Genomic DNA, 111,860 nt, shown 5'->3' on the forward strand with positions numbered 1-111,860 from the left:
GACGTCCTTGCACGCCGGGCACTCAAACGTCCGGATATCGAAGCCAAATTGGCCGAGCGTAATCCGAGCCAGCACCGCTTCTGTTCGGCACGCTGGACATAGCGTTCGGGGATGGCGGAACATGTTGCACGCCTTGATCAGGCGGGAGCGTTACAGAACTCTCAGTCACCGGTAGTTGCCGTGGTGGGCGGTGATGGGACCCACTGTGGAACCGCCGCTGGGCTCGGCGCTGGTCAGTAGTGCTCACATGCCAAAGGAAATTAACGTGTCGTTAGTGAGTTAGGTCGCCGCTAGATATCTACAGGCCGACTTCTTCAACACAATCGCCCAGAAGTGGACAGCCTGAGATCATCATTGGCGGGCGTCCCTGAGACGACGCCAAACCCCGTCAGCCATCGTCCGGGGCCAGCGTTCATTCCCGCAAGCACCCGGTCGCGCAAGACTGTGGGGCAACGTTCGCCGCGCTGGGCCAGCTCGATGACTCTCGTGGCGATGGTCTCGCGAGCCCGTGTGTCGCCGTTGATATGAAGGTAATGGCAGACTTCCTCACAAGCCAGGGACATCGCCTCAATATCGTTCGGCTCGAACACGCCCGCTGATAAGAACGGAAGGATGACACCCATAATTCAGCTCCTCTGTTACTGGGACGCCTCTTGGTTCGGCATCTCCATAACGAACGAGTCTGCGCACATTTGGAGCCGAAATCTGAGCTTTAGTGCTCACCTGGCCGCCGGGGACACGTGCCACTACACTGCCACCGACATCCGGGCCGGGTTTTCCTGATGTTCGGTTTGCCCTAGAATGTAAGCCAGTTGATAATTAAAGGCGGGAAGCGTGGCCAAGGCAACGAAGAAGCAGCCCTTCGACGTCCAGGAGTTCCTCCACACCGTGGCCTCGGGGAGGACCGTTTCAAACTATCGGAAGAATCGGAAGGTCTTCTCTCAGGGAGACCCCGGTGATGCGGTCTTCTACATTCAGGAGGGCAAGGTCAAGGTCTGCGTCGTCTCCGAGCAGGGCAAGGAGGCGGTCGTCGCGCTCCACGGAAATGGGGACTTCTTCGGTGAGAGCTGCCTAAATGGGCATCCGCTGCGGGTGGCGACGGTCGTAACGGTGACGGAGTGCGTCATCATGCGGCTCGAAAAGGCAGCTATCGTGCGTGTGCTCCATGACGAGCCGAAATTCTCTGAGATGTTCATGGCTCACCTGTTGTCTAGGAACGCCCGAGTCGAGGAGGACTTGGTCGACCAACTTTTTAATTCCAGTGAGAAGCGTCTGGCGAGGGTGCTCCTCTTGATGGCGAACTTCGGCAAGGAGAGTAAGCCCGAGCCGGTCATAGCGAAGATAAGCCAGGAGACACTCGCGGAGATGGTCGGGACCACCAGGTCGCGCGTCAGCATGTTCATGAACAAGTTCCGCAAGCTTGGGTTCATCAAATACAACGGATCACTGGAGGTCCATAATTCCCTGCTGAACGTGGTCTTGCATGACAGTCCTCACCTAAGAAAGCGTGCCGAAAAGGAAAAATGAATTGAACCTGCTCGGACGTTGCCCCTCTGGTCTAGCTGCCGCACCAGCGTGGGGTCATCTAGCCGGCTTGTGAACCTGACAGCCTCACGACCGCTCTGGGTCATTTTCGACGCATTTGGCAGGGATTGAGGACTGGTTGATGTCCGCTCATGTCCGTAAGCGCCGTACCAAGAGCGGGCCAGGAGAGTTGCGTTTGGCCGGACTGCCGTGATTCAAGCTCCCGAACTGGGGACTCGAATCATGCGCTACGAACTCGCCGACCATGAATGGACTGCCATCAAGCCGATGCTGCCGAACAAGCCGCGTGGCGTTCCTCGGGTGAACGACAGACGGGTCCTGAATGGCATCTTCTGGGTCCTCCGATCAGGAGCACCCTGGCGTGATCTGCCGACGGCGTTTGGCCCATACACCACTTGCTACAACCGTTTCGTTAGGTGGCGGCGGGCAGGTGTTTGGGGCCGCATCATAGAAGCGCTTGCCACTGCCCATGATGCCGCTGTCCAAATGATCGACACCTCCATTGTCCGCGTGCATCAGCATGGAGCCTGCATCACAAGGAACCAGCGCCAATCGATGGGAAGGTCCCGCGGCGGCTTGACGAGCAAAATCCATGCGGTGGTCGATGGCAATGGTCTGCCGGTACGGCTGGCGCTGAGCCCGGGTGAGGCCCATGACGTTCGACTCGCCGGAAAACTGCTGTCTCGTCTGAAATCCGGGTCGATGCTGCTTGCTGACCGTGGCTATGATGCGGACTGGATCAGGGAGCTTGCCATGAAGAAGGGCGCGTGGGCCAACATCCCGCCGAAAAGCAATCGAAGCGATCCGATCTGCTTCAGCCCCTATCTCTATCGTGCTCGCAACCAGGTCGAGCGGTTCTTCAACAGGATCAAACAATGTCGTCGGGTGGCGACGCGCTACGATAGGCTCGCTGCCAACTACCTCGCATTCGTTCAACTCGCGTCAATCAGACTATGGCTGCGCCTTAATGAGTCCGCGTCCTAATATCGACCCTGCCGTGAACTGGGCGTAAGGGCAGTCGCCGGGCCTACATCAGCGTCCAGATCCGTCCATAATGAGACGGGATATCTAGATCTACTTGCCGGAGCGAAAGCACGTTTCTCAGGTCGAGAGCGCCGCCATGCAGCTCTTCGACGTAGTTGCCGGCCATTGGAAACCAGAAGGGGATGGTCCGGTCGGTGTCGCTGAAATTGACAGCAACCAACGTGTACTGGGCGCCTGCGTAGCGCGCGAACAGCAGAACTCCGAACTGCTGATAGCGATCCCAATCGTTGAAGAAGAAGTACGTGCCCTGACGAATGTGGTCGCGTTGCCGCCGGATCCGCAGCAGCCTGCGGATCAGGCTCACGATCGGTCGGCCGGACTCATCGTAGAAGAAATCCCATCGCATCGGCCGCAGCAGCGAGACCCGGCCCATTCCAAAGTCGGGCAGAAAGTAGTTTTCGGCGAATTCCTCGCCTTGCCAGAGCATCGGAATGCCCTTGCTCATCAGCAGGCAGATCAAATAGGGCTGCAGCATGTACCAAAGCGTCCGGTCGCCCTCGGCGAACAGCGGATTGCCGGCTTCGTCGGGATTGGAGGTCCCGAAATTGCAGAGGAAGCGTTCGTGATCGTGGTTCTCGACGTATTGAAGCGCAGTCTTGGGGATCTCGTCGCCATTGACAGTCTCCCGGTCGGGGTAGCCGAAGAGGCCCAGCTGCAGACCGAGGTCGGCGAGCCGGCCGTGATCCCCATGGGCAACCGCGCGCGCAGCGCCATAGGTGCCGTTCTGCCAGGTGCAGTTGGAATAGGTCGAGCGCAGCACGTCCTCCGGGGCTTCGAGCTGTTCGGCCATTTGCACCAGCGTCAGCGGCTTGCCCGCCCCTGCGTCGAAGCGGCTCCAGTAGGGGCGACCTGCCGCGATGTTCGCCTTGGTCAGTTGGTGCGTCTCATAGACGAGGCTCGCATAGCCCACGCCCATCGGCCCGTCCCAGTAGTTCGGGACGCAGTCGTAGCGGAAGCCGTCGATGTGATAGACCTCGAGCCAATGGTGATTGGCGGTGAAAAAGAAGTCCCGCGTGATATCCCGATTGAAATCCGTGCTCTTGCCGAAATTGCTGAAGAAGTCCTTCGCAAACGGCCCCATGAACGGATTGTCGAGGTACCGCAGCCGCGTGTAGGCGTCGTAGTACGGGAAATCTACCCCCGTATGGCCATAGACGACGTCCACGATCACCGCGATCCCGTGCTGATGGCAGATGTCGACCAGTTGCTGGAAATTCCACCGGTTGCCGAAGCGTTCGTCGACGCCGAAATAGCCGATCGGCAGATAGCCCCAGTCGACCGAGTTGCCGACGTTGGACAGCGGCATGATCTCGATGGCGTTGATACCGAGGTCAGCGAGGTAGGCGGCGAAACCGCGGGCTCGATTGAGGTCGCTGCCGAACTCGCCGATGTTCACCTCATAGAGGATAAGATCTGCCAGCGCCGGCGTCCGCCATCGCGCCTCGCCCGCACTCCAGGCGTAAGGCTCATAGCCCAGGGTGAAGGCGGACTGCTTGCCGACACCGAACTCGCGTGCGAAGGGGTCGATGATCCAGTCGAGCGTGCCTACGGTCGGATTCGTGATCGTGTAGCGATAGACGTAGCGGCCCGGATTGCCCCAGGCTGAGCCCGGCACTGCGGGCGGCGTGCCGGCGACGGGTACCGTGACCGACCAGAAGTCCCCATACGGCGGACGAACACTATGTGTAAGCTGGAACTCTCGAGCTGGAAACGCCTGGAGAAACTGATCTGCCTCATGAATGATCTTCACGGTGACGACGTTGCCGTCGGCCGCCGACACCCAGGGGAGCCACAGTCCGAACGTCACCGTTCCGTGTGTTTCGACGGCGCCCAATGATCCGAGTGGCATCAAAGTCATGCCACAGCGCCTTCCAGCGGCTTCCACTGGATGTTGCGAAAGAGCACTTGGCCCGTATGTGTCTGCAGGCCGATGAAGCGCGGGTCCTGCGCGGTCGACGGCAGACCGCGGCGCGGAGACTGCGGGTCGCCGGTGAAATGGAAGATGTTTACCGTCTGACCGTTCAGCACGACGGTGATGTCCGTACCATCGACGGTGATCTCATAGCTGTTCCATTCTCCGACGGGATGGACAGTCAGCGGACCCTCGGTCGGCCCCTTGAAGGAGTATACTGCACCTGTCCTGTGGATCGGTGCCTTGTCCGGTCGGGCCAATTCGTCGATCTGAATTTCGAAGCCGAAGTTGACGCCGACATAGGCCGTGTTGTCGTAGCCTTCGTTTCGAGGGTCGGGGAAGCCGATGAAGACGCCCGAAATGTCGTCGGGTGCCGTCATCATCCATTGCAGCCGCAGAACGTAGCGAGGAGGCGTGGGGCGCTTCAGCCAGAGCAGCCCGAGGTTCGTTCCCGTTCGCGCCTCGAGCACGCCGCGCCGGACGCGGAACGAGCCAGGGTCATTCCGACCGGGCTGGTTGCTGATTGTCGACATTGTCCAGTCGCCAAGAGTGGTACCATCGAATAGCGTCTCGAACCCCGCATCGGCCACGAAGGGTGGCGGCGCCATGATCAGGTCGCCCGTGCGGCGCGACAGCGCGATCCCGGTCAGCATGGGGTTGGGAGAGCCGATGCTCGGGAACAGCGCGGGGCCTGCCGCATACAAGTTTTCAGTGTGATGGAAGCGTCCGTTGCCATCGGTAACGCTCGCGGCCGGGTCGGTGCCCATCCAAAGCGTCCCGGCTTCATGATGCGTCGTCCCGAGCCCGTCCTGGTTGCTCTGGAGCACCTGCATCGGCTGCCCGTTCGCGAAGATGGCGGCGACCTTCTGCATTGTCGCATCCATAGCGGCCCAAAGATCGCGATCTCGCTGTGTCGGTGTTAGTGCAACCGATGCGCGACGAACCCCGTATTCGTCGGTGCGCGCGCTCAAATCGACCCGGCTTGGATGAGCGGCGGGATTGGCCGGATCGGCCGGCTCCATCTCTCCGAGGCCCCTGATTGCAATTGCGACATGCGTATCGGTCGAAGTCCGCAGTTGGTCGTAGAAGTCGACGTCCGGCACCTTTCGATAGAGTTCGTCCTCGCCGCCTATGGTATTGCCGCCGCCGCTCGCAGCAATCTGAAGGTGGAAGTGACCGATAAGGTCACCATTGGGGCGCGTCGCCCGGCCCTTCACGAACATGGCCGCGGTCTGCAGTTCGTTCACCGCCGACGAAAGCCCGGGAATCGCCGAGCGCGGCACGCGGATGACGATGTTCGAGCGAAGGTGAGCGATCAGGTTCTTGCCGATGAGCGGCAGGGTCGGAAGTCCGGCATCGAACGATGCCAGAGCGAGCCGCGCGTTCTCGATCGTGCCGAGCGCCATGATGACAGCACCGCCCGGAGCCAGGTCAATCGGGCCGCGGCTCGTCTCGATGCCGGAGATGCGCCATGTCCCTGCCGCGGTCGGCACGGAGCGCAGCGTCAGCACATGCGTATCGGGCAGCACCATGAATTCCTTGACGGAATCATTGCCGTTGGAGTCGCTCGCCGCGGTCCGGGCCGCCTTCATGAGCAGCGGAACGACGCTGAACTTGTTGAGCGGGAAGAACCCCGCATGTGGCGGGCGCGCCTGTACGGCAAGCGGCGCTTCGAGCTTTAGCATGTTCAGCAGGTCGTTTTGCGAAAGCCCGCCGCTTGACGACAGACCGAGCAACTGTGCGGGGTCCGCGCCAGGCTTCAGCAGCGGCGAGGGCGGGAGCGCGTCGAGCGTAACCGCCCCAGGCACGCTGGACAAATTATCGAAGAGCTGACGACGAAGCGCGTTCTGTAGTTCGCCGAAAATGAAGTCGTTCGCCTCGTCGACACCGATCTGCCGCGAACTCTCGTCGAAATAGCGGCAGTTCAGATCGGCTACGGTATTTGCCGGCCAACCCGACATCTCCTCGTCCAGCAGACGAGGCGACCAACCGCCCCAATAGAGTGATCGGCCTCCGAGTGTATACGCCAGTCCCTTGAAGGGAATGGTCGATTTCCAAGGAATGCCCCAAACCTCGTTGCGTGGCGGCTCAGGCTGCGGCAGGTTTTCGTCCAGAAAGAATGGATTGGCCGGATCGCCGAACCCCTGGATCCCCGTGTTCTGGACGTGCTCAGGAACGGTGAACAGCCCGGCGTCTACGACCAGTGTCCGCAATGCGCCGCCACTCTGCTTCTGTCGGAACCACAGATGCTCGGCGATAGCCGAGCCGAACGTACCGCCTCCCACGATGATGAAATCGAATGGTCGCCCGCCTGTGGATTTCCACGCATCAACCTCCGCTAGGTTGTTGCAGAGGTAGCGGCCTTGGATGTCTTTGGTGAACGAGGTCCTCTCGGTGGTGATCGCCATTGCCCGCCTCCTGGTGCAATCCTCGAACTCGACTTCCTCTTAGGGCACGATCTCCTTCAACCTAAAATGAGCTAGTTCACAGATTGCTCTTACTTTTAGCGCCGCAGCGGGAGGGCCCTCGCTGGCGATTCGGTCGAGTTCCAATCTAGGTACTGGAACCGCTCGATACTCAGGTCAGAACTCCAGCCTGTCGCGGATGGCGTCGATACCGTCCCTCGCGCATGCTTCGTCGGCGTCGCCACCCGGAGCTCCGGAGACACCTACCGCTGCGACCAGCGAGCCGGTGGCTTCGACCACCAGTCCCCCTCCTATGATGACTACTCCAGGAAGATGGCGAACGCCCGCCTGCATCATGCCGGGTTGACTGATCGCATTGAGCTCAGTCGTACTGGTCCTGAACGACGCGGCCGTCCAAGCCTTGCCTGCCGCCGTTGGCGGTGTGTGAGGACCTGCAAAGCGATCACGCAGCATTACTTGCGTCACGCCGAAACGATCAACCACGGCGACCGCGACTTGGAATCCCCGGGAGCGGCAGCTGTTCAACGCGGCGCGTGCGAGATCGAATGCCAACTCTGGAGTTAGTGATTTGTAGGCGACCAAGTTTTCGTCTGCCCGCAGCGGGCAGACGGAAGCGATCACCAAGGCAGTCGCGACCATCAGGGGTCGAGAGTTCATCGTTATCTCCGGCAACGGGACAGGGACCTATTTGACCTCACCATACGTCAGATCATCAAACAGGGTCACGCTATCCGCCTTGGTCCACAGGCCGATCATGCCCGATTGGGATATTGTGGCGTCCTCCACATCGAACAACTGCCGTCCGTCGTACGTCACCCTGAACCGCGTTCCTGTGAAATCGCAGCGCAGCACGTGCCACTGGCCGGAGGCCACGGGCGCTTTCATGCCATATCCGCCTTTGCGACCTACGATATCCAGAGACGTTCGAACGCCGTTGAGCGTCTTGTAGAGCACGACATTGTCCTCCAAAGCGTTTGCCCGGACGACGTAGTAGTTGTCGGCGTCCTTCGCGCGCCAGATGAGTCCCGCAGCGCGATCCTCGGAGCCGGCGACCGCCTTGAATTTCACCTCGACGAAGCCGTCGCGGATGACGGTACCCATTTGGAGCGCCACTGGGAAAGTCGCCCTGCCGGATTGCTTGAGGACGTTCGGCTTGCTCGGCGCCGTGTGGTCTGGCTCAACGGTCCAGTTCGCCTCTCCCCGGCCAGTCATCGTGAGGATCCAACCTTCAGGCGACGTTCCCGCGGGAGCGTCATCGAAATTCAAGGTCTGAGCCACGGCGGACGCTCCCATCAACGAGATCGACATGAACGCTAGGGCGAGCAGCGGCTTGGCCCGGTAGGACATCGGATCGCCTCCTTTGCGATTTTCGCCTCAGTTCTTCGTGCTCGCCGTCTTGTCCAGTGCAGCGCGCAAGCCTTCGGCAAGCCGGATCGCGCCGTCATTCGCCCAAAAGTGCATGAAGAACAGCCTCGGCTGCTCATCGAGCATGTGACTGTGCAGCGCCGTCACCTCGATGCCGTGCGTCTGGAGCGCCACGATGACGGGGTTGACCTCGTCGGCCGTCAGCACGAAGTCGCCCGTGATGGCGGACTTCCCGCCCCCGGTCGGCTGGAAATTGATGCCGATCGCCACGCCCATCGGGCCGACGGGCGTCAACGGCGTGCCGTCTTGCGTGATCGGGTCGAGCCGCTTCACGTTGAACTGGTAGACGCCGCCGTTTGCTTGGCCTTTAACGCCGATGATCTGGTCGAGCTTCGCCGTATCGAGGTCCACGGCGGGCGGTGGGCTCGCGGGGGCCGCGATAGTCAGCGGCGTCGTGCTCTCGGCCAGCGCATCATGGATCGCCGAGGCCAGCTTGAGGGGGTCGCCGTGACCGGCCACGTGCATGTAGAACGTCGCCGGGCTCGCGCGCAGCAGATGATTGTGCACGGCTGTGATTTCGAGACCGCTCGCGATCATCTTCGCCATCACAGGGTTAATTTCGGTCTCGAGCAGCACAAGGTCCCCCATGACCATGGCGCCACCGTGCCCAGGTTTGAAGGCGACCCATCCGCCAAGCGCCAGTGAAGGCTTGATCGTCACGCCGTCCAGGGTCACCGAAAGGTCGCTACGTGGGAAGCCGTAGCGGTGGACGTCATCGGAGACCGCAGCCTTCCGGCCGAGGGTCTCGTCGACCTTTTGCCAATCGATCGCTTGCGCGCGTGCCATGTAGACGAAAGGCAGGTAGGCGAGAACGAGGCCGATCACGATGAGGGGCCAGACTGCGCGTTTCATCGTACTCCCTCCACCTCAGTTTCGTTCTTTGATCTGGCCGCTGCTGTCAATGACGAGCGTCACCGGCTTGCCGTCCTTCACCGCCTTGGCGGTGATGCCTTCGGCGGTCGATTTGACGTCGGTTACCTGCGAGTAGCCGGCCGCCTGGATCTTGGCGACAAGCTCGTCTTGGGTAAGGGCGCGGGAAGGCGCGAGTCCCGCCGCAAGGGTCACGATTATCGCTACCTGATAGATCATCGATGTTCGCATGTCTGATCTCCTGGTTGTCCCAGCCCCAGAAGTAGTCCCGCATCCGGCCTCACCTGACCTTGTTGGCCGGACCATCGTGCGATCCCCTGATCGTGTCGCGGCAACCTCGGTCGTGTAGGAAGAGACCTGGGTTCACCCGCTCGATGGCGTCGTCGAACATGCGCGAAGCGCAGCGCGAAGCCGCGAGCTGGCCCAGCGTCGGCGCGGCCGCCGAGCCTAACAATCGAGATAGTTTGTCGGGTGAAAGGTAGGTGTACAATGCTGACATGCTGCGCCCTTGGTGATCAGGACGCGATTCTTGAGCATGACGCCTCGCGGGGAGATCGCATATCCCCGTCACGCGACTAAAAACTCACTCGGCCAGGCTGTCAACCCGCGATCGCTCGGGCGCGTGAAACCGAACGTCACGAAAATTTCACCGCCGTCCGGAACGGAAGCGACCTCTTCCCTGCGTCAACACGCCAGTCAAGAAAGCCGCCGCTTGAAGGATCCTCGCGATATCACGTAGACTGCCTGGGCGGGATTAAGCAGACTCCCGGCGAGACTTCGGTCCAAGCTCTGCGCAGCACGCAACACGTGGAGCTTGCGCATGGACACCGAAAAACACTCTTCTGCCCGACGCACGGTAGCCATCCTCTCGCGAGGAGACGCCGCCGCGCGTCGAGATGCCACCCCGAAAAGCGGTCGCTTCGTCGACGTCTTCGATGCGCTTGCCGCCGTCGGCGTCAAAGGGCGCCCCGTGATCTACGACGAGAGCTTCGCAGACGCCGTCCGCGAACAGCTGCTCGCGGTTGACGGCGTACTCGTCTGGGTCAACCCTATCCAAGACGGTCGGAACCGGGCCGGTCTCGATGCCCTGCTGCGCGACGTCGCCGCGCAAGGCGTTTGGGTAAGCGCTCATCCGGACGTCATCCTCAAGATGGGCACCAAGGAGGTCCTCTATCGCACCCGCTCCATGGGCTGGGGAAGCGACACGGCGCTGTACCAAACCGCCGCTGCGATGCGCGCGGAGCTGCCGGCGCGGCTCGCCTCCGGCCCGCGCGTGATCAAGCGCAACCGGGGCAACGGTGGCCGGGGCGTCTGGAAGGTCGAGAAGCTGCCGACCTCATCCATGATCAGGGTGCTGGACGCGACCAAAGACACGCCCGAGGAACTGACGCTGGACGATTTTCTCCGCCGCTGTGCGGAGTATTTCGAGAACGGCAGTGTGGTCGACCAAGCTTTCCAGCCCCGCTTAGATGAGGGCGTCGTGCGTTGTTACATGGCCGGCAACCGATGCACCGGCTTCGGTCACCACAAGGTCAAAGCCCTGGTGGAGACGCCGACAGCGCGTGCCGGGGCCGGCCCGCGGCTCTACACGTCAAACGCCGACCCTCGCTTTCAGCGGCTGCGGCGGCTGATGGAGAACGAGTGGACGCCGCAGCTGATCTCGTTGCTGGATATCGCGCGAAGTGACCTGCCAGCCATCTGGGATGCGGACTTTATGCTCGGTGCTGTCCAGTCCGACGGGAGCGACAGCTACGTACTCGGCGAGATCAACGTGAGCTCGGTGCATCCGTACCCGATCGAGGCACCGGCGGAGATCGCCCGTCGGATTGCCGATCGCTTCCAGCTCAAGCTTTGACGCATGCTGACGGTCAGCAGGCTCAAGCGCTTGCACATCTCAGTGTCATTCGATCTGCAGGACGGCGAATGCGTCGCCCTGCAGGGACCATCCGGCGTCGGGAAGACCTTGCTGCTTCGCTCGATCGCGGACCTCGACCCCAACGAAGGGGCGGTCAAGCTTGACGGAACGCCTAGGGAGTCTATGCCCGCCCCCACCTGGCGAAAGCGAGTGACCTATCTCGCCGCCGAGCCGGGCTGGTGGTCCGACATCGTGCAGGAGCACTTCACGGCCTGGGATGATGCGCTACCGCTGGTCATGCGTCTTGGCCTTCCAGACGACTGCGGACCTTGGCCGGTTCAGAGACTTTCGACGGGCGAGAGACAGCGATTGGGGCTTGTGCGGGGGCTGATGCTGCGGTCGCGCGTCCTGCTACTGGATGAGCCGACTTCGGCGCTCGACTCGGCATCCGCCGCCGCCGTCGAGGCTTTGATTGCCGAACGTGTCGCGGATGGAACGAGCGTCATCTGGAGCACCCATGATGACGCTCAAGCGCGACGTGTCGGATCAAGGATATTCGCGATGAGCCCTGACGGCTGCATCAAGGAAAGCCGGCAGTGACGTACATTCAGCTTTCGTACGGCGATCTGATCCTACCCGCGCTCCTTGTCGTCATGGATGGCGTCCTCTCGCTTGTTCTCCGCCTCAAACTTGAGAAGCAACTGGCCATCGCGACCGTTCGGATGGTCGTTCAGCTCGTTCTCGTCGGATACGTGCTGACGTTCCTGTTTGCCGCGGTCTCGCCGATCTGGACCGCACTCGCCGCGTTCATCCTGGTTCTCTTCGCCTCGCGGGAAATCGTCGCGCGGCAGAAGCGGCGTCTTACGGGCGTCTGGAAATACGGCCTGGGAGCGACATGTACGCTACTCGCTGCCGGTACCGTCACGATGTTCGCGCTCCTGACCGAGTTACGCCCCGATCCTTGGTACCATCCGCGCTATGCGCTGCCTCTGCTGGGCATGATGTTGGGCAACACCATGACCGGAATAAGCCTTGGCCTGGACGTGCTGACGAACAGCTTGGTGCGCGAACGGGCCGCCGTAGAAGCTTGTCTGGCACTAGGCGGCACCCGACACCAAGCAATGCTGCCGATCATACGGGACGCCTTGAGAAGTGGGTTTATGCCGATCATGAACAGCATGGCGGCGATCGGCCTCGTTTCTCTGCCCGGGATGATGACTGGCCAGATCCTTGCCGGCGTCGAGCCGGTCGATGCGGTCAAATATCAATTGCTAATCATGTTCCTGATCGCCGGCGGCACCGGCCTGGGAACGCTGGCGGCCGTCCTGGGAGGCGCTCGCCTGCTTACCGACCATCGACACCGGCTACGTCTCGACCGCATAGACGCCGGGAAGTCCGGATAGAGCAACGGTCAGGGCGACCGGCGACCTCAAGCGTCTCGAAATCGTCCGAGATTGACGGCCGAAATGGCCGTCGCGGTGGTACACAACGGTGGTCACAAAATCCGGCCGGGCTTTTCGGGAATCCTTGTTTTTCGGCTGTTTTCGGGCAATCGCGGCATAGGGGATGGGAGTCCCACTCTCTCCGCCATTGAAAGGATTTCTGAGGCTCTCGCTCGTCACCTGCCCGGTGGCGCTGTACCCGGCGACCTGGGAGAGCGAAAGATCTTCTTCAACCAGCTGAACCGGGCGACCGGTCATCGCATCAAGTACCTGAAGCTCGATGCCGACACCGGCGACGAGGTCCCCCAACGAGGACATCGTCAAGGGCTACAAGGTCGACACCGATACGTTCATTGAGGTCACCAAGGAGGAACTCGAGAACGTCGCCCTGGTCTACTCGGACGATCGAGATCGACGAGTTCGTCGACCGCAGCGAGATCGACCCGCGTTTCCTGATCCGCCCCTACTACCTCATGCCCGACGGCAAGGTCGGTCACGATGCCTTTGCGGTAATCCGGGAAACGATCCGCGAGATGGAGAAGGTCGCGATCGGGCGCGTGGTGCTGACCAACCGCGAGCACATCATCCCGCTGGAGCCACTCGACAAAGGCCTGATGGGGACGCTACTGCGCTACCCGTACGAAGTCCGCGATCCGGCCGAATATTCGACGAGATCCAGGACGTCAAAGTCACCCAGGACATGCTCGATCTCGCCCGGCATATCGTCGAGCAGAAGGCCGGCAACTTCGAACCCGACAAGTTCGAAGACCGGTACGAAACCGCTCTGGTCGATCTCATCAACGAAAGCCGGCCGGCAAGCCGATTACGCCGAAGGAGCGCCCGCGGCGCCTCGAAGCATTAGAGACACGTTTGCGAAAATCGGATGAAGTATGGCCGCTTGGTTCAGTAGCGTGCTCCCACCCGATCGCCGCGATGGTGCCAGCCGTTCGCTTCCTCAACTCGGCGGATGCCTACTCGGCTATCACTGAATTCTGGAGGACGCCAATCCCAGATATCTCGACCTCGACGGTGTCACCGGGCTTCATCCACAGCGGCGGCGTGCGTTTTAAACCAACGCCGCCCGGCGTGCCCGTCACGATGACGTCGCCGGGGACCAGGGGGCAGATGGCGGAGATGTAGGCGATCAGCTCGGGGATCGCGGTGATCAACAGATCGGTCGTGGCGTTCTGCACCACGGTGCCGTTGAGGCGGGTCTGGAGCGTGAGCTTCGATGGATCGGGGATTTCGTCAGCTGTCACCAGCCAGGGGCCGAAACTGCCGCTGTTGGCAAAAGTCTTACCCGACAGAAACTGGCTGGTGTGACGCTGCCAGTCGCGTATGCTTCCTTCGTTGTAGCAGGCATAACCGGCGACATGATCGAGCGCCCGGTCTGCCGGGATATGTCGGCCCTCCTTGCCGATGACCAGCGCGAGTTCGCCTTCGTAGTCGAAATTGTCGCTGACCTTCGGCCTAACGATCGGCTGCATGTGGCCGACCTGACTGCAGGCGAAGCGCGCGAACAGCGCCGGCTTCTCGGTGACGGTCCGCCCAGTCTCGGCGACGTGGTCCCGGTAATTGAGACCGACGCAGATGATCTTGCCGGGGTCCAGGATGACCGGTGCGAAGGCGATCTTGTCGACCGCATGCTCGGGGACGTTGGCTGCGATCAGTTCAGCGGCCTCGGCGACGCGGTTGGTTTCGAGCAACTGCCGCAGCGAGGTGCAACCGGACATGCGCGTGGCAAGATCGACGATGCCGTTGTCTTTGATGGCGCCAAAGGAGGCGCGGCCGTCGGCGATGAAAGAAAGCAGCTTCATGGGATATCCTCGGGAATGTGTTCAGGCCGCGAAGGCACGTGGATTGGAAGGATGACGGCGGCGGCGAGCCGGTCGAGCTCCCCGTCGTTACTGGCGGCGCCGACCACGTAGCGGTCGGGTCGGACGAGGGCGGCCCTGAGGCCCTTGTCGCGCAACCAGGTGCCGACGCCGGCGGCTGCGTCGCCGGTGAGCATCGACACGCCGTTCTCGCCGAACGCGCGTTGCAACGGCCGGGGGATGGCGCCGGCGGACTCGGTGAGAAGGACGTAAGCGTAACCGATGGCGTCGTCGCTTCGTCGGCCATCGTGCAGCGTGAATTGTGGCGCGAGATGTCCGGCCATTGGTAGATCCGACAGCGCAAGCCCGGGGCCGAGCAGGGGCTTCTTCACCTCGAGTTTGACCGGCGCGTTCTCGCGTGCTTGGCCGGCGGCGAGGCCGGCTTCGACCGCCTTGGTGTTGATCAAGCCGCCGAGCCGAATGGCCAGCTCGACGAACTCGCGGACGTGCGGCTGGCGCTCGCTCTGATAGGTGTCGAGCAGGCGCGCGTCGGCATGGCCGCTTAGGATGGCGCTGAGCTTCCAGGCAAGGTTTGCGGCATCGCGGATACCGGCGCACATGCCCTGCCCTAGGAAGGGCGGGGTCTGGTGGGCTGAATCGCCGGCGAGGATCAGGCGGCGGTCGCGCCATTGCTGCGCGATGGTGGAGTGGAAAGTGTAGACCGCGGCGCGCTCAAGCTCAGCGTCCTCGGGCGTGATCCAGCGCGACAGCAGCTCCCAGACCTTTGTCGGCTGGGCGACGCCCTGCGTATCCTCGTCGGGTAGAACCGTGATCTCCCAACGGCGGCGCGTGCCGGTGCCGCGCACATAGGTGGCGGGCCGCCGGGGGTCGCAATGCTGCAGGCTGTAGTCGCCGAGATCGTCGCGGTTTCGCTTGAGCAGCACGTCGACCACGAGCCATCGCTCGTGAAACCCGAGATCGTCCATGCCGGATCCGATGAAGCGGCGCACCAACGAACGGGCGCCGTCACAACCGATCACATAGCGGGCGCGGACCTCGGTGAGCTGCCCGTTCGAGAGATCTTCGTAGCGCACCCGCACGCCGGTCTCATCCTGGTCGAGCGCGAACACGTCGCAACGGTTGCGTGTTGCCACGTGAGGCCAACGTTGCAGGCCGCCGATCAGCACTTCCTCCAGATCCGGCTGGTGAAAGCGGTAGCTAAGGTTCCAGCCCAGCGGAGTTAGTGTCAGGGGCCGCGACCAATCCAGCAGCATGCGGCCGTCGGCGTCGAGAAAGAGCATGCCAGGACTGACGATTACGTGGGGCAGGATCGCCTCAGCCAGGCCGATGGCTTGGAACACGCGCATGCATTCGTCGTCGAAGTGCACCGCGCGCGGAAGATGATACGCACGAGCCTCGCGCTCCAGCACCAGCGTCCTGACTCCGCATAGGCCGAGCAGATTGGCGAGCGTGGCCCCGACGGGGCCACGACCGATGATCACGACATCATAGCTCTGGAAGGCACACCCATCCTGCATGACTCCATCTGTTTCCCAGCCGTCCGCCACCTTCAAGGTCGTGTCGCCAAGTGTCCGCACATCGGACGAGCCCATCCAGCGGCCGTTTGTCCGCCAGCCGGACAAGTTGGCGATAATGCTACGCGCAAGCATTCCGGTTTCGCTAGGGAGAAAGCAAAGCCAATAAGGCTGATCTGCCGAGGCAGTCCAAAGCGGAGGAAACGACGATGCTGCGATCCGTGCTGCGTGCATGCCTTGTGATGCAATTGTTCGCTGCGCCGAGCTTTGCCGCCGACATCAACGTTGGAATCATTCTGTCGGCGACGGGTCCCGCTGCAGCCATCGGCAACGCCGAGCGCAACGGAACAGCCTTCGGTCCCACCGAAATCGGGGGGAAAAAAGTCAATTACTTGTTCCTTGATGAGGCTTCGGATGCTACGGCCGCCGTTTCTGCGCTGCGCAAGCTGCACGAGGAAAGCAAAATTGACCTACTGATCGGGCCGACTACGACACCCGCCTCCTTCGCGGTGATCGAGCCAGCGGTCGAGTATAAGCTGCCCATGATCACCCTGGCGCCCGTCAACGCGCTGGTTGCGCCAGTCGACGCCAGGCGGCGTTGGGTGTTCAAGACCACGACCAACGACGATCATGAAGCGACGCCATTGTTCGCCAACATGAAGAAGTCCGGGGTGAAGAAGCTGGCTCTGATCGGTTTCGGCGATTCCTACGGCGATGCCTGGAGCAAGGTCAGCGCCAAAATGGCCAAGGCCGCCGACATCGAGCTCGTCGCCAACGAGAAGTATGCACGGACCGACACCACGGTTGTGGGACAGGTGCTGAAAATCGTAGCAGCCGGTCCGGATGCAGTACTGATCGCGGCGTCAGGCGCGCCAGCCGCCCTTCCGCTGTTGCAATTGCGCGAGAAAGGATATGAGGGCCAGATCTACGGCACGCTAGGCGCGACGTTCGGCGACTTCCGGAAGCTCACCAGTGCGCAGGGCGATGGGATCTTCTTCCCGCTGAGCCCCGCCGTCGGGGCCGCGTCCTTCCCCGACGACTATCCTGCGAAGAAGTCCGCGCTGGAATTCATCCGGCAATACGAGGCGAAGTTCGGGGCGGGAAGTCGGAACATCTTCGCGGGGTCGTCCTACGACGCCTTGCTTCTGCTCGAGAAGGCCGCTCCCATGGCTCTGAAGACCGCCGAGCCAGGCACGCCGGAATTCAGAGAGGCTCTGAGATCCGCGATCGAATCCTTGAACGGCGTTGCGGGGTCGCGGGGTGTCTACAATTACGGACCCGATGATCACACCGGACTGGATCAAAGCGCACTGGTTCTAGGCAAGCTCGAAAAGGGCGAGTGGACCGCGGTCCGCTGATACGCGCATGCAAGCGGACAGAAGGTCATGAACATAGCCCATTTGGATGTGCCTACCTACGACGTCGATCTCTACAGTGACGAGGTTCTTCGTGATCCTTATCCTCACTACCGAAGGCTCAGGGAGCTCGGCGCCGCCGTCTGGCTTCCGCGACACGATCTCTACGCCATCGGCCGCTTCGACGAGGTCCGAGCGGCCTTGCGGAACCCAACCGTCTTCTCGTCAGCGGATGGCGTCGCAGCCAACGGCAATGTCAACGAAATGTCGCGAGGTACGACTCTCGCGAGTGATGCGCCTTTGCACGATCGGCTCCGGGCGATCATCGGCGCTCCCCTGTCGCCGCGATCCCTCGAGGAGATCGGTCCTCAGATCCGGGCAGAAGCAAGGCGGCTCGTCGATGACCTCCTGGAACGGAAGCAATTCGATGCTGTGACAGATCTGGCGCAGTACTTGCCCCTTACGATCGTGTCGAAGCTGGTCGGTCTCGAAGATTATGGGCGCGGCAGCATGCTCAGGTGGGCGTCGGCAACGTTCAACGTGCTCGGCACGATGAACGAGCGAGGCTGCGCCGCCATGGCGGATATACATGAGATGCGCTCCTACCTCGGCGTCCCCGATATTCGCGAACGATTGCGGCCTGGGAGCTGGGGCAGACGGATCTTCGAGGCCGCCGATCGTGGCGAAGTCGAGCCGGAGCGTTGTCCTGTCCTGATGCGGGATTATCTCGGCCCCAGCCTGGACACGACGATCTTTGCGACGGCTAACCTGATCCTGCTGTTCGGCAGACATCCGGATCAATGGCAGCTGGTCCGTGAAGATCCGAAGCTGATCCCAAGCGCCATCAACGAAGCGCTGCGCCTGGTGTCTCCAATTCGCGGCTTCACGCGTTGTGTCAGCTCGAACGCAACCGTCACGGATGTGCTCATTCCGGGCGGAAGCCGGGCGCTGCTGCTGTACGCGTCGGCCAATCGTGACGAGCGGAAATGGCAAGATCCGGAGCGGTTCGATGTGCGCCGGCGCGCCAATGACCACCTCGGTTTTGGAAACGTGTGCCGGCCTGCATCTGGCTCGTCTCGAAATGACGGCTCTCTTGGAAGTGCTGGTCGAGAAGGTGCGCAGCTTCGATATCGGCGAGCCGGTGCTCGCCTTGAACAACGTGCTACGCGGTCTGGCTTCTCTGCCCGTACGGGTGAACTAGCCGTTGATCGGAATTTCGGCCGCCGCCTTGCGCATGGGAATCAAGAACTGCGAAACGGCCTCCTCCAAGGACAGGGCGGAACGGATCCAGATGATCGAAATACAGCCGAAGACAGCCTCCTCTCGAACGATCGGCACGGCGATCGAGGCGGTCTTGGGGTTGTATTCGCCCTCATTGCGGACTGCGTAGCCACGCTCACGGGTCTCGGCGATCATGCGTTCGAGCCAGTTCCCCCCAAGAAATGGGCGATCTTCCACCTCGTCGATCCGCCGCAAGTGATTGACGATCAAGTCTCGCTCGCGCGCCGCTGAGGCTGCCAGGTACGCCCGACCGGCCGATGTCCGCAAGATGGGCAGGCGTTTGCCAATCATGCCGCGGTCGATCGACATGGGGCTACGGGAATGGGTGGTCTCCTGGACCACCATTGCGGCGTTCTCGTAGGTGGAAAGGTCGACGGGCCAGACCAGGGCCTTGCTCAACTCGCCGAGATAAGGCGCCGCCGCCTGGCAGATCACGACGCTCGGATCGTAACCGTCGCCAAGACTGGAGGCCAGCCGTGTCACGCGAAAGCGGTCGTCGCTCGCTGAGCGAGCCACATAACCGAGCTCTTCGAGGGTCTCGAGCAGCCGGTAGACGGTCGGCCGGGGGAGGCTAAGTGCACGTGCCACGTCGGCAGCCCTCATGCCGCCGGACCTATTTACCTCGGTGAGGACGTCGAGACCGCGCTTGAAAGCGCGTACACCCGCCGAGGCTTTCGGTTGCTCGTCGCGCGTCCGCTCCTTGGACAATTCAATTTCCTTCCTTGTGCCGGACGGTACGGAGCCTAACGTGTTGCAAACGCGAGGCGTCCGCAAAACTTAGTGTACGATCGCGGTGCGTCGGCATCAACCTCCGGCGAAGCCGCCGCGCGGCCAACAGACGCGATGAACACAATGGAGGAGCCTGGATGGAGATCTCCGCACTCGGCTATATCAGCATCGGCTCGTCGCAATTGGATCAGTGGAGTCACATGGCGACGAAGTTGCTCGGCATGCAGCAGGTCGATCGCGGCGGAAAGACGCGAGCGTTCCGGATGGATGACCGAAAGCAGCGTCTGATTGTCGACGCCGGCAACGACGCCGGTCTCACAGTGATGGGCTGGGAAGTTCCGACAGCCGCGGAGCTCGATCGTCTCGCCGCCAGGCTGGAAAGCCATGCCGTCGAAGTCACGCGCGGATCGCGCGCGCTGGCCGATGAACGCCATGTGCGCGAGTTGATCCAGTTCGCGGATCCCGCGGGCAACCGGCTTGAGGCGTTCTGCCAGCCGGCGCTCGCGACGGAGCCGTTCCGGCCAGGGCGGCCGATCTCCGGCTTTCGTACCGGCGCCCTCGGGATGGGACACGTGGTTCTGAACGTCGAAGACGTCGAGCCGCTGCTGCCATTCTATCGCGACGTGCTCGGCTTCCACGTCTCCGATTTCGGGCTCAAGCCCTACGGCCTATATTTCTTCCATCTCAACGGCCGCCACCACAGCTTCGCAATGGTAGGGTCGGGCCGGAAGGCGCTGCACCACTTCATGGTCGAGCTCGGTAGCCTTGACGACGTTGGGCAAGGCTATGATCTTGCGCAGCTGGATGACGGGCGGGTCGCCTACACCCTGGGGCGGCACACCAACGACCATATGACCTCGTTCTACGTCAACACGCCGTCTGGCTTCTTCGTTGAGTACGGATGGGGCGCTCGCGTCATCGATCCGGATACCTGGCAACCGCACGAGACGTTCAATGGACCGTCGCTCTGGGGGCATGAGCGCCTCTACATGCCCGATGAGCAGCGGAAGCGCCTACGCGACATGCGGATTGACGCGGCGGCACGCGGCGTACGTGCGCCCGATCCGATCGTGCCGCCCCTGAATTGCGCATGGTTAGATGCCGTGGTCGCTAGGGAGTAGGCCTCACCCCGCATCGCTACAATCGTTCGCGCCGCGACCAGTACGACGGCGTGCCAAGCTACGCATGTTGTCCGAGTGTGAAGAGGCGTCCAAGGTTGCCCCATCGCCGCTTGCTGGACCAATATTCTAGCTCGCCCATCGGTGTCGGCCCCTACCCCGATTTACACCCAGGCAGAGAATCCCACTCTCCACGCCAGCTGCGCGTGATCCGTTTGGAATCAGGCTGCGAGCTTGGCTTGTCGCAAGTCGCGAAACTTCTGCTTTTCCTTCTTATACGCCGCGAGAAGCGCTTTTACCCAGAGCGTCATGCCTTCCGCCTTCAACCCGATCCTTTGAGAGCGGTTGTAGTGCTGCTCGGTCACGGTCGCCATTCTTTCGCGTTCATCGACGCGGTCGTGGACCATCTTGTGTCCGAGTATCGCGGTGGCCGCTCCACCGAGGCGCCTGTCGTCGAGGAATGTCGTCATGGTCGTCCTGCACTCGTGCGGCGTCCAAGGCTCTATGCCATAGAGCGCGAACAGGTTGGGCCGCAGCTTCTTGGGCTTCGGTTTGGGACCAGGCTTGCCATTGCGCTGGGGCTTCTGCTTCACCGTATGGTCGTAGACGCGTCCCTGAAGTCGGTGCAGCAGAAGGTTCAGCGCGGACTGGCTGATGTGCGCCTCCGCATCGCGGCCGCTGAACATCCATTCCGATTCGCCTCCCGATTCCTTGTGATAGGCCGCTAGGATCCCCAATGCCTCCGGGGGGATAGGAAGCGAGAAGGGACGCCCTCCGTCGCGTCCGCCTTTCATCTCCTCTTCGGTCCAGTTCGCGATTTTCCATCCTCGCAGCTTGCGGTCCTTTCTGTCGGGATCGAAGAGGCGGTCGGCGCGCAACTGCAGAAGGCCGCCGGTTCTTTGCGCCGTCAAAGCGACCGCCCACAGCGCGCCCAACGTACCCGGATAGGTCTCATGTTCTCCCTCGGCAAGCTTCCGAAACTTCTCGGCGATCACCAGGGTGCGCGCGATTTCCTCGATGGTTGGAGCGTGGGTGCGTTTGCCCGAGGCGTATTCGAACGACCACCGGTGCCAGCACCCCACTTCGACGTCGTCCAGTCCGGAATCCGTTGCGTGGAATTTCCATGCCCACGTCAGCATGCTCTTCGATTGCGTGACGGCTCTGTTGACGGTCGACTTCTTATGAGTGGAAAAAATATTGTCTCGGAGACGCTCGAGGTCCCGCAGCTTGATCTCGCCAACCAACTTTTCGTTGACCGACGCATATTCATCGAGTTGCAGGAAGCGGGCGTACTTCTCGCGGTACCTGGCCTTCAGCTTCGGCAGCTTGTACTCGAGAAACTTCGCGGTCAGCGCCTTCCAAGTCCAGGTGACGCCAGTGTCGCCGGTTCGCTTCCGGTAGGCGAGCAGCGACGTTTCGTCGGCGAATTGATCCGCCGCTTCGTGGTGTCCCAGTTCATCCTTGTATTTCGAGGTGAGCGTCAGTCGCACCAGCTGGTCGACGAATTCGCGCAGATCACGCTTGCGCTTGGCGGCGAGGTTCGTCTGCCCGGCGAAATACCGGGCCTGGTCGAGATTGATTTCGGAAGCCGAGCCCAGCCTCAAAGTTATTTCACGACGGCGCACGTACCAGACGACCTTGCCCGGCGTGATGCGCAACGTCAGTCCCGTCGTTTTCTTATCGCGCCATTCGGCTACCTTGCCGGCCATTGCGCCGCTCGCGCTGTAGGAGATGGCGCTTTGGACGTCGTTCTCGTTCAACGACTTCACTTCTCGCTCGTAGACCGGACTTTTCGACATCCCACGCCCATACAACAATCGTACAAATGCAGCTTCCGAAACACCCGAAATGTTCTACGCTCGGAATATCGCCATAATACCGAAAAATTACTACATTTCAAAGATTTAGCTTTGCCTTGGTTAAAGCTTTTCACTCTCCGTTCTTCGCTTCCCAAGCTGCATACGAGGGTTCGATTCCCTTCGCCCGCTCCAAGCTCCTCCGAGATTTCCTTCCGATCGACCTGACAGGTGCAAGCGCACGTCGCGCAGCGCGCGAGATTCCAATATATTAGCCACGCGATGCCGGCGTTCTTCGCTGCGCGCGCTAAGCTCCTCTCGCCCGGCGGCTTGCGGCCCTCGTCGCTGCGGCACGTTCGGACAACGGCCACGACTTACAAGAAATGGACCAGCAAAAACTCGATCGCGCGATCGGTCGCCGCCTGAAGACGCTGCGGACGCAAGCGGGCATGACGCTGAACGAACTCGCAGGCCGCTCCGGCGTCAGCCGGGCGATGATCGGGCGGGTGGAGCGGGCGCAGAGCAGTGCGACGGCTGCGCTGCTCGGAAAGCTGTGTGCGGCACTCGACGTGTCTCTGAGCGATGTCGTCGCGCTGGCCGAGAAGCCGCCGGAGCGGCTGGTGCGTCTTGCCGACCAGCCGCACTGGCGCGATCCCGAGAGCGGCTATCGCCGCCGGCATGCTTCGCCGACGGACGCGGCGAGCGGCATCGAGATCATCGTCGTCGATCTGCCGGCCGGCGCGCGGGTGCCATACAGCCCGTGGGGCCGCAACGCCTTCACCCAGCAGCTCCTGATGCTGGAGGGCGCGATCGCCGTGCATATCGACGCCAAGGCGGTGCGGCTGCGCGAGGGCGATTGTCTCGACTTCGACGTGATGCGCGCGGTGATCTTCGAGAACGAGACCAAGCAGGACGCGCGCTACGTCATCATCACGCGCCGCGGCGCCTCCTACGGGAAGATGTGAGGATGCCGATGCGATATGAAATCCTCGAGTGAACCTGACGATGCAGATCCGCACCGGCGACACCTTTGATCCGCGCGTCATCGCACTGCTCGATCATCACGTCACGGCCGCGCGGGCGCAGACCGCGCCGGGCAGCGCCCACGCGCTGGACCTCTCCGGCCTGCGGGCGCCCGACATCGCGTTTTGGACCGGCTGGGACGGCGAGACGCTGGTCGCCGTCGGCGCGCTGAAGACGCTCTCGTCCGAGCATGGCGAGGTGAAGTCGATGCACACGCTCCAGACCACGCGCCGGCGCGGCTTTGGCGGCCGGATGCTCCGCCACATCATCACCGAAGCCCGTGTCCGCGGCTTGAAGCGCCTCAGCCTCGAGACCGGCTCGTGGGATTATTTCAAGCCGGCGCACGCGCTCTACCTGGCGCACGGCTTCGTCGCGTGCGGTCCATTCGAGGGCTATGTCGAGGATCGCAACAGTCTGTTCCTGACGCTCGACCTTGCAGCCGGGTAGGGCGGCCGGGCGCAACCCCGGCTCGAAATCGGCGATCCATCCCTCAAAATGAGTTGCGTACCTCAAAACACCTCTGCTAGCCTTCATCCATGGCCGACACTCTCACCGCAAGCGCGCTGACGCTGAAGGACATCGCCCGCCAGGCGGGCGTCAGCCTCGCCACGGTCGACCGCGTCCTGCACAACCGTCCGGGCGTGCGGCCGGACACGGTCCGGCGCGTCAGGGAGGCCATTGAACGCAACGCCTTCCAGCCGCACGTCGCCGCCGCGGAGCTCGCCCGCGGCCGCGCTCGCCGCTTCGCCTTCGTGATGCCGTCGGGGCCCAATCCGTTCATGCAGCAGATCGAGGCCTATCTCGGCGAGATGTCGGCCTGGCTCGCCGCCCGCCGCCTCGGCGTCGAGACGATCGCCACCGACGTGTTCGATCCGTCCGTGCTCGCAGCCTCGCTGACGGCGCTGGCGGACGATTACGACGGCGTCGCCGTGGTGGCGCTGGATCATCCGCGCGTCCGCGCCGCTATCGACGATCTCGTCGATGCCGGCACCAAGGTCGTGACGCTGGTCTCGGACGTGCCGTCGTCCCGCCGACACCATTATGTCGGCATCGACAACATTGCGGCGGGACGCACCGCCGGCGCGCTGGTCGGGCGGCTGGCCGGCGGGCGGTCCGGCAAGGTCGCGATCGTGGCGGGCTCGCAGGGTCTGCGCGACCATGCAGAGCGTATTTTCGGTTTCAACCAGGTGATGGCGGCGGAATTCCCTGGTCTCAGCGTGCTGCCGGTGCTGGAAGGGCGCGACGAGGACGAACGTTCCGGGCAGCTGCTGACGCGGCTGTTGGGCAGGCATGTTGACATTGTCGGCCTTTATAACGTCGGCGCCGGCACGCAAGGTGTCGCCAAGGCGTTGAGCGATCGGGCGTCGAGCGATGCCGGCCGCGACAAGGTCGTGTTCGTCGGGCACGACGTCACCGCGTTGACGCGGCGGCTGCTGTTGCAGGGCGTGATGGATGCGGCGATCTCGCAGAACCCCGGGCACGAAGCCCGCGCCGCCGTGCGCGTGCTGCTCGCGCTCGCCCGCGGCGAGCCGATCCTGCGCGAACAGGAGAAGATCAGGATCGACATCGTGATGCGGGACAATCTGCCCTAGCGGCAGCGCGACTTTGAACGGCAGTTTGCGGGAAAAGGCGACGAAAGTTCGCAACCCTGCGACAGGGATGAAAGGGAGGACGGCGTGTATCTCGGAATCGACATCGGCACGTCCGGTGTGAAAGCGGTGCTCGTGAGTGATGCCGGCGCGGTTCTCGCGACGGCGGTGCGCGAGCTTGCGCTGTCGCATCCCGCGCCGCTGTGGTCCGAGCAGGATCCCGATGCCTGGGTCGATGCGGCGGTCGGCGCCGTCGACGATCTCGCCGGCCGCCATCCGCGCGAGGTCGCGCAGGTGCGAGGCATCGGGCTATCGGGCCAGATGCACGGCGCGACGCTGCTCGACGAGGATGGACGGCCGCTGCGCCCTGCGATTCTTTGGAACGATGGCCGCTCGCACGCCGAATGCGTCGAGCTGGAGCGTCGCTGCCCGTCGCTGCACACGATCGCCGGCAATCTGGCAATGCCGGGTTTCACCGCGCCAAAGCTGCTCTGGGTCGCGCGGCACGAGCCGCAGATCTTCGAGCGCGTGGCAAAGGTGCTGCTGCCGAAGGCCTATGTCCGCTATCGCCTCACCGGCGAAATGGTCGAGGATATGTCCGACGCCGCAGGCACGCTGTGGCTCGATGGCGGTCTGCGCCGCTGGTCGGCCCTGCTGCTGCATGCCACCGGGCTCGATCTCCACCACATGCCGCGCCTCGTCGAAGGCAGCGGGGTCAGCGCGATGCTCGCCCCGGAATTCGCGCAGCGCTGGGGCATGGCGAAAGATGTCGTGATTGCCGGCGGCGCCGGCGATAACGCCGCGAGCGCGATCGGCCTCGGCGCGATCACACCGGGCGATGCGTTTCTGTCTCTGGGAACCTCAGGTGTGCTGTTCCGCGTCACCGATCGGTTTGCACCGGCCCCGGCTTCCGCCGTGCATGCGTTCTGCCACGCGCTGCCCGGCCTCTGGCACCAGATGGGCGTGATGCTGTCGGCCGCAGCCTCGCTGGCATGGCTCGCCGGCGTGATGGAGACGCCGGCGGCCGCGCTGCTGGCGCCGCTCGGCGAGCGCGTCGACGGACCGAGCCCGGTCAGATTCCTGCCCTATCTCGACGGCGAGCGGACGCCGCACAACGACGCCGCCGCCAGCGGCGCCTTCGCCGGTTTGCGCGGTGCGACCGGGCGCGGACAGATCGTTCAGGCCGTGCTCGAAGGCGTCGCCTTTGCTGCGCGCGACAATCTGGCGGCGCTGAGTGCGGCGAGCGGGCCGGTCGCGGAGGTTGATCTGGTCGGCGGCGGCTCGCGCTCGCCGCTGTGGGCGCAGATCTGCGCCGACGTGCTCGGCATCCCCGTCCACCGCGTCGAGGAAGGCGAGGTCGGGGCCGCGCTCGGCGCCGCACGGCTCGGCCGCATCGCTGCGACTGGCGAAGACCCGGCACAGGTTTGTGTTCGTCCGCGGCGGCTCGCGAGTTTCGCGCCACGGGCATCCGTCACTTCCGCCTACGACGATGCCTATCGCCGCTGGCGCGATCTCTATCCCGCGTTGAAGGAGCCGATTTAAGTGAACGCGCCAGCAAAATTCTTCGATGCAAGCCAACCTGTCGCCTTTTCCGGCAAGGATGCCGCGAGCCCGCTCGCCTTCCGCTGGTACGACAAGGACCGCCTCGTCCATGGCCGCAGGCTCGAGGATCATTTGCGTTTCGCAGTCTGCTATTGGCATTCGCTGTGCTGGCCGGGCGGCGATCCCTTCGGCGGCGAGACCTTTTTGCGGCCCTGGCATCACGGCACCGATGCGATGGCGCAGGCGCGCGCCAAGGCCGATGTCGCCTTCGAGCTGTTCCGCCTGCTGGATGTGCCCTTCTTCACCTTCCACGACGTCGACGCGGCGCCTGAAGGCAATTCGCTCGCCGAATCCGTTGCGAACCTCAATGCGGTCGCCGATCTGTTCGAACAGAAGATGGCCTCGGCAAAAGTCCGCCTGCTCTGGGGCACCGCCAACCTGTTCACGCACCGCCGCTACATGGCGGGCGCCGCGACCAACCCGGACCCCGAGATCTTCACCTACGCCGCCGGCCAGGTCCGCGCCGCGCTGGAGGTGACGCACCGGCTCGGCGGCCAGAACTACGTGCTTTGGGGCGGGCGCGAGGGCTACGAGACGCTGCTCAACACCGATCTCAAGCGCGAGCTCGACCAGCTCGGCCGCTTCGTGTCGCTCGTCGTCGAGCACAAGCACAAGATCGGCTTCAAGGGCCCGATCCTGATCGAGCCGAAGCCGAAGGAGCCGACCAAGCATCAATATGATTTCGACGTCGCCACCTGTTACGGCTTCCTCGCGCGCTACGACCTGCTCAAGGACGTCAAGCTCAACATCGAGCAGAACCACGCCATCCTCGCCGGCCACTCCTTCCATCACGAGGTCGCGCTCGCCGAGGCGCTCGGTGTCTTCGGCTCGCTCGACGTCAATCGCGGTGACGACCTGCTGGGCTGGGACACCGACCAGTTCGCGATGAACGTGCCCGAGCTCGCTTTGGTGTTCCACGAGATCCTGAACCGCGGCGGCTTCACCTCGGGCGGACTGAATTTCGACGCCAAAATCCGCCGCCAGTCGATCGACCCCGACGATCTGATCCATGCCCATGTTGGCTCGATGGATGCCTGCGCGCGCGCCTTCCTCGCCGCCGCGGACATGCTCGATGCCGGCGTGCTCACCGCACCGCTCACCGAGCGTTATGGCGGATGGGCCGGCAGCGAGGGCCGCGCCATTCTCGGCGGCCAGCGCTCGCTCGCCGATCTTGCCGATCGCGCGCTCGGCCCGGGCTTCGACCCGCAGCCGCGCTCGGGCCGGCAGGAATATCTGGAATCCCTGGTCAACCGCTACGTCTGAGGAAGGCCGCTGATGACACATGCTGAAGCGACACCGGTGCTCGAGCTGACCGGCATCGGCAAGGAGTTCGGCGCAATCCGCGCGCTGCACGAAGTCGACTTGAAGGTCCTTCCCGGCGAGGTCGTCGGCCTGATGGGCGACAACGGCGCGGGCAAGTCGACGCTGGTCAAGATCATCGCCGGCAATTTCCGTCCCAGCCATGGTGAGATCCGCTTCGCCGGCAGCGCGGTCCATTTCAATCGCCCGGTCGATGCACGCGCCGTCGGCATCGAGGTCGTCTACCAGGACCTCGCGCTCGCCGACAATCTGACGGCGGCGGCCAACGTCTTCCTCGGCCGCGAGCTGAAGCGCAAATTCGGCCCGCTCGCGGTGCTCGACCACAAGGCCATGGCGGCGCGCGCGCTGGAGCTGTTCGGCGAATTGCGCTCGGAAACGCGGCCCGACGATCTCGTCAAGCAGATGTCGGGCGGCCAGCGCCAGGCGGTCGCGATCGCGCGAACGCGGCTCTCCAACGCGCGGCTGGTGATGATGGACGAGCCGACGGCCGCGATCTCGGTGCGCCAGGTCGAGCAGGTGCTCGGCCTGATCCACCGGCTGAAGGAGCAGGGCGTCGCCGTGATGCTGATCTCGCACCGCATGCCCGACGTGTTCGCGGTGTGCGACCGCGTCATCGTCATGCGCCGGGGCGAGAAGCGGGCCGACAAGCCGATCCAGCAGACGTCGCCCGAGGAAGTCACTGCCCTGATCACCGGCGCGAAGGAGGCGGCGTGATGGTCATGCCCTTGGAATCCCCGATCAGCTTCACCAATGTCGGCCGGATCAGATGGTGGCAGCGCGGCATCTTCGCGTCCCAGACCGGCTATGTCCTGCTCGCGCTGGCGATCCTGCTGGTGGTCATGCATTTCGCCAGTCCCTACTTCTTCACCGAAGGCAACATGCAGAACGTGGCGAAGAACTTCTCCTTCATCGCCATCGCCACCCTCGGCGTCACCTTCGTGATCATCACCGGCGGCATCGATCTGTCGGTCGGCTCGATGATGTGCTTCTCGGCCATGATCACCTCGATGGTGATGACCGAGCTGTCGGCGCCCGGCTCGCCCGCAGGCTCGCTGTTCGTGCACATGGCGGCCGACGGCAAGACCGTGCTCGCCAACGTGCCGGGCCTGATCCTGCTGATCTCGCTTCTTGCGGGGCTCGGCGTTGCGCTGATCGCCGGCCTCGTCAACGGCTTCTGTATCGCCGTGCTGGGCCTGTCGCCCTTCGTCACCACGCTCGGCATGCTCTCGATCGTGCGCGGGCTCGGCTATGTCGTCTCGAACGGGCGCGGCAGCTTTCCGGGTGGGCCGGATGCCGACTACTTCTATGCGCTCACCTCGGGCGACGTGCTCGGCGTGCCCGTGCCTTTCATCTACCTGGTGGTCCTCGCACTGGTGATGGCCGTGGTCCTGCACCACAGCGCGTTCGGCCGCCACGTCTTCGCGCTCGGCGGCAACGAGAAGGCGGCCGAACTGACCGGCATCCCGGTCGTCCGGGTGAAGATCGAGGTCTATGTGATCTGCGCGCTCGCCGCGGGCCTCCAGGGCATCATCATCTCCGGCTGGCTCGGATCGGCGCCGGCCAACATGGCGACGTCCTACGAGCTCAACGTGATCGCGGCGGCTGTCATCGGTGGTGCCAATCTCGCCGGCGGCATCGGCGGCCCGTTGGGGGCGATCGTCGGCTGCGTGCTGCTCGAAGTGATCCGCAACGGCCTCGTGCTGGCACAGGTCAGCTCCTACTGGCAGCAGACGCTGGTGGGCGTGATCATCATACTGGCCGTGCTGGTCGACCGCATCCGCTCGCGGATGGTCTGAAGTGACGTCTTCGGGAGGGCAAAAGAACCGTCTATCCGCCTCCCGGACGATTTTTCAATGGATAGGCATAGGACGTATGGAGGAGACAATGAGGAAATTTCTACTTGCCGGCATCGCCGTCGCGATGATGGCGACGCCGGCGTTTGCCGCGAACTACCGTTTCGTGATCGTGCCCAAGGCGATGAACAATCCGTTCTTCGACTTTGCGCGCGACGGCTGTCTGAAGCGTGCCAAGGAGCTCGGCAACATCGAGTGCATCTACAAGGGACCGGTGGAACATGAGCCGGCGACGCAGGCTCAGATCATCCAGGATTTCGTCACCCAGAAGGTCGACGGCCTTGCGATCTCGGTCGCCGACGTCGCGGCCATGACCAAGTCGATCGAGGCGGCAGCCGCTGCCGGCATCCCCGTCATCACCTTCGATGCCGACGCGCCGGGCTCCAAGCGCACCGCCTATATCGGCACCAACAACAAGGAGTTCGGTGTCGCGCTCGGCAAGCAATTGCTGAAGCTTCGGCCCGACGGCGGTAAATACGCCATGGTCTCGGGCGGTCCCGGCGCCAAGAACCTCGCCGAGCGCGTCGATGGCGTCCGCGAGGCGCTGAAAGGCTCGAAATGGACCGAGGTCGCGGGCTCGCCGACTTTCTGCAACGACGATCCGGCGCTGGCGGTGCAGCAGATGACGGATATGCGCACCGCAACGCCCGACCTTGCCGCGATCGTTCCCATCGGCGGCTGGCCGATGTTCGCGCCGGAGGGCTTCAAGGCTTTCGCCAGCAGATACAAGAAGGACATCGACTCCGGCAAGTTCACGCTCGTCGTCGCCGATACGCTGAAGATGCAGCTCGAATTGCTGCGCGACGGCTATGCCAATGCGCTGGTCGGCCAGCGTCCGTTCGAGATGGGCGAGAAGGCGATGGACACGCTGCTCGCCATGAAGAAGGGCGAGAAGGTGCCGGAGATCGTCTACACCGGCCTCGATCTCGTGACCAAGGACAACGTCGCGCAGATGTTGAAGTAGGAGCGCTGCCAGCCCCGCGCTCCTGCCATCTCTCCCGCTTGCGGATTTCGCAAGCGGGAGAGATGATCTTGGCTATTGAGACAGGACTGTTGGAAGGCAATGGGAATGAAAAGGTCGCGGCTCGGCTCTCTCGACGTCACCTCGCTCGGCCTCGGTTCCGCCCCGCTCGGCGGATTGTTCACGCCCGTCAGCGATGCCGATGCAGAGGCGACGGTCGCGCGCGCCTGGGCGCTCGGAATCCGCTTCTACGACACCGCGCCGCTCTATGGCTTTGGCCTTGCCGAGCGGCGGCTGGGCGCTTTCCTGCGGCAGCAGCCGCGTGACTCCTATGCCATCTCGACCAAGGTCGGTCGCCTGTTGCGCGCGCCTGATGGCGATGCCGCCGAGGACGAGCACTACAAGGGCGCCGGGCGCGAGCGGCCGGTGTTCGACTTCAGCTATGACGGGGTGATGCGCTCGGTCGAGGAAAGCCTTGTCCGGCTTGGGCTCGACCGTGTCGATGTTCTCCTGGTGCATGATCCGGATGATCACTATGACGATGCGGTGGCGGGAGCCTTCCGCGCGTTGAAACGCCTGCGCGACGACGGCACGGTCAAGGCGATCGGCGCCGGCATGAACCAGTCGGAGATGCCGGTGCGGTTTGCGCAAGCCGCACCGGTCGATTGCTTCCTGCTCGCCGGGCGCTACACGCTGCTCGACCAGGGCGCGCTGGATGCGCTGTTTCCTGTTTGCCAGGGCGGGAACATCGGCATCCTGCTCGGCGGGATCTACAACAGCGGCATCCTGGCCAATCCGCGAACGTCCGCGAAGTTCAACTACCAGGATGCCGATGCGGCGCTCGTCGCCCGTGCGCTCGCGCTCGACGAACTCTGCCGCAAGCACGGTACCGAGCTGAAGGCTGCCGCGCTCCAGTTCTGCATGGCCCATCCGGCGGTCACGATCGCTGTGATGGGCGCGCGCAACGCCGGGGAGGTTTCCGACAACATCGCAATGTCCGAGCTGGCGGTGCCGCCGGCATTCTGGCAGGAGTTGCGCGCGCGGAACCTCGTCGACGCGCGAGCCCCGTTGCCGGGCGGAGCGTAAGCCATGATCATCGACGCTCACCAGCATTTCTGGGATCCCGCGCGCGCCGACTATCCCTGGATGGACGCGCCTGAACTCGCGCCGATCCGCCGTGCCTTCGGCCCCGCCGATCTGGCGCCGCTGTTGAAAGCGAACGGCATCGACGCGAGCATCGTGGTGCAGTGCCGCTCGGCACGCGAGGAGACCGTGGAATTTTTGCAGATCGCGCATGCGACGCCTTCCGTCGTCGGCGTCGTTGGCTGGGTCGATTTGACCGACGGCGCGGTTGGCGACACGCTCGATCGGCTGCGCGCCGCGCCGGGCGGCGACAAGCTCGTCGGCATCCGCCATCAGGTCCACGACGAGGCCGATCCCGACTGGCTGCTGCGCGCGGAGGTCCGGCGTGGCCTTGCCGCAATATTCGCCCGCGATCTTGCTTACGACTTCCTCGTCCGCGCCCGCGAGCTGCCCGCCGCGATTGCGACGGCGCAAGCCTTTCCGCACGCGCGCTTCGTGCTCGACCACGCCGCCAAACCGCCGATCGCCGACGGGGGCAGCGCCGACTGGTCCGACCGCATCGCGGCGCTTGCAGCGTGCGGCAATGTCTGGTGCAAGGTCTCGGGGCTGGCGACGGAAGCTGTTTGGAACGATTGGGATGCGGAGCGGCTGTTTCCGTTCGTCGCGCATGCCGCGACATGTTTTGGCGAGGACCGCCTGATCTTCGGCTCCGACTGGCCGGTGTGCCTGCTCGCGGGGAGCTATGGCGCGATCAAGGGTGCGCTGGAGGCATGCCTGACGAAGCTCGGCCAGCAGCTCCGCGACAAGGCCTTTGGCGTGAATGCGGGGCGTGCCTATCGATTGGCGGAAAGCTAAAGGTTCTGTCTCATGCTTTGGATGAATTTTTCTTTTTCGCCGGGCGCGTAACCCTGGGACGCTCCATAATACGGTTCGAATTGATTGTACGGTGCGGCCCGGTAGTGGGTCGGCCGAGGTGGCGCGTACGATCGGGTCCCGGCGTGCGAGGGCGGTCTCGATTTGATTTGGCCGGAATAGCGCCGATTGTCCCGTTTTACCGGCGCCTTCGCAGCAGCGTAATACGGGTTGACGACGCACGCCTGACCGTTGGCCGACGCCCTGCATTGGTCCATCGTGGTGTAGCTGCATCGATAGTAGGGAGTGGCTCCGAACGAGACCACGTGCAAGCAAACGGGAAAAGCCGGATCATATGTCTGAGCCTGGACGTGCCCTGCTGCCAAAGCGGTGCCCATGGTCAAAATCGTCAAAGCCAATGTGCGCATTGGACTTTCCTCCAGGCCGGCACAACACCGGTGCACTCAGACCGGAGGCAGTGTTGATCCAGGTCAACGTCAGCGGGACACGTCCATGCGCGTGCAGTGAGGGGCCGCGCCAGTCTCGTCGAGAAGCCGTCGCGGTTTACCCTCCCAAGGGAGGGTAAACCGCGGTCCAGCGACCCTCACGCCCCCGCGGGCACCTGGTCCAAAAAGCCGGTGATGCTCCTGATGCGGCCGTCCTTCAGCACGGCGAAATCAGTCCCTTTGATCGGGCTGTCGACACCGTCAGGGCCGAGACCCCAGCTGAAGCGCACATTGTCGCCGTAGCCGTTCGGCTCGCCGATCAGCTTGAACCTGAAATCGGGAAAGCGCTGCTGCACGCCGGCGATCAGCGCCTCGATGCCATCAGGGCCGTCGCCCTTCATCAGCGGATCGACATAGCTCGCGTCCGCCGTCCAGTTCTCGCTGAGCAGTTCGCGCCGGCGACCGGCGGCGCGCTCGTTCCAGAGCTCGATGTAGCGGTGGGCAATGGTGATGGGATCGGTCATGGTGCTCTCCTTCGATGGCGCCGTATTCGGCTGACCGCCACTATCAAAGGTTCGCGCGCGCAGATCGATTACCTCGGAGATCATGCGTCGGGAAAAAACTGAAGCGCGATGATGCTCTCATCGCGCTTCAGTCGCATGCGAAGTTCGCGCGAATTTATTTCGCCGCGGTGACCATGATCTCGACGGTGTATTGCGCGGCCGCCAGCTTGGCTTCCACGGTGGCGCGGGCCGGGGTGTTGCCGGGCGAGACCCAGGCGTCCCACACCGCGTTCATCTCACCGAAGGTCTTCATGTCGGTGATGTAGATCGTGGCCGAGAGCAGCTTCGACTTGTCGGTACCGGCCTTGGCGAGATGGCCGTCGATCGTCGCCAGGATGTCCTGGGTCTGCTTCGTCACGCTTTCGCCGGCGGCGTTGCTGGCGACGACACCGGCGAGATAGACGGTGTTGCCGTGTACGACGGCCTGGCTCATGCGCGGGCCGGTTTCGAAACGCTGAATGCTCATTGGGGATCTCCTGGTGGAATGGCGGCCCTGTCTAGCCCAGCGTCCCGCGCTCTGCCACCCCCGGTACGCATGCGTTGCCGGGCACGCATGCGTTGCCGGGCACGCATGCGTTGCCGGGCACGCATGCGTTGCCGGGCACGCATGCGTTGCCACCGGTGCATGCGCGCCTTACGGAAACTGACTGAAGAACGTCCAGATCGTCTCGGCGCCGTCGATGTCGCCGTTCTGCTGCCCGAGCAGGCCGGTTGCGACCTTTGGGAAGCGGGCATCCGAAGAAAACCCGGGCATGCGGTGACCGCCTTTATTGATGCGATAAAGCACGACGTCGTGCCCTGTGGGACAGCGCGAGGTGATCCGCGTGACCGTGGACTGGTCTGCGGGCGCCCTGTCGGGCAAATCAGTCATTTCGCCGTCGTCGGTCTCGCAGCCGTTGAGCTTGCGCCAGAACGCCAGCGTCTCCTCGGTGGACCAGAACCCGTCCGCGGCAAAATAGCTCGATCCGCGTCCGCCTTCGTAGGGCACCAGCGGGTCGGCCGTGCTGTTCATCAGCAGCATCGGCAGCGGCCGCGACGGATGGCAGGTGATTGCGGCCTCATCGGTGAGATTCATGATCACGCTCGCGCCCGCCGCAAACAGGTCGGCGCGCGCGCAAACCAGCGTCATCGCCATCGCGCCGCCATTGGAGATGCCGGCGACATAGACGCGCTTTGGGTCGGCCGTGCCGTTCGCGACCAGCTTCTCGACCAGCCTTGCGATGAAGGCGACATCGTCGGTGCCCGGCGGCGGACCGCGCAGCGCGGGCCCCGCCCTGGTCCTCGCATCGGCCCAGGCATGGTTGAGCCCGTCCGGGAAGACCACGGCAAAACCTTCACGCTTGGCGACCTGCGGCCACGCCGTCCGCGCGGCCATGTCGGCGCCGCGCTGGGTCTTGCCATGCAGCACCACCACGAGCGGCACGAGCCGCTTCGCCGGCAGCTGCGCGGTGTAGGACCGCTTTACGCCGTCGATGTCGATCGTATCGGCGGATGCAGCCGAGACGGCGGCCGATGCCGCAAGACACGCTGCGATGCGCATCCACCGCCGCATGATCTATCCCACCGCCCTGGCCGCGGCACGGCCGGCATTGCGGCCCGAGAACAGGCAGCCGCCGAGAAAGGTGCCTTCCAGCGAGCGATAGCCGTGCACGCCGCCGCCGCCGAAACCGGCGGCTTCGCCCACCGCGTAGAGCCCGGGAATGACGCTGCCCTCCGCGCCGAACACGCGCGAAGAGAGGTCGGTCTCGAAGCCGCCCAGCGTCTTGCGGGTGAGGATGTTGAGCTTGACCGCGATCAGCGGCCCGTGCGCCGGGTCGAGGATACGGTGCGGGGAGGCGGTGCGGATCAGCTTGTCGCCGATGTAGCGCCGCGCATTGTGGATGTTCATCACCTGCGCATCCTTGACGTAGGGATTGGCAATCTCGCGGTCGCGCGCCTCGATCTGCATCTTGATGTGCTCGGGCTTGAGCAGGTCGCTGCCGGCAAGCTTGTTCATGGCGGCAACGAGATCCTCGATCTTGTCGCGCACGATGAAGTCGACACCATGGCTTTTGAAGGCCTCCACCGGCGCCGGCGCGCCCTTGTTGGTGGCGCGCTTGATCGTCATGCGCCAGCTCTTGCCGGTCAGGTCAGGGTTCTGCTCCGAGCCCGACAGCGCGAATTCCTTCTTGATGATGCTCTGGGTCAGGATGAACCAGGAATAATCATACCCGGTGGACATGATGTACTGGAGCTGGCCAAGCGTGTCGGAGCCGGGGAAGAGCGGCGCCGGCAACCGCGTGCCTGTTGCGTCGAACCACATCGAGGAAGGGCCGGGCAGGATGCGGATACCGTGTCGCGGCCAGATCGGTGACCAGTTCTGGATGCCCTCGACGTAATGCCACATGCGGTCGCGGTTGATCAGCCGCGCGCCGGTCTTTTCCGTGATGCCGATCATGCGGCCGTCGACATGCTCGGGCACGCCGGAGATCATGAATTTCGGCGGCGTGCCGAGCCGCTTCGGCCAGTTCTGCCGCACCAGCTCGTGATTGCCGCCGATGCCGCCGGACGCCACGATCACGGCCTGCGCCTTCAGCGCGAACTCTCCGACGACATTGCGCGACGAACTCTTGCCGCGCTCGATCGTGTCGGGCGCGAGAACGGCGCCGCTGATGCCGTCGACCGTGCCGTTGGTGATGGAGAGCGCATCGACACGATGGCGGAACCTGAAGCTGAGCCGACCGCTTCTGACGGCCTCGCGCGCGCGGCGCTCGAACGGCTCGACGATCCCCGGCCCGGTGCCCCAGGTGACGTGGAAGCGCGGCACCGAATTGCCGTGGCCCATTGCGTCATAACCGCCGCGCTCGGCCCAGCCGACGACGGGGAAGATGCGATGGCCCATCGCGCGCAGCCAGTTGCGCTTCTCGCCCGCCGCGAACGCCACATAGGCCTCGGCCCATTGGCGCGGCCAGAAATCCTCGTCGCGGTCGAAGCCGGCCGTGCCGATCCAGTCCTGCATGGCGAGCTCGAAGGAGTCCTTGATGCCAAGCCGGCGCTGCTCCGGCGAATTGACCAGGAACAATCCGCCGAACGACCAGAATGCCTGGCCGCCGAGCGACTGCTCGCCTTCCTGGTCGACCACGATCACGCGCTTGCCCGCGTCCGCGATCTCGGTGGCGGCCACGAGGCCCGACAGGCCTGCGCCGACAACGATGACGTCCGTCTCGTCAGCCATGTGCTTCCCCCTCCATCGGTTCCCCCCTGTAGTTGCCCGGATTGAAGCCAGCGGTTGCAACTGAGATCAAGGGCGCGGCGCGCAAGACATCGTTAACTTGTTCCACTTTGGGATAGAGACCGGCCGAGTGCAGCGCGGACGCAACACTGGATTTGAATTTGGTTTGAGTAAGCCGGCCTGCCTAGACAAAACCTCGGTTACGACGGACGCTAGCAGCGCATCACCACCTGACACGCAGATTCGAATTCGACTGGGGCGGGGGACAATGAAGTTTCTGACGGGGTTGCTCGCGGCGGTTCTCCTGATCGCGGGCATGGGGGCTTCTCACGCGGTGGTTCGGATCGCGGATGACCGCGGCGGCCGGATCGGAACCTACGTCGACAAATACCAGGACCTGCGGCAATCGGGCGAAACCGTCATCATCGACGGCCTTTGCGCCTCCGCCTGCACCATCGTCCTTGGCGCCATCCCGCATGACCGCATCTGCGTGACCTCGAGCGCGACGCTCGGCTTCCACGCTGCCTGGGATTTCGGCGCCAATGGCCGCGCCGTCACCAATTCCGAAGCAACCCAGATGCTCTATGCGATGTACCCCTCGCAGGTGAGGCGCTGGATCAACCAGCGCGGTGGCCTGACACCACACATGCTCTTCCTGAAGGGCAAGCAGCTCCAGGCCATGTACAAGCCCTGCTACATGGACGCACAGGCCTCGGCGATCAAGCCAACGCGCCGGTCTCTCCCGCAATCCGAGCGGATCGAGTCCGCTCGGGGCCAGCTCCTGCACTGACATCATCAGCATGACGGGATCGTTTTAGCCCGCAAGCGGCGCCTTGCCCGCAGGCGGGCTAAAGCTTATCTGAAAACCTGGGAACCGGGGTTTTCGTCCCGGTCATTGTCATGGCTCAACCAGTGCACCCGGCCCACCCGCTACAGGACAATTCGCCCACTGCCGGCCGGATGCCGTCCGTGCTGCTATTGGCAGGTGCAGGGATCGGCGGGCTGGTCGTGCTCGGCGCGCTCGCGCTCTGGTTCCACTACGGCAGCCAGGTGTTCTTCGAAATGATCAGGACCGGCTTCGCTGCCTGCTTCTGACTCCCGACAGGAAGTTTTCCGCTCATGAGCTCCGCCGCCCGTCCGCTGGTGATCGCGACCGCCTTCGCCGCAAGCCTCGTCGTCGGGCTCCTGATCATGTTCTGGGCCATGGGCGGGGTCGGCAAGGTGGCGCAGCCGGCGGCAATCGGCGGCCCGTTCCAGCTGACCGACCAGAACGGAAAGGCCGTCACCGACAAGAGCCTGAAGGGCAAGCCGACCCTGATCTTCTTCGGCTACACCCATTGCCCCGACGTCTGCCCGACCTCGCTGTTCGAGATCTCGGAAGTGCTGCGCGCGATGGGCAAGGACGCCGACAAGGTCAACGCCATCTTCATCTCGGTCGACCCCGAGCGCGACACGCCGGCGACGATGAAGGACTATCTGTCGAGCTTCGACCCGCATCTCGAGGGTCTCAGCGGCGATCCCGCCGAGACCGCCAAGGTGATCACCTCCTACCGGGTCTACGCCAAGAAGGTCCCGACCAAGGACGGCGACTACACCATGGACCACACCGCGCTGATCTATCTGATGGACCGCGACGGCCGCTTCGTCTCGCCGTTCAACCTGAAGCGGACGCCGGAAGAGGCCGCGGTCGAGCTGAAGCGGTATCTCTAGGCGTCCGATCAACTGCAATCGGCGCTCGCGTTCCCGGCCCGATGGTCTATAAGGCCCTCCGATCCCAACGAAATTCGTTCATTTCTGGCCGATGGCTCCATCGCAACAGGCGAAATCGTCGAAATCTGCCGGTGGCTTGCTGACGGCGCTGGCCGTCGGCGTGTGCCTGTTCGCCGGCCTGCCGGGCGCCGAGGCCCAGGCTCCGGCCAAAAAACCTCCTGCGGCGCCCCAGGCCACCCCGCAGGTCACGCCCCAGGCCGCCCCCCAGGCAGTGCCCGGCTTCTGGGACCCGCGACGGCGGCCGGAGCGGCCGGACCTGTCGCGCCTGACCGTGATCCGCTTCCTGACCGAGACCGACTATCCGCCTTTCAACTACACCGGGGCCGACGGCAATCCGGCCGGTTTCAACGTCGATCTCGCCCGCGCGCTGTGCGAGGAGATCAAGGTCACCTGCACGGTGCAGATGCGCCGCTTCGAGACGTTGGTGGACGCGCTCGCCTCCAACCGGGGCGACGCCATCATCGCCTCGATGGCGGTGAGCCCGCAGCTGCGCGCCCGCGTCGACTTCACCGATCCCTACTACCGCGTGCCCGCGCGCTTCGCCTCGCGCAAGGACGCGGTGATGCCGGAGATCCGCCCGGAATATCTCGAGGGCAAGAAGGTCGGCGTCATCGCCGGCTCCGCGCATGAAGCCTATCTCAAGGCGATGTTCACAGACGCCGAGCTGCACTCCTATCCCAGCGACGACGCGCTCCGCACCGCGCTTCGCAAGGGCGAGGTGGATTTCATCTTCGCCGACGCCATCTCGCTCGCGTTCTGGATCAACGGCACGGATTCCGGCGATTGCTGCGCCTTCTCCGGCGGCCCCTTCGTCGAGAGCCGCTTCTTCGGCGAGGGCATCGGCATCGCCGTGCGCAAGGGCAACGACGTGCTGCGCCAGGCCCTGAACTGGGCCCTGTTCCGGGTCTGGGAAAAAGGCCGCTACACCGATCTGTGGCTGCGGTATTTTTCGGTGAGCCCGTTTTAGCTGCATCGCCGCTCTTGGTTCCTCATCCTGAGGAGCTTGCGCAGCAAGCGTCTCGAAGGATGAAGGCCCCGCTGGTGGCCTCGCCCTTCGAGACGCGCGCGAAATGCGCGCTCCTCAGGGCGAGGGTCTGACACCCGCCCGCAAAATTGCATTCTGCCCGGAAATCGCTATTTTCCGCGGCCCGGAGGCCCCTTGATGTCCGTTATTGATCTTGCTGCGAATCCGAGCGACCTGCGTGCGCTCGCCGAACAATCCAACGCCTGGCCGTTCGAGCAGGCGAAGGCCATTGTCGCGCGGCTGAAGAAAAGTCCGAAGGACGAGGTGCTGTTCGAGACCGGCTACGGCCCATCCGGCCTGCCGCATATCGGCACCTTCGGCGAGGTCGCACGCACCTCGATGGTGCGGCATGCCTTCCGCGTTCTGACCGAGGACAAGATCAGGACGCGCCTGCTGGCCTTCTCCGACGACATGGACGGCCTGCGCAAGGTGCCGGACAACGTGTCGAACAAGGCGCCGCTGGAAGCCAATCTCGGCAAGCCGCTGACGCGCGTGCCCGATCCGTTCGGCACGCATGACAGTTTCGGCGCGCACAACAATGCGCGCTTGCGCGCGTTTCTGGATCATTTCGGCTTCGACTACGAATTCGCGAGCTCGACCGACTATTATACGTCCGGCCGTTTCGACGCGACGCTGCTCAAGATGCTCGCTGCCTACGACAAGGTGATGGCGATCATCATGCCGACGCTCGGACCCGACCGCCGCGCGACCTATTCGCCCTTCCTGCCGATCAGCAAGACCACCGGAGTCGTGCTGCAAGTGCCGATGATCCGCCGCGACGTCGCGGCCGGCACGGTGACTTACGTCGATCCCGACACGAACGTGGAAGTCGAGACGCCGGTCACCGGCGGAAATGTAAAATGCCAGTGGAAGGCCGACTGGGCGATGCGCTGGGTCGCGCTCGGCGTCGACTACGAGATGGCCGGCAAGGACCTGATCGATTCGGTGAAGCTCTCCGGTGCCATCGCCAGGGCGCTCGGCGCCACCCCGCCGGAAGGTTTCAATTACGAGCTCTTCCTCGACGACAAGGGCCAGAAGATATCGAAGTCGAAGGGCAACGGCCTCACCATCGACGAATGGCTGCGCTACGCCTCGCCGGAATCGCTGTCGCTGTTCATGTATCGCGAGCCGAAGGCGGCCAAGCGGCTGTATTTCGATGTCATCCCGCGTAACGTCGACGACTACCAGCAGTTCATCGACGGCTTCGCCAAGCAGGACGCCAAGCAGCAGCTCGGCAATCCGGTCTGGCATGTCCATAGCGGCCATCCGCCGAAGGGCGACATGCCCGTCACGTTCCAGCTCCTCCTGACGCTGGTGTCGTCGTCGAACGCCGAGAATGCCGAGACGCTGTGGGGCTTCATCGGCCGCTATCGTCCCGGCGTGAGCCCGCAGACGCATCCCAAGCTCGACGCGATGGTCGGCTACGCCATCAACTATTATCGCGACTTCGTGGCTCCGACGAAGCAGTTCCGCGAACCGACCGAGACCGAGCGCGCGGCGCTGCAGGATCTGCGCGATGCGCTGTCGCAACTCACGCCGGACGCCTCGGCCGAGGACATCCAGAACGTCGTCTACGAGATCGGCCGCCGCGAGCCATTTCTCGACCAGGTCAAGAAGGGCAAGGACGGCCGCCCCGGCGTCACGCTCGACTGGTTCAACATGCTCTACCAGGTGCTGCTCGGCCAGGAGAAGGGCCCGCGCTTCGGCTCCTTCGTCGCGGTGTATGGTGTGCAGAACGCGGTCAACATGATCGACGGGGCGCTGGCGCGGAGCGCGTGAGGGGCGTGCAGCCCTCACTGGCTCGCCCACACGATCCTTGCGATCCACGCCAGCTCGCCCACCGTCATCGTCCGCTCCGCCTGCGCCGCGTTGAGCGGCCGCAGGTCCAGCGCCTTCGCCGTGCGGCGCTTCAGCGTGGCGATCGTCACCTCGCCCGCTTTGGTCTTCACCACCACGCGGTCCCCTTTCCGGACCGGTGTGCCGGGTGAGACCAGCAGGACATCGCCGTCGCGATAGGCCGGCTGCAGCGCATCGCCGGAAATCTGAAGCGCGAAGCTGTGGCTGTTCTCGGCGGCGGGAAACGCAAACTCGCTCCAGCTCTTGCCGATGGGAAAGCCGGATTCGTCGAAGGCGCCGCTCGCGCCGGCCAGCGCGAGGCCGAGCAGCGGCACCGAGCGGCCGTCGCCCGAATCGTCGCCGACCAGCCTGGCGAAGGTGTCGATCGACGAATCTGCCGCCGCCAGCGCTTTCGCGATCGATTCGGTGGAGGGCCAGCGCTCGCGGCCGTCGGAGGTGACCCGCTTGGACTTGTTGAAGGTGGTGGGGTCGAGCCCGGCGCGTTTGGCAAGGCCCGACGGCGACAGGCCGGCGCGCGCCGCCAGCCGATCCAGTGCGACCCAGATCTGGTCGTGGGTCAGCATCCTCTGCGCTTTGGCCTGCCTGACCATGGAAGGTCTCCAGCCCGTCGCATCTCAGGAAAACTGTCCTCAAATCAATCGGTTTTCCGTTTTTCGCGCAAGAGGCGACAGCCAAGGCTTGAGTTCGGAAGGGGCCGCCTCTACGGTCGCGCCCGGGTTTTCAGACCTGCAAGAGACGAAAAACCCCAAGAGACTCAATGAGCTGACTCGATGAGCTGGCTCAACGAGCCGACTCAACGGCAAACAGGGCTGCGCAAGCGGTGGTCAAGATCTACAAAATCTGTCCGGCCTCGGCCTGGCGCGAGGCGGAACGGCAAGGCGTGTACCGGGGCAGCGCGGACGACGCGCGCGACGGGTTCATCCATTTCTCGACCGCGGCCCAGGTTCCCGAGACCTTGCGCAAGCATTATTTCGGGCAGCGCGCGCTGTTCCTGGTCGAGGTCGACGGCGATGCGCTCGGCGGTGAGCTGCGCTGGGAGCGCTCGCGCAACGAGCAGCTGTTTCCGCATCTTTATGGCGAGCTCGATTTCGGTGCCGTGCTCTCGGTGATGAACCTCAACATGCGCTCCGATGGCGGCCATGATGTCCCGGAGCTGGCCCCGTGATCCGCGCCTTCGACGCTCTCTCGCTGCCGGTGCTGCGCTGGCTCGATCCGGAAGATGCGCATCGCCTCGCGATCCAGGGCCTGCGCTTCCTGCCGCCGGTCAAGCCGCGTGCTGACGATGCTAAGCTCGCGGTGCGCGCCTTCGGGCTCAACTTCCCCAATCCGATCGGCATGGCCGCCGGCTTCGACAAGAGCGCCGAGGTGCCGGACGCGCTGCTGCGGCTCGGCTTCGGCTTCGTCGAGATCGGCTCGGTGACGCCGAAGCCGCAAAGCGGCAATCCGCGGCCGCGGCTGTTCCGGCTCGAGCGCGACGAGGCCGTGATCAACCGCATGGGGTTCAACAATGACGGCGCGGACGTTGCGTTGCGCCGGCTCGCCGCGCGCGCGCAGCACGGGGGCATCGTCGGCGTCAATGTCGGTGCCAACAAGGATTCGCCGGATCGCGTTGGCGATTACGTCAAGCTGATCGAGACCTTCGCGCCGGTGGCGAGCTATTTCACCGTCAACGTCTCCTCGCCGAACACGCCGGGCCTGCGCAATCTGCAGGAAGGCGCGCTGCTCGACGATCTCCTCGCCAGGGTGATCGACGCGCGCGAGCGGGTGCGTCAGAAGGCCGGCGACACGCCGGTGCTGCTCAAGATCGCGCCCGACCTTAGCCTCGCCCAGCTCGACGACGTCGTGCAGGTCGCGCGCTCGCGCCGCGTCGACGGCATGATCGTGTCGAACACCACGATCGCGCGGCCGAGCACGTTGCGCGAGGAGATGCGCGCCAAGGAGCAGGGCGGTCTGTCCGGCCGGCCGCTGTTCCGTCTGTCGACGCGGATGGTCGCGGAGACCTATGTGCGCGTCGAGGGCGCGTTCCCGCTGATCGGCGTCGGCGGCGTGGATTCCGGCGGCGCCGCGCTGACGAAGATCCGTGCCGGTGCGAGCCTGATCCAGCTCTATTCGTCGCTGGTCTACAAGGGCCTCGGCCTCGTCGACGAGATCAAGCGCGACCTCACCTCGACGCTGCTTCGCACCGGGAGGGATTCGCTGTCCGAGATCGTCGGCGCCGACGCGGCGACGCTCACGGCGGAAGACTGGCCGGGGATGTAGGCCAAGGCATCCGGGCTACGATTTCGGAAACGTCTTCCTGTACTGCGCCGGATAGCGCGCGGCCTGCAAACCGCCACGCGAGACATAGGAGGCGATCAGCGCCCACCACAGTCCGGCATTGCCGAACGATTGCAGCGCCCACCAGGTGCCGAGGAAGATCGCGAGCGAGGCCAGCATCAGATTGCGCATCTCGCGCGCCCAGGTCGCGCCGATATAGATGCCGTCGAAGCCGAAGGCGAACACGCCAGGAATGGGCGCGAGCACGACGAACGGCAGGAATTCGCGCGCGCTGCGGCGAACGGCGTCGCTGGCGGTCATGAAATCGATCAGGCGCGGTCCGAACAGGGCGAACAGCACGGAGACGACCAGTGCAAAGCCCAGCCCCCACAGCAGCACCAGCCGGGTCGAGTCCGCAAACCCTTTGGCGTCGCGCGCGCCGAAGGTGCGGCCGCAGAGCTGCTGCGCGGCGTTGGCGAGACCGTCGAGGAAGAAAGCGCTGACCAGGAGGAAATTGTTGAGCACGGAGTTCGCGGCCAGCGTGACGTCGCCGGCCCGCGCGCCCTTGGCGGTGAAGAACAGGAACACGGCGATAAGCGCCGCGGTGCGGATCAGGATGTCGGAATTCACCGCCAGCAGGCGCATCAGCTTGTCGCGGTCGAACAGGGCTGCATATGGCACCGCGAATCCGTCATCCGCATAGCGGCGGCACACGATCACGCCGAGCCCGAATCCGGCCGCTTCGGACAGCAGCGCTGCGATCGCTGCGCCCGCGATGCCGGTGTCGTAGACCAGAACAAGCAGGATCGTCGCCGCCATGTTGACGAGGTTGATGACGACCTGGAGCGCGAGCGCCGGATTGGCCCGGGCCTGGCCGACCAGCCAGCCGAGGATGACGTAGTTGGCGAGCGCCAGCGGCGCCGACCAGATCCGGATCACGAAGTAGGTTTTCGCCGCGCCCGTGACGCCTTCGCTGCCGCCCATCAGGTCGAACAGCGCGGCGGCCAGCGGCAATTGCAGCACGATCAGCGCTGCGCCGATCAAGCCGGCGACGATGAAGCCGCGCACGAGGATCGCGGTCAGCTCGCGCGTCTCGCCGGCGCCGAGCGCCTGCGCCGTGAAGGCGAGCGTGCTCATGCGCAGGAAGCCGAACAGCCAGAACAGGCAGTCGAAGATGACGGAGGCCATCGCGACGCCGCCGAGCAGCGCGGGATCGTCCAGCCGGCCGATCGCCGTGGTCGAGACCACGCCGATCAGCGGCGTGGTGAGGTTCGCCACCATCGCCGGACCGGCGATGGCGAACACCTGGCGGGAGCCGACTTTGGGATGAACGGGCGCGTGCATCAGTTGCGTCTACCCGACCAATCGCCTGATTGCACCATCGCGGACGACATGAGGTGCCTGCGCAGGCCGCGCGCGAAAGGCTCTATCGCCCGCGCGGCGCGCCGAAGACGCGCATCAGCAGCCAGATCGGGATCACGATCACCGCGCCGAGCAGGAAATAGCGCCACACCCAGTTCACGGTATCGAAGCCGAGATCCCAGAGACGCTGGAACAGCAGGCGAATGCTGTAGATGATGTTCCAGGGATCGAAGCCGATCGCCGCCAGCACGACGCCGACCAGGATCGAGAGCAGCACCAGGCGAAACGCGACCGCCAGCGGCGAACCGCCGAGAAAGCGGTTCAGCCCATCGCTGCGGCCGGCCGGCACATCTCTGACGTCTTGGGCCATCGCGAAAAACTCCTTGGCGGATTCGACCCGATTATAGGGCACGGCGGGGCAGATGGGGAACCCGCATTCACCCGTCAATCAGCTTACCGCGTTTTAATTTGGACAGCACATGCGGCGGGCTCGCTGCAACCTCTCCCGCTTGCGGGAGAGGTTGCGCCGAAGGCGCGGGTGTGAGGGTTCTCTCCTCTTGGGGAATCCCAATGCGGAGATACCCTCTCCCCGACCCTCTCCCGCAAGCGGGAGAGGGTGCGCTCCTGTCACGCTCCAACCTCCGCCGCCTCCGCCTTCAGCATCTTTTCCAGCGTTTCCAGCCGGTCGGCCTCGCGCGGCGGCTTGTCCCAGCGCAGGCGGCTGATGCGGGGGAAGCGCATCGCGACGCCGGATTTGTGCCGCGGCGAGCGCTGCAGGCCCTCGAAGGCGACCTCCAGCACCAGCCCCTTGTCCGGCTCGTGCACGACATGGCGCACGGGGCCGAATTTTTCCGTGGTGTTGCGACGGACGAAGCGGTCGATCTGGAGCAGCTCCTCGTCGGTGAAGCCGAAATAGGCTTTTCCGACCGGCACCAGCTCATCGCCCGTCCAGACGCCAAATGTATAGTCGGAATAGTAGGACGAGCGCTTGCCGTGGCCGCGCTGGGCATACATCAGCACGGCGTCGATGATGTGCGGATCGCGCTTCCACTTCCACCACTGTCCCTTCGGCCGCCCCGGGAGATAAGGCGCATCGCGCCGCTTCAGCATCACGCCTTCGACGGCGTCCGCGTCTTCGCCGGCGCCCGCGCTGGCGGGATCGGCCCGTGCGGCGGTGAGTGCGTCCCAGCTCGCGAAGGGGACGGTCGGCGACAGATCGATGCGGGAATCGTCGATCTTCCCGATGAACGTTTCCAATCGCTCGCGCCGCTCCGCAAAGGGCAGCTCGCGCAGATCATTCTCGTCGTCGCCGAGCAGATCATAGGCGCGCAGGTGAATCGGAAACTCCTTGATCAGCTTCGGCGAGACGACCTTGCGGTTGAGCCGCTGTTGCAGGACGTTGAAACTCTGCACACGGCCCTCGCGCAGGATCAGAAGCTCGCCGTCGATCGCGCCGGGTGAGCGCAGCGACGGCACGAGGTCCGGAAAGCTGCCCGTGATGTCCTCGCCGGTGCGCGAATAGAGCCGTGCCGTGATGTGGCCGCGCTCGTCGCGGCCCGCCACCGCCTGCACGCGGATGCCATCCCATTTCCATTCGGCGATGTAGTCGGCCGGATCGAGCGCGGCGAAATCATTGTCCTCGATCGCATGCGCGAGCATGACGGGACGGAACGGGGCGGGATCGCGATTGACCGGCTTGTCGCCGCGGCCCTCCAGCCAGGCGAACAGGTCGAGATAGGGGGGGCTGAGACCCGGCCAGATCAGCTCGACGTCATGCGGATCCTTGTCGCCGAGCGCGGCCGCTGCGGTCTTCGCCAGGCGTGCGGAGATGCCGATGCGCAGAGCACCGGTGACGAGCTTCAGCAGCGCCCAGCGGCCGGTCTCATCCAGCTCGTCGAGCCAGCGTTCAAGCTGCTTCGGCAGCTCGGTCTTGCCGAGCGTGCGGAGCGTGGTGACGACTTCGCTGAGGGTTGGGGGAGGCGGGTTGTTGTGCTTGCTCGGGTGGAGCGCATCGCTGGCATCTCGCCCGCGGCACCCCCCTCCCTGACCCTCCCCAGCAAGGGGGGCGGGAACGGTGAGAGAGGTGCGTCGACCACTCGCTGAATCACTGTCAGTCGTGGTGCTCGCCGGTGGCCGCGCGCTCCGCTGCGCTCTCTCCCCCCTTGCGGGGGAGGGCGGGAGAGAGGGGTGGCCCGGAAAAGACTCACCATGACCAAGCAACCGCCTCGGCCACATCAGCGCCACCGTCTCCGAGAGGTCGCCGACATAATCGTAAGACAGCCCGAACAGCACCGGATCGGTGCGCGACGCGATCAGGTCGCGGATCAGCGCCGGCTTGGCGTGCTTGAAGCTGAGTGCGCCGGTCAGCGCGGCCAGCGCGTAGCCGCGATCGGGGTCGCCGACCTCGCGGAAATAGCCGGTGATCAGCCGCAGCTTGTTGTTGCGGCCGGGCTCGTAGGCGAGGCGGTCCAGCAGTTCGGCGAAGCGGTTCATGCCTCGGCCTCGTCAACGATCGGCGCCTCGCTCTCCTCCTCGTCGCCATAGCCGACGAGATCGAGCGGCTGCGCCCGCAAACCCTTGCTTTGGCACCAATGCACCAGCGCGTCTTCCTGGCCGTGGGTGACCCAGATCTCACCGGCCCCGGTTGCCGCGATGGTCGCGGTGAGGCCGTCCCAGTCGGCGTGATCGGAGACCACCAGCGGCAGCTCGATGCCACGCTGCCGCGCGCGGGCGCGCACGCGCATCCACCCCGATGCGAACGCGGTGACCGGATCGGGAAAGCGCCGCGTCCAGAGATCGGAGGTGGCCGAGGGCGGCGCCAGCGTGATGGTGCCGGCCAGCGCCGCTTTCTTCACGCCCTTCACCGGCCTGAGGTCGCCGAGCTCGATGCCGCGGCTCTGGTAGTAATGCGTGATCTTCTCCATCGCGCCATGCAGATAGATCGGCGCGTCGTAGCCGGCCTGCCGCAGCAGCGCGATCACCCGCTGCGCCTTGCCGAGCGAATAGGCGCCGACGAGATGCGCGCGCTCCGGAAACAGCGCGACCGACGCGAGCAGCTTCTTGACCTCCTCGGCCGCATCGCCGTGCCGGAACACCGGCAGGCCGAACGTCGCCTCGGTGATGAAGACGTCGCAGCGCACCAGCTCGAAAGGCGCGCAGGTCGGGTCGGGCGCGTCCTTGTAGTCGCCGGAAGCGACGATGCAGGTGTCTCTACAGGTCACCGCGACCTGCGCCGAGCCGAGCACGTGGCCGGCGGGGTGAAACTTCACGCTGACGTCGCCGAGCCGGATCTCCTCGCCATAGCGGATTGCTTGCGTCGATCCGGCAAAATTCTCGCCATAGCGCAGCCGCATCATGTCGAGCGTTTCCTGCGTCGCCAGCACCGCGCCGTGGCCGGCGCGGGCATGGTCGGAATGGCCGTGGGTGATCACGGCCCGCTCGACCGGGCGGACGGGGTCGATATGGAAGCCGCCGGGCTTGCAGCACAGGCCGGCAGCAACTGGCAGCAGGATGTCTTGCGGACGCATCCGCGTCATATAGGGAGTGCCGGTCACAAAATTCACCCGTCATGCGCGGGCTTGACCCGCGCATCCATCCTCTTAAAGAGTTCCTTTTTTGATGGATTGCTGGGTCAAGCCCGGCAATGACAATCGGTTCCCCGATGCCCCTGCGTCTGTTCCAAACCTCCGGCGATCTCATGGCCGACCGCCGCTTCGAGTTCGCGCGCGACCTCCAGCTCAAGGGCGATCTGCCCGCCGCCGCCGACCTCATCGAGCAGGCCATCGAGCTCGCGCCGAACTTCACCTCCGCCTGGTTCACGCTCGGCGAAATCCGCAGCCAGCTCGGCGAGCGCGACAAGGCGATTGCCGCGTTCCGAGAAGCGCGCCGGTCCGATCCCGAGGACCAGCACGGCGCCCATCTGCATCTGATACGCCTCGGCGACGAGCAATTGTCCGAAATGCCCAAGGCCTATGTGCAGGCGCTGTTCGATCAATATGCCCCGCGCTTCGAGCACACGCTGATCAACGATCTCGGCTATCGCGCGCCGTCCCTGATCTTCAAGGCGGTGCTGGCCGCGCGCGTTGCCGCGAAGAAGCCAGCCCTGTTCAAGCGCGCCATCGATCTCGGCTGCGGCACCGGGCTTGCGGCGGCTGCTTTCGCAAGACAGGTCGATCATTTCACCGGCATCGATCTGTCGCCCGGCATGATCAAGCAGGCGCGCGCCACGGATCTGTATGCCGAGCTCGAAATCGCCGACATGATCGAGGGCCTGCGCGGCAAGGGCGACGCGAGCGCGAACCTCGTCGTCGCTGCCGACGCGTTCGTCTATCTCTCCGATCTCGCGCCGGTGCTGAGCGAAGCCAGGCGCGTGCTCGCGCCCGGCGGCGTGCTCGCCTTCACGCTGGAGACGCATGACGGCAGCGGCATCGTGCTCGGCGAAGGGCTGCGCTATGCCCACTCTGCGGAATATGTCCGCGGTGCCATCGCCGGGGCGGGCCTCAAGCTTCTGACGGTGGAGCCGGCCTCGCCGCGCAACGAAAACAACGAGCCGGTGCGCGGCCTCGTCGTCGTCGCCGAGAAAACTTGAGTCTAGGCGCTAAAGGCCCTGCCATTTAAGCGTCATTGCGTCGCAAAGCGGCGACTTCTCACTTGCGATGCGCGAGGCGATGTCAGCACAATGCGCGCACCAGGGAGAGACAAATAATGACCAAGAATCCATCGCGGCGCGATTTCAGCGCCGGCGCATTCGCCGCCATCGCTGCATCGACCTTGCCCGCGCCCTACGTCTGGGCCGCGGAGAAGAAATACGATGCCGGCGCCAGCGACACCGAGATCAAGATCGGGCAAACCGTGCCGCATTCCGGCCCCGGCTCGCTCTACGGCGTGCTCGGGCGCATCGGCGAGGCCTATTTCCAGATGCTGAACGAGAAGGGCGGCATCAACGGGCGCAAGGTCAAGTTCCTGACCATGGACGATGCCTACAGCGCGCCGAAATGCGTCGAGGCGACGCGGCGCCTGGTCGAGCAGGAAGAAGTGCTCGCGCTCTACGGCTCGCTCGGCACCGCGCCGCAGACCGCCGTGCACAAATACCTGAATTCCAAGGGCGTGCCGCAGCTGCTGCTCAACACCGGCGCGTCGAAGTGGAATAATCCAAAAGAGTTCAAATGGACGATGGCGGGCCTGCCGCTCTATCCGACCGAGGCGCGCATCCTGGCGCGCCACGTCGTCAGCGTGAAGCCGAACGCGAAGGTCGGCATCCTCTACCAGAACGACGATTTCGGCCGCGACTTCCTCGGTCCGTTCAAGAAGGTGCTGGCCGATGCCGGCGGCACCGCCCAGGTGATCATGGAGCAGACCTACGATCTGACCGATCCGACGGTCGATTCCCAACTCATCAACCTCTCGAAGTCGGGCGCGGACGTGTTCTACAACATCTCCACCGGCAAGGCGTCGTCGCAGTCGATCCGGAAGGTCGCCGAGCTCGGCTGGAAGCCGCTGCAGCTGCTGTCGGCCGGCTCGACCGGCCGCTCGATCCTCAACGCCGCGGGTCTCGAGAACGCCGCCGGCATCGTCGCGATCCGCTACAACAAGGAGGTCGGTCTGCCCAAATGGGAGAAGGACCCCGACGTGATGGCGTTCGAGGAGCTGCGCAAGAAGTACACGCCGGCGATCGATCAAGACAACACGATCGCGTTCGCCGGCTACGGCCAGGCCGTGACCATGGGCGAGATCCTGCGCCGCTGCGGCGACGATCTCACCCGCGCCAACGTGCTGAAGCAGGCCTCGAACCTCAACGGTTTCCACTCGCCCTACTTCCTCGACGGCGTCACCTACAGCTACACGCCGGACGACTACACGCCGATGAAGACGCTCTTCATCTCCACCTTCACCGGCAAGGATTGGGATATCTCCGACAAGCCGATGTCCGAGTAGGGGCGGCACCGCTGTTTCTCTCGCCTCTCCCCGCAAGCGGGGAGAGGCGAAGACCGCCCCCTCGACGAACCCACCCCCACGGCTTACCTGTGATGCCGTGCCGCCCCGCATCCTGAAATCCTCGGCCGAGCCGGCCGCGCTGCTGCCCGACCGTTTCCAGCAATGGTTCGCGGCCCGCGGCTGGTCGCCGCGCGCGCATCAATTGGCGCTGCTGAACAAGGCGCGCGAGGACCGCTCGGCGCTGCTGATCGCGCCGACCGGCGCCGGCAAGACGCTGGCGGGATTTTTGCCGACACTGGTGGAGCTGTCTTCTCCCTCCCCCCTTGCGGGGGAGGGGCGGGGAGGGGGGTGGCCACGGGCACCGCTCGTGGAGCTACCCCCCTCCCGGCAGCCGGCGGCTGCCGACCTCCCCCGCAAGGGGGGAGGTGACAACAAGCTCGTCTCTACCGGCCGCAGCCTGCAACGGAGCGGCGGCCTCCACACCCTCTACATCTCGCCGCTCAAGGCGCTCGCCGTCGACATCGCCCGCAACCTGGAGCGGCCGATTGCCGAGATGGGCCTGCCGATCAAGGTCGAGACCCGCACCGGCGACACGCCGGTGTCGCGGCGGCAGCGGCAGCGCCGCTATCCGCCGGACATTCTGCTGACGACGCCCGAGCAGGTCGCCCTGCTGCTCTCCTCCGACGACGCGCCGTTCCTGTTCTCCTCGCTCAAGCGAATCGTGCTGGACGAGCTGCATGCGCTGGTCACGTCCAAGCGCGGCGATCTCTTGTCGCTGGGCCTTGCGCGGCTGTGGCGGCTGGCGCCGCAGATGCGCGCCATCGGCCTGTCGGCGACGGTGGCCGAGCCGGAATCGCTGGCGCGCTTCCTGGTGCCGCAACCGAAGGACAAGGCGGAATCGGCCGACATCGTCATGGCCGGCGGCGCGGCGCCGCCGCTGGTCGAGATGCTCGACACAAGCGAGCGGCTGCCCTGGGCCGGCCACAGCGCGCGCCATGCGCTTCCCGAGATCTACCAGCTGATCAAGGCGAACAGGACCACGCTGGTCTTCGTCAACACCCGCAGCCAGGCCGAGATGCTGTTCCAGAATCTCTGGAGCATGAACGACGACAACCTCGCGATCGCGCTGCATCACGGCTCGCTCGACGTCGCCCAGCGCCGCAAGGTCGAGGACGCGATGTCGGCCGGCAAGTTGCGCGGCGTGGTCTGCACCTCCTCGCTCGACCTCGGCGTCGACTGGGGCGACGTCGATCTCGTCGTCAATATCGGCGCGCCCAAGGGCTCCTCGCGTCTGATGCAGCGCATCGGCCGCGCCAACCACCGCCTCGACGAAGCCTCGCGCGCGGTGCTGGTGCCTGCGAACCGCTTCGAGGTGCTGGAGTGCCGCGTCGCCATCGACGCCATCGCGGAGAATGCGCAGGACACGCCGCCGCTGCGCACCGGTGCCCTCGACGTGCTGGCTCAGCATGTGCTCGGCTGTGCCTGCGGCGAGCCGTTTTTCTCCGACGAGCTCTACGACGAGGTGCGCACCGCCGCGCCCTACGCGGATCTCACACGGCAGGATTTCGACGACGTCGTCGATTTCGTCGCCTCCGGCGGTTACGCGCTGAAGACCTATGAGCGCTTCGCCCGCATCAAGCAGGACAAGGAGGGGCGCTGGCGCGTCGCCAATCCAAAGGTGCGGCAGAGCTACCGGATGAATGTCGGCACCATCGTCGAGGACGACATGCTGAAGGTGCGGCTGGTGCGCTCGCGCGGCGGCGGTCAGGGAAAGGCAGGCGGCTCGACGGGCGTGATCGCGCGCGGCGGCAGGCTGCTCGGCGAGATCGAGGAAGCCTTCATCGAGGGCCTCAGCCCGGGCGACACGTTCGTGTTCAGCGGCGAGGTGGTGCGCTACGAGACCCTGGTCGAGGACCAGGTCTATGTCTCGCGTGCCAACGACAAGGACCCGAAAGTGCCGTCCTACATGGGCGGCAAGTTTCCGCTCTCGACCTATCTTGCCGAACGCGTTCGCCGCCTGCTCGATGACGCCCGCGCCTGGGGCGCTTTGCCGGAGCAGGTGCGCGACTGGCTGGCGCTGCAAAGGGACGTCTCCCGCGTGCCGGCGGTGCGCGAGCTGTTGGTCGAGAGTTTTCCCCGCGCCAACAAGCATTACATCGTCTGCTATCCCTTCGAGGGACGTCTCGCGCACCAGACGCTCGGCATGCTGCTGACGCGCAGGCTGGAGCGGGCCCGCGCGCGGCCGCTCGGCTTCGTCGCCAACGAATATGCGGTCGCGATCTGGGCGCTCGGCGACATGTCGTTCATGATCAGGGACGGCAGAATCGACCTCAATGCGCTGTTCGACCCTGACATGCTCGGTGACGATCTCGAGGCATGGCTCGCCGAATCCGCCCTGATGAAGCGCACGTTTCGCAATTGCGCGATCATCTCCGGCCTGATCGCGCGCCGGCATACCGGCGAGGAGAAGAGCCGCCGCCAGGTGTTGTTCTCGACCGATCTCGTCTACGACGTCCTGCGCAAGCACCAGGCCGACCACGTGCTGTTGCGCGCCGCCCGCGCCGATGCCGCAACCGGCCTGCTCGATCTGCGCCGCCTCAGCGACATGCTCACCCGCATTCAGGGCCGCATCACGCACCGGGAACTCGACCGCGTCTCCCCGCTCGCCGTCCCCGTGATGCTGGAAATCGGCCGCGAGTCAGTCTATGGCGAAGCTGCAGACGAGTTGCTGGCCGAAGCCGCCGACGAGCTCGTCAAAGAGGCGACGGGATAAGGGCAGGTTTTGACGTGACGCTAGGCGCGCTGGTTTCAGGGGATGTCGAGGACATGCGCGTTTCCAGAGTCACCGTCAGCGACGTGACCTTCGCCGCCGATCTCTCCGGCGCCCTGTTCTGGGAAGCGCAGCGCCTGCTCGTCGTGTCCGACCTGCATCTGGAAAAAGGCTCCAGCTTTGCCACCCGCGGCGTGCTGCTTCCGCCTTACGACACGCTCGCCACGCTGGGCCGTCTCGCTGCTGTCATCTCCCGCCATGATCCGCGAATCGTCATCGCCCTCGGCGACAGCTTTCACGACCGCACCGCGCATGAACGCCTTTCGGCGGATGATCGTGAGGCCGTCAGCGCGCTCCAGGCCGGCCGCGACTGGATCTGGATCTCGGGTAATCACGATCCGATGCTGCCGCGCGATCTCGGCGGCACCATCGCGGATGAAGTCGCGATCGGCCCGATCACCTTCCGCCACGAGCCGACCGGCGCGCATGGCGAGATCGCCGGGCATCTGCATCCCAAGGCCCGCGTCTCCGCGCGCGGCCGCTCGATGGAGCGCCGCTGTTTTGCCAGTGACGGGATGCGCGCCGTGATGCCGGCCTTCGGCGCCTATGCCGGCGGCCTCAGCATCCGCGACGCCGCGTTCGCAAAAATCTTTCCGAAGAACGGTTTTGTCGCGCATCTGCTCGGCGACCGCCGCGTGCACGCGATTGCCGCGTCGCGGTGTTATTAGAGCATGATCCGGAAAAGTGCGAAGCGGTTTTCCGAAAAGATCATGCTCAAACAAGAACATGAAGCGCGATGACGATTCATCTCAATCTCATCGCGCTTTAGGCCGCCTTCGCCTGCACATTGTCGCAAAACTCCGCGAGCCGGTCGGCCAGCCGCAGCGTCGCGGGGCTGGCGCCGGGCGAGGCCATCAGCGCCACCTCGGTCCGGTTGATCGGCGCAAAGCCGTCCTTCGCCGTCAGCACGCGGTGGTCGGACTGGATCGACATTTCCGACAGGATGCTGAGGCCCATGCCGGCGGCGACGGCAGCCTGGATGCCGGCGAGGCTCGATGACGAATAGGCCATGTGCCAGGCGCGGCCTGCGCTTTCCAGCGCGTGGATGGCGCCGGCGCGATAGAGGCAGCCGAGCGGAAATCCGATCAGCGGCACCGACGCGGCGTTGACGTCGATCGGATGGCTCTTGCTGGTGACCCAGTGCACCTGCTCCGGCCACACCGCGATCGCGCCCTTCTCGCCGGCCCCGCGCTTGAACAGCGCCAGATCCAGCTCGCCGCGTTCGAGGTCCCGGGACAGGTTCTTGCTCTGGTCGGCGCGCACGTCGAGCCGCAGCCCCGGGTGCGAGCGCGAAAACGCGCCCAGCAGCTTGGCGAGACGATAGGCGGCAAAATCCTCGGGAATGCCGAGCCGGATCGCGCCTTCGCCGCCCGGCTGGCGCAGCACGTCGCGCGCTTCCTCGGCGAGCGAGAGCAGCCGCCGCGCATAGGACAGCAGTCGCTCGCCGGCTTCGGTCGGCCGCACGTCCTTGCCGTCGCGATGCAGCAGCACCTGGCCGACATCCTCCTCCAGCCGCTTGATCTGCTGGCTCACGGTCGATTGCGTGCGGTGGACGCGCTCGCCGGCGCGGGTGAAGCCGCCGGCATCGACCACCGAGACGAAGCTCCGCAGGAGCTCGAGGTCGAGCATGGCTACCTCCATTGGAAAAATCACTGATAGCGAGTTAATCATTTAATTTCCAAATGGCAAGCCTCCTCCCTAAATCGGGGGCTCAGGAGAATGCCCCCATGTCGCTCGCCCCCTCGATTGCCGTTCCCCGCGGCCGCTTCAATACGCTTCCGCTCGCGATCGGCCTGTTCTGCCTGCTCTGGAGCTATGCCTTCGTCGCCGGCAAGATCGGCGTCACCCATTGCCCGCCGCTGATCCTGCTCGCCGCGCGCTTCTCGCTCGCCGGCATCCTGATCCTCGGGGCCACGATGGTTCGTGGCGACTGGTCCTTGTCATGGCGCGACGCCGCCATCTTCGCCGTGCTCGGCATCGCCAACAACGCGCTCTATCTCGGTCTCGGCTACACCGGCCTGCAATCGGTCTCCGCCGGCCTCGGCGGCCTGATCGTGTCGGCCAATCCGGTGTTCACCGCGGCGCTCGCCGCGCTGTTGCTCGGCGAAGGAATGACCTGGCGCAAGGCGAGCGGTCTGTTGCTCGGCATCATCGGCGTCACGCTGATCGTCTGGCATCGCCTGTCGGTCGGTACCGACAGCCTGCACGGCATCGTCTTCACGCTGGCCTCGCTTGCCTCGATCGTCGCCGGCACGATTCTGTTCAAGCTGCTCGCCCCGAAGGGCAGTCTGTGGATCGGAAACGGCGTGCAAAATCTCGCTGCCGGCATCGTGCTGACGCCGGTCGCGCTCACCTTCGCCGACGTCCACGCGATCGATGTCACGCCGAGCCTGATCGGCGCTTTCGCCTTCCTGGTGCTCGGCGGCTCGATCCTCGCCTACTGGCTCTGGTTTCATCTCCTGAAAGTGTGTGGCGCCACCGCCGCCAGCGCCTATCATTTCCTGATGCCGCCGCTCGGCATGCTGTTCGCCTACCTCGTGCTCGGCGAGCATGTCGAGGCCCGCGATCTGCTGGGGATCATTCCAGTGGCGCTCGGCATCTACCTGGTGACGCGGCCCGCAACAAAGCCGGCCGCGTAAGAGGAGTTCATCATGCCCATTTCCATCACCCTGATCGGCGGCCCCACCGCACTGATCGAGATCGACGGTTTCCGCCTGCTCACCGATCCGACCTTCGATGCGCCCGGCGCTTATCAGCTTCCGCATGTGAAGCTGGAGAAGACCACCGGCCCCGCAATGAAGGCCGATGCGATCGGGCCGATCGACGCCGTCCTGCTCAGCCACGACCAGCACTCCGATAATCTCGACAATTCAGGTCGCGAATATCTGCTCAAGGCGAAGCGCGTGCTGACGACCGAGGCCGGCGCCAAACGCCTCGGCGGGCATGTCGAGGGCCTCGTGCCCTGGGGCACCGCACATCTGAAGGATCGTGACGGCAATTCGCTGACGATCACCGCGACGCCCGCGCGTCACGGCCCGGCCGGCATCGAACCGCTGTCGGGCGACGTCATCGGCTTCGTGGTGTCGTCGAGCCGGAAGGACACCAGCCCGGTCTATATCAGCGGCGACACCACCTGGTTCGACGGCGTCGCCGAGGTGGCGCGCCGCTTCAAATGCGGCGTGGTGCTTCCCTTCGCGGGCGCCGCGCAAACGCGCGGGCCGTTCCATCTCACCATGGACACCAACGACACCATCGAGACCGCGCGCGCCTTTCCGGATGCGACGATCGTGCCGGTGCATACCGAGGGCTGGGCGCATTTCCGCCAGAACGGCGAGGACCTGCGCAAGACGTTCGACCTGCTGGGCTTCGGGACGCGGCTGCGGCTGCTGGAGCCCGGCGTGCCGACGGTGCTGGAGGCGCCGTGAACGCGCCACACCGTCGGAGGATGCCTCAATCCTTCCGGAACACGATCGAGGCCATCCATCCCGTCATCAGCGCCATGGCGGCGGTGACGAGGCCGTAGATCAACCCGTTCTGCCGGGCGGTGGTGGCGACGAACTGCTCGAAACCGACCTTGACGATCTCGAACGCGGTCTCGGTCTTGCCGATGAACGCGCCGTCGGCAAACAGCTTGATCTCGACCTCATAGGTGCCGATCGGCACCTCCGCCGGCAGCGGAATGCCGGTGCGGAACAATGTCGGCGTCAGGAACGTCACCGCGCTCGGATCCTCGCGATAGAGACCGCGCTGGGTCCGCAGGCGGATGAAGCCGGAGCGGAACGCGTCGTTCGGTACCACGTCGGCATAATCGCCGCTGACGCGCTGGGTCAGCAGCACGTTGTTGAGCCCGACCTGCTGCCGCCGTGCGATTTCGGGCGAGGTGATCGCCTCGAAGGAGCGGTTGGCGAACAGCGCGAGATAGCTCGGCACCTGCAGGAATTGCCGGTAGTCGGTGTTGATCCAGATCCCGAAGACGCGCTCCTTGCGCCGCGTCACCATGTCGGCGCGCGGGCCCATCACGGTGACGACGAGATCGTAGGTCTTGCGGCCGGCAGGCGTGGCGGTGTCCTTCTCGACCGAGCCGAACAGCACCAGTTCCTCGCCGGAATAGTTCGGGGTGACCGTGACGCGATGGTTGGAGACCGACACGATCAGCCGCTCGGCGCGTGCGGCGGAGCCGAGCAGCAGAACGAGCAGGACCGCGAGGGCTGCGCGCATCATCCGCTCACTCCCATCTCGCGGATGGTGAAGAGATCCTCGGGCCGGATCACCAGCTCGATGGCGAAGCGGACGCCGACCGAGAGGATCAGGAGGCCGAGCAGCAGCCGCAGCTGCTCGCCGCGGATCTTCTGGCCGGCGCGGGCGCCGAACTGCGCGCCGGTGACGCCGCCGACCATCAGGATCAGCGCCAGCACGGCGTCGACGAGGTGATTGGTCACCGCGTGCAGCAAGGTGGCGAACAGCATCGTCACCAGCGTCAGCACCATCGAGGTGCCGATCACCGTCGAGGTCGGCACCCGCAGCAGATAGATCATGATCGGCACCAGGATGAAGCCGCCGCCGATGCCCATGATGGCGCCGATGAAGCCGATCACGATGCCGACGATCACGACCGGAATCACGGACAGGTAGATCTTCGAGCGCTTGAACCGCATCTTCAGCGGCAGGCCGTGGATCCAGTTGTGCGTGCGCCGCGGCGGCACCGCGCCGCGCCGGGTCCGCATCAGGGCGCGCAGGCCTTCCGAAAACATCACGCTGCCGACCGTGGTGAGCAGCACGACATAGGACAGCGCGATCATCAGGTCGAGCTGGCCGAGCGCGCGCAGCTGCGTGAAGGTCCACACCCCGAGCGCCGTCCCGGTCACGCCGCCGCACAATAGCACGCTCGCCAGCGCGGGATCGATCGCGCGTCGCCGCCAATAGGCGAGCGCGCCGGAGAACGAGGACGCCGCGATGTGGCTCGCGACGGAGGCGACCGCGACCGCCGGCGTGATGCCGATGAAGATGAGCAGCGGCGTCATCAGGAAGCCGCCGCCGATTCCGAACATGCCGGAGACGAAGCCGACCGCGGCGCCCATCGCCAGCACCAGGAAGACGTTGACCGGCAGATCGGCGATGGGGAGATAGAGCTGCATCGAAGGACCACGCTCCGGCGAGACGGATCGATTGCGCGGAATGCTCGCAGGAGGGCAGAACGATTGCCGCGTCCCTCAATAGCGGAATTCGCCGCCGGGAGGGACCAGGAATTTCGGGCGTGGTGAATGTGGCGGGTGAGCGCTCGAGCGGAATAAACTTGGTTGCTACGGAGAAGGTGCGCTTCCTCCCCCGCCTGCGGGGCGGGGCTATCGCATATGAAGAAAAGCGTGGCTGGCAGCTTGCTTGCGGCCCATCCTTCGAGACGCCCGCCTACGGCGGGCCCTCAGGATGAGGTCGCGTTTTGCGGTGAGATATCAGACCCTCATGGTGAGGAGCCCGCCAAAGCGGGCGTCTCGAACCATGCAGGCCGAGCTCTTTCGGAAACCTCCCGCTGTCATATGCGATAGCCCCGGCCTGCGGGGGAGGGTTGGGGAGAGGGTGTCTCCTCAATCGAGAATCCCCAAGAGGAGAAAGCCCTCACCCGGCGCTACGCGCCGACCTCTCCCGCAAGCGAGAGAGGTGCACCGAGCCCGCGGCCCGCTGGTTTGATCCGCTGTCCGGATTTAATGCGCGGCGGAGGCCGCGCGCTTGGTTGCGACCGGCTTGGCCGCCGGTTTTGCGTTCGCCTGCGGCGCGCTGTCCCAGCCACCATTCGGGGCCGGAACATTGACCGCATCATCCGGCTGCGGCTCGGCGCTGAAGGTCTGGATCGCGAGCTTGGCTGCGGCCAGCGATTGCGGGTCCAGACGCTTGGCGACGTCGTCGCGCTTGCCCGCCGCATCCGCATCGCCCTGCGCGGCCGCGAGGGTGAACCATTTGTAGGATTCGGCGAGGTTCTGCTCCACACCGATCCCGCGGGCATAGAGGATGCCGAGGTTGAACTGGCTGTCGGCGACGCCGCGATCGGCCGCCTTGCGGAACCATTGCGCCGCGCTCTTGTAATTGGCGCCGCGTCCGCCGCCATCGGCGTCGAGCACCGCGAGATTGTGCATCGCCTTGGCGTTGCCGCGCTCGGCGGCCTGCGCGTAGTAGCGGCGGGCGATGTCGGCGTCCTTCTTCACGCCGAGGCCCTTCTCGTAGAGCGTGCCGAGGCGGAAGGTCGCGGGCACCACGCCGGCCTGCGCCGCGCGATCGTACCATTTGGCGGCTTCGTCGTAATTCGCAGCGACGCCCTTGCCTTCGGCAAAGCGCACGCCGATCTCGTAGGCCGCGGTCGCATCGCCCTTCATCGCAGCGCTGCGCAAGCCCGGGCCGCCGATGGCGTCAGGCAGTTTTTCGCTCGGCGGCACCTGGATCATGGCGAGTTTCGCGCGGCTCGTGCCCGACAGCGCGCCGGTGACGTCGCTGGAGGCAGGCTGCGGGGCTGCGGCAGGCGCCGGCGGAATTTCGACCGAGGCCGAGTTGCCGGCATTCGCGGGCAGGGCCGGCGCGGCGTTGTTCTGCGATTGCTTTCCGATCGGCGTCGGTGAGGTCATCGACGGTGTGATCTGCTCAGGCGCCGACGGCTTTGTCTCGACCGGCGGCGGTGCCTGCGGCGCGGGCGAGGAATTCTCCATCGCCTGCGGTGCCGGCGGCGCGCTGCCGCCGTCGAGCAGATTCATCGCCATCTTGAAGGTGCCGAGCACGATCACGACCACGCTCGCGCCGACCAGCAGCGAGCGGATCTTCGAGGTGATGGTCGAGCCGCCTTCCTGGCCCTTGTCCTTGGCGCGGGCGATTGCGGCCTTGGCGCCGCGGGCCGGCTTCTCGGGCGGCTGCGCGGCGGCGGCCTGCGCCGCGCGGCGCGCGGCTGCGATGAAGCTCGATGAGGACACCGGCTCCTTCGGCGCGGCGGGAATTTCGCTGATCGCGCTCTCGGAGGCGGCAATCCGCTCCGACGGCGTGGCGACGCGTGCGCCCGGCCGTGTGCCCGGTTCGAGCGGATGATCCGGCGGCAATTCGGGCGCGAGCACGGCGCGTGCGGGCGCCGTATGCGGCTCCAGGATCTCGCTGATCGCGCGCGGCGGTAGAGGCGGCGCGGCTTGCGGCGCCATCGGCATCGGCGGCGGCGCCGCGGGGGCGGCAGCGGCGTGGAATTCGCGCGGCGCAGCGACGAAGGCGCCCGGGGGTGCGTGTTGCGCGGCAGCGGGGTTCGGCAGCTCGGGCTTCGGATCGTATTTCGGCTGCTGCTGCGCTTGCTGCCGCGGCTCGAGCGCCATCGGCGCGGGCTCCAAGGGAGCGGCCAAGGAAGCGGCCATGGGAGCGGCCATCGGCATGGGCATCGGCTGCGGCGCAGGGGCTGACGGCGCCGTGCGCACCGCGCGCAGATCGCCCTCGATCATCGAGAGGCGGTCGACGACGTGGCCGAGTGCGTTGTGAACGGCTTCGAGCGAGTCCTGGGTGGTGCGGTTGGTCTCGGCCTGGCTGAAGCGGATGTCGGAGAGCTCGCGCTTGACGATATCCACCACGCCGGAATCGGAAGGCGGGGTGGAGTTGCGGCTCTCGGCCAGCGCGGAATAGGTCGCCTGCTGGCGTTCCAGGTGCCGCAGGATGTCATGCAGCCCGTCCTCGACGCGGCTGAGATTGCCGTTGCGCGGATCGGAGGCGGCCTCGATCCGCTCCAGCAGATACGACACCCGCTGTTCGAGATGCGCGAACGTCGATGCGGAATCGTTGCCGACCTGCATGCGGTCGAAACGGTCCGACAGCGCACGGATCGCGCCTTCCAGATGCTCGGTGCTCTCGGATGGCTGAGGCCGCTCGCGCGTTTCCAGAGCGGCGGTGAGCGCCGCGATGCGCTGCTCCAGCACGGCAAAACTGTCGCCGTTGCCGGACGAACGGGTGACCTGGTCGACCTTGGACGACAACAGCTGTACGTCTTCCGAGAGCCGAGCCAGCGCTTCGTTGGAGGCGACGTTGGACACGATGCTGCGCAGCGCCGAGATCGCGCCTTCGAGCTGGCGCACTGTCGACGGATCGTCATTGGCGCGCAGGATCAGATCGAGCTTGGCGCCGAGATTGCGGATCGCCTCGTCATAGCCGGTGAGCTGCTCGGCCGGCGTCAGCGTGCGCAGCACCTGCTTGATGTCGGACAGCGCGTGCTCGATGCCGGACAGGACCTGACCGTCGGTGCCGTTGGAGCGGGTCTCGTCGATGCGCCGGTGCAGCGAGCGAATCTCGTTCTCGATCGATTCGATCGCACGGCGCGGCATCGCCTCGGTGATGGCGTGGCGGATCTCCGCAAGCTCGCTGCGGAAGGCGTTGATCGCCTGCTCGGTATTGTCAGGGCGCTGCAGCGACTCGATCTGGCTCGTGATCTTGAGCAGATGGCGCTCGAGCGCGGAGAAATCCGGCCCCGGCTGCGGTGGCGGCGGCGCGTAGGCCGGCGGGGGCGGCGCTATCGGGGCCACGAAAGGAGCCGCCGCGGGTGCGATCGACGGCGCGGCGCGCGGCGGCATCTGCCGCGGCGCAAAGCCGTCGAGCTCGCTCTGCCGTGCCGTGATCTCGGCGACGGCAACGTCGAAGGAAGCGGGGCTCAGGGGCGGTGAATTGCGATAGACCTGCGCTGCCGCGCGCTCGACCGCGTCGGCCTGGCGCTGGCGCGCGTCGATTGGAGCGGTGCGCGGGACCTGAGGCTGCTGCGGTTGAGACTGCGGCGGCTTCGAGATCTGCGACAGCCGCGCGTCGAGCCGCGAGATTGCGTCGTTGAGCTGGCGTGCCACGCCCTGCTCGCGCGAGACCTCCTGGCGCGGCGCGGGCTTTGAAATCCGTTCGATCTGCTGGGTGATCGCGTCGAGCCGCTGGTGGATGTCGGCGACTTCGCGGCTTTCCTGACTCGCGGCCTGGCTCGGAACGTTCGGAGGTTGCGGACGCTGGTCGTGAGGTCCGCGAAAGTTCGGCGGGGCAGTCTCGCCGAGCGTGGAGTTCAGCCAATCGTTGAGTGACATGCCGGCACGACGCGCAGCGGCTTCGGCCCGCTCCCGGACGGATGGATCGATGCCGTCAGCACTCCACGATACGCGCGAATTCATGACTCTGTCCGGTTCCGACTCCGGCGCCCCACCCGGCGCCTCCAGTCTCCCCTCGCGTGCCGGTTGCAAGACAATCGGATTTGGCGCGGGTCGTCTGCCTCGAAAACCGACTTTTGTCTGTTACGGTAAATAACGGGTTAAGGAACCGGTTGACGGTGTCTTAAAGTTGGGCGGCGGGAACCCAGGGGCGGACCTCTCCCGCTTGCGTGCCCTCAGCCCTTCCCCTCGCGCTTGCCGTCATCGAGCGGCACCACGGTGCCCTTGCCGCTCATCGCCGACAACGCCTCGAGAGCCTCTTCGCAAAAATCGGCGACCAGCTGCTCATGCCGGGCGCCGAGCTGAAGCAGGAGCAGATTGCCGAGGTCGAGCACGCCCGACGCCGTCCCTTCCGGAAAACGTTTCTTGAGAATCCGCTCGTAATTGTCGTGCCGGTCGCGATGGTGCTCCAGCCGGGCCATCAAATCGGTCCGCATGGGTTCGATCTCGATGCTGTCGAGCGCATGCAGCCGCACCAGGAGGTCGTCCTTGATCGACGGCGGGGTGCTTGGCCGCGCGGCCCAGTGCCGCAGAGCTGTTCGGCCCTCGGGAGTCAGCGTATAGATCAATTTATTGGGTTTGCCCGATTGCACGACCTCGCGACCCTGGATGTAGCCGCGGTCGCGCAGCTTGGAGAGCTCGCGGTAGATCTGCTGGTGGTCGGCCTTCCAGAAGAAGCCGATCGAGGAGTCGAACGTCTTGGCGAGCTCGTAGCCCGTCATCGGCCGTTCCGTCAGGCATGCGAGGATCGCGTCGCCCAGCGCCATGGCATCGGCCTCTCTTCATCGACATTAACCAACCAGCTTGACTTTATGCGCATCGGCGCATATGCGTCAATGTGCATATGAGGTAGCCCCGGAAAGAGGGCCAGCACCGCCCCAACAACCTCAACGGAATCAGCCTTCGCGCTACTGTGCATGGGGTTGTTTTCGCGTTTTTTGCCAAGGCCCTTTAGGGAGGCACCCTGACAATGACCGGCCTCGACTCCTGGTACGGGTACATGAAGTCCCACGACCGCGCCGCGTTGTGGGACCTGCTGCATCCCGACGCCGTCTTCGAAAGCCCCGTCGTGCATTCGCCGCAGCGCGGCCGCGACATCACCTTCAAATATCTCGCCAGCGCCGAGAAGGTGCTCGGCGGTCCCGGCTTCACCTATGTCGGGGAATGGAAGAGCACCAGCGGCGCCGTGCTCGAGTTCAAGACCATGATCGACGGCATCGAGATCAACGGTGTCGACATCATCACCTTCGATGCCGAGGGACGCATCACGCATTTCAAGGTGATGGTGCGTCCGCTCAAGGCGATCAACATGCTGCATCGCCTGATGGCGGAGCAGCTTGCCGCCCAATCGTAGAAACCACTTCGAGGCCCAACTACTTCAAGGTTATGCCGGGAGACCACCATGCCGATCTATAAAGCCCCCGTCGAAGACGTGAACTTCCTGCTCAACGACGTCTTCCAGATCGACCGCTACGACAATCTGGCCGGCTTCTCCGATGCGTCGAGCGACGTGCGCGAGGCGATCCTGGGAGAAGCGGCCAAGCTTGCCGAGGAAGTGCTCCAGCCGCTGAATCGTGTGGGCGATCTCGAAGGCTGCAAGCGCGCTGACGACGGCAGCGTCACCACGCCGAAAGGATTCAAGGACGCGTTCAAGCAGGTCGCCGAGGGCGGCTGGCTCGGTCTGTCGGCCCCGACCGAGTTCGGAGGGCAGGGGCTGCCGGTGACGCTGAGCCAGGCGGTCAACGAATTCCAGATATCCGCCAACATGGCGTTCTCGATGTATGGCGGCCTCACCATGGGCGCGACCGCCGCGCTGATCGTGCACGGCTCGCCGGAGCAGAAGCAGACCTACGTGCCGAAGATGGTGGCGGGCGAGTGGACCGGGACCATGAACCTGACCGAGCCGCATTGCGGCACCGATCTCGGCATGCTCCGCACCAAGGCGGTGCCCCAGGCCGACGGCAGCTACAAGATCACGGGCACCAAGATCTTCATCTCGGCCGGCGAGCATGACCTCGCCCCCAACATCATCCACCTCGTGCTCGCCCGTATCGAGGGCGCGCCGGCCGGCATCAAGGGCGTGTCGCTGTTCGTGGTGCCGAAATTCCTGGTCAATGCCGACGGTTCGGTCGGCGCCCGCAACGGCGTGGTCTGCGGCTCGATCGAGCACAAGATGGGCATCCACGGCAACTCCACCTGCGTGATGAACTACGACAGCGCCACCGGCTGGCTGATCGGCGAAGAGAACAAGGGCATGCAGGGCATGTTCGTGATGATGAACGAGGCCAGGCTCGGCGTCGCCGTGCAGGGCCTCGCGCAGTCCGAGGTGGCCTATCAGAACGCGGTCGCCTATGCCCGGGATCGCATCCAGGGCCGCTCGCTCACCGGCGTCAAGGCGCCGGACAAGGCGGCCGATCCGATCATCGTGCATCCCGACGTGCGCCGCACGCTGCTGTCGATCCGCGCCTTCAACGAGGCAGCGCGCGCCTTCGTGATGTGGACCGCGCTGAAGAGCGACGTCGCCCATCGCTCCGAGGATCCCAAGGACCGCCAGGCCGCCGACGATCACATGGGCCTGATGACCCCGGTGCTGAAGGGCTTCCTCACCGATTACGGCTTCGCCAACGCGGTGCAGGCGCAGCAGATGTATGGCGGCCACGGCTACATCGCCGAGCACGGCATGGAGCAGTTCGTGCGCGATGCCCGCATCGCGATGATCTACGAAGGCGCCAACGGCATCCAGGCGCTGGACCTCGTCGGCCGCAAGCTGCCGCGCGACGGCGGCCGCGCCATCATGGCCTTCTTCGGCGAGGTCATGGCCTTCGCCAAGGAGAACGGCGGCGACGAGGCGATGAAACCCTTCATCACCCCGCTCTCGGCCTCGCTCGGCCATCTCCAGCAGGCCACCACCTGGCTGATGCAGAACGCGATGGCAAAGCCGGACAATGCCGGCGCCGCCGCAACCGATTACCTGCATTTGTTCGGCTTCGTCGCGCTCGGCTACATGTGGGCGAAGATGGCGAAGGTGACGAATGCCAAGATTGCCGAGAGCGGGGCGACGCCCTATCTCTCCACCAAGCTCGTCACCGGGCGCTTCTTCATGGAGCGGATGCTGCCGGAGACCGCCGCCAATCTTGCGCGGATCCAGGCCGGCTGCGCCACCATCATGGAATTGCCGGCGGAAGCGTTCTGAGGCTTCCCGCTTCACCAATGATTGCGACCGCGCCGCGGTCGCCACCAACATAACTGCAATCAGGAGGCTCCCATGGCAGATGCCTATATCTATGATCACGTCCGCACCCCCCGCGGCCGCGGCAAGGCTGACGGTTCGCTGCACGAAGTCACGGCGCTCGCGCTCGCCACCGTGCCGCTGAAGGCGCTCAAGGACCGCAACAATTTGCCTGAGGATTCCGTCGACGACGTCATCCTCGGCGTGGTCGACCCGGTCGGTGAAGCCGGCAGCGACATCGCGCGCTTTGCCGCGCTCAAGGCAGGCCTCGGCGAAGCCGTGCCCGGCGTGCAGATCAGCCGCTTCTGCGCCTCCGGCCTCGACGCCGTGAACTTCGCCGCCGCGCAAGTGATGAGCGGCCAGCATGATCTGGTGATCGGCGGCGGCGCCGAATCGATGAGCCGCGTCGGCATCGGCGCCTCCGGCGGCGCATGGCCGATGGATCCCTCGATGGCCGTGCCGGCTTACTTCATGCCGCAGGGGGTCTCCGCTGATCTGATCGCCACCAAATACGGCTTCTCGCGTGACGACGTCGATGCCTATGCGGTGCAGAGCCAGCAGCGCGCGGCGAAGTCCTGGGACGAAGGCCGCTTCGACAAGTCGATCGTCCCTGTGAAGGACATCAACGGCCTCACCATCCTCGCCAGGGACGAGCACATGCGTCCCACCACGACGATGCAGTCGCTGGCGCAGCTGCAGCCGTCTTTCACCATGATGGCGCAGATGGGCGGCTTCGACGGCGTCGCGGTGCAGTCGCATCCGGAGATCGAGCGCGTCAATTACGTGCACCACGCCGGCAATTCGTCGGGCATCGTCGACGGCGCCGGCGCCGTGCTGCTCGGCAGCAAGGAGGCGGGCGCGAAATACGGCCTGAAGCCGCGCGCGAAAATCCGCGCCTTTGCGAACGTCGGCTCGGAGCCCGCAATGATGCTGACCGGCCCGGTCGACGTCACCGAAAAGCTGTTCGCGCGCTCCGGCATGAAGAAGTCGGACATCGACCTGTTCGAGCTCAACGAGGCCTTCGCCTCCGTCGTGCTGCGCTACATCCAGGCCTTCGACATCGACAACGCCAAGATCAACGTCAATGGCGGCGCCATCGCGCTCGGCCATCCGCTCGGCGCCACCGGCGCGATGATTTTGGGCACCGTGCTCGACGAGCTCGAGCGCACCAACAAGGCGACCGCACTGGTGACGCTGTGCATCGGCGGCGGCATGGGCACCGCCACCATCATCGAGCGCGTTTAAGGGTAGGGAGCAACCAACATGGCTTACAACAACTTCAAGGTCGAGACCGATGCCGACGGCATCGCGCTCGTCACCTGGGACATCCCGGGCCGTTCGATGAACGTGCTCGACGAGACCTCGACCAGCGAGCTCGACGCGATCGTCAAGGCGACCACGGCCGACGCCGCGGTGAAGGGCGTCGTCATCACCTCGGCCAAGGAGGCGTTCTGCGCCGGCGCCGACCTGTCCATGCTCGAAGGCATGAACCAGGCCTACGCAAAGGTGTTCAAGGAGCAGGGCGAGACCGCGGCGAACCAGATGCTGTTCGACCAGAGCCGCCGCTTCTCGCAGGTGCTGCGCTCGATCGAGACCTCCGGCAAGCCGTGGGCCGCCGCGATCAACGGCCTCGCGCTCGGCGGCGGCTTCGAGATCACGCTGTGCTGCCACTATCGCGTGGCGTCGGAGAATCCCAAGACGCGGCTCGGCCTGCCCGAGGTCAAGGTCGGCCTGTTCCCCGGCGCCGGCGGCACGCAGCGCGTGCCGCGCCTGGTGCCGCCGCAGGACGCCATGACGATCCTGCTCAAGGGCGATCCGGTCACGGTCGAGAAAGCCAAGGCGCTGAATTTGATTCACGCCATCGTTCCGGCTGCCGATCTCGTCAAGGCGGCGAAAGACTGGATCAAGGGCGGCGGCAAGGCCATCGCGCCCTGGGACGAGAAGGGCTTCAAGCTGCCGGGCGGTCCGGTGTTCTCCAAGGCCGGCATGATGATGTTTCCGGCCGGCAACGCCATCTATCGCCGCGAGACCTACGACAATTACCCGGCCGCGCGCGCGATCATGAGCTGCGTCTATGAAGGCCTGCAGTTGCCGATCGACGCTGCGTTGCGCGTGGAGTCGCGCTATTTCACCTCGGTGCTGCGCTCGAAGGAAGCGGCCGCGATGATCCGCAGCCTGTTCCTGTCGATGCAGGAGCTGAACAAGGGCGCGCGCCGTCCGAAGGATGTGCCGCCGACCAAGGTGAAGAAGATCGCCGTGATCGGCGCCGGCTTCATGGGCGCGAGCGTCGGCTACGTCTCGGCCCGCGCCGGCCTCGACGTCGTCCTGATCGACCGCGACCAGGAGAGCGCCGACAAGGGCAAGGCGCATGCGCAGAAGGTGATCGAGGAGCAGATCAAGAAGGGCCGTGCCAAGCCTGGCGACGCGGAAGCCCTGCTCGCGCGCATCACGCCCACCGCCGACTATGCCGCGTTGAAGGACGTCGACCTCGTCATCGAAGCCGTGTTCGAGGACCGCAAGGTCAAGGCTGATACCTTCGCCAAGGCGCAGGAGCACATGAAGCCCGACGTGATCTTCGCCTCGAACACCTCGACCCTGCCGATCACCTCGCTGGCCGAGAGCTTCAAGGACCAGGGCAAGTTCGTCGGCATCCACTTCTTCTCGCCGGTCGAGAAGATGATGCTGGTCGAGATCATCAAGGGCAAGAACACCGGCGAGGTCGCGCTCGCCACGGCGCTTGATTACGTCCGGCAGATCGGCAAGACGCCGATCGTCGTCAACGACAGCCGCGGCTTCTTCGCCAATCGCTGCGTCGGCCGCTACGTCGCCGAAGGCAACGAGATGTTCCTCGAAGGCGTGCCGCCGGCGATGATCGAGAACTGCGCCAAGATGGCCGGCATGCCGGTCGGCCCGCTCTCGCTGTCGGACGAAGTCGCGCTTGACCTCGGCCTCAAGATCATGAAGGCCACCGAAGCCGACCTCGGCCCGAACGCCATCAACCCCGATCAGAAGAAGCTGATGGTGGAGCTGGTCGAGAAGCAGGGCCGCCTCGGCCGCAAGAACAGCAAGGGCTTCTACGACTATCCCGAGAAGGGCAAGGGCCAGAAGAGCCTGTGGCCGGGCCTCTCGGCGCTGCAGCCGAAGCAGCTCGACCCCGACACGCTCGATGTCGAGGAGCTGAAGCAGCGCTTCCTGGTGGTGCAGGCGGTGGAAGCCGCGCGCACGGTCGAGGACCACGTCATCACCGATCCGCGCGAGGCCGATGTCGGCTCCATCCTCGGCTTCGGCTTCGCGCCGTTCACCGGCGGCACGCTGTCCTACATCGACTTCATGGGCGCGAAGACATTCGTCGAGCTTTGCCACAAGCTCGAGGCCAAATACGGCTCACGCTTCACGCCGCCGAAGCTTCTCGAGGAGATGGCGGCGAAGGGCGAAACTTTCTACGGCCGCTTCGCGCCGAAGAAGGCTGCGGCCTGAGTCGCAACCTTGGCCCGGATGTCCCGCAGCGGCATCCGGGCTCCGCCTCCGAAATATTGAGGCAACAAAGGCCGGATCATCGATCCGGCCTTTTGTCCTTCCAGGCGGTCCCATCACGGTTGCGTCAGGATCATTTCCGCTTTGTGGAACCCGTCACAGAATTCGCGTAGAGACCGTGCCAGAGTTAAAGGCGTCGCGATGTCGCGCAATTGTCATATGCGCGTCAAAGCGGCGCCGTTCTTTTGCTCGGCCTTGGCATTACTTTTGCTCACGGAATGAATCGACTTGGACTGCGAGCCTTGATGGGACACTTGCCGATCCATCGGCGGGTTGAAGACGAAATAAGAAAGTGCGTTTGATGAACTCTTTGGTCCTGCGGAAGACCGCGCTCAGTCGCGATCTCGCCGGGAAGTACGCGGTTGCCTCCGCACGAACATGCCCGCTGCCGATGCAGAAGCCTGCGCGTTTGCGCCGCAAGGGGCCGGTGTTTTGGGCAATGCTGGCGTTAGTCGTTCTGGCCGCGGATCTTGCGCTCGCCCTGCTCGCGTGGCTCGCCGTTGATCTCGTCATGAGCTGAGACGTCCTGCCCATACAGCAGATACGTCATGGCCAGATAGGCGAGCTGACAGACGGCAAGGCAGGCGGCAATGATGGTCACGCCGACGACTAGGCCGTACTCGTTATATTTGAGGACGCCTGCGGAAAAGATCGCGATCAACGGGGAAATCACCACCAGCGCCCAGATCCTGAAAAAATAACCTGTCGCCATCCCCACCAATGCGCTCGCAACGATCAGGACGAAGGCAATCGTCAAGCTCAACTCCAATGAGAGTGCAAATAATCTTCAATCAATTCTGACAAGCTCGCCCGCTTTGCGAGCAGTGACAAGACTGCACCACTTACTTTTGACGAACAGTAGTTCATAAGTATCATAACGTGCAGGTACGATGATCCGGCGGCATCCGTTGGCGCCGTCGCGAGGCAACAACCTGGGGCAAGAAAAAGGGCCGGATCATGGACCCGGCCCTTGGCAGACATTGTTGCCCTGGCTCAGGCCGCCTGGATCAGCCCTTCCTTCTTCAACGCCTCCTGCACCTGCGGCCGTGCCGCGACGCGGGCCTTGTAGGCGGCGAGATCAGGCATCGCCGAGAAGTCGAACTTCATCCGGTCAGCCCAGGTCAGCATCGTGAAGAGATAGCCGTCGGCCACCGTGAACTGCTTGCCCATGAGGTAGTCGCGGCCGGCGAGCTGACTGTCGATGTATTTCAGCTTGCCCATGACCCGGTCCTTGAAGAACGCCTTGGCCTCGTCGTTCAGGGCCGGGGCGAACAGGGGACCAAAGCTCTTGTGCACCTCCGAGGTGAGGAAATTGAGCCACTCCAGGAGCTTGTAGCGCTCCGAACTGTCGCGGGCCGGCGCCAGCGCCTTGGCCGAGGCCTGATCGGCGATCATCTGGACAATGACCGGGCCTTCGGTCACGATCTCTCCGCTGTCGAGGCCCAGCGCAGGGACCTGGCCCTTGGGGTTCAGCTTCAGATAATCCTCACCATTTTCGAGCTTCTTGGCCCTGATATCGACCTTGACCAACTCATAGGGCAGGCCGGCTTCCAGAAGCGCGATGTGGGGGGACAGCGAGCAGGCACCGGGCGAATAGTACAGCTTCATGGAATTTCCTCCTCTTGATGCTTGGTTCGGGCGAAAGAACGACTACATGCATCTGCTTGAAATAGTCAAGATTGATGCAGCTGCATCGAATGGGGTAAGAGACGGGCGACGAGCTTGAGCGGGACCATGAAACGCAAACCATCGACCGAGGCAACTGCCGCCTGGATCCGCCTGATGCGGGTGCAGAGCCGTGTGCTCGATTGCGTCGAGCAGGACCTGAAGAAGGCGGGGTTCCCGCCGCTGGCCTGGTACGACGCGCTGCTCGAACTGTCGCGGGCGCCCTCGGGCGAGCTCCGGCCGGTCGAACTCGAACGGCAGATGCTGATCCCGCAATATTCGACGTCGCGGTTGATCGACCGTCTGGTCGATGAAGGTCTTGCCTCGCGGCGCGAATGCAAGATCGACAAGCGCGGCCAGTTCGTGGAGATCACGGAAGCCGGCCGCGAGCTGCAGAAGCGGATGTGGGGCGCCTATTCGGCCGCAATCGAGAAATATGTCGGTTCGAAACTGTCCGATGCGGATGCCGTCAAGCTCAGCGGACTGCTCGACCGCCTCGGCTGCTCGTGCGGCGAGATGAAGCTGCCGCCGGCCCACGTCAACGAAACCACGCCGTTGCGATGATCGCGCGGCCAACCAGCTCGTCCGCGCAACCGGTGGGTTCGCGGACCATCCCTGCCACCCGCGCGCGTTCGGTCGAAGCGCCTTTGATTAGAGTTTGATATGGCGCGAGACCAGATCGATATGACGCCGCTGCAATCGCGTGACGAGCTCGTCGCGTGGTTCGAGGCCGGCTGCAAGGACCCGTCCGAATTTCGCATGGGCACCGAGCACGAGAAGACGCCGTTCACGCTCGAAGGCCACCGTCCGGTGCCCTACGAAGGCCCGCGCGGTATCGGTGCGCTGCTCGAAGGCATGAAACTCCTGCTCGGCTGGGAGCCGATCATGGAAAAGGGCAACATCATCGGCCTCTACGACGTCACCGGCGGCGGTGCGATCTCGCTCGAGCCCGGCGGACAGTTCGAGCTCTCCGGCGCGCCGGTCGAGAACGTGCACCAGACCCAGAGCGAGCTGATGGCGCATCTCGCCCAGGTGCGCGAGATCGCGACTCCGCTCGGCATCGGCTTCCTCGGCCTCGGCATGACGCCGTCCTGGTCGCGCGCCGACATCCCCGTGATGCCCAAGGGCCGCTACAAGATCATGACCAACTACATGCCGAAGGTCGGTCAGTACGGCCTCGACATGATGTACCGCACCTGCACGGTGCAGACCAATCTCGACTTCTCCTCCGAGGCCGACATGGTCAAGAAGCTGCGCGTCTCGCTCGCGCTCCAGCCGGTCGCGACCGCTTTGTTCGCCAATTCACCGTTCACCGAAGGCAAGCCGAACGGCTTCCTCTCCTTCCGCTCCGAGATCTGGCGCGACACCGACAATGCACGCGCGGGCATGATGCCGTGGGCGTTCGAGGACGGCATGGGCTTCGAGCGCTATGTCGATTACGCGCTCGACGTGCCCATGTATTTCGTCAAGCGCGGTGACGATTACATCGACGTGTCGGGCTCCTCGTTCCGCGCCTTCTTCGATGGCCGCAACAACAATCTGCCGGGCGAGCGTCCGACGCTGTCGGACTGGGCCAACCATCTCTCGACGATTTTCCCGGAGGTGCGCCTCAAGCGCTATCTGGAAATGCGCGGCTCGGACGGTGGCCCGTGGGGCCGTCTGCCGGCGTTGTCGGCGTTCTGGGCCGGGCTGCTCTACGACGATGTGTCGCTCGATGCAGCATGGGACCTTGTGAAGCACTGGAGCGCGCCTGAGCGCCAGGCCCTGCGCGACGACGTGCCGCGCTTCGGCTTCAAGTCGCGGATCAAGGACCGCTATCTGTTCGAGATCGCCAAGGAATGCCTCGTTCTGGCTCATGCCGGCTTGCGCCGGCGCGGCCGGATCGACCAGCTCGGACGCGACGAGACCCGGCATCTGGAGCCGCTTGACCGCATCATCGATTCCGGCCGGACCCCGGCCGAGGAGATGCTCGAAAAGTTCAACGGCCCCTGGGCCGGCTCGGTGGAACCGGCCTACGCGGAATACGCGTTCTAGAGCAGAGGCCGACGATCGGGACCTGCGCCGTTCATCGCCCATACAGGTTTGCGGCGATCAAATGACCGGCTGAAAAACCTGAGCGTCGTCAATAACTCGAAAGCTGTTCCGATGGGGAAGGGCCGCCTGTCCGGGGCCGTCATGGCAAGCGCCGTGGCCTGCGCCGCGCTGCTTTCGCTCGCGGTCGCGAGCGGGCCTGTGCGCGCCCAGACGGCGTTCGACCGCCCGGGCGGCGACTATTTCAGCACGCCGGTCACGTCCGGCGATCCGGAGGACTGCGCGCTGCTGTGCGAGCGCGACCGCCGCTGCCGCTCCTGGAGCTTCAGCTATCCCGATGTCGAAGGCGGCTCGGCGGTGTGCTGGCTGAAGAACACGGTGCCGTTGCGCGTTCCGGGCAGCTGTTGCATTTCCGGCGTGCGTGGCGCCGGCGTGATCGAGCCGCGCGTCGAGGGCGTGGAAACGTCGATCGATCGCCCCGGTGGGGATTTGCGCAATGTCGAGCTCAAGGACGGCGAAGGCGAAGAGGCCTGCAAGGCCGTCTGCACCGCCGACAACAAATGCCGCGCCTTCACCTACGCGCGACCCGGCTATGCCGGACGCGAGGCCCGCTGCTTCCTGAAAAAGGAAATCAAGCCGCCACGGCGGAAGGCGGGGTTTACGTCGGGCGTGGTGCGGTAGGCGGCACTTCACTCCGCCGCAATCACCGTGAGTTCCGGCCACAGCGCCTTCCAGCGGGCCGCCTTCGTATCGTAACTGGCGGCGGAAAAATTCGGGCCTGGATTAGGACGCGCGATCAGCTTCGCGATGTCGTCAAAGCCATGCGGTGCGTAGACGTCGTGGCTGTCGCAGGCGCGCCTGACGCCGACCTGGGTGTTTTGGGTGAGGAAGCGGTCGATGCCGTCGGTCGAGGACGACAGAGGCGGATAGGGCAGACCGTGCTTGGCCGAATACCACAGATGCACCCGTGCCTGATTGCGGATCTCGATCTTGGCGCCGAGATGCCCGAGGCGCGCTTGCAGCTCGCGGATCACCGCGTCCTCCGCTTCCCATGACGTGTCGGGATCGAAGTAGAACACGTCGTAGTCGGCGATGCCGTGATCGACGGCGCGGCCCGTGAGGACGTTCCACACCGTCTGTACAAGACATCCCGAGACCAGCCATGCGTCGGGCAGCGCCAGACGCGCGAGTTCGTCGATGATCGAAACATTGACGGGATTTCTCAGCGCGAATGCGAGGAATTCGTCGCGGTCCATCGTCAGGTGAGTGGCTTCCGCTCAATGCACGGCGGTGAAGAACCGCGCGAGACGGAAACCGGACAGCCAGGTCCACACCGGCTGGCCGCGCATGCCGAGATCCCAGGAGCCGAGCACGGCATCCGCGCGTCCGACCAGATTGTCGATCGGCAGCATGCCGACGCCGCCGGAGCGCAGGGGCACGCGGCTGTCCGCGGAATTGTCGCGGTTGTCGCCGAGCACGAACAGATGGCCGGCCGGCACCGTCACTTCCTGCGTGTTGTCGAGCGGACCGTTGTCGCGCATCTTGAAGATCAGATGCGAGACGCCGTTCGGCAGCGTTTCGACGTAGCGATAGGCGGGCTCGCTGCCGCCATTGTCGTCCTCGGCAGCCCCAACGCCATCCGGCTTCAGCTCGGCGGGACGGTCGTTGACGAAGAGCTGGCCCTGCCGCATCTGGATGCGGTCGCCGGGCAGACCCACGACGCGCTTGACCCAGGCCTGCGAGCGATCGCCGGGCCAGCGGAACACGACGACGTCGCCTTGCTTCGGTGTCTCCGCGAAGACGCGGCCGCTCTCCGGCAGGTTGATCTGGATCGGCAGCGACGAGGTGCCGTAGCCATAGGGGAATTTCGAGGCGATCAATGCGTCGCCGATCAACAGCGTCGGCTCCATCGAGCCGGACGGCACGTAGAACGGCTCGGCCAGCGCGCCCTTGGCGATGAACACGGCGGCGACGATGCCGGCGAGTTGTACGATCTGCCCAGCCCAGCCGCCGCTCTTCCGCTTGGCAGGGACGGTTACCTTGTCGACACTCATGCGCCCGTTCCACCCACCGTAATGCGTTCCATCAGAAGTGACGGCTGGCCGACGCCGACAGGCACGCCCTGGCCGTTCTTGCCGCAAGTGCCGATGCCGGTATCGAGCGCAAGGTCGTTGCCGATCATGCGGATGCGATGCAGATCAGTCGGCCCGTTGCCGATCAGCATGGCGCCCTTCAGCGGCGCGCCGATCTTGCCGTTCTCGATCTTGTACGCCTCGGTGCACTGGAACACGTATTTGCCCGAGGTGATGTCGACCTGGCCGCCGCCGAAATTCGCCGCGAAGACGCCGTTCTTCACCGAGGCGAGGATCTCGGCCGGATCGCGGTCACCGGCGAGCATGTAGGTGTTGGTCATGCGCGGCATCGGCACATGGGCATAGCCCTGGCGGCGGCCGTTGCCGGTCGGCTTCATGTTCATCAGGCGCGCATTCTGGCGGTCCTGCATGTAGCCGACCAGGATGCCGTCCTCGATCAGCACGGTCCGGTTGGTCGGCGTGCCCTCGTCGTCGATCGAGAGCGAGCCGCGGCGCGAGGCGATGGTGCCGTCATCGACCACGGTGACGCCCTTGGCCGCAACCTGCTGGCCCATCAGGCCGGCGAACGCCGAGGTCTTCTTGCGGTTGAAGTCGCCCTCGAGGCCGTGGCCGACCGCCTCATGCAGCATCACGCCCGGCCAGCCGGCGCCGAGCACGACGTCCATCTCGCCGGCGGGGGCCGGAATCGATTCCAGATTGACCAGGGCCTCGCGCAGTGCGCCGTCGGCGGCGTCACGCCAGTTCTTACTTTCGATGAATTCGGCATAGCCGGCGCGGCCGCCATAGCCCTTGCTGCCGCTCTCCTGGCGGTCGCCCTGGCCGGCGACGACCGAAACATTCACGCGCACGAGCGGGCGGATGTCGCGATAGCTTTCGCCGTCGGGCCGCAGGATCTCGACCACCTGCCAGGTCGCGCCCAGGCTGACGCTGACCTGCCGCACGCGCGGGTCCTTGTCGCGCAAATACGCGTCGATCTCGGCGAGCAGCTTCACCTTGGTCTCGAAGCCCGGCGCGTCCAGCGGATTGTCGTCGCCATAGAGCCGTACATTGGTGTGCGGCGGCGGCGCGGAAAAGCTGCCGGAATAGCCGCCGCGCACGGCGGCGACCGCGTCGGCGGCGCGAATCAGCGCCGGCAGCGACACGTCGGAGGAATGCGCATAGCCCACCGCATCGTCCTTCACGGCGCGCAGGCCAAAACCCTGCGAGGTGTCGTAGGTCGCCTGCTTCAGCCGCCCATTGTCGAACATCAGCGCTTCGGTCTGGCTGTATTCCAGGAACAATTCGCCGTCGTCGGCGCCGGCAAGCCCGCGCGCGATCTCGTGGCGAACCTGGTCGCGGTCGAGATTGGCGCGGTCGAGCAGGGAGGATGTGGCAGGGTTGGTCATGCGTCCGTCCATTATCGGAGAATGTGGGGCAAGATAATGGTTTCCCGCCGGTTCCGCGAGGGGCGGGCCGTCACATTACGGAAACGATAGGATGGGGTTGCCCGGCGTGACGACACGAGGCGGGGTGGTGCACGCGATCAAATGGCCTGACTTGGCGTGGACGGCGGCCCGTCCGCGTCCTGCGATCGAAAGGGCGAGCCGCCGTCCGAGGCGCTATTTCAGCGGCAGGAAAACCTCCGCGACCGTCTCATGCTCCGGCACCTCAGGAAAGAAGCTCAGCCGCTGGCAATAGATCGGAAAGTCGCGTGCTTCCTCGCCGCTGGCCGGAAGCCAGTCGCGGTAAAGGTAGAGCGCGGCGGGTTCCAGATTGTCGGTGTAGCCGACGACCCGCAGCACCGCGCAGCGTCCGCCGGGGATCTCGCCGGCCTTGATCTCCTCGCCATTCGCCTCGATCGGCCGGTCGGTCCCGACACAGAGATCCGTGCTGTAAGCGGCGGACGAGGAAGGACGCCGCTCGGACCGCCAGACGTTGAAGGTCGGACTGGTCTTGGGGTGCAGTCCGGCGGCCCTGCGCCACGCGATGAACCGCTGGATGGTGGCGCCGAGCGTCGCCGGGTCGCCCCGATGCTCCATGATCGCCACCTTGGTGGGGGGTACGTCGCGTATCGTCACGTCGTCACTGGTAAAGGTCTTCATGAGCTTGCTCCTCGCATTGTCGAGAGGCCCGAAGGCCGCAAGCCACGGCTCCCAGTCGGGAGAGTTGCGGAACGACGACGGCGATTGCCCGAACCGTTGCCGAAAAGCGCGGGCGAAGGCATCCGGGGCATCGTAACCGGCATCCATCGCGATGTCCGTGACGCTTTGGGCGTCCGTGTAGGCCAGCAGGTAGGAAGCACGTTTCATGCGGGCCAGCTGGACATAGCGATGCACGGACAGCCCGAAGGTCGCCGTGAACTGCCGATGGAAATGAAATTTTGAGAAGGCCGCAACGCCGCTCAGCACTTCCAGGTCCAGATCAGCGTCGAGATGCCGGTCGATGTGATCCAGCACGCGCTGCATCCGGGCATGATAGTGTTCGAGTGCCGCCTTCATCGTTCCTTCCTCCGTGGCGAGACCAGTTAGGCGCTCACGGACATCGCGCGCTCGACCGATATTGCGGTTCGGATGGATCAAAGGCGGCTGCCGGCAACCGCTCGCGGGCGGCTCGCGATGACGGGATCGGCTTATCCGGAAAAAGGGCGCCCTACGGCAGCTTGTCGTAACCCTCGCCGAGCCCATTCAGGCTGAGCGGGAAGCCGATGCCTTCTTCGGGGGTCTCGAAGATGATGAAGGTCGCGGTCTTGGCGGTGCGGAGCTGGCCGAGCAGCTTGTCGTCCATGACGACTTCGGCGACGCAGCCATTGGGCAGGCAGCGGACGAAGCCGGCACGGCCGACGTCCTGGTTGTCGAGCTTGAGGCCGAGGCCGGAGGGCAGGAGGACGCCGAGGGGGGCGACCACCCGCATCAGGCGGCTCTTCTGGTCAGCGGTCTTGAGCACGATCACGGTCAGGCCGGCATTGGAGCGGTCTTCGGCCACCACGCTCTGGATCAGGGCGCATTGCTCGGCCTGGGCGCCCGGCGGGGTGTCGCAGCGGATCTGCCAGTCGCCATGGACGGAGCGCACCGCGCCCTGCGCATGGGCAAGGCCAGGGAGCGCCAGGACGACGACCACCGCCAGCAGGGCGGCCAGCATCGCGAGGCTGCTAGCCCGCCTTGCCATGCATTTCGAAAACCCCATCGGGTCGGTCCCTCTGCTCGCCTGGGTCGCTCGCGCCTGGCGGACTGATACGGGAATGACGGCGTCTTGAAGGCAATTCGCAAGCAAATTCCGCGCCGCCCACACCGCCATCGCCCGCACGAATCAAGCTCCTGCGCGGCTATCTGCCAGTGCCTACCGCGGGCAAATCCGCTGTCAAGCCACAGCATCCCGGGAAACGGTATTTTTGTCTGATCTTACTAGGAAATATCTTGCGGGTGATGGCTGACAGACGAGGCTCAAGACTGCATTGCGATATATCAAGAATTATGGTTTGAGAGGCTTGATTTCGGCGTTCTAGCGATCTGGCCCCAATTCCTCTTAGAGGTATTCTTGCGCGGCGGTTTGTCAGACGGGCGGATCGAATAAGCGTTTCCCGGAAATAGGGGAATGCACTTGGGGTGATTTCGTTAGGGGAGCGCGAACGGCATGAAGATGTCGATGGGCCCGGTGGGCCGGCACTTGCTGGGATTGGCCGTGGCGGGTCTGACGCTGGCGACGGGCGGTGCGGCATTCGCCGAGCTCGGGCAACCGGCGCCGTGGGAGTGGAAGCTTCAGGAATCCGGCTCCCCGGTGATGGACAACATCGTCTGGTTCCACAATTTCCTGTTCGTGCTGATCACCCTGATCACGCTGTTCGTTCTGGCGTTGCTGGTGATCGTGGTCATGAAGTTCAATGCGAAGGCCAATCCGGTGCCGTCGCGGACCACGCACAACACGCTGATCGAGGTGGCCTGGACGCTCGTTCCGGTCTTGATCCTGGTTGGTATCTCGGTGCCGTCGTTCCGCCTCCTGTTCCTCGAGCTCGACGTGCCGAAGGCGGACCTGACCATCAAGGCGACCGGCAAGCAGTGGTACTGGTCCTATGCTTATCCGGATAACGGCAAGTTCGAGTTCGATTCGCTGATGGCCCAGGACAAGCAGCCCCGGCTGCTCGGTGTCGACAACGAGATGGTGGTGCCGGTCAACAAGGTGATTCGTGTCCAGGTTACCGGCGCCGACGTCATCCACGCCTTTGCGCTGCCGGCTTTCGGCGTCAAGATCGACGCCATTCCGGGGCGGCTGAACGAGACCTGGTTCAAGGCCACCAAGACCGGCATGTTCTATGGCCAGTGCTCGGAACTCTGCGGCAAGGACCACGCCTTCATGCCGATCGCGATTCGCGTGGTGGAGGACAAGGACTTCGCCTCTTGGGTCGAGACCGCGAAGAAGAAATATGCGAGCGGCGGCACCAGCACTTTCGCCTCCGTGGCCGGCCCGACGCAGTAAGCGTCGGGTGACGGCTGAAGGGGACTGAACGCGACATGAAGGGCGGGACCTCCAAAGGTCCGAATGGGACGCAAGGCAGGATTTGAAAATGGCAACGAGCGCAGCGGCACACGGCGATCACGCCCAGGACCACGGACATGACGAGCACGCCCATCCGACCGGATGGCGACGCTACGTCTATTCGACCAATCACAAGGACATCGGCACGATGTACCTGATCTTCGCGGTCATCGCCGGCATCATCGGTGCCGCGATGTCGATCGCGATTCGTGCCGAGCTGATGTATCCGGGCGTACAGATCTTCCACGAGACGCACACCTACAATGTATTCGTGACCTCCCACGGCCTGATCATGATCTTCTTCATGGTCATGCCCGCGATGATCGGCGGCTTCGGCAACTGGTTCGTGCCGCTGATGATCGGCGCGCCCGACATGGCGTTCCCGCGCATGAACAACATCTCGTTCTGGCTGCTGCCGGCCTCGTTCGGCCTGCTGCTGATGTCGACCTTCGTCGAGGGCGAGCCGGGTGCCAACGGCGTCGGCGCCGGCTGGACCATGTACGTGCCGCTGTCGAGTTCGGGCCATCCGGGCCCGGCCGTCGACTTCGCGATCCTGTCGCTGCATCTGGCCGGCGCCTCGTCGATCCTCGGCGCCATCAACTTCATCACCACCATCTTCAACATGCGCGCGCCGGGCATGACCCTGCACAAGATGCCGCTGTTCGTGTGGTCGATCCTGGTGACGGTGTTCCTGCTGCTGCTGTCGCTGCCGGTGCTCGCCGGTGCGATCACCATGCTGCTCACCGACCGCAATTTCGGCACGACCTTCTTCGCGCCCGACGGCGGCGGCGATCCCGTGCTGTTCCAGCATCTGTTCTGGTTCTTCGGTCACCCCGAAGTGTACATCCTGATCCTGCCCGCCTTCGGCATGATCAGCCAGATCGTCTCCACCTTCTCGCGCAAGCCCGTGTTCGGCTATCTCGGCATGGCCTACGCCATGGTCGCGATCGGCGGCATCGGCTTCGTGGTGTGGGCGCACCACATGTACACGGTCGGCATGTCCAGCGCGACGCAGGCCTATTTCGTCGCCGCCACGATGGTGATCGCGGTTCCGACCGGCGTGAAGATCTTCTCGTGGATCGCCACGATGTGGGGCGGCTCGATCGAGTTCCGCGCCCCGATGCTCTGGGCGGTCGGCTTCATCTTCCTGTTCACCGTCGGCGGCGTCACCGGCGTCGTGCTGGCGAACGCCGGCGTCGACCGCGTGCTCCAGGAGACCTACTACGTCGTCGCGCACTTCCACTACGTGCTGTCGCTCGGTGCGGTGTTCGGGATCTTCGCGGGCTGGTACTACTGGTTCCCGAAGATGTCGGGCTACATGTACAACGAGACGCTCGCGAAGGCGCACTTCTGGGTCACCTTCGTCGGCGTCAATCTGGTGTTCTTCCCGCAGCACTTCCTCGGCCTGTCCGGCATGCCGCGCCGCTACGTCGATTATCCCGACGCCTTCGCGGGCTGGAACCTGGTCTCGTCGGTGGGTTCCTACATCTCCGGCTTCGGCGTGCTGATCTTCCTCTACTGCGTGATCGACGCGTTCGCGAAAAAGGTGCCGGCGGGCGACAATCCTTGGGGTGCGGGTGCGACCACGCTGGAGTGGACGCTGCCCTCGCCGCCGCCGTTCCACCAGTTCGAAGTGCTGCCCCGCGTGCAGTAATCAGTCTCCCGCGGCGCCCATCACGGGCGCCGCGGATCTAGAACAAGCGAGTCAAAGCTAGTGTCCGTCCTCGACCACAACGCCATCGACCTCAATCCCCGCATCTCCGAGGCGGAGGTTGGCGACTACATCGCGCTGCTGAAGCCGCGGGTGATGTCGCTGGTGATCTTCACCGCGTTGGTCGGCATGGCGATGGCGCCCGGGCATTTCCACCCGGTGCTGGCGATCACCTCGCTGCTCTGCATCGCCGTCGGCGCCGGTGCCTCCGGCGCGCTCAACATGGCGCTCGAGGGCGACATCGACGCCAAGATGTCGCGTACGGCGAACCGGCCGATCCCGCGCGGCCGCATCACCCGTCCCGAGGCGATGGCCTTCGGCATGACGCTCGCCTTCTTCTCGGTGATGACGCTCGGCATCCTCGTCAACTGGATCGCGGGCGCGCTGCTCGCCTTCACCATCTTCTTCTACGTCGTGATCTACACGATCGGCCTGAAGCGCTGGACCGCGCAGAACATCGTGATCGGCGGTGCCGCCGGCGCGCTGCCGCCGGTGGTGGCCTGGGCCGCGGTGACGGGCACGGTCGACGTCGAGCCGTTGCTGCTGTTCGCCATCATCTTCTTCTGGACGCCGCCGCACTTCTGGGCGCTGGCGCTGTTCCGCTCGGACGATTACGCGCGTGCCGGCATCCCGATGCTGCCCAACGTCGCCGGTCCCGACGCGACGCGGCTTCAGATCCTGCTCTACACCGTCGTGCTGATCGCGGTCGCCGCGGCGCCCTGGGCGCTGGGCTATTTCGATGCCGTCTATGGCGTCGTCTCGCTGATCCTCGGCGCCGGCATGCTTGTGCTCGCCATCAACGTCTATCTGCGCCGCGAGCGCAGCCAGTCGCTGCGTGCGACCCGCAAGCTGTTTGCCTTCTCCATCCTTTATCTGTTCGCGCTGTTTGCGACCTTGCTGGCCGAGGTCGTGTACCGGGCGCTTGCTCCGATGGCAGGGGGCGCATGATCGCGGTAATGGTCGACAAACCCGAGCCCAATGGAATCGTCCTCACCGAGGCGCAGAAGAAGAGCCGTCGTCAGCGCTCGATCGCGATCGCGCTCGCGCTCGGCGTGCTCGTGGTGCTGTTCTTCGCCGTCACCATGGTCAAGGGTCCGGCCGTGCTAGTCCGGCCGATGTAGGGAAGATGGATCAGAAGCCGACCATATCGCAAAATCGGAACCGAAAGGCCAGGAAGGGCCTCGGTCGCGACGTGCTAGTCGCCTCGATCTGCGGCGGTGTGGTCGCGCTGATGGTCGGCGCGTCCTACGCGGCGGTGCCGTTCTACAACTGGTTCTGCCGCGCCACCGGCTTCAACGGCACGACCCAGGTCGCGACCTCGGCGCCGGCGACCGGTCCGATCGCACGGAAGATCGCGGTGCGCTTCGATTCCAACGTCGCGCCCGGCCTGCCGTGGAAGTTCGAGCCGGAGCAGAGCGAGATCGAGGTCAATATCGGCCAGGTCGTGACCGTCTTCTACACCGTGACCAACCAGGCCGCGCGCACCACCGCAGGCCAGGCCGCCTACAACGTCGCGCCGCTGACGGTCGGATCCTATTTCCAGAAGATCAACTGCTTCTGCTTCACCGAGCAGACCATGGCGCCCGGCGAGAAGCGCGAGATGCCGGTCGTGTTCTACGTCGATCCGTCGATCGCCGACGATCACGAGAACGACGGGCTCAACACGATCACGCTGTCCTACACGTTCTATCCGGTGCGCGATCCGGTGGTGAAGCCGCTTGCAGCCAGCGAAGACGACAAGCGCAAGGGAAATCTCTGATCGCCGGGCTCGCGCCAGGGTGGTTGGACACAAGGGGATAAGTGCCGGACAGGCACGGGATTGAGGAGAGAGACCGCAAATGGCAACGGCGCACACCAAGCAACACGACTACCACCTGGTCGATCCCTCTCCGTGGCCGGCGGTCGGCTCCGTCTCGGCCTTCATCATGGCGGTCGGCGCGATCACCTGGATGCACCACATGTTCTCGGCCGCGCCGATTCTGTTCGGGGTCGGCACGGTCGGCGTGCTCTACACCATGGCGAGCTGGTGGGGCGACGTGATCAAGGAAGCCCAGTACAAGGGCGACCACACCCGCGTCGTGCAGCTCCATCACCGCTACGGCATGATCCTGTTCATCGCCTCCGAGGTGATGTTCTTCGTCGCCTGGTTCTGGGCCTATTTCAACGCGGCGCTGTTTCCCGCCGACGCCGTCCACGCCACCCGCGATGCGATATTCGGCTGCGGCCTCGGCACCGCGGCCGGCGCCTGCGCTGTGCCGGGCACCTGGCCGCCGCATGGCATCGAGACCTTCGATCCCTGGCATCTGCCGCTGCTGAACACGCTGATCCTGCTCACCTCCGGCACCACCGTGACCTGGGCCCACCATGCGTTGCTCGAGAACGATCGTCAGGGCCTCAAATACGGCCTGATCCTCACCGTCGTGCTCGGCGCGCTCTTCACCTGCGTGCAGGCCTATGAGTACAGCCACGCCGCGTTCTCCTTCGGCGGCAACGTCTACGGCGCGACCTTCTTCATGGCGACCGGCTTCCACGGTTTCCACGTGCTGGTCGGCACCATCTTCCTGCTGGTCTGCCTGTTCCGCGCCTATGCCGGCCACTTCACGCCGACCCAGCATCTCGGTTTCGAGTTCGCTGCCTGGTACTGGCACTTCGTCGACGTGGTCTGGCTGTTCCTGTTCCTGTGCATCTACGTCTGGGGACACGGCGCCGAGACCATGGCCCACGGCGCGCACTGAGCCACCTTTGATCGATCAGAAAGGGCGGCCGCAGGGCCGCCCTTTCGCTTTCAGGCCGCCGGAAGCTTTGGCGGAAACTATGCTAGACTCTTTCATCATGAACGATACCTCTGACACCTCCGAGCCCAAGACGACCGTCCTGCAGAGTGCGATGCGGGGGCTCGCCTGCAAATGCCCGCGCTGCGGCCAGGGCAAGCTCTATGCGGGGTTCCTGACGCTGGCGCCTTCCTGCGACCGTTGCGGCCTCGATTACGCCTTCATCGACAGCGGCGATGGCCCTGCCATCTTCATCATCATGCTGGCCGGCGGGATCGTTGTCGCGTGCGCGCTCATCGTCGAGGTCAAATACCAGCCGCCGTACTGGCTGCATGCCGTGCTGTGGCTGCCGCTGATCCTGGCGACCACGCTGTTGCCGTTGCGCGCGATGAAGTCGCTGCTGATCGCGCTGCAATTCCACCACAAGGCGGCGCCGGGCCGGCTGGTCGACCGCGCGAAATGACCGATACGGCGCGCAAGCCTCGCGTGGCCGGCTTCGCGCTGTTCACGCTTTTCCTGATGGCGGTGTTCGTCGCGCTCGGTGTCTGGCAATTGCAGCGCCGCCTCGCCAAGCACGAGCTGATCGCCGCGCTCACCGAGCGTCTTGCGGAGGCACCGGTCGCCCTGCCGTCGCCGGCGCGATGGGCCGCGCTCGATCCCGCGCTCGATGAATTCCGCCGCGTCAGCTTCACCGCGACCTATGCGCCCTTGCCCGATGCGATGGTCTATTCCCCCGGGTCCGCCGTGCGCAAGGACGCCTCCGGTCCCGGCACCTGGGCCTTCCTGCCGGCGCGCCTTACGACCGGCGAGACGGTCGTGATCGATGCGGGATTCGTCGAGAACACGATGCAGGACCGCAGCGTCGAGGATAGAGCGGTCAAGAAGCTCGTCACGGGGCAGGCGGTCGCGCTCACCGGCTATCTGCGCTTCCCCGAGGCGCCGGGCTGGCTGACGCCGGCGGAGAATCGCGACAAGCGGCTCTGGTTCGTGCGCGATCATGCGGCGATCGCAAGCACGCTCGGCTGGGGCGCGGTCGCGCCGTTCTATGTCGATCTCGAGCAACCCGCGCCGGACAACAACATTCCGCGTCCCGGAGCGCTCGACGTGCATCTGAAGGACGATCATTTGCAATACGCCATCACATGGTTTGCGCTTGCCGGTGCGGTGCTGATCGCTTTCGGCGTCTGGGTGAAGGGACGGCGCTCAAGTTGAATTCCCCGTAGGTTCCCGGAAGGAACCCGGTATCGCCCGGGGTATATTATTCGGCGCACATTCACGAGTGTGGTCCTGGGCCGCAGCGCAAAATTTCGCGGCAGACAGGATGTTGCCGTGAGCGATTTCGATCAGATGGGAATTGTCGTCGATTGGGTGGACGCCTGCAGGAAGGGCGACCTCGCGACGCTGCTCGACCTCTATGCGGACGACGCCGAGGTCGAATGCACCTGCAACGGCACGCAGAGCTATCGCGGCCGCTTCGAGCTCGAGACCTATTGGGGGCCGCGGCTCAGCGCATTCTCGTTGGCCGGCTTCGGTCTCGAGGAGATCCATCCCGTGCCGAACGGCGTCGATCTCGAATATTCCGTCGCAGGCTCGCTGCGCGTTCACGCCACGTTTCGCTTCAGTGCGGAAGGCAAGATCCACAGCACGCTGTGCGTGCCGGCGCGACAGCACGCGCATCACGGCTGCGCGTGCTAGCTCTGCGCCGGCCCGTCGCGCGTCGTCTGCACCGGCAGACGGCAACGCACATAGGTTCGTTCATCCGCACGCAGCAATGACAGCGATCCGCTGAGTGCACGCACGCGCTCATGCATGCCGGTCAGGCCCCGGCCGAAGACGTTGTCTTCGGGAAATCCCGCGCCGTCGTCGGAGATCTCGATGACGAGCGCGTCGTCGGAGACGGCGGCCTGCACATGGACATTGCGTGCTGCGGCATGGCGCAGCACGTTGGTCAGCGCCTCCTGGATCACGCGATAGACGGTCTGGGCCAGCGGCCCGTCGATCCCGTTGAGGTCAGGATCGACCGTGGCCGTCAGGCCGATATGCGGGGCCTGCTTGCGAAAGTTCCGGAGCAGCGTCTGCACGCTGGTCTCCAGGCCCAATTCCTCGATATAGAGCGGCCGCAGCCGCTCGAGGATGCGGCGGTTGGTCTGCTGGAGCGCCTCGACCGATTGCAGCACCTCCTGGGCCGAATTGCCGAGATATCCCACCGGCGGTGAGGCCTCGACCAACGCGATCGTGCCGGCGCGGATGCTGAACAGCAGCGGGCCGAGCTCGTCGTGCAGATCGCGGGCGAGATCGCGCCGCTCGTCGTCCTGGAGCGACACCAGGCGGTGCAACAGGTCGCGATTGTCCTGGCTCAGTTGCGCGAGCGTCGCGGCGAGCGCATTGGCTTCCTCGCAACTTTGACGTATTTCCGGTGGTCCTGCTATCGGGATCGGCGTTGCGTAGTCGCCGCTTCGTAACCGCGTGAGACCGTCGCCAAGATCTTGCAGGGGGCGTAGCGCCGAGCCCGCAAGGACGTAGGCAATGATCGCCGTCAGTCCGATGAGCGCGAGAACGAAGCCGGAAAGCGCGAGAAAGCCGACCCACTTCTCGAACAAAGCAGCGGACAGATCTGGCGTGAACACGATGTTGCCGGCGTGCTGGCCGTCGACGGTAACGGGAAATGCGATATGCAGGTCCGGGATGGTGAGGAGATCGACGAACCATTTCGGCGGGCCGTGCAGAGGCCTCGGCGCCAACGAGGGTGAACCAGCCCCCACGGGGCGGAATTGGATATCCGAGGATGTGTCCAGCATCCGGACGAAGTCGTCCAAGGTCCTGCGCGGGTTACCGGACGAACGCAGGGCGCTGTTCAGGGCCTCCGCCACCGCCCGGGTCGATCGCAGCGCCGGCTCGTTCTCTTCGGCGAGCTGGCCGATCGTGAAGGCATGCAGCAGGACGCCGCCCATGAGCAACGCCGTGATGAACATCACACCGAGAGGGAGAAACAATTGGGCCCTGAACGAGAGTCGCTGCCACATTAGGTCGATTCTAACGCGCATCGGCGGAATTTGCTCTTTCCATTTGTTCCCGTCGGTCTATGAGTCGAAAAACGAGAGAGCGCGCGATGCAAGATACTGCCAGGCCGGCGACAAGGATCCTGATCGTCGACGACCATCCCGTGGTGCTGTCAGGTTGCCGCACCCTGTTCGCTTCCGATCATTCGATCCGGATCGACGAGGCGACCGACGCCAAATCCGGGCATCGCGCCTATGTCAGCAAGCGGCCCGACGTCACGGTGATCGACATCAGCCTGCCCGACGTCTCCGGCTTCGAGCTGATGCGACGCATCCGCAAGGAAGATCCGGACGCCAAGATCATCATGTTCAGCATGAACGAAGACCCGGCCTTCGTGGTGCGGGCGGTCGAGCTGGGGGCGCAGGGCTATGTCTCCAAGGGCGATGATCCCAGGATCCTGCTCAAGGCGGTGCGCAAGGTGGTCGCGGGGGACAATTTCATCTCGCCGCAGCTTGCGGAAGCCGTGACGTTTTCCGGCGCGGCGATCAAGGCCAATCCGGCCTCGCAGATGACGCCGCGCGAACTCGAGATCCTTCGCCTGCTGGGGCGAGGCGACAAGATCGTGGAGGTCGCCGAGGCCCTCGGTATCTCCTACAAGACCGTCGCCAACACCACGTCCCTGCTCAAGCAGAAGCTGGGTGCCAAGAACCATTCCGACCTGATCAGGATCGCGGTGGAAATTGGAATGAACTGATTTTCCGCCGCCGAACCGGCTGCTCCAGGATGCTGCCGGTTCGGCGGGTCGGACAGGTCTCGGCGCTCAGCCGGGCAATGCATGGATCGCGCCGCCACCCAACCGCCGACACAATGGGTTGAGGTGGCATTCGTTCCCTGAATCGCCCGTTGCCTGGGAAATAGCGGCAAGACGCGACGACCGGCTGCACGGAGGCGTTCCCCGGTGCACGACCCGTGACGGGAAAAATAGGAACATCTTCTCGCATTCGCCGTTTTCGCCCTTGACGGTTTCGTGACAGGCGACGAAAGCTTGCGTCCACAGTTTTAGCGGGTCCGCGACCCGCGCCCGGCAAACTGGTCTGCAAACGTCAACGACAGACCTTCCAGGAGAGAGGGCTGCGGCATCGCCGCAGCCCTTTTTCGTTGGGGTGGCCTTTTTCGTTGAGCGGCCCTTGTCGATGAAAAGGTCTTGGCGCGAAGCGGTTTCCCGATGCCACAAAACACTTTATGGTGGCCCAAAGCCTCTGGCTGTTGACAAGTAATTTCGTAAAATCAAAGGCTTGCGGATCGAGCCCGGCTCGGCCGGCCTTTGGAGGGCAGTTTGACTCGTTATATCTCGACCCGGGGGGAGGCCCCCGAACTCGGCTTCTGCGATGTGATGCTGACCGGGCTTGCCCGTGACGGCGGCCTCTATGTGCCGGCTACCTGGCCGCAACTGTCGACTGAAACCATCGCCGGCTTCTTCGGTCGTCCCTATTGGGAGGTCGCGGTCGACGTGATCCGTCCCTTCGCCGGCGGCGAGATCACGGACGCCGAGCTCGGCCGCATGGCCAACGAGGCCTATGCCACCTTCCGACATCCGGCGGTGGTGCCGCTGCGCCAGATCGCGCCGCACCAGTTCGTGCTGGAGCTGTTCCACGGTCCGACGCTCGCCTTCAAGGACGTGGCGATGCAGCTGATCTCGCGGCTGATGGATCATGTGCTCGCCAAGCGCGGCCAGCGCACCACCATCGTGGTCGCGACCTCCGGCGACACCGGTGGCGCCGCTGTCGATGCGTTTGCCGGCCTGGAGAATGTCGATCTCATCGTGCTGTTCCCGCACGGCCGCATCTCCGAGGTGCAGCAGCGCATGATGACGACGACGGGCGCGGCCAATGTCCACGCGCTCGCCATCGAAGGCAATTTCGACGATTGCCAGGCACTCGTGAAGGCGATGTTCAACAACCATCGCTTCCGCGACGCGACCTCGCTGTCCGGCGTCAATTCCATCAACTGGGCGCGCATCGTCGCCCAGGTGGTTTACTACTTCACCTCCGCCGTTGCCGTCGGGGCGCCGGCGCGCGCGGTGGACTTCGTCGTGCCGACCGGCAATTTCGGCGACATCTTTGCCGGCTATGTCGCCAAGCGCATGGGCCTTCCGGTGCGGACCCTGCGCATCGCCGCCAACGTCAACGACATTCTGGCGCGTACGCTGAAGACCGGCATCTACGAGGTACGGGAGGTACACGCCACGGCGTCGCCTTCGATGGACATCCAGATCTCCTCGAATTTCGAGCGGCTGATGTTCGAGGCCGGCCGGCGCGATGCCGCCGGCGTGCGCCGTCTGATGGATTCGCTGAAGCAGTCGGGGCGCTTCGTGCTGCCCGATGCGACGCTGGCCGCGATCCGCGAGGAGTTCGACGCGGGCCGCGCCGACGAGACCGAGACCTCGGCCGCGATCCGCGCCGCCTGGCGCGAGGCGGGCGAGCTGGTTGATCCCCATACCGCAGTGGCGCTCGCTGTCGCCGACCGCGATACCACCGACACGACGGTTCCCAGCATCGTGCTGTCCACGGCCCATCCGGCGAAATTCCCGGATGCGGTCGAAGCGGCCTGCGGCCAGCGGCCGCAACTGCCGGCCTGGCTCGACGGTTTGATGACCAAATCCGAACACAGGAAGGTGATGAAGAACGATCAGGCCGAGGTCGAGCGGTTCGTGCTGTCGGTCAGCCGCGCCGCAAAACAGGGAGTTGCCGGATGAGCGTCGAGATCTCCAAGCTTGCCTCCGGCCTGACCGTCGTCACCGACAAGATGCCCCATCTCGAGACCGCGGCGCTGGGTGTCTGGGCCGGCGTCGGCGGCCGCGACGAAAAGCCGAACGAGCACGGCATCTCGCACCTTCTGGAACACATGGCGTTCAAGGGCACGACGAAGCGCTCCTCGCGCGAGATCGTCGAGGAGATCGAGGCGGTCGGCGGCGACCTCAACGCCGGCACCTCGACCGAAACCACGTCCTATTACGCGCGGGTGTTGAAGGCCGACGTGCCGCTCGCGCTCGACGTGCTCGCCGACATCCTCGCCAATCCCGCCTTCGAGCCCGACGAACTCGAGCGCGAGAAGAACGTCATCGTACAGGAGATCGGCGCCGCGCAGGACACGCCGGACGATGTCGTGTTCGAGCATCTCAACGAGCTCTGCTATCCCGACCAGCCGATGGGCCGTTCGCTGCTGGGTACGGCCAAGACGTTGCGCGCCTTCAACCGCGACATGCTGCGCGGCTATCTGTCGACGCATTATCGCGGCCCCGACATGGTCGTGGCGGCGGCAGGCGCAGTCGATCACAAGCAGGTGGTTGCCGAGGTCGAGCAGCGCTTTGCGAGTTTCGAGGGGACGCCGGGCCCGAAGCCGCAGACAGCCCAGTTCGGCAAGGGCGGCACCAAGGTGGTGCATCGCGAGCTCGAGCAGGCGCACCTGACGCTGGCGCTCGAAGGCGTGCCGCAGAGCGACTTGTCTCTTTTTTCGCTCCAAGTTTTCACCAACATCCTCGGCGGCGGGATGTCGTCGCGGCTGTTCCAGGAGGTGCGCGAGAAGCGCGGCCTCTGTTACTCCATCTACAGCTTTCACGCCCCCTATACAGATACCGGCTTCTTCGGCCTCTACACCGGCACCGATCCGGCCGACGCGCCGGAGATGATGGAGGTCGTGGTCGACATCATGAACGATTCGGTGGAGACTCTGACCGAGGCGGAGATCGCGCGGGCCAAGGCGCAGATGAAGGCGGGCCTGTTGATGGCGCTGGAGAGCTGCTCTTCGCGGGCCGAGCAGCTCGCCCGCCACGTGCTGGCCTATGGCCGGCCCCAGACGGTCGAGGAGCTGGTGGCCCGGATCGACGCCGTCAGTGTCGAATCGACCCGGGATGCTGCGCGTGCTCTGTTGTCGCGGAGCCGGCCTGCGGTTGTCGCATTAGGCAGTGGCAGGGGTCTGGACACGGCGGTGTCTTTTGCGGAAGGATTGACGCGGGCACGCGCCAAGGCGCGGCTGCATTAGGAGCCGCCGCGTACGGGCTGACCCGCCTCGGGAAGCATCACCATGGCTCTCTTTCGCCTGCCATCCAGTGGACCCGCCGCCCTCGCGCCGCGCGGCAACGGGCTGCTGCTGCGCGCGCCGCAGATGTCGGACTTCTTGCAGTGGGCGCATTTGCGCGAGTCCAGCCGCGACTACCTCACGCCCTGGGAGCCGATCTGGCCGTCGGACGATCTCACCCGCTCCGGTTTCCGCCGCCGCCTGCGCCGCTATTCCGAGGACATCGCCGGGGACCGCTCCTACCCCTTCCTGATCTTCCGCGAGCTCGACGGCGCCATGGTCGGCGGCATCACGCTTGCCAATGTCCGGCGCGGCATCGTCCAGGCCGGCACCATCGGCTACTGGGTCGGAAAGCCCCATGCCCATCGCGGCTACATGACGGCCGCGCTGCGGGTGCTGCTGCCGACGCTGTTCGGCGAGCTCAATCTGCACCGGGTCGAAGCCGCCTGCATTCCCACCAATGCGCCGTCGATCCGGGTGCTGGAAAAGTGCGGATTCTCCCGTGAGGGCCTGGCGCGCCGCTATCTCTGCATCAACGGGGTCTGGCAGGACCATTTGCTGTTCGGCCTGCTGCACGAGGATTTCCGCGGCTGAGTCCGTCCATTCATGTGAAAGTCTCTTTGGGGCGACCCGGTTGCGCCTTGGGTTCGCCGATTTTGGCGATATAACGCGCAAGCCCGGCCGGCGCTCGGCCGGATGGTTGTCATGGAGTACGGGTGTCGATGGTGAATGAGCTTCGGTCTTCGCGGAATGCGTCGCGTCGGGCAGCGGCCGTGCTGGCGTTGTCGGTCGCGCTCGCCTCGGTCTCGCCGGTGGCGGCCCAGTCCTTGACCGACCGCTTCAAGGGCCTGTTCGGCGGCAGCTCCGACGAGCCGGCCCAGAGCAAGCCGGCGCCTGCGCCCGGCCAGCCGGCGGCCAATGACGACCTCGATTGCCCGCAGGTCACGGTGCGTGCCGGGGCCTCCACCTACGCGGTCGGTGTCACCGGCAAGCCGGCCGTCGGCAATGAGATCCGCTTCCAGGCCACCATCACCAAGATGGCGCGCGAATGCGCCCGCAATGGCGGCGATATCACCGCCCGGATCGGCATCCAGGGCCGCGTCATCGCCGGCCCCGCCGGCGCGCCTGCGACCGTCGAGGTGCCCCTGCGCGTCGCCGTGGTGCAGGGCGGTGTCGGCGAGAAGGTGATCGCCTCCAAGGCCTACCGGACCAAGGTCGAGATGCCGGAGGGCGGCAGCGTGCCCTTCACCTTCGTCGCGGAGGATATGGCCTATCCGATGCCTTCGGCCAAGGACGCTGATTCCTACATCTTCTATGTCGGCTTCGATCCGCAGGCGCTCTCGCCCGAGCCGAAGGCGCGGGCGAAGAAGAAGTAGGGTCGGTCTCGCGTGCGGGACACGAGAACAAGCCCGACAAACAAAAAAGCCGGCGCTCATCGCGCCGGCTTCTTGATTGGTGAAGGCGAAATCCGTCAGTTCAGCTTCTGCCGGACCTCGGTGATGCCCTTGGCGAGCAGATCGTCGGCGACCTGGCCCCTGACCGACTGCGACAGGATCGTGGATGCGGCCTGGACGGCGGCCTCCGCGGCTGCGGCGCGGACATCGGCCAGCGCCTGGGCCTCGGCGAGCGCGATCTTGCTCTCCGCGGTCTTGGTTCTGCGGGCGACGAAATCTTCCACCTTCGCCTTGGCCTCGATCGCGATGCGCTCGGCTTCGCTCCTGGCGTTGGCGATGATGTCGGCGGCCTCGCGCTCGGCCGAAGCGGTGCGCGCCTTGTAGTCGGCGAGCACCTTGGCCGCCTCCTGCTTGAGGCGCGTCGCGTCGTCGAGCTCGGCCTTGATGCGGTCGGCACGGTGATCGAGCGCTTTCATCGCCGACTTGAAGACCCCAAGATAGCCGAACACGACCATCAGGATCACGAAGGCGATGGCGACCCAGGTTTCAGGATCGAAGAACATCTCGACTAACCTTTCAGCGTCGCATCGACCGCTGCATTGACTGACGCAGCGTCGGGAACGACGCCGGTGAGCTGCTGCACGATCTGGCCTGCCGCATCGGCCGCGATGCCGCGGACGTTGCTCATGGCGGCGGCGCGGGTCGAGGCGATGGTCTTCTCCGCCCCGGCGAGCTTGGCCGCCAGTTGCTCTTCCAGGGCCTTGCGCTCGGCTTCCGCCTGCGCATTCGCCTTGTCGCGGGATTCGTTGCCGATCGCCTGCGCCCGCGAACGCGCCGCAGCGAGTTCGCTTTCATAGGCCTTCAGCGCCGCGGCGGACTGGTCCTTCAGCGCCTGTGCCTCGTTGAGGTCACCCTCGATCTTGTTCTGGCGCGCTTCGATCGCCCCGCCGACCTTCGGCAGAGCGAGCTTGGACACGACCACATAAAGCACGACGAAGAAGATCGCGAGCGACACCAGCTGCGAAGCATAGGTGCTGCTCTCGAACGGCGGAAAGCCGCCACCGTGACCGCCTTCGGCCCCGGTATGGGCGCCCGCCGCTGGACCCTTCGCCCCGCCATGACTCTCAGCCATGGAGTACTCCTGTTGCTGTCATGCGCGCCGCTTCGGTTGAAGCGGCGCGAAGAACGTCGTCCTCAGAGCGGAACGAACAGCAGCAGCAGCGCGATCAGCAGCGAGAAAATGCCGAGCGCTTCGGTCACGGCGAAGCCGAAGATCAGGTTGCCGAACTGGCCCTGAGCGGCCGACGGGTTGCGAACGGCCGCGGCGAGGTAGTTGCCGAAGATCACGCCGACGCCGACGCCCGCGCCGCCCATGCCGATGCATGCGATGCCCGCGCCGATAAGTTTTGCTGCTGCCGGATCCATTTTAGACTCCTTGGAAGAAAGATTGGGTTTTGGGTGGAAATTCCCCGGACTGCTCAGTGTCCCGGATGAATGGCGTCGTTGAGGTAGATGCAGGTCAGGATCGCGAACACATAGGCCTGCAGGAACGCGACCAGAATCTCGAGAGCGTACAGCGCGACCGTGAGCGCCAGCGGCAGCACGCCGCCGACCCAGCCGAGCGCGCCGAGCGAGAAGCCGAGCATGGCCACGAAGCCCGCGAACACCTTCAGCGCGATGTGGCCGGCCAGCATGTTGGCGAACAGACGGACGCTGTGGGAGACCGGCCGCAGGAAGAACGACAGGATCTCGATGAACATCACCAGCGGCAGGATGTAGCCGGGGACGCCGTGGGGCACGAAGATCGAGAAGAATTTCAGGCCGTTCTTGGCAACGCCGTAGATCAGGACCGTGAAGAAGACCAGGAGCGCCAGGGCTGCCGTCACGATCAGATGGCTCGAGATCGTGAAGGTGTAGGGGATGATGCCGACCAGGTTCGAGACGCAGATGAACATGAACAGCGAGAAGATCAGCGGGAAGAACTTCATGCCTTCCGAGCCGGCCGTCGAGCGGATGGTCGAGGCGACGAACTCGTAGGAGATCTCGGCGACCGACTGCAGGCGCCCGGGAACCAGCTGCGTGCCGCTGGCGAGCATCAGGATCGAGATGATCGCGACCGCCACCAGCATGTAGAGCGACGAATTGGTGAAGGCGATCGTTTGATTGCCGATATGGCCCAGGGTGAAGAGAGGCTCGATGTTGAACTGGTGGATCGGGTCGATTTTCATCAGCGCGGCATCTCTTGGTCTGCCGGGCAATGCCGGCGGGTCTCGGTCTGCCGGCCGGGCCGGCCCGTACCGGCGATGCCGGCACGATCATTCCTCTCCGTGCGGATCGCTTAAGAACCACCGCGCCTGTTTTGACCCGCGCCCGCCGTTCTCACCACATTCACCACGCCGGCCACGAAGCCCAGCAGCAGGAACACGATAAATCCGAAAGGCGACGTCGACAGCAAGCGGTCGAACCCCCAGCCAATCCCCGCTCCGACAACGACACCGGCGACCAACTCGGAGGATAACCGGAAACCAAGCGCCATAGCCGAAGCTCTGGCCGCTCTGTCTTCGCCGTCACCTGCGGGTTGCTCGGTCTTGACGTGGCGGCCGCGAAATTCGGACAACCGCTGGTCAAGATTTCCGAGCCGTTCGGAAAGCGCAGCTTCCTCGGACGATCTATCGCGATCTCCATTCTCGCCGTGCCCCGTGCCCTGTGCCATGCAACGAAGACCCGAAACGACGCGGCTGAATGGAAATTACGCCCGCCACCCTCAAAAGCCGCGCGGACCATACTGATGGCCCATAATCAAGTCAAGCCAAGTCACGATTGTGTCGATTTCAATTATGTATCTGATTTATTTGACGATATTGGCGTGCACGGCGGCGCTGTACACGGCGTGACGCCGCACCGCAGCAGCTCTCCGCATGATCGGCGAATGCCATCGCCATTTCGCCCTGCTGCCGGGATCAAAGCGGCCGCCGCGATCGTTCATGTCAGGTGGGGGTTTTGGGCGGCAGATCGTCTTGCCGGGGTGTAGAATCTGCCGGAATGCCACCTGCGCGTCGTGGCGGAGAGCGCGATGAGACCTGCGAATTCATCCACAACTTCATGGCTTGCGGCGGCGGCGTTCGTCGCGGCAATGACCATCAGCGGCGGCCTCGGTGCCGCGCAACCGGCCCCCGACAGCGAAAACGGTCGCTTCAGCATGACTCCCATCCCCGAGGGCGTGCTGCGGCTCGACACGCGCACCGGCACGGTCTCGACCTGTACCAGGAACGGCGCCGGCTGGGCCTGCTACGCGGTGCCCGACGAACGTTCTGCGCTGGACGCCGAGATCGGCAGGCTCCAGGCCGAAGTCGAGAAGTTGAAGGGACAGCTCGCGGCCGGCCCGACCGTATCAGGCAAGATCGACGAGGCGTTGCCCAAATCGGATCCGCTCAAGAAGACGGAGCCGAAGGTTGCGGAGGGCGATCGCAAGATCGAGATTCCGCTGCCGAGCGACCAGGACGTCGATCGCGTGATGTCGTTCCTGGAAAAGGCCTGGCGCCGGCTGATCGACATGGCCAACCGGGTGCAGAAGGACGTGTCGGGCAGGATTTGAGAGTTTGAATGACAACTGAGAAAAGCCTCACACGTTCGGCGCCATCGTCAGTGCAGGCCACTACCATCGCATCGTCGCTGCTGACCGTGCAGACGCCAGGGCGCGGCTTCACCGATCTCACCGCTGAAGCCGCGAAATTCGTCGCCGAGGCCCGCGCGCGCGACGGCGCGCTGACGCTCTTCGTCCGCCATACCTCGGCGTCGTTGACGATCCAGGAGAACGCCGACCCCTCGGTGCTCGTCGACCTCACCACGGCGCTGTCCCGGCTCGCGCCGGAGAACGCCGGATGGACGCATGATACCGAGGGACCCGACGACATGCCGGCGCATGTCAAGACGATGCTGACGGGGGCGTCGCTGCAGGTGCCCGTCCTGAACGGCAAGCTCGCGCTCGGCACCTGGCAGGCGATCTATCTGATCGAGCACCGCAAGCGTCCGCACCGGCGCGAGGTCGTGCTCCAATTCATCGGCAGCAATCAGTAGAGCGTTTTCGAGCGAAGTGGATACCGGTTCGCGTGAAGAAAACGCGTCAAAACAAAGAATCCGGAGCTCAAAACAAAACCGGCCGCGAAAGACCGCGGCCGGTTCGTGTTGTCGATCGGTGCTGTCGATCAGGTCGACTTGATGTCGACGTCCTTGGTCTCGGGCAGGAAGAACAAGCCGATCACGACGGTAATCGAGGCGAAGATGACCGGATACCAGAGGCCTGCATAGATATCGCCGGTCGAGGCCACGATGGCGAAGGCGGTCGCAGGCAAGAGGCCACCGAACCAGCCGTTGCCGATGTGGTAGGGCAGCGACATCGAGGTGTAGCGGATACGGGTCGGGAACAGTTCGACCAGCATGGCGGCGATCGGGCCGTACACCATGGTGACGAAGATCACCAGGATGAACAGCAGCCCGATGACCGCCGCGACCTGCGGACGGAAGATGTCGAACGGATGCGCCATCTTCACGATGCCGGCGTCGCCCGTCTTCGGATAGCCGGCCTCCTGCACGGCGGCGAGAACCGCCGCGTTACCGTCCTTGGCGTTGGCGTAGGCAATTTCCTTGCCGTTGACCATCACCTTCACGCCGGAGCCTGCCGGGCCAGGCGTGGTTGAGTACTTGACCGACGACTGGGACAGATAGGCACGTGCGGTATCGCAAGGTGCAGAGAAGACGCGGGTGCCGACCGGATTGAACAGGTCGCCGCAGCCTTTGGGATCGGCCACCACCTCGACCTTGGTCTGCTCGATGGCCTTTTCCAGCGCCGGGTTGGCGTTGGTGGTGATCATCTTGAAGATCGGGAAGAAGGTCAGCGCCGCGATCAGGCAGCCGCCGAGGATGATCGGCTTGCGGCCGATCTTGTCGGAGAGCATGCCGAACACGATGAAGAAGCCGGTGCCGAACAGCAGCGACCAGGCGATCAGGAGGTTGGCGGTGTAGCCGTCGACCTTCAGGATCGATTGCAGGAAGAACAGCGCATAGAACTGGCCGGTGTACCAGACCACGCCCTGGCCCATCACGCCGCCGAGCAGCGCGAGCAGCACGAGCTTGCCGTTCTGCCAGTTGCCGAAAGCTTCCGTCAGCGGGGCCTTCGAGCTCTTGCCCTCGTCCTTCATCTTCTGGAAGATCGGCGATTCATTCAGCCGCAGCCGGATCCAGACCGAGACGCCGAGCAGCAGCACCGAGACCAGGAACGGAATGCGCCAGCCCCAGGCGGCGAATTCGGGCTCGCCGAGGGCGGAGCGCGTGAACAGGATCACCAGCAGCGACAGGAACAGGCCGAGCGTCGCGGTGGTCTGGATGAAGGAAGTGTAGTAGCCGCGCTTGCCGTTCGGCGCGTGCTCCGCGACGTAGGTCGCCGCCCCGCCATATTCACCGCCGAGCGCCAGGCCCTGGGCAAGGCGCAACGCGATCAGGATGATCGGGGCCGCGATGCCGATCGTTGCCGCGTTGGGCAGCAGGCCGACGATGAAGGTCGACAGACCCATGATCAGGATGGTGACGAGGAAGGTGTATTTGCGGCCGACGATGTCGCCGACGCGGCCGAACACGATCGCGCCGAACGGACGCACCAGGAAGCCCGCGGCGAACGCCAGCAGCGCGAAGATGTCGCGGGTGGCCGGCGGGTAGGCCGAGAAGAACTGCGCGCCGATGATGCCGGCCAGCGAACCGTAGAGGTAGAAATCATACCACTCGAAGACGGTACCAAGCGAGGAGGCGAGAATGACGAATCGTTCGTCCTTCGTCATCCCTCCGGCGCGGGCTTGAGATACAGCCATTGTCGACATGTTGAGTCGCTCCCCGAAAATCGTTTCCTCGCGCCCCGGATGTCCGGCCATGCCAGATCAACCCAGGTCTTGCCCGCAAGGTAACATTGCCGTGAAACCCGCCCCAATACGACTTTCGGCCTTTCGCACTGACGCGCAGCTGAACGTGCGGTATCGGGGGCCGGTCTGATGCGCGAAGGCTCGGGATTAACCCCTTTGCAGCAAAGGGATAATGTGCACTTGCATGCCACGGCCGCTCAGGGAAGAATTGAGCTGCCCCCAGCGTTGACTCGCCGCCCGGCGCGAACGACAGCAAGAGAACGATGAGCGCTCCTTCCACACATCTCGTCATTGCCGATGACCATCCTCTGTTCCGCGACGCGCTGCGGCAGGCGGTGGCGGGAGTCCTGACCTCGGCCAGGATCGACGAGGCCGGATCGTTCGAGGATCTGACCGGGCTTTTGGAACAGACCTCCGACGTCGACCTGATCCTGCTCGACCTCTCGATGCCCGGGATCTCCGGCTTTTCCGGCCTGATCTATCTGCGCGCACAATATCCGGCGATCCCGGTGGTGATCGTCTCGGCCTCCGACGACAGCGCCACGATCCGTCGCTCGCTCGATTTCGGGGCTTCGGGCTTCATTCCGAAGCGTTTCGGCGTCGAGACGCTGCGCGACGCCATCCTCAAGGTGATGGAGGGCGACGTCTGGGTTCCCGCCGACACCGACCTGTCGGCCGCCGCCGACCCGGACATGACAAAGCTGCGCGACCGCCTGGTGACGCTGACGCCGCAGCAGGTCCGGGTCCTGATGATGCTGTCGGAGGGGCTGCTCAACAAGCAGATCGCCTATGAGCTCGGCGTCTCCGAGGCCACCATCAAGGCGCACGTCTCGGCCATCCTGCAGAAGCTGGGCGTCGAGAGCCGTACACAGGCGGTGATCGCCGCCGCGAAGATCGCGGGCGGTCAATGGAAGCAGGGCACCCCGACGGGGTAGGGCGTTCACCTTCCAAAGTTGCGGATCTCCGATGCCGAGGGCAGAGCGGAATGATTTCGCTCGTTCGAAATATGAACAGTTTCGCTCGGAGCGATCATCTGGCTGTCCCAATGCGAACTTCAACCTTAAAGGTGACAAATTTCGGACCTTGAGAAGAGCGGACGAGACCTGTTGCATTGAGTCGGAGTGCATGAATGGGCCCTTCCGGATCTTTGATCGCGATCCTCCCGTGTAATGACCTTGATGCGTCGGAGCGGTTCTACAATCGATTGGGCTTCACGCGCCCGGAGAGCCAAAGGCCTGCTCCGGGAGAACCCGACACATATCGCATGCTGTCGAACTCAAAAGGCGGATATCTGCATTTGACGGACGCAGTCGAGGGATGGCTAATACCGGGCAGAAATCCTTTCGGGCTTTATCTCTACCTTGAGAGTGTTGACGCTGCGGCGCGCGAATTTCGGCAATCACCCGAAGACAAGCCGTGGGGGATGTACGAATTTGCCATGTCGGATCCAGATGAAACATTGGTCCGTGTCGGGTGGCCAACCCGTCTCCGCGCCGCAGCTCAATAATTCGTCCGCAGTGGCCCAATCCCGAAGTTGGACGATAAGCGGATGGATTGAGCCGAGCCCCGCGCGATCGCCACGGCGACCGCGGTTTTGCCGACGCCGCCGGGGCCGGTGATCGTGACGAACCGTGAGGTGATCAGCCTGTCCGAGACGGCGGCGATCGCGTCGTCGCGGCCGACCATCCGATGCAGCCGGTTCGGCAGTTTCACGGGCGGCAATTCCGTTTGCGCAACGGGGCGCCGCTCCGCCGGGATTTCCACCTGCGAAATGGGCGCCACGAAGCAATAGCCGCGGCCGGAGAGTGTGGTGATGTAGCGTGCGCCGTCCTTGCCGTCGCCGAGCGCCTTGCGAAGCGCTGCGACGTGAAAGCGCAGATTGGTGTCTTCGACGGTCAGGCCGGGCCACACCAGCGCCATCAGATCCCACTTGCCGACGACCTCGTTCGGCCGCGACATCAGCGCGATCAGGGTATCGAAGGCTTTTGCGCCGAGTTGGAGCGCGACGCCGTCGCGCGTCACGAGCCTTTCATGCGGCGTCACGGTGAATGGCCCGGACGATAATGTTCCCGTTGCGGTGCCGGCCGGCTCGGTCATGGCGAAAACTCGGTCCTTTGACAGGACCGGATAGCCAGATGATCGCGATCGGCAAGGCCGTCGCTGCATCGGCATCAGACCGCGGACGCAGCCCTCGTTAGGCCCTGCAAACCTGGTCCTCACAACTTCTCACAAGTCCAAACGGGTGTGCTGCGCCAGCCGCTGCTAGTCAGTTGCGCGACGGCAAGGAGACCTCCATGACGCAAGCGGCACAATTGCCTTACACGGCCAGGACCCACACCAGCGGCGCGCGACACGACGGCATGTCGCGCAGTTCCGACGGTCGCCTCGACGTCAAGCTGTCGCCGCCGGGCGTCGTAGGCATCGGCACCAATCCCGAGCAATTGTTCGCGGCCGGCTGGTCGGCCTGCTTCGAAGGCGCGATCGAAATCGCGGCCCGCAAGCGGAAGATCGAGCTTCCCAGGAGATGCGCGATCGATGCCGAGATCGATCTCGTGCTCGATCGCGGCGCTTATTCGCTCAGCGCACGCCTCGATGTCAGCCTTCCCGGTCTCGATCGCGAGATCGCGCGCGGTCTCGTCGATGAGGCGCACCAGGCTTGTCCCTATTCCAAGGCCGTCCGCGGCAACATCGACGTCACGGTCGCGCTGATCTGACGTACCACCACCAACCATCAACGAGGTAGCACCATGAAACGGATCATTAATCAGCACCGGCGCCGGTTTTTCGGCGTCGCCGCGGGAACCGTCGCCGCCGGGCTCGGCGTGATCGGCCTCGCTCGCGCGGAATCGGAAGCGCCGCGCGCGTCGGCAACGAATGCGTCGTTTGGCGCGATCAAGCAGATCGATGCCGGCGTCCTCAACGTCGGCTACGCCGAGGCGGGTCCTGCGAACGGTCCCGTCGCGATCCTGCTGCACGGCTGGCCTTACGACATCCATGCCTTCGTCGACGTCGCGCCGATTCTGGCAAAGGCCGGTTATCGCGTCATCATCCCTTATCTGCGCGGCTACGGCTCGACGCATTTCCTGTCCGGCGAGACGCCGCGCAACGGCGAGCCGGCGGCAATGGCTTCCGACATCATCGCGCTGATGGACAAGCTCGACATCAGGAAGGCGGTCGTTGCCGGTTTTGACTGGGGCGCGCGCACCGCGGACATCATCGCCGCGCTGTGGCCCGATCGCTGCCGCGCGCTGGTGTCGGTCAGCGGTTATCTGATCTCCAGCCAGGCCGCAGGCAACGCGCCGCTGCCGCCGCATGCCGAGCTGCAATGGTGGTACCAGTTCTATTTCGCCACCGAGCGCGGCCGGGCCGGCTACGAGAAGTACACGCATGATTTCGCCAAGCTGATCTGGAAGCTCGCCTCGCCGCAGTGGAAGTTCGACGACGCGACTTTCGACCGCAGCGCGGCGGCGCTGGACAACAAGGATCATGTCGCGATCACGATCCATAATTACCGCTGGCGGCTCGGGCTCGCCCAGGGCGAAGCGAAGTACGAGGACCTCGAAAAGAAGCTCGCGGCAGCTCCCGTCATCGACGTGCCGACCATCACGATGGAGGGCGATGCCAATGGCGCGCCGCATCCCGACCCGAGCGCCTATGCGAAGAAGTTCTCCGGCCGGTACGACTATCGCCTGATCACCGGCGGCATCGGCCATAATCTGCCACAGGAAGCACCGCAGGCCTTTGCCAAGGCCGTCATCGACGCCGACGGCGGCGCTTGAGGATTTGTTCGACAGCTCGGTCCGGCACGGGCCGGACCGAGCGCTCGCATGCGACCGCACCTCGATGAAACGAAGACCATGAAATCCGAGACGACCAGATTTCCAACCTATCCGACGATGATCGTGCTGGCGGTGCTCCTCCTCGTCGTAGTCCTGACCTGCGTGCCGTATCTGGTCACGATCGCTTTTGCGGAGGACACCGCGGCTTCGCCGATCTTCGGCGTCACGATCCCGCCAGGCTACAGGCAGTGGGAATTGATCGCGCCGGCCGAGGAGGCGGCCCCCTTGGACGAGCTGCGCGCCGTCGTCGGCAACCAGATCGCGATCGATGCCTATCAGGCCGGCAGACTTCCGTTCCCGGACGGCACCATTCTGGTCAAGCGCGCCTGGAAGCGGAAGCAGTCACCCGAATTTGCGTCCGCGACGATTCCCGGCGCCGCCACCACCGTCCAGGTGATGGTCAAGGATTCGAAGAAATATGCCGCCACCGGCGGCTGGGGCTTTGGCCGTTTCGTCAACGGCAGGCCGGTCGACGAGGCCCAGCACCGCACCTGCTTTGCCTGCCACGAAGCCCGCGCCAAGGGCCGCGACTACGTGTTTACGAGGCTTGCGCCTTGAGTGCGGAGGTTCACTCCGCCGCCACCATCTGCTGCGTGCGCCACTGGCCGAGCAGGGCGCGGAGCGAAGCCGGCTTCACCGGCTTGTTGAGCACCGCTACCTTTTCATCCCGCGCGGCCATTTGCACGGCGGGGCTGCGGTCGGCGGTGATCAGGATGGCGGGGATGCCGTCGCCGAAGCGGCGGCGGATGTCGCGGATCGCGGCGATGCCGTTGCCGCGATCGAGGTGATAGTCGACCAGCAGGCCGGTGACACGGCGGCCGGCAGTTTCGATCGCGGCGATCGCGCCTTCAGGGTCGGCCACCGCAATCACCTCGGCGTCCCATGCCTTCAGCAGCGTGCGCATGCCGTCGAGAATCGCCGCGTCGTTCTCGATGCAGACAATGAGGGCGCCGGCGATCGGCGTGCGCGCCAGCGGCGTCGCGCTGGTCACGGCGGCGGTGTGGGTGATCGCCTTCGCCGTCGGCACGGTCGCCGAAAACACCGAACCGCCGCCGACGTTGGAGTCGATGGCGATGCCGTGGTCGAGCACGCGCGCCAGCCGTTCGACGATCGAGAGGCCGAGCCCGAGGCCGCGCGCGATCCGCGCGCCCTGCTCGAGGCGGTGGAATTCCTTGAAGATCTCGCTGCGCTTGGCCGGGGGGATGCCGACGCCGGTATCGTACACGCAGATCTTGAGCGAGGGGCCGCGGCGGCGACAGCCGACCAGCACGCGGCCGCGCGGGGTGTATTTGATCGCGTTGGAGATCAGGTTCTGGAGCAGGCGCCGCAGCAGGAGCCGATCCGACTCGACCGGCAGCGAGCACGGCACGAAGACCAGCTCCAGGTTCTTGGCGCGTGCGATCGGCGCGAACTCGATCTCCAGCGAGCGCATCAGATCGGCCATCTTGAAGCTCGAGATCGAGGTCGCCATCGCGCCGGCGTCGAGCCTGGAGATGTCGAGCAGCGCGCCGAGGATCTCCTCGATCGCCTGGAGCGATTCGTCGATGTTCTCGACCAGCCGCGTCTCCTCGCCGCTGTGCTGGCGCTCGACCAGGCTGGTGACGTAGAGTCGCGCCGCGTTGAGCGGCTGCAGAATGTCGTGGCTGGCGGCGGCGAGGAAGCGCGTCTTGGAGATGCTGGCGTCTTCGGCCGCGCTCTTGGCCAGCGCCAGCTCGGAATTCAACCGGGTCAATTCCTCGGTGCGGTCGCGCACCCGCTTTTCCAGCGTCGCATTGGCGCGCTCCAGCGCCTCGGCCGCCTCGAACGTGGGCGTGACGTCGGTGAAGGTGATGACGAAGCCGCCGCCGGGCATGCGGTTGGTCAAAATCTCGATCACCATGTGGCGGTCGGGCAGACGCTCGAGATAAGGCTCGCTGTCGGTGGTGTAAGCCGCGAGCCGTTGCTCCAGCATGGCCTCGCGCTGGAGCGGATCGGCCGGCTCGCTTACGCCCATGAATTCCAGGATCTCACGGAGCGGCGTGCCGAACTGGATGAAATGCGGGGGAACGTTGAGCAGGTCGCCGAACTGCCGGTTGGAGCAGATCAGTTGCAGATCGGCATCGAACACCGCGATGCCCTGGCGCACATGGTTGAGCGCGGTCTGGAGGATCTCGCGGTTGAAATGCAGCGCCGCATGGGAATCGTCGAGCAGTTTCAGCGCGGCCTTGGCCGACACGGTCCGCTTGCGCAGCAGCAGCGACATCACCAGTCGCGAGGAAGCCGCGCCGATCGAGGAGGCGATCAGGTGCTCGGCGTGCTGCAGCAGCTCGAAATCGGCGGGCGCCCCGGGCTCCAGCCGCACATTGCGCCGCGCGGAGAACGCCTCGAACGAATGCCGCGCGCGGTCGGGCCCGAGATATTGCGCAACGGTGGTCTGGATGTCCTGCACCGTGACGGTGGTGCGCCAGCGGCGGAAGTTCGGCGAGATCGGCGCCAGCGTGTTGGGCACGAACAGATCGGCCTGCACCAATTCGATGGAGGACGGCCGGCGTGCCAGCGATAGCAGCACATAGGTCAGGATGTTGAGCGACAGCGACCAGATGACGCCGTGCATCAGCGGCGGCAGGTCGGCGCCGAACAGCGCCTGCGGCCGCAGCGCCTCGATCCCGAACGGACCGTGCAGCAGCAGCAGGATGCCCGTCGTCGAGGTATCCATGAAGCTCGGCACGAACAGCGTGTAGAGCCACACCACGAAGCCGACCAGCATGCCGCCGATGGCGCCGCGCGCGGTCGCGCGCCGCCACAGCAGCCCGCCGAAGAAGCTTGGTGCCAGCTGGGCGATGGCGGCAAAGGAGAGCAGGCCGATCGCCGCGAGCTGGGTGTTGCCGAGGGCACGGTAATAGAAATAGGCCATCACCATGATGGCGAAGATCGCGAGCCGCCGCGAGCGCAGCAGGAAGTCGCTGAAATCGGCGCCGCCGGTGCGTCCCTCCGGCCGCCGTTGCAGCACCAGCGGCACCACAAGGTCGTTCGAGACCATGATGGAGAGCGCGACGCATTCGACGATCACCATCGCGGTCGCCGCCGACAGGCCGCCGACGAAGACGGCAACGCTGAGCAGGTTCGCGCCGCCCTCCATCGGCAGCGCCAGCACGTACATGTCCGGATCGGCGGCGCCGAACGGGAAGCTGACGAGGCCGGCGAGCGCGATCGGAATCACGAACAGATTGATGGCGACGAGATAGAGCGGGAACAGCCAGCGCGCGCGGCCGACCTCGGCGTCCGAGGAATTCTCCACCACGCTGACGTGGAACTGGCGCGGCAGCAGCATGATCGCGCAAAGCGACAGGAGCGTCATGGTCAGGAAGTTGCCGATCGACGGCGAATAGTTGATGACGCGAACCGCCTCCGGGGTCTTCATCGCGCGCTCGATCAGCTCGTGCGGCGAGAACATCCAGAAGGTGACGAAGATGCCGGCGGTGAGGAAGGCGACCAGCTTGATGATGGATTCGGTCGCCACCGCGAGCATCAGGCCGTGCTGATGCTCGGTGGCGTCGGTCTGCCGCGTGCCGAACAGCACGGCGAAGGCCGCCATCGCCAGCGTCACCATCAGCGCCATGTCGCCGAGGATCGGGATGTGGGAGAAGGCCTGGTCCTCGCTCAGGATGGTTTCGAGCGAGGAGGCGACCGCCTTGAGCTGGAGCGCGATGTAGGGCACCGAGCCGATGATCGCGATCAGCGCCACGGTGGCCGCCACCGCCTGGCTCTTGCCGTAGCGCGCGCCGATGAAGTCGGCGATCGAGGTGATGTTGTGGGCTTTGGCGAGCTGGATCACTCGGCGCAGCACGCCGGCCCCGAGCCCGATCATCAGGATCGGGCCGACATAGATCGCGAGGAAGTCGGTCGAAGTGCGGGTGGCAAAGCCGACCGAGCCGAAGAAGGTCCAGGAGGTGCAGTAGATCGCCAGCGACAGCGGATAGATCAGCCCCGGCGCGCGGCCGCGCCCGGCCGGCGAGCGGCGGTCGCCATGGCTCGCCACCAGGAACAGGAAGCCGATATAGCCGAAAGCGGCGGCGATCACGCCCCAGTCGTGCAGCATGGCGAGCGTGCTTCTCCCAGGGCGCAAACGCGCCCGCTCTCATTTTCCCTGCAAATCTAGCGCGTTGGGCTGGTGGAGGCGACAGCGAAATGCCCCGTCGGGGCAGGAACTGGGGTTGTCGTTAAGGTGAAAACCCCAACGCCAGGACGAACCAGAGCTACTCCGCCGCCATCGACTTCTCGCGGAGCGGCAGGCCGAGGCGGTCCCACACCTGCAGCAGCGCTTCGGCGAGCTGATCGATCAGGCCGTCGTCGTGGTAGGGCGAGGGCGTGATGCGCAGACGTTCGCTGCCCTTGGCGACAGTCGGATAGTTGATCGGCTGGATGTAGATGCCGTGCTGCTCGAGCAGCAGGTCGGAGGCCTGCTTGCACTTCTCGGCATCGCCGATGAACAGCGGGACGATGTGGGTGTCGCTCGACATCACCGGCAGACCGGCGGCGTTGAGGATCGCCTTGACCCGGGCGGCGCGGTCCTGGTGGCGCTCGCGCTCCCAGTTCGAGGTCTTCAGATGCTTGATCGCGGCGGTCGCGGCCGAGCAGATCGCCGGCGGCAGCGCGGTGGTGAAGATGAAGCCCGGCGCGTAGGAGCGCACGGCGTCGATGATCTGGCCGTTGGCGGCGATGTAGCCGCCGAGGCAGCCGAATGCTTTCGCCAGCGTGCCTTCGAGAATGTCGATGCGGTGCATCACGCCGTCGCGCTCGGCGATGCCGCCGCCGCGCGGGCCGTACATGCCGACCGCATGGACCTCGTCGACATAGGTCATCGCACCATACTTCTCGGCGAGGTCGCAGATCTTCGCGAGCGAGGCGACGTCGCCGTCCATGGAATAAAGGCTCTCGCAGGCGATCAGCTTCGGCCGGCTCGGGCCGGCGGCCTTCAACTTCTCCTCGAGATCGGCGAGATCGTTGTGGCGGAATACGACGCGCTCGCAGCCGGACTGGCGGATGCCCTCGATCATGGAATTGTGGTTGAGCTCGTCCGACAGGATCAGGCAGTTCGGGATCAGCTTTGCGATGGTCGCGATGCCGGTCTGGTTCGAGACGTAGCCGGACGTGAAGAGCAGCGAGGCTTCCTTGCCGTGGAGATCGGCGAGCTCGGCCTCGAGCTGCACCAGCGGATGATGCGTGCCGGCGATGTTGCGAGTGCCGCCGGCGCCGGTGCCGACGCGCGTCGCGGTCTCGACCATGGCGCCGACCACCTTCGGGTGCTGGCCCATGCCGAGGTAATCGTTGGAGCACCAGATCACGACGTCGCGCTTGCCCTTGGGCGAGTGCCAGAGCGCATGCGGGAACCGGCCGGCGATGCGTTCGAGATCGGCGAACACGCGGTAGCGCCGCTCGGTGTGGAGACGATCGAGGGCGGAATTGAAGAACTGGGCGTAATCCATCGGCAAAACCTGCAACGGAACCTGACCAAGGGGCGGCATCTTCTTAGAGCTTTTCCAGCTCTAATGTCTATGCGCTATCCCACACTTGGCGCTGTGGGGCATTTGGGCAAAATGCCCTATCGGCCAAAGAGCGATTTGATTCCGATCAAGGCGCTCACGGCTATTTGTATGTTGCTGTGCGGCGGGCCGGTGAAGCGCCGGTCTAGCCGGTCTTCGCCTTCTTGCGCGGCTCGGCGCGGGGCTCTTTGGCCGCGGCCACCGGCTTTAACCAATCCGAATTGCGCAGCGCGTGCGCGACGCAATCATGGATGTGGGTGTGCAGCACCTTGTTTGCGCCCTTGGCGTCGCGCTTCAGCGCCAGCTCCTTGAGGTCGCGGTGCTCGGCAGCCGCCATCTCGCCGCGGAAGACGACCGCGATCATCTGGTAGCGCAGATAGCGATCATAGACCGCAGCATGCGCATCGAGCAGCACCTTGGAGCCGCAGGCGGCGACGAGTGCGCGGTGAAACTGGAAATCGCACTGTTTCCAGCTCTCGGCGTCGGACCGTTCGCCCGACAACAGCATCCGTTCCATCGCCGCGAGCTTGTGATGCGCCGAGACGATGCGCGCCTCCCAGTCGAGATCGCCGGCGGCAAACGACTTCTCGATCATGTGGCCTTCGAGCAGCTCGCGCAGCTCCGCGATCTCCTGGAATTCGGTCGCCGAGATCGGCGCGACCTCGAAGCCGCGCTGCCCTTCGGCGATGACGAAACCTTCCGAGCACAGCCGGTTCAGCGTCTCGCGCAGCGTCGAGATGCTGGTGCCGTAGGCGGCGCTGATCCGCTCGAGCTTCAGCTTCTGGCCCGGCGCCAGCTTGCCGAAGATCAGGTCGGTTCGGATGCGGCGGTAGGCGCTGTCGCCCACCGTCTCGGCGGTCGTGTCGGGAAGGGTGTCCATGCCTCATCCTAGCGCTTCGGGCGTGCGTTTTGACAAATTTCCCATCTTTATCAAGTGTTTCTAATAATATCGGATGAAGCATAAAATATCGGTTGATTTATAATACGTCCCATAAGATCGTCCCACCCCTAAGAATGAGATCAACCGGGGGAGGGGGCGATGCCCGTTCGATTCAAGGGTCTGGCTGTGATGGCGGCGATCGGAGCGGTCGCCTTGTGCGCGATCGGGCCCGCCTCGGCGCAGGCCATCCAGGAGCGCACCATCCGCTGGGGGCACCTCAACAACACCGACCATCCCGTCAGCAAGGGCGTGCAGAAGTTCGTCGAGCTCGTCGCGGCCAAGAGCGGCGGCAAGATCAAGGTGCGCGAATATCCGGCCAATCAGCTCGGCAGCGAGATGCAGCAGCAATCGGCGCTGCGCGCCGGCACCCAGGAGATGCAGTCGCCGGCGACGACGTCGCTGGTCGGCATCGTCAAGGATTATGGCCTGATCGACTTCCCCTTCATCGTGTCGACGCCGCAGCAGGCCGACGCTTTGCTCGACGGTCCGCTCGGCGCGGCGCTGCTGGCAAAACTGCCGGAGAAGGGGCTCGTCGGCCTCGCCTATTGGGATCTCGGCTTCCGCAACGTCACCAACAGCCGCCGTCCGATCACCAAAGGCGAGGACCTCGACGGCATCAAGATCCGCGTGATCCCGAACCCGGTTTATCTGGAGACCTTCAAGGCCTTCAACGCCAATCCGGTGCCGATGAGCTTTTCCGAGCTCTACAGCGCGCTGGAGACCCGCACCGTCGACGGCCAGGAGAATCCGTTCTCGGTGATCCTGTCGAACAAGTTCTTCGAGGTGCAGAAATATCTCAGCGTCACCAACCACACCTATTCGACCAACATCATCCTGGTCAGCAAGAAGTTCTGGGACCAGCTTTCGCCCGACGAGCAGAAGATCCTGCAGGATGCCGCAATCGAGGCGCGCGACTATCAGCGCAAGATCAGCCGCGAGCAGGCCAGGGCCGCGATCGACGAGCTCAAGGCCAAGGGCATGGAGATCAACGAGATCGCGCCGGCCGAGCTTGATCGCATGCGCGTGAAGACAAAGCCGATCGCGGAAAAATTCTCCGCCGATTACGACCCCGCGCTCGTCAAGCTGTTCAACGGCGAGCTCGACCGCGTGCATGCGCTCAAACCCTGAGCGCGGCGAGCCCGACGCCATGAAAACGATCGTCGATGCCTGTTTCTGGCTGTTGCGCGCAGTCATCGCCGTGCTGCTTGCCGCCATGGTGGTGCTGGTGTTCGGCAACGTGGTGCTGCGCTACGGCTTCAACTCCGGCATCGCCATCTCGGAGGAGCTGTCGCGCTGGCTGTTCGTCTGGATGGTGTTTCTGGGCGCGATCGTCGGCATGAAGGAGCACGCCCATCTCGGCGTCGACACCCTCGTCAAGGTGCTGCCGCCGCTCGGGCGCAAAGCCTGCTACGGCCTCAGCCACGCCCTGATGCTCTACGCCTCGGTGCTGCTGACGGAGGGATCGTGGAAGCAGACGGTGCTGAACTGGGACACGGTGGCCCCGGCTTCGGGCCTCTCCGTCGGACTGTTCTATGCCGCCGGCATCGTGTTCGGCGCCGCCTCCTGCGTGATCATCGTCTACGAGCTCATCCGGCTCATGACCGGGCAGATCGCCGATGTCGATCTCATCGCCATCAGCGAATCCGAGGAGCTCCCGCATTCTCCTGACGCCGCCGGCGGGAAGCTGCAGGGATGACCGTCGCCGTCTTCACCTTCTCGCTGCTGGGCGCCATGGCGATCGGCATGCCGATCGCGTTCGCGCTGATCGTCTGCGGCATCGCGCTGATGACCTATCTTGCGATGTTCGACTCCCAGATCATCGCGCAGAACGTCATCAACGGCGTCGATTCCTTTCCGCTGATGGCGGTGCCGTTCTTCATCCTCGCCGGCGAGGTGATGAACACCGGTGGCCTCGCACGCCGCATCCTCAACTTCGCCATCGCCTTGGTCGGGCATTTCCGCGGCGGCCTCGGCTATGTCGCGATCCTGACGTCCTGCATCCTGGCGTCGCTGTCGGGCTCCGCGGTCGCGGACGCCGCAGCGCTCGGTGCGCTGCTGGTGCCGATGATGGCCGCCGCCGGCCACAACCGCGCCAGCGCGGCCGGTCTCGTTGCGGCCGGCGGAATCATCGCCCCGGTGATCCCGCCGTCGATCGGCTTCGTCATCTTCGGCGTCGCCGCCAATGTCTCGATCTCGAAGCTTTTCCTGGCAGGCATCGTGCCGGGCCTCTTGCTCGGCGTCGGCCTGTGCTTTGCCTGGTGGTGGGTGGTGCGCAAGGAGAACCCGGCGCGGCTGCCGCGCAAGAGCGTCGCCGAGATCTGGCGCGCGCTGATCGACGGCTTCTGGGCCCTGATGCTGCCGATGATCATCATCTTCGGCCTGCGCTTCGGCATCTTCACGCCGACCGAAGCCGCGGTGGTCGTCGCCGTTTATTCGCTGGTGGTCGCCATGGGAGTCTATCGCGAGCTGAAGCCGTCGCAATTGCCGGCGCTGCTGGTCTCGACCGCGCAGACCACGGCCGTCGTGATGTTCCTGGTTGCCGCCGCCCTGGTCTCGTCCTGGCTGATCACGGTCGCCGAGATCTCCGACCAGATCGTGGCGCTGACACAGCCGTTCGCCGGCAACAAGACGCTCCTCACCATGGCCCTGATGGTCATTGTCGTGATCGTCGGCACCGCGCTCGACATGACGCCGACGATCCTGATCCTGACGCCGATCCTGATGCCCATCGTCAAGCAGGCCGGCATCGATCCGGTCTATTTCGGCGTGCT

108 protein-coding genes and 2 pseudogenes (1 of these 110 running past the window's edge) are annotated in these 111,860 nt (G+C 64.7%); 65 read left to right on the plus strand and 45 right to left on the minus strand.

The genetic code is table 11. The features are described 5' to 3' along the window. Positions 1-314 precede the first annotated feature (314 nt). A complete protein-coding gene (locus JQ572_RS00005; protein WP_211380957.1) occupies positions 315-623 on the minus strand; it encodes a hypothetical protein in 309 nt (102 codons plus the stop codon). A gap of 211 nt (positions 624-834) precedes the next feature. Between JQ572_RS00005 and JQ572_RS00010 the strand changes: the two genes are divergently transcribed. Beyond that, complete coding sequence (locus JQ572_RS00010; RefSeq protein WP_038944727.1) at positions 835-1,527, plus strand: Crp/Fnr family transcriptional regulator; 693 nt, start codon at positions 835-837, stop codon at positions 1,525-1,527. A gap of 240 nt (positions 1,528-1,767) precedes the next feature. Beyond that, positions 1,768-2,529, plus strand: coding sequence for an IS5 family transposase (locus JQ572_RS00015; protein ID WP_211380958.1), 762 nt, complete (start codon positions 1,768-1,770; stop codon positions 2,527-2,529). Between the two features lie 43 nt (positions 2,530-2,572). On the opposite strand, the gene JQ572_RS00020 is transcribed toward JQ572_RS00015, so the two are convergent. The 6 genes from JQ572_RS00020 to JQ572_RS00045 form a co-directional block, all read right to left on the minus strand. Next, a complete protein-coding gene (locus JQ572_RS00020) occupies positions 2,573-4,447 on the minus strand; it encodes an alpha-amylase family glycosyl hydrolase (RefSeq protein ID WP_211380959.1) in 1,875 nt (624 codons plus the stop codon). Continuing rightward, on the minus strand, positions 4,444-6,909 hold the full coding sequence (locus JQ572_RS00025) for a 3-keto-alpha-glucoside-1,2-lyase-like domain-containing protein (RefSeq protein ID WP_211380960.1): 2,466 nt from the start codon (positions 6,907-6,909) through the stop codon (positions 4,444-4,446). Before JQ572_RS00025 ends, JQ572_RS00020 begins: the two co-directional genes overlap by 4 nt. A 174-nt stretch (positions 6,910-7,083) precedes the next feature. Continuing rightward, positions 7,084-7,584: a GlcG/HbpS family heme-binding protein gene (locus JQ572_RS00030; protein ID WP_211380961.1), complete on the minus strand. Its 501-nt coding sequence runs from the start codon at positions 7,582-7,584 to the stop codon at positions 7,084-7,086. A gap of 27 nt (positions 7,585-7,611) precedes the next feature. Further along, the gene (locus tag JQ572_RS00035) at positions 7,612-8,274 is read right to left on the minus strand and encodes a hypothetical protein (protein ID WP_249128780.1); all 663 of its coding nucleotides are present in this window, start codon (positions 8,272-8,274) and stop codon (positions 7,612-7,614) included. Between the two features lie 27 nt (positions 8,275-8,301). Beyond that, entirely contained in the window at positions 8,302-9,204 is a 903-nt protein-coding gene (locus tag JQ572_RS00040) for a DUF1259 domain-containing protein (RefSeq protein WP_211380962.1), read from the minus strand. Positions 9,205-9,219: 15 nt separating this feature from the next. Next, a complete protein-coding gene (locus tag JQ572_RS00045) occupies positions 9,220-9,453 on the minus strand; it encodes a PepSY domain-containing protein (RefSeq protein WP_211380963.1) in 234 nt (77 codons plus the stop codon). Between the two features lie 589 nt (positions 9,454-10,042). On the opposite strand from JQ572_RS00045, the gene JQ572_RS00050 reads away from it, so the two are divergent. The 4 genes and pseudogenes from JQ572_RS00050 to ku form a co-directional block, all read left to right on the plus strand. Further along, positions 10,043-11,077 (plus strand): Cj0069 family protein, encoded by a 1,035-nt coding sequence (locus JQ572_RS00050; RefSeq protein WP_211380964.1) that lies wholly within the window; start codon positions 10,043-10,045, stop codon positions 11,075-11,077. A 3-nt stretch (positions 11,078-11,080) separates the two neighbouring features. Beyond that, positions 11,081-11,677: an ABC transporter ATP-binding protein gene (locus tag JQ572_RS00055; protein WP_211380965.1), complete on the plus strand. Its 597-nt coding sequence runs from the start codon at positions 11,081-11,083 to the stop codon at positions 11,675-11,677. After that, positions 11,674-12,480 (plus strand): ABC transporter permease, encoded by an 807-nt coding sequence (locus JQ572_RS00060; RefSeq protein ID WP_211380966.1) that lies wholly within the window; start codon positions 11,674-11,676, stop codon positions 12,478-12,480. Before JQ572_RS00055 ends, JQ572_RS00060 begins: the two co-directional genes overlap by 4 nt. A gap of 163 nt (positions 12,481-12,643) precedes the next feature. Then, positions 12,644-13,365, plus strand: a pseudogene (gene ku, locus JQ572_RS00065) (non-homologous end joining protein Ku); the annotation flags it as partial. A gap of 125 nt (positions 13,366-13,490) precedes the next feature. On the opposite strand, the gene JQ572_RS00070 reads toward ku, so the two are convergent. Then, positions 13,491-14,336, minus strand: a complete 846-nt coding sequence (locus tag JQ572_RS00070) for a fumarylacetoacetate hydrolase family protein (RefSeq protein ID WP_211380967.1) — start codon at positions 14,334-14,336, stop codon at positions 13,491-13,493. Further along, the gene (mhpA, locus tag JQ572_RS00075) at positions 14,333-15,871 is read right to left on the minus strand and encodes a bifunctional 3-(3-hydroxy-phenyl)propionate/3-hydroxycinnamic acid hydroxylase MhpA (protein WP_211382362.1); all 1,539 of its coding nucleotides are present in this window, start codon (positions 15,869-15,871) and stop codon (positions 14,333-14,335) included. The genes JQ572_RS00070 and mhpA overlap by 4 nt, the downstream gene beginning before the upstream one ends. Before the next feature lie 206 nt (positions 15,872-16,077). On the opposite strand from mhpA, the gene JQ572_RS00080 reads away from it, so the two are divergent. Next, on the plus strand, positions 16,078-17,226 hold the full coding sequence (locus JQ572_RS00080) for an ABC transporter substrate-binding protein (RefSeq protein ID WP_211380968.1): 1,149 nt from the start codon (positions 16,078-16,080) through the stop codon (positions 17,224-17,226). Between the two features lie 222 nt (positions 17,227-17,448). On the opposite strand, the gene JQ572_RS34925 is transcribed toward JQ572_RS00080, so the two are convergent. Then, positions 17,449-17,814, minus strand: coding sequence for a hypothetical protein (locus JQ572_RS34925; protein WP_249128920.1), 366 nt, complete (start codon positions 17,812-17,814; stop codon positions 17,449-17,451). 123 nt (positions 17,815-17,937) lie between these two features. On the opposite strand from JQ572_RS34925, the pseudogene JQ572_RS34930 reads away from it, so the two are divergent. Together JQ572_RS34930 and JQ572_RS34935 are read left to right on the plus strand one after the other, a co-directional pair. Next, positions 17,938-18,183, plus strand: a pseudogene (locus JQ572_RS34930) (cytochrome P450); the annotation flags it as partial. Positions 18,184-18,250: 67 nt separating this feature from the next. Beyond that, a complete protein-coding gene (locus tag JQ572_RS34935; protein ID WP_249128921.1) occupies positions 18,251-18,424 on the plus strand; it encodes a hypothetical protein in 174 nt (57 codons plus the stop codon). On the opposite strand, the gene JQ572_RS00090 is transcribed toward JQ572_RS34935, so the two are convergent. Continuing rightward, positions 18,421-19,212, minus strand: coding sequence for a DNA-binding transcriptional regulator (locus JQ572_RS00090; RefSeq protein WP_211380969.1), 792 nt, complete (start codon positions 19,210-19,212; stop codon positions 18,421-18,423). The two genes, JQ572_RS34935 and JQ572_RS00090, sit on opposite strands and share 4 nt — an antisense overlap. Before the next feature lie 158 nt (positions 19,213-19,370). Here JQ572_RS00090 and JQ572_RS00095 point away from each other — a divergent pair, with 158 nt between their 5' ends. Next, positions 19,371-20,354: a VOC family protein gene (locus tag JQ572_RS00095; protein WP_211380970.1), complete on the plus strand. Its 984-nt coding sequence runs from the start codon at positions 19,371-19,373 to the stop codon at positions 20,352-20,354. Positions 20,355-20,572: 218 nt separating this feature from the next. On the opposite strand, the gene JQ572_RS00100 is transcribed toward JQ572_RS00095, so the two are convergent. Further along, positions 20,573-22,120, minus strand: coding sequence for a hypothetical protein (locus JQ572_RS00100; RefSeq protein WP_349630370.1), 1,548 nt, complete (start codon positions 22,118-22,120; stop codon positions 20,573-20,575). Positions 22,121-22,530: 410 nt separating this feature from the next. Between JQ572_RS00100 and JQ572_RS00105 the strand changes: the two genes are divergently transcribed. From JQ572_RS00105 to JQ572_RS00150, 10 genes are all read left to right on the plus strand, one after another. Next, positions 22,531-23,112, plus strand: coding sequence for a helix-turn-helix domain-containing protein (locus JQ572_RS00105; protein WP_211380972.1), 582 nt, complete (start codon positions 22,531-22,533; stop codon positions 23,110-23,112). A 40-nt stretch (positions 23,113-23,152) separates the two neighbouring features. Then, entirely contained in the window at positions 23,153-23,617 is a 465-nt protein-coding gene (locus JQ572_RS00110; protein ID WP_211382363.1) for a GNAT family N-acetyltransferase, read from the plus strand. An 89-nt stretch (positions 23,618-23,706) separates the two neighbouring features. Next, complete coding sequence (locus JQ572_RS00115; RefSeq protein ID WP_211380973.1) at positions 23,707-24,762, plus strand: LacI family DNA-binding transcriptional regulator; 1,056 nt, start codon at positions 23,707-23,709, stop codon at positions 24,760-24,762. 84 nt (positions 24,763-24,846) lie between these two features. Next, positions 24,847-26,301, plus strand: coding sequence for a xylulokinase (gene xylB, locus JQ572_RS00120; protein ID WP_211380974.1), 1,455 nt, complete (start codon positions 24,847-24,849; stop codon positions 26,299-26,301). Beyond that, positions 26,302-27,624, plus strand: coding sequence for a xylose isomerase (gene xylA, locus JQ572_RS00125; protein ID WP_211380975.1), 1,323 nt, complete (start codon positions 26,302-26,304; stop codon positions 27,622-27,624). A gap of 12 nt (positions 27,625-27,636) precedes the next feature. Beyond that, complete coding sequence (locus tag JQ572_RS00130; RefSeq protein WP_211380976.1) at positions 27,637-28,395, plus strand: ATP-binding cassette domain-containing protein; 759 nt, start codon at positions 27,637-27,639, stop codon at positions 28,393-28,395. Continuing rightward, on the plus strand, positions 28,395-29,477 hold the full coding sequence (locus JQ572_RS00135) for an ABC transporter permease (protein ID WP_211380977.1): 1,083 nt from the start codon (positions 28,395-28,397) through the stop codon (positions 29,475-29,477). The genes JQ572_RS00130 and JQ572_RS00135 overlap by 1 nt, the downstream gene beginning before the upstream one ends. Before the next feature lie 88 nt (positions 29,478-29,565). Continuing rightward, complete coding sequence (locus tag JQ572_RS00140) at positions 29,566-30,498, plus strand: sugar-binding protein (RefSeq protein WP_211380978.1); 933 nt, start codon at positions 29,566-29,568, stop codon at positions 30,496-30,498. A 105-nt stretch (positions 30,499-30,603) separates the two neighbouring features. Beyond that, positions 30,604-31,581, plus strand: coding sequence for an aldo/keto reductase (locus JQ572_RS00145; RefSeq protein WP_211380979.1), 978 nt, complete (start codon positions 30,604-30,606; stop codon positions 31,579-31,581). A 3-nt stretch (positions 31,582-31,584) separates the two neighbouring features. Then, positions 31,585-32,433, plus strand: a complete 849-nt coding sequence (locus JQ572_RS00150) for an amidohydrolase family protein (protein WP_211380980.1) — start codon at positions 31,585-31,587, stop codon at positions 32,431-32,433. On the opposite strand, the gene JQ572_RS35385 is transcribed toward JQ572_RS00150, so the two are convergent. The 5 genes from JQ572_RS35385 to JQ572_RS00175 all read right to left on the minus strand — a co-directional run bounded on the left by JQ572_RS35385 (position 32,430) and on the right by JQ572_RS00175 (position 36,653). After that, a complete protein-coding gene (locus JQ572_RS35385; protein ID WP_211380981.1) occupies positions 32,430-32,858 on the minus strand; it encodes a DUF3551 domain-containing protein in 429 nt (142 codons plus the stop codon). The genes JQ572_RS00150 and JQ572_RS35385 overlap by 4 nt on opposite strands. A 176-nt stretch (positions 32,859-33,034) precedes the next feature. Next, complete coding sequence (locus tag JQ572_RS00160; RefSeq protein WP_211380982.1) at positions 33,035-33,400, minus strand: nuclear transport factor 2 family protein; 366 nt, start codon at positions 33,398-33,400, stop codon at positions 33,035-33,037. Positions 33,401-33,554: 154 nt separating this feature from the next. Then, positions 33,555-33,905, minus strand: a complete 351-nt coding sequence (locus JQ572_RS00165; protein WP_211380983.1) for a RidA family protein — start codon at positions 33,903-33,905, stop codon at positions 33,555-33,557. Between the two features lie 168 nt (positions 33,906-34,073). Further along, positions 34,074-34,991 carry a CE1 family esterase gene (locus JQ572_RS00170; protein ID WP_211380984.1) on the minus strand — a complete coding sequence of 306 codons (918 nt, stop codon included), beginning with the start codon at positions 34,989-34,991 and terminating at the stop codon, positions 34,074-34,076. A gap of 3 nt (positions 34,992-34,994) precedes the next feature. After that, positions 34,995-36,653: an FAD-binding dehydrogenase gene (locus JQ572_RS00175; protein ID WP_211380985.1), complete on the minus strand. Its 1,659-nt coding sequence runs from the start codon at positions 36,651-36,653 to the stop codon at positions 34,995-34,997. A gap of 265 nt (positions 36,654-36,918) precedes the next feature. Here JQ572_RS00175 and JQ572_RS00180 point away from each other — a divergent pair, with 265 nt between their 5' ends. The 5 genes from JQ572_RS00180 (at position 36,919) to JQ572_RS00200 (ending at position 41,223) form a co-directional block, all read left to right on the plus strand. Continuing rightward, positions 36,919-37,440 carry a hypothetical protein gene (locus tag JQ572_RS00180; protein ID WP_211380986.1) on the plus strand — a complete coding sequence of 174 codons (522 nt, stop codon included), beginning with the start codon at positions 36,919-36,921 and terminating at the stop codon, positions 37,438-37,440. Between the two features lie 110 nt (positions 37,441-37,550). Then, a complete protein-coding gene (locus JQ572_RS00185; RefSeq protein ID WP_211380987.1) occupies positions 37,551-37,745 on the plus strand; it encodes a hypothetical protein in 195 nt (64 codons plus the stop codon). 24 nt (positions 37,746-37,769) lie between these two features. Next, positions 37,770-38,360 (plus strand): SCO family protein, encoded by a 591-nt coding sequence (locus tag JQ572_RS00190; protein ID WP_211380988.1) that lies wholly within the window; start codon positions 37,770-37,772, stop codon positions 38,358-38,360. A 91-nt stretch (positions 38,361-38,451) separates the two neighbouring features. Next, positions 38,452-39,387, plus strand: coding sequence for a transporter substrate-binding domain-containing protein (locus tag JQ572_RS00195; RefSeq protein ID WP_211380989.1), 936 nt, complete (start codon positions 38,452-38,454; stop codon positions 39,385-39,387). A gap of 195 nt (positions 39,388-39,582) precedes the next feature. After that, on the plus strand, positions 39,583-41,223 hold the full coding sequence (locus tag JQ572_RS00200; protein ID WP_211380990.1) for a lysine--tRNA ligase: 1,641 nt from the start codon (positions 39,583-39,585) through the stop codon (positions 41,221-41,223). 14 nt (positions 41,224-41,237) lie between these two features. Here JQ572_RS00200 and JQ572_RS00205 read toward each other — a convergent pair whose 3' ends face one another. After that, on the minus strand, positions 41,238-41,891 hold the full coding sequence (locus JQ572_RS00205; RefSeq protein ID WP_211380991.1) for a S24 family peptidase: 654 nt from the start codon (positions 41,889-41,891) through the stop codon (positions 41,238-41,240). Between the two features lie 230 nt (positions 41,892-42,121). On the opposite strand from JQ572_RS00205, the gene JQ572_RS00210 reads away from it, so the two are divergent. Both JQ572_RS00210 and JQ572_RS00215 read left to right on the plus strand, forming a co-directional pair. Further along, on the plus strand, positions 42,122-42,466 hold the full coding sequence (locus JQ572_RS00210; RefSeq protein WP_211380992.1) for a DUF952 domain-containing protein: 345 nt from the start codon (positions 42,122-42,124) through the stop codon (positions 42,464-42,466). Beyond that, positions 42,463-43,560 (plus strand): quinone-dependent dihydroorotate dehydrogenase, encoded by a 1,098-nt coding sequence (locus JQ572_RS00215; RefSeq protein WP_211380993.1) that lies wholly within the window; start codon positions 42,463-42,465, stop codon positions 43,558-43,560. The genes JQ572_RS00210 and JQ572_RS00215 overlap by 4 nt, the downstream gene beginning before the upstream one ends. A gap of 15 nt (positions 43,561-43,575) precedes the next feature. Here the strand turns inward: JQ572_RS00215 and JQ572_RS00220 are convergent, their stop codons facing one another. From JQ572_RS00220 to JQ572_RS00235, 4 genes are all read right to left on the minus strand, one after another. Continuing rightward, positions 43,576-44,901 (minus strand): MATE family efflux transporter, encoded by a 1,326-nt coding sequence (locus JQ572_RS00220; RefSeq protein WP_211380994.1) that lies wholly within the window; start codon positions 44,899-44,901, stop codon positions 43,576-43,578. 82 nt (positions 44,902-44,983) lie between these two features. Continuing rightward, positions 44,984-45,289 (minus strand): DUF6460 domain-containing protein, encoded by a 306-nt coding sequence (locus JQ572_RS00225; RefSeq protein ID WP_211380995.1) that lies wholly within the window; start codon positions 45,287-45,289, stop codon positions 44,984-44,986. 257 nt (positions 45,290-45,546) lie between these two features. Beyond that, the gene (locus JQ572_RS00230) at positions 45,547-47,412 is read right to left on the minus strand and encodes a cisplatin damage response ATP-dependent DNA ligase (RefSeq protein ID WP_211380996.1); all 1,866 of its coding nucleotides are present in this window, start codon (positions 47,410-47,412) and stop codon (positions 45,547-45,549) included. Next, complete coding sequence (locus JQ572_RS00235; RefSeq protein ID WP_211382364.1) at positions 47,409-48,446, minus strand: ligase-associated DNA damage response exonuclease; 1,038 nt, start codon at positions 48,444-48,446, stop codon at positions 47,409-47,411. Before JQ572_RS00235 ends, JQ572_RS00230 begins: the two co-directional genes overlap by 4 nt. A 134-nt stretch (positions 48,447-48,580) precedes the next feature. Here JQ572_RS00235 and JQ572_RS00240 point away from each other — a divergent pair, with 134 nt between their 5' ends. The 4 genes from JQ572_RS00240 to pdeM all read left to right on the plus strand — a co-directional run bounded on the left by JQ572_RS00240 (position 48,581) and on the right by pdeM (position 54,351). Beyond that, the gene (locus JQ572_RS00240; RefSeq protein WP_211382365.1) at positions 48,581-49,507 is read left to right on the plus strand and encodes a class I SAM-dependent DNA methyltransferase; all 927 of its coding nucleotides are present in this window, start codon (positions 48,581-48,583) and stop codon (positions 49,505-49,507) included. Between the two features lie 116 nt (positions 49,508-49,623). Continuing rightward, entirely contained in the window at positions 49,624-50,853 is a 1,230-nt protein-coding gene (locus tag JQ572_RS00245) for an ABC transporter substrate-binding protein (RefSeq protein WP_211380997.1), read from the plus strand. Between the two features lie 97 nt (positions 50,854-50,950). After that, positions 50,951-53,626 (plus strand): ligase-associated DNA damage response DEXH box helicase, encoded by a 2,676-nt coding sequence (locus JQ572_RS00250; RefSeq protein ID WP_211380998.1) that lies wholly within the window; start codon positions 50,951-50,953, stop codon positions 53,624-53,626. A gap of 53 nt (positions 53,627-53,679) precedes the next feature. Further along, positions 53,680-54,351, plus strand: a complete 672-nt coding sequence (pdeM, locus tag JQ572_RS00255; protein WP_211380999.1) for a ligase-associated DNA damage response endonuclease PdeM — start codon at positions 53,680-53,682, stop codon at positions 54,349-54,351. Between the two features lie 97 nt (positions 54,352-54,448). Here the strand turns inward: pdeM and JQ572_RS00260 are convergent, their stop codons facing one another. Then, positions 54,449-55,312 (minus strand): LysR family transcriptional regulator, encoded by an 864-nt coding sequence (locus JQ572_RS00260; protein WP_211381000.1) that lies wholly within the window; start codon positions 55,310-55,312, stop codon positions 54,449-54,451. 98 nt (positions 55,313-55,410) lie between these two features. On the opposite strand from JQ572_RS00260, the gene JQ572_RS00265 reads away from it, so the two are divergent. Together JQ572_RS00265 and JQ572_RS00270 are read left to right on the plus strand one after the other, a co-directional pair. Then, positions 55,411-56,322, plus strand: a complete 912-nt coding sequence (locus tag JQ572_RS00265) for a DMT family transporter (RefSeq protein ID WP_211381001.1) — start codon at positions 55,411-55,413, stop codon at positions 56,320-56,322. A gap of 12 nt (positions 56,323-56,334) precedes the next feature. Then, positions 56,335-57,108, plus strand: a complete 774-nt coding sequence (locus JQ572_RS00270) for an MBL fold metallo-hydrolase (protein ID WP_211381002.1) — start codon at positions 56,335-56,337, stop codon at positions 57,106-57,108. Positions 57,109-57,133: 25 nt separating this feature from the next. On the opposite strand, the gene JQ572_RS00275 is transcribed toward JQ572_RS00270, so the two are convergent. The 4 genes from JQ572_RS00275 to JQ572_RS00290 form a co-directional block, all read right to left on the minus strand. Continuing rightward, entirely contained in the window at positions 57,134-57,904 is a 771-nt protein-coding gene (locus JQ572_RS00275) for a TIGR02186 family protein (protein WP_211381003.1), read from the minus strand. Continuing rightward, positions 57,901-58,818, minus strand: coding sequence for a sulfite exporter TauE/SafE family protein (locus JQ572_RS00280; RefSeq protein ID WP_211381004.1), 918 nt, complete (start codon positions 58,816-58,818; stop codon positions 57,901-57,903). Before JQ572_RS00280 ends, JQ572_RS00275 begins: the two co-directional genes overlap by 4 nt. Before the next feature lie 564 nt (positions 58,819-59,382). After that, positions 59,383-62,829, minus strand: a complete 3,447-nt coding sequence (locus JQ572_RS00285; protein ID WP_211381005.1) for a tetratricopeptide repeat protein — start codon at positions 62,827-62,829, stop codon at positions 59,383-59,385. Between the two features lie 212 nt (positions 62,830-63,041). Continuing rightward, on the minus strand, positions 63,042-63,632 hold the full coding sequence (locus tag JQ572_RS00290; RefSeq protein WP_211381006.1) for a PadR family transcriptional regulator: 591 nt from the start codon (positions 63,630-63,632) through the stop codon (positions 63,042-63,044). Between the two features lie 203 nt (positions 63,633-63,835). Here JQ572_RS00290 and JQ572_RS00295 point away from each other — a divergent pair, with 203 nt between their 5' ends. The 4 genes from JQ572_RS00295 (at position 63,836) to JQ572_RS00310 (ending at position 69,571) form a co-directional block, all read left to right on the plus strand. Further along, the gene (locus JQ572_RS00295) at positions 63,836-64,219 is read left to right on the plus strand and encodes a nuclear transport factor 2 family protein (protein WP_211381007.1); all 384 of its coding nucleotides are present in this window, start codon (positions 63,836-63,838) and stop codon (positions 64,217-64,219) included. Between the two features lie 48 nt (positions 64,220-64,267). After that, positions 64,268-66,058, plus strand: a complete 1,791-nt coding sequence (locus tag JQ572_RS00300) for an acyl-CoA dehydrogenase C-terminal domain-containing protein (protein ID WP_211381008.1) — start codon at positions 64,268-64,270, stop codon at positions 66,056-66,058. Positions 66,059-66,130: 72 nt separating this feature from the next. After that, entirely contained in the window at positions 66,131-67,339 is a 1,209-nt protein-coding gene (locus JQ572_RS00305) for an acetyl-CoA C-acetyltransferase (RefSeq protein WP_211381009.1), read from the plus strand. A gap of 18 nt (positions 67,340-67,357) precedes the next feature. Next, positions 67,358-69,571, plus strand: coding sequence for an FAD-dependent oxidoreductase (locus JQ572_RS00310; protein ID WP_211381010.1), 2,214 nt, complete (start codon positions 67,358-67,360; stop codon positions 69,569-69,571). Between the two features lie 505 nt (positions 69,572-70,076). Here JQ572_RS00310 and JQ572_RS00315 read toward each other — a convergent pair. After that, positions 70,077-70,385 (minus strand): hypothetical protein, encoded by a 309-nt coding sequence (locus tag JQ572_RS00315; RefSeq protein WP_211381011.1) that lies wholly within the window; start codon positions 70,383-70,385, stop codon positions 70,077-70,079. Positions 70,386-70,621: 236 nt separating this feature from the next. Next, on the minus strand, positions 70,622-71,236 hold the full coding sequence (gene gstA / locus JQ572_RS00320) for a glutathione transferase GstA (protein ID WP_211381012.1): 615 nt from the start codon (positions 71,234-71,236) through the stop codon (positions 70,622-70,624). 126 nt (positions 71,237-71,362) lie between these two features. Between gstA and JQ572_RS00325 the strand changes: the two genes are divergently transcribed. The 3 genes from JQ572_RS00325 (at position 71,363) to JQ572_RS00335 (ending at position 74,005) form a co-directional block, all read left to right on the plus strand. Further along, positions 71,363-71,857: a MarR family winged helix-turn-helix transcriptional regulator gene (locus JQ572_RS00325; protein WP_211381013.1), complete on the plus strand. Its 495-nt coding sequence runs from the start codon at positions 71,363-71,365 to the stop codon at positions 71,855-71,857. Between the two features lie 99 nt (positions 71,858-71,956). Further along, positions 71,957-73,327, plus strand: a complete 1,371-nt coding sequence (locus tag JQ572_RS00330; RefSeq protein WP_211381014.1) for a glutamate--cysteine ligase — start codon at positions 71,957-71,959, stop codon at positions 73,325-73,327. Positions 73,328-73,438: 111 nt separating this feature from the next. Beyond that, positions 73,439-74,005, plus strand: coding sequence for a PAN domain-containing protein (locus JQ572_RS00335; RefSeq protein WP_211381015.1), 567 nt, complete (start codon positions 73,439-73,441; stop codon positions 74,003-74,005). An 8-nt stretch (positions 74,006-74,013) separates the two neighbouring features. On the opposite strand, the gene JQ572_RS00340 is transcribed toward JQ572_RS00335, so the two are convergent. The 5 genes from JQ572_RS00340 to JQ572_RS00360 all read right to left on the minus strand — a co-directional run bounded on the left by JQ572_RS00340 (position 74,014) and on the right by JQ572_RS00360 (position 78,579). Beyond that, positions 74,014-74,580 (minus strand): nucleotidyltransferase family protein, encoded by a 567-nt coding sequence (locus tag JQ572_RS00340; protein WP_211381016.1) that lies wholly within the window; start codon positions 74,578-74,580, stop codon positions 74,014-74,016. Between the two features lie 21 nt (positions 74,581-74,601). Further along, on the minus strand, positions 74,602-75,378 hold the full coding sequence (gene lepB, locus JQ572_RS00345) for a signal peptidase I (RefSeq protein WP_211381017.1): 777 nt from the start codon (positions 75,376-75,378) through the stop codon (positions 74,602-74,604). Then, positions 75,375-76,802 carry a metalloprotease TldD gene (gene tldD, locus JQ572_RS00350; RefSeq protein WP_211381018.1) on the minus strand — a complete coding sequence of 476 codons (1,428 nt, stop codon included), beginning with the start codon at positions 76,800-76,802 and terminating at the stop codon, positions 75,375-75,377. The genes lepB and tldD overlap by 4 nt, the downstream gene beginning before the upstream one ends. Before the next feature lie 213 nt (positions 76,803-77,015). Beyond that, positions 77,016-77,894, minus strand: coding sequence for an AraC family transcriptional regulator (locus JQ572_RS00355; protein ID WP_211381019.1), 879 nt, complete (start codon positions 77,892-77,894; stop codon positions 77,016-77,018). A gap of 151 nt (positions 77,895-78,045) precedes the next feature. Further along, positions 78,046-78,579 (minus strand): invasion associated locus B family protein, encoded by a 534-nt coding sequence (locus JQ572_RS00360; RefSeq protein WP_211381020.1) that lies wholly within the window; start codon positions 78,577-78,579, stop codon positions 78,046-78,048. A gap of 447 nt (positions 78,580-79,026) precedes the next feature. Here JQ572_RS00360 and coxB point away from each other — a divergent pair, with 447 nt between their 5' ends. From coxB to JQ572_RS00405, 9 genes are all read left to right on the plus strand, one after another. Beyond that, positions 79,027-79,866 carry a cytochrome c oxidase subunit II gene (gene coxB / locus JQ572_RS00365; RefSeq protein ID WP_211381021.1) on the plus strand — a complete coding sequence of 280 codons (840 nt, stop codon included), beginning with the start codon at positions 79,027-79,029 and terminating at the stop codon, positions 79,864-79,866. Between the two features lie 88 nt (positions 79,867-79,954). Further along, on the plus strand, positions 79,955-81,580 hold the full coding sequence (gene ctaD, locus JQ572_RS00370) for a cytochrome c oxidase subunit I (RefSeq protein ID WP_211381022.1): 1,626 nt from the start codon (positions 79,955-79,957) through the stop codon (positions 81,578-81,580). A 60-nt stretch (positions 81,581-81,640) separates the two neighbouring features. Beyond that, positions 81,641-82,585, plus strand: coding sequence for a heme o synthase (locus JQ572_RS00375; protein ID WP_211381023.1), 945 nt, complete (start codon positions 81,641-81,643; stop codon positions 82,583-82,585). Further along, positions 82,582-82,758, plus strand: a complete 177-nt coding sequence (locus tag JQ572_RS00380; RefSeq protein ID WP_211381024.1) for a CoxF protein — start codon at positions 82,582-82,584, stop codon at positions 82,756-82,758. Before JQ572_RS00375 ends, JQ572_RS00380 begins: the two co-directional genes overlap by 4 nt. 5 nt (positions 82,759-82,763) lie before the next feature. Continuing rightward, a complete protein-coding gene (locus JQ572_RS00385; RefSeq protein WP_211381025.1) occupies positions 82,764-83,396 on the plus strand; it encodes a cytochrome c oxidase assembly protein in 633 nt (210 codons plus the stop codon). A gap of 79 nt (positions 83,397-83,475) precedes the next feature. Beyond that, positions 83,476-84,372, plus strand: a complete 897-nt coding sequence (locus tag JQ572_RS00390) for a cytochrome c oxidase subunit 3 (RefSeq protein ID WP_211381026.1) — start codon at positions 83,476-83,478, stop codon at positions 84,370-84,372. A gap of 97 nt (positions 84,373-84,469) precedes the next feature. After that, positions 84,470-84,871 carry a DUF983 domain-containing protein gene (locus JQ572_RS00395; RefSeq protein WP_211381027.1) on the plus strand — a complete coding sequence of 134 codons (402 nt, stop codon included), beginning with the start codon at positions 84,470-84,472 and terminating at the stop codon, positions 84,869-84,871. Next, positions 84,868-85,620, plus strand: a complete 753-nt coding sequence (locus JQ572_RS00400; protein ID WP_211381028.1) for an SURF1 family protein — start codon at positions 84,868-84,870, stop codon at positions 85,618-85,620. Before JQ572_RS00395 ends, JQ572_RS00400 begins: the two co-directional genes overlap by 4 nt. A 117-nt stretch (positions 85,621-85,737) precedes the next feature. Beyond that, positions 85,738-86,103: a nuclear transport factor 2 family protein gene (locus tag JQ572_RS00405; RefSeq protein WP_211381029.1), complete on the plus strand. Its 366-nt coding sequence runs from the start codon at positions 85,738-85,740 to the stop codon at positions 86,101-86,103. Here JQ572_RS00405 and JQ572_RS00410 read toward each other — a convergent pair. Further along, positions 86,100-87,431 carry an ATP-binding protein gene (locus JQ572_RS00410; protein ID WP_211381030.1) on the minus strand — a complete coding sequence of 444 codons (1,332 nt, stop codon included), beginning with the start codon at positions 87,429-87,431 and terminating at the stop codon, positions 86,100-86,102. The two genes, JQ572_RS00405 and JQ572_RS00410, sit on opposite strands and share 4 nt — an antisense overlap. Positions 87,432-87,517: 86 nt before the next feature. Here JQ572_RS00410 and JQ572_RS00415 point away from each other — a divergent pair, with 86 nt between their 5' ends. The 5 genes from JQ572_RS00415 (at position 87,518) to JQ572_RS00435 (ending at position 92,861) form a co-directional block, all read left to right on the plus strand. Beyond that, entirely contained in the window at positions 87,518-88,162 is a 645-nt protein-coding gene (locus JQ572_RS00415) for a response regulator transcription factor (RefSeq protein WP_211381031.1), read from the plus strand. A gap of 582 nt (positions 88,163-88,744) precedes the next feature. Next, the gene (gene thrC, locus JQ572_RS00420; protein WP_211381032.1) at positions 88,745-90,163 is read left to right on the plus strand and encodes a threonine synthase; all 1,419 of its coding nucleotides are present in this window, start codon (positions 88,745-88,747) and stop codon (positions 90,161-90,163) included. Further along, on the plus strand, positions 90,160-91,449 hold the full coding sequence (locus JQ572_RS00425; RefSeq protein ID WP_211381033.1) for a M16 family metallopeptidase: 1,290 nt from the start codon (positions 90,160-90,162) through the stop codon (positions 91,447-91,449). Before thrC ends, JQ572_RS00425 begins: the two co-directional genes overlap by 4 nt. 42 nt (positions 91,450-91,491) lie before the next feature. Then, positions 91,492-92,079, plus strand: coding sequence for a GNAT family N-acetyltransferase (locus JQ572_RS00430; protein WP_211381034.1), 588 nt, complete (start codon positions 91,492-91,494; stop codon positions 92,077-92,079). Positions 92,080-92,207: 128 nt separating this feature from the next. After that, positions 92,208-92,861 (plus strand): hypothetical protein, encoded by a 654-nt coding sequence (locus tag JQ572_RS00435; protein ID WP_211382366.1) that lies wholly within the window; start codon positions 92,208-92,210, stop codon positions 92,859-92,861. Between the two features lie 95 nt (positions 92,862-92,956). On the opposite strand, the gene JQ572_RS00440 is transcribed toward JQ572_RS00435, so the two are convergent. The 5 genes from JQ572_RS00440 to JQ572_RS00460 form a co-directional block, all read right to left on the minus strand. Next, complete coding sequence (locus JQ572_RS00440; RefSeq protein ID WP_211381035.1) at positions 92,957-93,442, minus strand: F0F1 ATP synthase subunit B family protein; 486 nt, start codon at positions 93,440-93,442, stop codon at positions 92,957-92,959. Positions 93,443-93,447: 5 nt separating this feature from the next. After that, complete coding sequence (locus JQ572_RS00445; protein ID WP_211381036.1) at positions 93,448-94,011, minus strand: F0F1 ATP synthase subunit B family protein; 564 nt, start codon at positions 94,009-94,011, stop codon at positions 93,448-93,450. A gap of 62 nt (positions 94,012-94,073) precedes the next feature. Beyond that, complete coding sequence (locus JQ572_RS00450; protein ID WP_007599451.1) at positions 94,074-94,304, minus strand: F0F1 ATP synthase subunit C; 231 nt, start codon at positions 94,302-94,304, stop codon at positions 94,074-94,076. 53 nt (positions 94,305-94,357) lie between these two features. After that, entirely contained in the window at positions 94,358-95,107 is a 750-nt protein-coding gene (locus JQ572_RS00455; protein ID WP_211381037.1) for a F0F1 ATP synthase subunit A, read from the minus strand. Positions 95,108-95,217: 110 nt separating this feature from the next. Beyond that, a complete protein-coding gene (locus JQ572_RS00460) occupies positions 95,218-95,592 on the minus strand; it encodes an AtpZ/AtpI family protein (protein ID WP_211381038.1) in 375 nt (124 codons plus the stop codon). A gap of 75 nt (positions 95,593-95,667) precedes the next feature. On the opposite strand from JQ572_RS00460, the gene JQ572_RS00465 reads away from it, so the two are divergent. From JQ572_RS00465 to JQ572_RS00475, 3 genes are read left to right on the plus strand one after another with little or no spacing between them, the layout of a single operon-like run. Beyond that, entirely contained in the window at positions 95,668-95,910 is a 243-nt protein-coding gene (locus JQ572_RS00465) for a hypothetical protein (protein WP_211381039.1), read from the plus strand. Between the two features lie 42 nt (positions 95,911-95,952). Beyond that, positions 95,953-96,474: a hypothetical protein gene (locus tag JQ572_RS00470; RefSeq protein WP_211381040.1), complete on the plus strand. Its 522-nt coding sequence runs from the start codon at positions 95,953-95,955 to the stop codon at positions 96,472-96,474. Between the two features lie 8 nt (positions 96,475-96,482). Continuing rightward, the gene (locus JQ572_RS00475) at positions 96,483-96,956 is read left to right on the plus strand and encodes a secondary thiamine-phosphate synthase enzyme YjbQ (RefSeq protein ID WP_211381041.1); all 474 of its coding nucleotides are present in this window, start codon (positions 96,483-96,485) and stop codon (positions 96,954-96,956) included. A gap of 128 nt (positions 96,957-97,084) precedes the next feature. On the opposite strand, the gene JQ572_RS00480 is transcribed toward JQ572_RS00475, so the two are convergent. Further along, on the minus strand, positions 97,085-98,710 hold the full coding sequence (locus JQ572_RS00480) for an MFS transporter (RefSeq protein WP_211382367.1): 1,626 nt from the start codon (positions 98,708-98,710) through the stop codon (positions 97,085-97,087). Positions 98,711-99,051: 341 nt separating this feature from the next. Here JQ572_RS00480 and JQ572_RS00485 point away from each other — a divergent pair, with 341 nt between their 5' ends. Further along, a complete protein-coding gene (locus JQ572_RS00485; protein ID WP_211381042.1) occupies positions 99,052-99,723 on the plus strand; it encodes a response regulator in 672 nt (223 codons plus the stop codon). 194 nt (positions 99,724-99,917) lie between these two features. Further along, positions 99,918-100,295: a VOC family protein gene (locus tag JQ572_RS35390; RefSeq protein ID WP_349643079.1), complete on the plus strand. Its 378-nt coding sequence runs from the start codon at positions 99,918-99,920 to the stop codon at positions 100,293-100,295. On the opposite strand, the gene JQ572_RS00490 is transcribed toward JQ572_RS35390, so the two are convergent. Beyond that, positions 100,289-100,885 (minus strand): winged helix-turn-helix domain-containing protein, encoded by a 597-nt coding sequence (locus JQ572_RS00490; RefSeq protein WP_249128782.1) that lies wholly within the window; start codon positions 100,883-100,885, stop codon positions 100,289-100,291. The genes JQ572_RS35390 and JQ572_RS00490 overlap by 7 nt on opposite strands. A 197-nt stretch (positions 100,886-101,082) precedes the next feature. Between JQ572_RS00490 and JQ572_RS00495 the strand changes: the two genes are divergently transcribed. The 3 genes from JQ572_RS00495 to JQ572_RS00505 all read left to right on the plus strand — a co-directional run bounded on the left by JQ572_RS00495 (position 101,083) and on the right by JQ572_RS00505 (position 103,185). Further along, positions 101,083-101,502 (plus strand): organic hydroperoxide resistance protein, encoded by a 420-nt coding sequence (locus JQ572_RS00495; protein ID WP_211381043.1) that lies wholly within the window; start codon positions 101,083-101,085, stop codon positions 101,500-101,502. A gap of 33 nt (positions 101,503-101,535) precedes the next feature. Beyond that, the gene (locus tag JQ572_RS00500) at positions 101,536-102,567 is read left to right on the plus strand and encodes an alpha/beta fold hydrolase (RefSeq protein ID WP_211381044.1); all 1,032 of its coding nucleotides are present in this window, start codon (positions 101,536-101,538) and stop codon (positions 102,565-102,567) included. 117 nt (positions 102,568-102,684) lie between these two features. Continuing rightward, positions 102,685-103,185 (plus strand): cytochrome P460 family protein, encoded by a 501-nt coding sequence (locus JQ572_RS00505; RefSeq protein ID WP_211382368.1) that lies wholly within the window; start codon positions 102,685-102,687, stop codon positions 103,183-103,185. A gap of 10 nt (positions 103,186-103,195) precedes the next feature. Here the strand turns inward: JQ572_RS00505 and JQ572_RS00510 are convergent, their stop codons facing one another. The 3 genes from JQ572_RS00510 to JQ572_RS00520 form a co-directional block, all read right to left on the minus strand. Beyond that, a complete protein-coding gene (locus tag JQ572_RS00510) occupies positions 103,196-106,705 on the minus strand; it encodes a PAS domain-containing hybrid sensor histidine kinase/response regulator (protein WP_211381045.1) in 3,510 nt (1,169 codons plus the stop codon). A gap of 157 nt (positions 106,706-106,862) precedes the next feature. Further along, a complete protein-coding gene (gene hemA, locus JQ572_RS00515) occupies positions 106,863-108,092 on the minus strand; it encodes a 5-aminolevulinate synthase (protein ID WP_211381046.1) in 1,230 nt (409 codons plus the stop codon). A gap of 202 nt (positions 108,093-108,294) precedes the next feature. Further along, a complete protein-coding gene (locus JQ572_RS00520) occupies positions 108,295-109,029 on the minus strand; it encodes a GntR family transcriptional regulator (protein ID WP_211381047.1) in 735 nt (244 codons plus the stop codon). 159 nt (positions 109,030-109,188) lie between these two features. On the opposite strand from JQ572_RS00520, the gene JQ572_RS00525 reads away from it, so the two are divergent. The 3 genes in view from JQ572_RS00525 to JQ572_RS00535 are tightly spaced (at most 19 nt apart) and all read left to right on the plus strand, a layout consistent with a single transcriptional unit that may run on beyond the window. Continuing rightward, positions 109,189-110,217, plus strand: coding sequence for a TRAP transporter substrate-binding protein (locus tag JQ572_RS00525; protein WP_211381048.1), 1,029 nt, complete (start codon positions 109,189-109,191; stop codon positions 110,215-110,217). Between the two features lie 19 nt (positions 110,218-110,236). Next, positions 110,237-110,785 carry a TRAP transporter small permease gene (locus JQ572_RS00530; protein ID WP_211381049.1) on the plus strand — a complete coding sequence of 183 codons (549 nt, stop codon included), beginning with the start codon at positions 110,237-110,239 and terminating at the stop codon, positions 110,783-110,785. After that, positions 110,782-111,860, plus strand: the 5' portion of a protein-coding gene (locus JQ572_RS00535) for a TRAP transporter large permease (protein WP_211381050.1). Its footprint extends 202 nt past the window's final position; 1,079 of the gene's 1,281 nt are visible here — the first part of the coding sequence; its start codon is at positions 110,782-110,784; its stop codon lies off the right edge, out of view. The genes JQ572_RS00530 and JQ572_RS00535 overlap by 4 nt, the downstream gene beginning before the upstream one ends.

Origin of the sequence: Bradyrhizobium sp. SZCCT0153, assembly GCF_018129995.1 — a bacterium.
GTDB lineage: Bacteria > Pseudomonadota > Alphaproteobacteria > Rhizobiales > Xanthobacteraceae > Bradyrhizobium > Bradyrhizobium japonicum_G.

Excerpts from the sequence above, each read along its gene's own strand:
- JQ572_RS00160 (WP_211380982.1), bottom strand. The coding sequence starts at position 33,400 with ATGACCGATCCCATCACCATTGCCCACCGCTACATCGAGCTCTGGAAC.
- JQ572_RS00380 (WP_211381024.1), top strand. The coding sequence starts at position 82,582 with ATGATCGCGGTAATGGTCGACAAACCCGAGCCCAATGGAATCGTCCTC.
- JQ572_RS00040 (WP_211380962.1), bottom strand. The coding sequence starts at position 9,204 with ATGAAACGCGCAGTCTGGCCCCTCATCGTGATCGGCCTCGTTCTCGCC.
- JQ572_RS00055 (WP_211380965.1), top strand. The coding sequence starts at position 11,081 with ATGCTGACGGTCAGCAGGCTCAAGCGCTTGCACATCTCAGTGTCATTC.
- JQ572_RS00510 (WP_211381045.1), bottom strand. The coding sequence starts at position 106,705 with ATGCTGCACGACTGGGGCGTGATCGCCGCCGCTTTCGGCTATATCGGC.
- JQ572_RS00150 (WP_211380980.1), top strand. The coding sequence starts at position 31,585 with ATGATCATCGACGCTCACCAGCATTTCTGGGATCCCGCGCGCGCCGAC.
- JQ572_RS00480 (WP_211382367.1), bottom strand. The coding sequence starts at position 98,710 with ATGACGAAGGACGAACGATTCGTCATTCTCGCCTCCTCGCTTGGTACC.
- coxB (WP_211381021.1), top strand. The coding sequence starts at position 79,027 with ATGAAGATGTCGATGGGCCCGGTGGGCCGGCACTTGCTGGGATTGGCC.
- JQ572_RS00495 (WP_211381043.1), top strand. The coding sequence starts at position 101,083 with ATGACGCAAGCGGCACAATTGCCTTACACGGCCAGGACCCACACCAGC.
- JQ572_RS00395 (WP_211381027.1), top strand. The coding sequence starts at position 84,470 with ATGAACGATACCTCTGACACCTCCGAGCCCAAGACGACCGTCCTGCAG.
- JQ572_RS00200 (WP_211380990.1), top strand. The coding sequence starts at position 39,583 with ATGTCCGTTATTGATCTTGCTGCGAATCCGAGCGACCTGCGTGCGCTC.
- JQ572_RS00400 (WP_211381028.1), top strand. The coding sequence starts at position 84,868 with ATGACCGATACGGCGCGCAAGCCTCGCGTGGCCGGCTTCGCGCTGTTC.
- JQ572_RS00080 (WP_211380968.1), top strand. The coding sequence starts at position 16,078 with ATGCTGCGATCCGTGCTGCGTGCATGCCTTGTGATGCAATTGTTCGCT.
- JQ572_RS34935 (WP_249128921.1), top strand. The coding sequence starts at position 18,251 with ATGACCACCTCGGTTTTGGAAACGTGTGCCGGCCTGCATCTGGCTCGT.
- JQ572_RS00440 (WP_211381035.1), bottom strand. The coding sequence starts at position 93,442 with ATGTTCTTCGATCCTGAAACCTGGGTCGCCATCGCCTTCGTGATCCTG.
- JQ572_RS00340 (WP_211381016.1), bottom strand. The coding sequence starts at position 74,580 with ATGGACCGCGACGAATTCCTCGCATTCGCGCTGAGAAATCCCGTCAAT.
- JQ572_RS00355 (WP_211381019.1), bottom strand. The coding sequence starts at position 77,894 with ATGAAGGCGGCACTCGAACACTATCATGCCCGGATGCAGCGCGTGCTG.
- JQ572_RS00500 (WP_211381044.1), top strand. The coding sequence starts at position 101,536 with ATGAAACGGATCATTAATCAGCACCGGCGCCGGTTTTTCGGCGTCGCC.
- JQ572_RS00465 (WP_211381039.1), top strand. The coding sequence starts at position 95,668 with ATGGCCCATAATCAAGTCAAGCCAAGTCACGATTGTGTCGATTTCAAT.
- JQ572_RS00390 (WP_211381026.1), top strand. The coding sequence starts at position 83,476 with ATGGCAACGGCGCACACCAAGCAACACGACTACCACCTGGTCGATCCC.
- JQ572_RS00335 (WP_211381015.1), top strand. The coding sequence starts at position 73,439 with ATGGGGAAGGGCCGCCTGTCCGGGGCCGTCATGGCAAGCGCCGTGGCC.
- JQ572_RS00045 (WP_211380963.1), bottom strand. The coding sequence starts at position 9,453 with ATGCGAACATCGATGATCTATCAGGTAGCGATAATCGTGACCCTTGCG.
- JQ572_RS00450 (WP_007599451.1), bottom strand. The coding sequence starts at position 94,304 with ATGGATCCGGCAGCAGCAAAACTTATCGGCGCGGGCATCGCATGCATC.
- JQ572_RS00220 (WP_211380994.1), bottom strand. The coding sequence starts at position 44,901 with ATGCACGCGCCCGTTCATCCCAAAGTCGGCTCCCGCCAGGTGTTCGCC.
- JQ572_RS00295 (WP_211381007.1), top strand. The coding sequence starts at position 63,836 with ATGACCGGCCTCGACTCCTGGTACGGGTACATGAAGTCCCACGACCGC.
- JQ572_RS35390 (WP_349643079.1), top strand. The coding sequence starts at position 99,918 with ATGGGCCCTTCCGGATCTTTGATCGCGATCCTCCCGTGTAATGACCTT.
- JQ572_RS00185 (WP_211380987.1), top strand. The coding sequence starts at position 37,551 with ATGGCTCAACCAGTGCACCCGGCCCACCCGCTACAGGACAATTCGCCC.
- JQ572_RS00520 (WP_211381047.1), bottom strand. The coding sequence starts at position 109,029 with ATGGACACCCTTCCCGACACGACCGCCGAGACGGTGGGCGACAGCGCC.
- JQ572_RS00455 (WP_211381037.1), bottom strand. The coding sequence starts at position 95,107 with ATGAAAATCGACCCGATCCACCAGTTCAACATCGAGCCTCTCTTCACC.
- JQ572_RS00130 (WP_211380976.1), top strand. The coding sequence starts at position 27,637 with ATGACACATGCTGAAGCGACACCGGTGCTCGAGCTGACCGGCATCGGC.
- JQ572_RS00025 (WP_211380960.1), bottom strand. The coding sequence starts at position 6,909 with ATGGCGATCACCACCGAGAGGACCTCGTTCACCAAAGACATCCAAGGC.
- JQ572_RS00470 (WP_211381040.1), top strand. The coding sequence starts at position 95,953 with ATGAGACCTGCGAATTCATCCACAACTTCATGGCTTGCGGCGGCGGCG.
- JQ572_RS00435 (WP_211382366.1), top strand. The coding sequence starts at position 92,208 with ATGGTGAATGAGCTTCGGTCTTCGCGGAATGCGTCGCGTCGGGCAGCG.
- JQ572_RS35385 (WP_211380981.1), bottom strand. The coding sequence starts at position 32,858 with ATGCGCACATTGGCTTTGACGATTTTGACCATGGGCACCGCTTTGGCA.
- JQ572_RS00310 (WP_211381010.1), top strand. The coding sequence starts at position 67,358 with ATGGCTTACAACAACTTCAAGGTCGAGACCGATGCCGACGGCATCGCG.
- JQ572_RS00035 (WP_249128780.1), bottom strand. The coding sequence starts at position 8,274 with ATGTCCTACCGGGCCAAGCCGCTGCTCGCCCTAGCGTTCATGTCGATC.
- JQ572_RS00430 (WP_211381034.1), top strand. The coding sequence starts at position 91,492 with ATGGCTCTCTTTCGCCTGCCATCCAGTGGACCCGCCGCCCTCGCGCCG.
- JQ572_RS00020 (WP_211380959.1), bottom strand. The coding sequence starts at position 4,447 with ATGACTTTGATGCCACTCGGATCATTGGGCGCCGTCGAAACACACGGA.
- JQ572_RS34925 (WP_249128920.1), bottom strand. The coding sequence starts at position 17,814 with ATGTATATCCGCCATGGCGGCGCAGCCTCGCTCGTTCATCGTGCCGAG.
- JQ572_RS00275 (WP_211381003.1), bottom strand. The coding sequence starts at position 57,904 with ATGATGCGCGCAGCCCTCGCGGTCCTGCTCGTTCTGCTGCTCGGCTCC.
- JQ572_RS00110 (WP_211382363.1), top strand. The coding sequence starts at position 23,153 with ATGCAGATCCGCACCGGCGACACCTTTGATCCGCGCGTCATCGCACTG.
- JQ572_RS00030 (WP_211380961.1), bottom strand. The coding sequence starts at position 7,584 with ATGAACTCTCGACCCCTGATGGTCGCGACTGCCTTGGTGATCGCTTCC.
- JQ572_RS00115 (WP_211380973.1), top strand. The coding sequence starts at position 23,707 with ATGGCCGACACTCTCACCGCAAGCGCGCTGACGCTGAAGGACATCGCC.
- JQ572_RS00005 (WP_211380957.1), bottom strand. The coding sequence starts at position 623 with ATGGGTGTCATCCTTCCGTTCTTATCAGCGGGCGTGTTCGAGCCGAAC.
- JQ572_RS00530 (WP_211381049.1), top strand. The coding sequence starts at position 110,237 with ATGAAAACGATCGTCGATGCCTGTTTCTGGCTGTTGCGCGCAGTCATC.
- JQ572_RS00225 (WP_211380995.1), bottom strand. The coding sequence starts at position 45,289 with ATGGCCCAAGACGTCAGAGATGTGCCGGCCGGCCGCAGCGATGGGCTG.
- JQ572_RS00135 (WP_211380977.1), top strand. The coding sequence starts at position 28,395 with ATGGTCATGCCCTTGGAATCCCCGATCAGCTTCACCAATGTCGGCCGG.
- mhpA (WP_211382362.1), bottom strand. The coding sequence starts at position 15,871 with ATGCAGGATGGGTGTGCCTTCCAGAGCTATGATGTCGTGATCATCGGT.
- hemA (WP_211381046.1), bottom strand. The coding sequence starts at position 108,092 with ATGGATTACGCCCAGTTCTTCAATTCCGCCCTCGATCGTCTCCACACC.
- JQ572_RS00525 (WP_211381048.1), top strand. The coding sequence starts at position 109,189 with ATGCCCGTTCGATTCAAGGGTCTGGCTGTGATGGCGGCGATCGGAGCG.
- JQ572_RS00230 (WP_211380996.1), bottom strand. The coding sequence starts at position 47,412 with ATGAACCGCTTCGCCGAACTGCTGGACCGCCTCGCCTACGAGCCCGGC.
- JQ572_RS00145 (WP_211380979.1), top strand. The coding sequence starts at position 30,604 with ATGAAAAGGTCGCGGCTCGGCTCTCTCGACGTCACCTCGCTCGGCCTC.
- JQ572_RS00105 (WP_211380972.1), top strand. The coding sequence starts at position 22,531 with ATGGACCAGCAAAAACTCGATCGCGCGATCGGTCGCCGCCTGAAGACG.
- JQ572_RS00505 (WP_211382368.1), top strand. The coding sequence starts at position 102,685 with ATGATCGTGCTGGCGGTGCTCCTCCTCGTCGTAGTCCTGACCTGCGTG.
- pdeM (WP_211380999.1), top strand. The coding sequence starts at position 53,680 with ATGCGCGTTTCCAGAGTCACCGTCAGCGACGTGACCTTCGCCGCCGAT.
- JQ572_RS00285 (WP_211381005.1), bottom strand. The coding sequence starts at position 62,829 with ATGAATTCGCGCGTATCGTGGAGTGCTGACGGCATCGATCCATCCGTC.
- JQ572_RS00245 (WP_211380997.1), top strand. The coding sequence starts at position 49,624 with ATGACCAAGAATCCATCGCGGCGCGATTTCAGCGCCGGCGCATTCGCC.
- JQ572_RS00050 (WP_211380964.1), top strand. The coding sequence starts at position 10,043 with ATGGACACCGAAAAACACTCTTCTGCCCGACGCACGGTAGCCATCCTC.
- JQ572_RS00165 (WP_211380983.1), bottom strand. The coding sequence starts at position 33,905 with ATGAGCATTCAGCGTTTCGAAACCGGCCCGCGCATGAGCCAGGCCGTC.
- JQ572_RS00235 (WP_211382364.1), bottom strand. The coding sequence starts at position 48,446 with ATGCGTCCGCAAGACATCCTGCTGCCAGTTGCTGCCGGCCTGTGCTGC.
- JQ572_RS00385 (WP_211381025.1), top strand. The coding sequence starts at position 82,764 with ATGGATCAGAAGCCGACCATATCGCAAAATCGGAACCGAAAGGCCAGG.
- JQ572_RS00410 (WP_211381030.1), bottom strand. The coding sequence starts at position 87,431 with ATGTGGCAGCGACTCTCGTTCAGGGCCCAATTGTTTCTCCCTCTCGGT.
- JQ572_RS00290 (WP_211381006.1), bottom strand. The coding sequence starts at position 63,632 with ATGGCGCTGGGCGACGCGATCCTCGCATGCCTGACGGAACGGCCGATG.
- JQ572_RS00325 (WP_211381013.1), top strand. The coding sequence starts at position 71,363 with ATGAAACGCAAACCATCGACCGAGGCAACTGCCGCCTGGATCCGCCTG.
- tldD (WP_211381018.1), bottom strand. The coding sequence starts at position 76,802 with ATGACCAACCCTGCCACATCCTCCCTGCTCGACCGCGCCAATCTCGAC.
- JQ572_RS00240 (WP_211382365.1), top strand. The coding sequence starts at position 48,581 with ATGCCCCTGCGTCTGTTCCAAACCTCCGGCGATCTCATGGCCGACCGC.
- JQ572_RS00205 (WP_211380991.1), bottom strand. The coding sequence starts at position 41,891 with ATGGTCAGGCAGGCCAAAGCGCAGAGGATGCTGACCCACGACCAGATC.
- JQ572_RS00490 (WP_249128782.1), bottom strand. The coding sequence starts at position 100,885 with ATGACCGAGCCGGCCGGCACCGCAACGGGAACATTATCGTCCGGGCCA.
- JQ572_RS00485 (WP_211381042.1), top strand. The coding sequence starts at position 99,052 with ATGAGCGCTCCTTCCACACATCTCGTCATTGCCGATGACCATCCTCTG.
- JQ572_RS00180 (WP_211380986.1), top strand. The coding sequence starts at position 36,919 with ATGAAGTTTCTGACGGGGTTGCTCGCGGCGGTTCTCCTGATCGCGGGC.
- JQ572_RS00190 (WP_211380988.1), top strand. The coding sequence starts at position 37,770 with ATGAGCTCCGCCGCCCGTCCGCTGGTGATCGCGACCGCCTTCGCCGCA.
- JQ572_RS00475 (WP_211381041.1), top strand. The coding sequence starts at position 96,483 with ATGACAACTGAGAAAAGCCTCACACGTTCGGCGCCATCGTCAGTGCAG.
- JQ572_RS00360 (WP_211381020.1), bottom strand. The coding sequence starts at position 78,579 with ATGGGGTTTTCGAAATGCATGGCAAGGCGGGCTAGCAGCCTCGCGATG.
- JQ572_RS00195 (WP_211380989.1), top strand. The coding sequence starts at position 38,452 with ATGGCTCCATCGCAACAGGCGAAATCGTCGAAATCTGCCGGTGGCTTG.
- JQ572_RS00265 (WP_211381001.1), top strand. The coding sequence starts at position 55,411 with ATGTCGCTCGCCCCCTCGATTGCCGTTCCCCGCGGCCGCTTCAATACG.
- JQ572_RS00305 (WP_211381009.1), top strand. The coding sequence starts at position 66,131 with ATGGCAGATGCCTATATCTATGATCACGTCCGCACCCCCCGCGGCCGC.
- JQ572_RS00015 (WP_211380958.1), top strand. The coding sequence starts at position 1,768 with ATGCGCTACGAACTCGCCGACCATGAATGGACTGCCATCAAGCCGATG.
- JQ572_RS00170 (WP_211380984.1), bottom strand. The coding sequence starts at position 34,991 with ATGCGGCGGTGGATGCGCATCGCAGCGTGTCTTGCGGCATCGGCCGCC.
- JQ572_RS00175 (WP_211380985.1), bottom strand. The coding sequence starts at position 36,653 with ATGGCTGACGAGACGGACGTCATCGTTGTCGGCGCAGGCCTGTCGGGC.
- JQ572_RS00280 (WP_211381004.1), bottom strand. The coding sequence starts at position 58,818 with ATGCAGCTCTATCTCCCCATCGCCGATCTGCCGGTCAACGTCTTCCTG.
- JQ572_RS00260 (WP_211381000.1), bottom strand. The coding sequence starts at position 55,312 with ATGCTCGACCTCGAGCTCCTGCGGAGCTTCGTCTCGGTGGTCGATGCC.
- JQ572_RS00330 (WP_211381014.1), top strand. The coding sequence starts at position 71,957 with ATGGCGCGAGACCAGATCGATATGACGCCGCTGCAATCGCGTGACGAG.
- JQ572_RS00445 (WP_211381036.1), bottom strand. The coding sequence starts at position 94,011 with ATGGCTGAGAGTCATGGCGGGGCGAAGGGTCCAGCGGCGGGCGCCCAT.
- JQ572_RS00300 (WP_211381008.1), top strand. The coding sequence starts at position 64,268 with ATGCCGATCTATAAAGCCCCCGTCGAAGACGTGAACTTCCTGCTCAAC.
- JQ572_RS00460 (WP_211381038.1), bottom strand. The coding sequence starts at position 95,592 with ATGGCACAGGGCACGGGGCACGGCGAGAATGGAGATCGCGATAGATCG.
- JQ572_RS00270 (WP_211381002.1), top strand. The coding sequence starts at position 56,335 with ATGCCCATTTCCATCACCCTGATCGGCGGCCCCACCGCACTGATCGAG.
- gstA (WP_211381012.1), bottom strand. The coding sequence starts at position 71,236 with ATGAAGCTGTACTATTCGCCCGGTGCCTGCTCGCTGTCCCCCCACATC.
- ctaD (WP_211381022.1), top strand. The coding sequence starts at position 79,955 with ATGGCAACGAGCGCAGCGGCACACGGCGATCACGCCCAGGACCACGGA.
- JQ572_RS00415 (WP_211381031.1), top strand. The coding sequence starts at position 87,518 with ATGCAAGATACTGCCAGGCCGGCGACAAGGATCCTGATCGTCGACGAC.
- JQ572_RS00070 (WP_211380967.1), bottom strand. The coding sequence starts at position 14,336 with ATGAAGCTGCTTTCTTTCATCGCCGACGGCCGCGCCTCCTTTGGCGCC.
- JQ572_RS00425 (WP_211381033.1), top strand. The coding sequence starts at position 90,160 with ATGAGCGTCGAGATCTCCAAGCTTGCCTCCGGCCTGACCGTCGTCACC.
- JQ572_RS00095 (WP_211380970.1), top strand. The coding sequence starts at position 19,371 with ATGGAGATCTCCGCACTCGGCTATATCAGCATCGGCTCGTCGCAATTG.
- JQ572_RS00140 (WP_211380978.1), top strand. The coding sequence starts at position 29,566 with ATGAGGAAATTTCTACTTGCCGGCATCGCCGTCGCGATGATGGCGACG.
- lepB (WP_211381017.1), bottom strand. The coding sequence starts at position 75,378 with ATGAGTGTCGACAAGGTAACCGTCCCTGCCAAGCGGAAGAGCGGCGGC.